At 72.4% G+C, this 111,400-nt stretch carries 103 protein-coding genes; 54 read left to right on the top strand and 49 right to left on the bottom strand.

The window, feature by feature from the left end; all coding sequences use genetic code 11:
* Positions 1–26: 26 nt before the first annotated feature.
* From ABZ272_RS09420 to ABZ272_RS09410, 3 genes are all read right to left on the bottom strand, one after another.
* On the bottom strand, positions 27–1,433 hold the full coding sequence (locus ABZ272_RS09420; protein ID WP_355049430.1) for a class II 3-deoxy-7-phosphoheptulonate synthase: 1,407 nt from the start codon (positions 1,431–1,433) through the stop codon (positions 27–29).
* Positions 1,434–1,520: 87 nt separating this feature from the next.
* The gene (locus tag ABZ272_RS09415; RefSeq protein WP_355049429.1) at positions 1,521–2,027 is read right to left on the bottom strand and encodes a hypothetical protein; all 507 of its coding nucleotides are present in this window, start codon (positions 2,025–2,027) and stop codon (positions 1,521–1,523) included.
* Positions 2,028–2,208: 181 nt separating this feature from the next.
* A complete protein-coding gene (locus ABZ272_RS09410; protein ID WP_355049428.1) occupies positions 2,209–3,849 on the bottom strand; it encodes a glycosyl hydrolase family 18 protein in 1,641 nt (546 codons plus the stop codon).
* A 167-nt stretch (positions 3,850–4,016) separates the two neighbouring features.
* Between ABZ272_RS09410 and ABZ272_RS09405 the strand changes: the two genes are divergently transcribed.
* Entirely contained in the window at positions 4,017–4,499 is a 483-nt protein-coding gene (locus ABZ272_RS09405) for a glutathione peroxidase (protein ID WP_355049427.1), read from the top strand.
* A gap of 265 nt (positions 4,500–4,764) precedes the next feature.
* Positions 4,765–5,439, top strand: a complete 675-nt coding sequence (locus ABZ272_RS09400; RefSeq protein ID WP_355049426.1) for an NADPH-dependent F420 reductase — start codon at positions 4,765–4,767, stop codon at positions 5,437–5,439.
* A 25-nt stretch (positions 5,440–5,464) separates the two neighbouring features.
* Here the strand turns inward: ABZ272_RS09400 and ABZ272_RS09395 are convergent, their stop codons facing one another.
* Positions 5,465–7,066, bottom strand: coding sequence for a glycosyltransferase 87 family protein (locus ABZ272_RS09395; RefSeq protein WP_355049425.1), 1,602 nt, complete (start codon positions 7,064–7,066; stop codon positions 5,465–5,467).
* 344 nt (positions 7,067–7,410) lie between these two features.
* Between ABZ272_RS09395 and ABZ272_RS09390 the strand changes: the two genes are divergently transcribed.
* Both ABZ272_RS09390 and ABZ272_RS09385 read left to right on the top strand, forming a co-directional pair.
* Positions 7,411–8,265 (top strand): DUF4397 domain-containing protein, encoded by an 855-nt coding sequence (locus tag ABZ272_RS09390; RefSeq protein ID WP_355049424.1) that lies wholly within the window; start codon positions 7,411–7,413, stop codon positions 8,263–8,265.
* Positions 8,262–8,930 carry a class F sortase gene (locus ABZ272_RS09385; RefSeq protein ID WP_355049423.1) on the top strand — a complete coding sequence of 223 codons (669 nt, stop codon included), beginning with the start codon at positions 8,262–8,264 and terminating at the stop codon, positions 8,928–8,930. Before ABZ272_RS09390 ends, ABZ272_RS09385 begins: the two co-directional genes overlap by 4 nt.
* Positions 8,931–9,034: 104 nt before the next feature.
* Here the strand turns inward: ABZ272_RS09385 and ABZ272_RS09380 are convergent, their stop codons facing one another.
* The 8 genes from ABZ272_RS09380 to ABZ272_RS09345 form a co-directional block, all read right to left on the bottom strand.
* Positions 9,035–9,385 (bottom strand): DUF2203 domain-containing protein, encoded by a 351-nt coding sequence (locus tag ABZ272_RS09380; protein WP_355049422.1) that lies wholly within the window; start codon positions 9,383–9,385, stop codon positions 9,035–9,037.
* Between the two features lie 252 nt (positions 9,386–9,637).
* Entirely contained in the window at positions 9,638–10,057 is a 420-nt protein-coding gene (locus ABZ272_RS09375) for a hypothetical protein (protein WP_355049421.1), read from the bottom strand.
* A gap of 48 nt (positions 10,058–10,105) precedes the next feature.
* The gene (locus ABZ272_RS09370; protein WP_355049420.1) at positions 10,106–11,365 is read right to left on the bottom strand and encodes a hypothetical protein; all 1,260 of its coding nucleotides are present in this window, start codon (positions 11,363–11,365) and stop codon (positions 10,106–10,108) included.
* 763 nt (positions 11,366–12,128) lie between these two features.
* On the bottom strand, positions 12,129–12,947 hold the full coding sequence (gene proC, locus ABZ272_RS09365) for a pyrroline-5-carboxylate reductase (protein WP_355049419.1): 819 nt from the start codon (positions 12,945–12,947) through the stop codon (positions 12,129–12,131).
* Positions 12,948–13,041: 94 nt separating this feature from the next.
* Entirely contained in the window at positions 13,042–14,070 is a 1,029-nt protein-coding gene (locus ABZ272_RS09360; RefSeq protein ID WP_355049614.1) for a 6-phosphofructokinase, read from the bottom strand.
* Positions 14,071–14,228: 158 nt separating this feature from the next.
* Positions 14,229–14,732: a pyridoxamine 5'-phosphate oxidase family protein gene (locus tag ABZ272_RS09355; protein WP_355049418.1), complete on the bottom strand. Its 504-nt coding sequence runs from the start codon at positions 14,730–14,732 to the stop codon at positions 14,229–14,231.
* A gap of 77 nt (positions 14,733–14,809) precedes the next feature.
* Positions 14,810–15,307: a polyadenylate-specific 3'-exoribonuclease AS gene (locus tag ABZ272_RS09350; protein ID WP_355049613.1), complete on the bottom strand. Its 498-nt coding sequence runs from the start codon at positions 15,305–15,307 to the stop codon at positions 14,810–14,812.
* 11 nt (positions 15,308–15,318) lie between these two features.
* The gene (locus ABZ272_RS09345) at positions 15,319–15,498 is read right to left on the bottom strand and encodes a hypothetical protein (protein ID WP_355049417.1); all 180 of its coding nucleotides are present in this window, start codon (positions 15,496–15,498) and stop codon (positions 15,319–15,321) included.
* Positions 15,499–15,611: 113 nt separating this feature from the next.
* Here ABZ272_RS09345 and ABZ272_RS09340 point away from each other — a divergent pair, with 113 nt between their 5' ends.
* Positions 15,612–16,304, top strand: a complete 693-nt coding sequence (locus tag ABZ272_RS09340) for a Crp/Fnr family transcriptional regulator (RefSeq protein ID WP_007463121.1) — start codon at positions 15,612–15,614, stop codon at positions 16,302–16,304.
* Between the two features lie 95 nt (positions 16,305–16,399).
* Here ABZ272_RS09340 and ABZ272_RS09335 read toward each other — a convergent pair whose 3' ends face one another.
* On the bottom strand, positions 16,400–16,597 hold the full coding sequence (locus ABZ272_RS09335) for a hypothetical protein (protein ID WP_355049416.1): 198 nt from the start codon (positions 16,595–16,597) through the stop codon (positions 16,400–16,402).
* 148 nt (positions 16,598–16,745) lie between these two features.
* On the opposite strand from ABZ272_RS09335, the gene ABZ272_RS09330 reads away from it, so the two are divergent.
* Positions 16,746–20,288: an adenylate/guanylate cyclase domain-containing protein gene (locus ABZ272_RS09330; RefSeq protein ID WP_355049415.1), complete on the top strand. Its 3,543-nt coding sequence runs from the start codon at positions 16,746–16,748 to the stop codon at positions 20,286–20,288.
* Positions 20,289–20,296: 8 nt separating this feature from the next.
* On the opposite strand, the gene ABZ272_RS09325 is transcribed toward ABZ272_RS09330, so the two are convergent.
* Complete coding sequence (locus ABZ272_RS09325) at positions 20,297–20,716, bottom strand: helix-turn-helix domain-containing protein (RefSeq protein ID WP_355049414.1); 420 nt, start codon at positions 20,714–20,716, stop codon at positions 20,297–20,299.
* Positions 20,717–20,791: 75 nt separating this feature from the next.
* On the opposite strand from ABZ272_RS09325, the gene ABZ272_RS09320 reads away from it, so the two are divergent.
* Positions 20,792–21,844 carry an SDR family NAD(P)-dependent oxidoreductase gene (locus ABZ272_RS09320; RefSeq protein ID WP_355049413.1) on the top strand — a complete coding sequence of 351 codons (1,053 nt, stop codon included), beginning with the start codon at positions 20,792–20,794 and terminating at the stop codon, positions 21,842–21,844.
* Here ABZ272_RS09320 and ABZ272_RS09315 read toward each other — a convergent pair.
* Positions 21,822–22,502: a lysophospholipid acyltransferase family protein gene (locus ABZ272_RS09315; RefSeq protein WP_355049412.1), complete on the bottom strand. Its 681-nt coding sequence runs from the start codon at positions 22,500–22,502 to the stop codon at positions 21,822–21,824. The two genes, ABZ272_RS09320 and ABZ272_RS09315, sit on opposite strands and share 23 nt — an antisense overlap.
* A gap of 484 nt (positions 22,503–22,986) precedes the next feature.
* Between ABZ272_RS09315 and ABZ272_RS09310 the strand changes: the two genes are divergently transcribed.
* Together ABZ272_RS09310 and ABZ272_RS09305 are read left to right on the top strand one after the other, a co-directional pair.
* Positions 22,987–23,847, top strand: coding sequence for a DUF308 domain-containing protein (locus ABZ272_RS09310; RefSeq protein ID WP_355049411.1), 861 nt, complete (start codon positions 22,987–22,989; stop codon positions 23,845–23,847).
* Positions 23,848–24,005: 158 nt separating this feature from the next.
* Positions 24,006–25,478 (top strand): trehalose-6-phosphate synthase, encoded by a 1,473-nt coding sequence (locus ABZ272_RS09305; RefSeq protein WP_355049410.1) that lies wholly within the window; start codon positions 24,006–24,008, stop codon positions 25,476–25,478.
* A 13-nt stretch (positions 25,479–25,491) separates the two neighbouring features.
* On the opposite strand, the gene ABZ272_RS09300 is transcribed toward ABZ272_RS09305, so the two are convergent.
* The 6 genes from ABZ272_RS09300 to ABZ272_RS09275 all read right to left on the bottom strand — a co-directional run bounded on the left by ABZ272_RS09300 (position 25,492) and on the right by ABZ272_RS09275 (position 30,790).
* Entirely contained in the window at positions 25,492–26,286 is a 795-nt protein-coding gene (locus ABZ272_RS09300) for an alpha/beta fold hydrolase (RefSeq protein ID WP_355049612.1), read from the bottom strand.
* Positions 26,287–26,356: 70 nt separating this feature from the next.
* Positions 26,357–27,763 carry an NAD(P)-binding domain-containing protein gene (locus ABZ272_RS09295; protein WP_355049409.1) on the bottom strand — a complete coding sequence of 469 codons (1,407 nt, stop codon included), beginning with the start codon at positions 27,761–27,763 and terminating at the stop codon, positions 26,357–26,359.
* 114 nt (positions 27,764–27,877) lie between these two features.
* Positions 27,878–28,570: an endonuclease/exonuclease/phosphatase family protein gene (locus ABZ272_RS09290; protein WP_355049408.1), complete on the bottom strand. Its 693-nt coding sequence runs from the start codon at positions 28,568–28,570 to the stop codon at positions 27,878–27,880.
* Between the two features lie 13 nt (positions 28,571–28,583).
* On the bottom strand, positions 28,584–29,531 hold the full coding sequence (locus ABZ272_RS09285) for an ROK family glucokinase (RefSeq protein WP_355049407.1): 948 nt from the start codon (positions 29,529–29,531) through the stop codon (positions 28,584–28,586).
* A gap of 79 nt (positions 29,532–29,610) precedes the next feature.
* Positions 29,611–30,303, bottom strand: coding sequence for a hypothetical protein (locus ABZ272_RS09280; protein WP_355049406.1), 693 nt, complete (start codon positions 30,301–30,303; stop codon positions 29,611–29,613).
* A 31-nt stretch (positions 30,304–30,334) separates the two neighbouring features.
* Entirely contained in the window at positions 30,335–30,790 is a 456-nt protein-coding gene (locus ABZ272_RS09275) for an SRPBCC family protein (RefSeq protein ID WP_355049405.1), read from the bottom strand.
* A gap of 155 nt (positions 30,791–30,945) precedes the next feature.
* On the opposite strand from ABZ272_RS09275, the gene ABZ272_RS09270 reads away from it, so the two are divergent.
* The 7 genes from ABZ272_RS09270 (at position 30,946) to ABZ272_RS09240 (ending at position 39,208) form a co-directional block, all read left to right on the top strand.
* Positions 30,946–32,763, top strand: a complete 1,818-nt coding sequence (locus ABZ272_RS09270) for a long-chain fatty acid--CoA ligase (protein WP_355049404.1) — start codon at positions 30,946–30,948, stop codon at positions 32,761–32,763.
* Between the two features lie 14 nt (positions 32,764–32,777).
* Positions 32,778–34,469: a GAF domain-containing sensor histidine kinase gene (locus ABZ272_RS09265; protein ID WP_355049403.1), complete on the top strand. Its 1,692-nt coding sequence runs from the start codon at positions 32,778–32,780 to the stop codon at positions 34,467–34,469.
* 7 nt (positions 34,470–34,476) lie between these two features.
* Positions 34,477–35,145, top strand: a complete 669-nt coding sequence (locus ABZ272_RS09260) for a response regulator transcription factor (protein ID WP_007072219.1) — start codon at positions 34,477–34,479, stop codon at positions 35,143–35,145.
* 190 nt (positions 35,146–35,335) lie between these two features.
* On the top strand, positions 35,336–36,145 hold the full coding sequence (locus ABZ272_RS09255) for an SAM-dependent methyltransferase (RefSeq protein WP_355049402.1): 810 nt from the start codon (positions 35,336–35,338) through the stop codon (positions 36,143–36,145).
* A 79-nt stretch (positions 36,146–36,224) separates the two neighbouring features.
* Positions 36,225–37,883 (top strand): EAL domain-containing protein, encoded by a 1,659-nt coding sequence (locus ABZ272_RS09250; RefSeq protein WP_355049611.1) that lies wholly within the window; start codon positions 36,225–36,227, stop codon positions 37,881–37,883.
* A 71-nt stretch (positions 37,884–37,954) separates the two neighbouring features.
* On the top strand, positions 37,955–38,539 hold the full coding sequence (locus ABZ272_RS09245) for a TetR/AcrR family transcriptional regulator (protein ID WP_355049401.1): 585 nt from the start codon (positions 37,955–37,957) through the stop codon (positions 38,537–38,539).
* A gap of 12 nt (positions 38,540–38,551) precedes the next feature.
* Entirely contained in the window at positions 38,552–39,208 is a 657-nt protein-coding gene (locus ABZ272_RS09240; RefSeq protein WP_355049400.1) for a lysophospholipid acyltransferase family protein, read from the top strand.
* A 17-nt stretch (positions 39,209–39,225) separates the two neighbouring features.
* Here the strand turns inward: ABZ272_RS09240 and ABZ272_RS09235 are convergent, their stop codons facing one another.
* The 4 genes from ABZ272_RS09235 to ABZ272_RS09220 form a co-directional block, all read right to left on the bottom strand.
* Positions 39,226–40,350, bottom strand: coding sequence for a glycosyltransferase family 4 protein (locus ABZ272_RS09235; protein WP_355049399.1), 1,125 nt, complete (start codon positions 40,348–40,350; stop codon positions 39,226–39,228).
* Complete coding sequence (locus tag ABZ272_RS09230; protein WP_355049398.1) at positions 40,347–41,606, bottom strand: M48 family metallopeptidase; 1,260 nt, start codon at positions 41,604–41,606, stop codon at positions 40,347–40,349. The genes ABZ272_RS09235 and ABZ272_RS09230 overlap by 4 nt, the downstream gene beginning before the upstream one ends.
* Complete coding sequence (locus tag ABZ272_RS09225) at positions 41,603–41,761, bottom strand: hypothetical protein (protein ID WP_355049397.1); 159 nt, start codon at positions 41,759–41,761, stop codon at positions 41,603–41,605. Before ABZ272_RS09225 ends, ABZ272_RS09230 begins: the two co-directional genes overlap by 4 nt.
* A gap of 111 nt (positions 41,762–41,872) precedes the next feature.
* A complete protein-coding gene (locus ABZ272_RS09220) occupies positions 41,873–42,142 on the bottom strand; it encodes a hypothetical protein (protein ID WP_355049396.1) in 270 nt (89 codons plus the stop codon).
* A 359-nt stretch (positions 42,143–42,501) separates the two neighbouring features.
* Here ABZ272_RS09220 and ABZ272_RS09215 point away from each other — a divergent pair, with 359 nt between their 5' ends.
* Entirely contained in the window at positions 42,502–42,894 is a 393-nt protein-coding gene (locus ABZ272_RS09215) for a hypothetical protein (RefSeq protein ID WP_355049395.1), read from the top strand.
* Between the two features lie 23 nt (positions 42,895–42,917).
* On the top strand, positions 42,918–43,250 hold the full coding sequence (locus ABZ272_RS09210; RefSeq protein WP_355049394.1) for a hypothetical protein: 333 nt from the start codon (positions 42,918–42,920) through the stop codon (positions 43,248–43,250).
* 49 nt (positions 43,251–43,299) lie between these two features.
* Here the strand turns inward: ABZ272_RS09210 and ABZ272_RS09205 are convergent, their stop codons facing one another.
* A complete protein-coding gene (locus ABZ272_RS09205; RefSeq protein ID WP_355049393.1) occupies positions 43,300–43,713 on the bottom strand; it encodes a hypothetical protein in 414 nt (137 codons plus the stop codon).
* A 304-nt stretch (positions 43,714–44,017) separates the two neighbouring features.
* Here ABZ272_RS09205 and ABZ272_RS09200 point away from each other — a divergent pair, with 304 nt between their 5' ends.
* On the top strand, positions 44,018–44,290 hold the full coding sequence (locus ABZ272_RS09200) for a hypothetical protein (protein WP_355049392.1): 273 nt from the start codon (positions 44,018–44,020) through the stop codon (positions 44,288–44,290).
* 28 nt (positions 44,291–44,318) lie between these two features.
* Here the strand turns inward: ABZ272_RS09200 and ABZ272_RS09195 are convergent, their stop codons facing one another.
* Positions 44,319–45,749, bottom strand: coding sequence for an NYN domain-containing protein (locus ABZ272_RS09195; RefSeq protein WP_355049391.1), 1,431 nt, complete (start codon positions 45,747–45,749; stop codon positions 44,319–44,321).
* 127 nt (positions 45,750–45,876) lie between these two features.
* Here ABZ272_RS09195 and ABZ272_RS09190 point away from each other — a divergent pair, with 127 nt between their 5' ends.
* The 5 genes from ABZ272_RS09190 (at position 45,877) to ABZ272_RS09170 (ending at position 51,320) form a co-directional block, all read left to right on the top strand.
* Positions 45,877–47,631: a DEDD exonuclease domain-containing protein gene (locus ABZ272_RS09190; RefSeq protein WP_355049390.1), complete on the top strand. Its 1,755-nt coding sequence runs from the start codon at positions 45,877–45,879 to the stop codon at positions 47,629–47,631.
* A 127-nt stretch (positions 47,632–47,758) separates the two neighbouring features.
* Positions 47,759–49,549 (top strand): HD domain-containing protein, encoded by a 1,791-nt coding sequence (locus tag ABZ272_RS09185; protein WP_355049610.1) that lies wholly within the window; start codon positions 47,759–47,761, stop codon positions 49,547–49,549.
* A gap of 53 nt (positions 49,550–49,602) precedes the next feature.
* Entirely contained in the window at positions 49,603–50,145 is a 543-nt protein-coding gene (locus ABZ272_RS09180) for an NUDIX domain-containing protein (RefSeq protein WP_355049389.1), read from the top strand.
* A complete protein-coding gene (locus tag ABZ272_RS09175) occupies positions 50,142–50,996 on the top strand; it encodes a sugar phosphate nucleotidyltransferase (RefSeq protein ID WP_355049388.1) in 855 nt (284 codons plus the stop codon). Before ABZ272_RS09180 ends, ABZ272_RS09175 begins: the two co-directional genes overlap by 4 nt.
* 36 nt (positions 50,997–51,032) lie before the next feature.
* Complete coding sequence (locus tag ABZ272_RS09170; RefSeq protein WP_355049387.1) at positions 51,033–51,320, top strand: Lrp/AsnC ligand binding domain-containing protein; 288 nt, start codon at positions 51,033–51,035, stop codon at positions 51,318–51,320.
* Between the two features lie 70 nt (positions 51,321–51,390).
* On the opposite strand, the gene ABZ272_RS09165 is transcribed toward ABZ272_RS09170, so the two are convergent.
* The 5 genes from ABZ272_RS09165 to ABZ272_RS09145 form a co-directional block, all read right to left on the bottom strand.
* Entirely contained in the window at positions 51,391–52,071 is a 681-nt protein-coding gene (locus tag ABZ272_RS09165) for a DUF4142 domain-containing protein (protein WP_355049386.1), read from the bottom strand.
* Positions 52,072–52,266: 195 nt separating this feature from the next.
* On the bottom strand, positions 52,267–53,898 hold the full coding sequence (locus ABZ272_RS09160; protein WP_355049385.1) for a cytochrome b N-terminal domain-containing protein: 1,632 nt from the start codon (positions 53,896–53,898) through the stop codon (positions 52,267–52,269).
* Entirely contained in the window at positions 53,895–54,998 is a 1,104-nt protein-coding gene (locus ABZ272_RS09155; protein WP_355049384.1) for a Rieske 2Fe-2S domain-containing protein, read from the bottom strand. Before ABZ272_RS09155 ends, ABZ272_RS09160 begins: the two co-directional genes overlap by 4 nt.
* A gap of 64 nt (positions 54,999–55,062) precedes the next feature.
* A complete protein-coding gene (locus ABZ272_RS09150; RefSeq protein ID WP_355049383.1) occupies positions 55,063–55,902 on the bottom strand; it encodes a cytochrome c in 840 nt (279 codons plus the stop codon).
* A 72-nt stretch (positions 55,903–55,974) separates the two neighbouring features.
* Positions 55,975–56,574, bottom strand: a complete 600-nt coding sequence (locus tag ABZ272_RS09145) for a heme-copper oxidase subunit III (protein ID WP_355049382.1) — start codon at positions 56,572–56,574, stop codon at positions 55,975–55,977.
* A 108-nt stretch (positions 56,575–56,682) separates the two neighbouring features.
* Here ABZ272_RS09145 and ABZ272_RS09140 point away from each other — a divergent pair, with 108 nt between their 5' ends.
* From ABZ272_RS09140 to trpD, 3 genes are all read left to right on the top strand, one after another.
* Positions 56,683–57,672: a cytochrome c oxidase assembly protein gene (locus ABZ272_RS09140; protein WP_355049381.1), complete on the top strand. Its 990-nt coding sequence runs from the start codon at positions 56,683–56,685 to the stop codon at positions 57,670–57,672.
* A gap of 108 nt (positions 57,673–57,780) precedes the next feature.
* Positions 57,781–58,176, top strand: a complete 396-nt coding sequence (locus ABZ272_RS09135; protein ID WP_355049380.1) for a hypothetical protein — start codon at positions 57,781–57,783, stop codon at positions 58,174–58,176.
* Between the two features lie 90 nt (positions 58,177–58,266).
* Positions 58,267–59,331, top strand: a complete 1,065-nt coding sequence (gene trpD, locus ABZ272_RS09130; protein ID WP_355049379.1) for an anthranilate phosphoribosyltransferase — start codon at positions 58,267–58,269, stop codon at positions 59,329–59,331.
* Positions 59,332–59,489: 158 nt separating this feature from the next.
* Here the strand turns inward: trpD and ABZ272_RS09125 are convergent, their stop codons facing one another.
* The 3 genes from ABZ272_RS09125 to coxB form a co-directional block, all read right to left on the bottom strand.
* Positions 59,490–59,696, bottom strand: a complete 207-nt coding sequence (locus tag ABZ272_RS09125; protein WP_355049378.1) for a hypothetical protein — start codon at positions 59,694–59,696, stop codon at positions 59,490–59,492.
* Positions 59,697–60,020: 324 nt separating this feature from the next.
* On the bottom strand, positions 60,021–60,446 hold the full coding sequence (locus ABZ272_RS09120) for a cytochrome c oxidase subunit 4 (RefSeq protein ID WP_355049377.1): 426 nt from the start codon (positions 60,444–60,446) through the stop codon (positions 60,021–60,023).
* Between the two features lie 9 nt (positions 60,447–60,455).
* Entirely contained in the window at positions 60,456–61,427 is a 972-nt protein-coding gene (gene coxB, locus ABZ272_RS09115) for a cytochrome c oxidase subunit II (RefSeq protein WP_355049376.1), read from the bottom strand.
* Between the two features lie 170 nt (positions 61,428–61,597).
* Here coxB and ABZ272_RS09110 point away from each other — a divergent pair, with 170 nt between their 5' ends.
* Both ABZ272_RS09110 and ABZ272_RS09105 read left to right on the top strand, forming a co-directional pair.
* The gene (locus ABZ272_RS09110; protein ID WP_355049375.1) at positions 61,598–62,740 is read left to right on the top strand and encodes an aminotransferase class V-fold PLP-dependent enzyme; all 1,143 of its coding nucleotides are present in this window, start codon (positions 61,598–61,600) and stop codon (positions 62,738–62,740) included.
* Entirely contained in the window at positions 62,737–62,970 is a 234-nt protein-coding gene (locus ABZ272_RS09105; protein ID WP_355049374.1) for a sulfurtransferase TusA family protein, read from the top strand. Before ABZ272_RS09110 ends, ABZ272_RS09105 begins: the two co-directional genes overlap by 4 nt.
* A gap of 124 nt (positions 62,971–63,094) precedes the next feature.
* Here ABZ272_RS09105 and ABZ272_RS09100 read toward each other — a convergent pair whose 3' ends face one another.
* The 3 genes from ABZ272_RS09100 to ABZ272_RS09090 form a co-directional block, all read right to left on the bottom strand.
* The gene (locus ABZ272_RS09100) at positions 63,095–64,072 is read right to left on the bottom strand and encodes a carbohydrate kinase family protein (RefSeq protein ID WP_355049373.1); all 978 of its coding nucleotides are present in this window, start codon (positions 64,070–64,072) and stop codon (positions 63,095–63,097) included.
* 163 nt (positions 64,073–64,235) lie between these two features.
* Positions 64,236–64,604: an iron-sulfur cluster insertion protein ErpA gene (erpA, locus tag ABZ272_RS09095; RefSeq protein WP_282257478.1), complete on the bottom strand. Its 369-nt coding sequence runs from the start codon at positions 64,602–64,604 to the stop codon at positions 64,236–64,238.
* Between the two features lie 159 nt (positions 64,605–64,763).
* Entirely contained in the window at positions 64,764–65,903 is a 1,140-nt protein-coding gene (locus tag ABZ272_RS09090) for a glycerate kinase (protein ID WP_355049372.1), read from the bottom strand.
* 68 nt (positions 65,904–65,971) lie between these two features.
* Between ABZ272_RS09090 and nadA the strand changes: the two genes are divergently transcribed.
* From nadA to ABZ272_RS09060, 6 genes are all read left to right on the top strand, one after another.
* A complete protein-coding gene (gene nadA / locus ABZ272_RS09085; protein ID WP_355049371.1) occupies positions 65,972–67,147 on the top strand; it encodes a quinolinate synthase NadA in 1,176 nt (391 codons plus the stop codon).
* A gap of 212 nt (positions 67,148–67,359) precedes the next feature.
* Positions 67,360–68,715 (top strand): UDP-N-acetylglucosamine 1-carboxyvinyltransferase, encoded by a 1,356-nt coding sequence (murA, locus tag ABZ272_RS09080; RefSeq protein WP_355049370.1) that lies wholly within the window; start codon positions 67,360–67,362, stop codon positions 68,713–68,715.
* 113 nt (positions 68,716–68,828) lie between these two features.
* Positions 68,829–69,422, top strand: a complete 594-nt coding sequence (locus tag ABZ272_RS09075) for a DUF3043 domain-containing protein (protein WP_355049369.1) — start codon at positions 68,829–68,831, stop codon at positions 69,420–69,422.
* Positions 69,423–69,578: 156 nt separating this feature from the next.
* Positions 69,579–70,130, top strand: coding sequence for an XRE family transcriptional regulator (locus ABZ272_RS09070; RefSeq protein WP_355049368.1), 552 nt, complete (start codon positions 69,579–69,581; stop codon positions 70,128–70,130).
* Between the two features lie 371 nt (positions 70,131–70,501).
* On the top strand, positions 70,502–75,298 hold the full coding sequence (locus ABZ272_RS09065) for a WG repeat-containing protein (RefSeq protein ID WP_355049367.1): 4,797 nt from the start codon (positions 70,502–70,504) through the stop codon (positions 75,296–75,298).
* A 44-nt stretch (positions 75,299–75,342) separates the two neighbouring features.
* Positions 75,343–76,341: an aldo/keto reductase family protein gene (locus tag ABZ272_RS09060; RefSeq protein ID WP_355049366.1), complete on the top strand. Its 999-nt coding sequence runs from the start codon at positions 75,343–75,345 to the stop codon at positions 76,339–76,341.
* Positions 76,342–76,440: 99 nt separating this feature from the next.
* Here ABZ272_RS09060 and ABZ272_RS09055 read toward each other — a convergent pair whose 3' ends face one another.
* Positions 76,441–77,235 carry a site-2 protease family protein gene (locus ABZ272_RS09055; protein WP_355049365.1) on the bottom strand — a complete coding sequence of 265 codons (795 nt, stop codon included), beginning with the start codon at positions 77,233–77,235 and terminating at the stop codon, positions 76,441–76,443.
* Positions 77,235–77,435: a hypothetical protein gene (locus ABZ272_RS09050; protein ID WP_030337978.1), complete on the bottom strand. Its 201-nt coding sequence runs from the start codon at positions 77,433–77,435 to the stop codon at positions 77,235–77,237. The genes ABZ272_RS09055 and ABZ272_RS09050 overlap by 1 nt, the downstream gene beginning before the upstream one ends.
* Positions 77,436–77,577: 142 nt before the next feature.
* Here ABZ272_RS09050 and ABZ272_RS09045 point away from each other — a divergent pair, with 142 nt between their 5' ends.
* The 3 genes from ABZ272_RS09045 to ABZ272_RS09035 all read left to right on the top strand — a co-directional run bounded on the left by ABZ272_RS09045 (position 77,578) and on the right by ABZ272_RS09035 (position 81,643).
* Positions 77,578–79,518, top strand: coding sequence for a bifunctional adenosylcobinamide kinase/adenosylcobinamide-phosphate guanylyltransferase (locus tag ABZ272_RS09045; protein ID WP_355049364.1), 1,941 nt, complete (start codon positions 77,578–77,580; stop codon positions 79,516–79,518).
* Positions 79,508–80,281: an adenosylcobinamide-GDP ribazoletransferase gene (locus tag ABZ272_RS09040; protein ID WP_355049363.1), complete on the top strand. Its 774-nt coding sequence runs from the start codon at positions 79,508–79,510 to the stop codon at positions 80,279–80,281. Before ABZ272_RS09045 ends, ABZ272_RS09040 begins: the two co-directional genes overlap by 11 nt.
* A gap of 66 nt (positions 80,282–80,347) precedes the next feature.
* A complete protein-coding gene (locus tag ABZ272_RS09035; RefSeq protein WP_355049362.1) occupies positions 80,348–81,643 on the top strand; it encodes a DUF2314 domain-containing protein in 1,296 nt (431 codons plus the stop codon).
* Between the two features lie 188 nt (positions 81,644–81,831).
* Here the strand turns inward: ABZ272_RS09035 and gcvT are convergent, their stop codons facing one another.
* Positions 81,832–82,962, bottom strand: coding sequence for a glycine cleavage system aminomethyltransferase GcvT (gene gcvT / locus ABZ272_RS09030; protein WP_355049361.1), 1,131 nt, complete (start codon positions 82,960–82,962; stop codon positions 81,832–81,834).
* A gap of 161 nt (positions 82,963–83,123) precedes the next feature.
* Between gcvT and ABZ272_RS09025 the strand changes: the two genes are divergently transcribed.
* Positions 83,124–84,698: a leucyl aminopeptidase gene (locus ABZ272_RS09025; RefSeq protein ID WP_355049360.1), complete on the top strand. Its 1,575-nt coding sequence runs from the start codon at positions 83,124–83,126 to the stop codon at positions 84,696–84,698.
* Positions 84,699–84,751: 53 nt separating this feature from the next.
* Here the strand turns inward: ABZ272_RS09025 and ABZ272_RS09020 are convergent, their stop codons facing one another.
* The gene (locus tag ABZ272_RS09020; RefSeq protein WP_355049359.1) at positions 84,752–85,084 is read right to left on the bottom strand and encodes a hypothetical protein; all 333 of its coding nucleotides are present in this window, start codon (positions 85,082–85,084) and stop codon (positions 84,752–84,754) included.
* Positions 85,085–85,262: 178 nt separating this feature from the next.
* Here ABZ272_RS09020 and lpdA point away from each other — a divergent pair, with 178 nt between their 5' ends.
* Together lpdA and sucB are read left to right on the top strand one after the other, a co-directional pair.
* Complete coding sequence (gene lpdA, locus ABZ272_RS09015) at positions 85,263–86,654, top strand: dihydrolipoyl dehydrogenase (protein WP_355049358.1); 1,392 nt, start codon at positions 85,263–85,265, stop codon at positions 86,652–86,654.
* A 65-nt stretch (positions 86,655–86,719) separates the two neighbouring features.
* On the top strand, positions 86,720–88,558 hold the full coding sequence (gene sucB, locus ABZ272_RS09010) for a 2-oxoglutarate dehydrogenase, E2 component, dihydrolipoamide succinyltransferase (protein ID WP_355049357.1): 1,839 nt from the start codon (positions 86,720–86,722) through the stop codon (positions 88,556–88,558).
* A 66-nt stretch (positions 88,559–88,624) separates the two neighbouring features.
* Here sucB and ABZ272_RS09005 read toward each other — a convergent pair whose 3' ends face one another.
* Complete coding sequence (locus ABZ272_RS09005) at positions 88,625–89,560, bottom strand: SDR family NAD(P)-dependent oxidoreductase (protein ID WP_355049356.1); 936 nt, start codon at positions 89,558–89,560, stop codon at positions 88,625–88,627.
* A gap of 146 nt (positions 89,561–89,706) precedes the next feature.
* Here ABZ272_RS09005 and ABZ272_RS09000 point away from each other — a divergent pair, with 146 nt between their 5' ends.
* The 3 genes from ABZ272_RS09000 (at position 89,707) to ABZ272_RS08990 (ending at position 92,229) form a co-directional block, all read left to right on the top strand.
* The gene (locus tag ABZ272_RS09000) at positions 89,707–90,276 is read left to right on the top strand and encodes a helix-turn-helix domain-containing protein (protein WP_355049355.1); all 570 of its coding nucleotides are present in this window, start codon (positions 89,707–89,709) and stop codon (positions 90,274–90,276) included.
* A 45-nt stretch (positions 90,277–90,321) separates the two neighbouring features.
* Entirely contained in the window at positions 90,322–91,659 is a 1,338-nt protein-coding gene (locus tag ABZ272_RS08995; RefSeq protein ID WP_355049354.1) for a low temperature requirement protein A, read from the top strand.
* Positions 91,660–91,740: 81 nt separating this feature from the next.
* Entirely contained in the window at positions 91,741–92,229 is a 489-nt protein-coding gene (locus tag ABZ272_RS08990) for a hemerythrin domain-containing protein (RefSeq protein ID WP_355049353.1), read from the top strand.
* Between the two features lie 27 nt (positions 92,230–92,256).
* Here ABZ272_RS08990 and ABZ272_RS08985 read toward each other — a convergent pair whose 3' ends face one another.
* Positions 92,257–92,643, bottom strand: coding sequence for a MerR family transcriptional regulator (locus tag ABZ272_RS08985; protein ID WP_355049352.1), 387 nt, complete (start codon positions 92,641–92,643; stop codon positions 92,257–92,259).
* Positions 92,644–92,702: 59 nt separating this feature from the next.
* Between ABZ272_RS08985 and ABZ272_RS08980 the strand changes: the two genes are divergently transcribed.
* Both ABZ272_RS08980 and ABZ272_RS08975 read left to right on the top strand, forming a co-directional pair.
* Entirely contained in the window at positions 92,703–93,689 is a 987-nt protein-coding gene (locus ABZ272_RS08980) for an aldo/keto reductase (RefSeq protein WP_355049351.1), read from the top strand.
* 136 nt (positions 93,690–93,825) lie between these two features.
* The gene (locus ABZ272_RS08975) at positions 93,826–94,725 is read left to right on the top strand and encodes a TIGR01777 family oxidoreductase (protein WP_355049350.1); all 900 of its coding nucleotides are present in this window, start codon (positions 93,826–93,828) and stop codon (positions 94,723–94,725) included.
* Positions 94,726–94,831: 106 nt separating this feature from the next.
* Here ABZ272_RS08975 and ABZ272_RS08970 read toward each other — a convergent pair whose 3' ends face one another.
* Positions 94,832–96,070, bottom strand: a complete 1,239-nt coding sequence (locus ABZ272_RS08970) for a PHB depolymerase family esterase (protein WP_355049349.1) — start codon at positions 96,068–96,070, stop codon at positions 94,832–94,834.
* Between the two features lie 211 nt (positions 96,071–96,281).
* Here ABZ272_RS08970 and ABZ272_RS08965 point away from each other — a divergent pair, with 211 nt between their 5' ends.
* The 4 genes from ABZ272_RS08965 to ABZ272_RS08950 all read left to right on the top strand — a co-directional run bounded on the left by ABZ272_RS08965 (position 96,282) and on the right by ABZ272_RS08950 (position 100,543).
* Positions 96,282–98,108, top strand: coding sequence for a DUF2079 domain-containing protein (locus ABZ272_RS08965; RefSeq protein WP_355049348.1), 1,827 nt, complete (start codon positions 96,282–96,284; stop codon positions 98,106–98,108).
* A 63-nt stretch (positions 98,109–98,171) separates the two neighbouring features.
* On the top strand, positions 98,172–98,813 hold the full coding sequence (lipB, locus tag ABZ272_RS08960) for a lipoyl(octanoyl) transferase LipB (RefSeq protein WP_355049347.1): 642 nt from the start codon (positions 98,172–98,174) through the stop codon (positions 98,811–98,813).
* A gap of 139 nt (positions 98,814–98,952) precedes the next feature.
* Complete coding sequence (locus ABZ272_RS08955) at positions 98,953–99,297, top strand: YciI family protein (RefSeq protein WP_355049346.1); 345 nt, start codon at positions 98,953–98,955, stop codon at positions 99,295–99,297.
* A gap of 4 nt (positions 99,298–99,301) precedes the next feature.
* The gene (locus tag ABZ272_RS08950; RefSeq protein ID WP_355049345.1) at positions 99,302–100,543 is read left to right on the top strand and encodes a sigma-70 family RNA polymerase sigma factor; all 1,242 of its coding nucleotides are present in this window, start codon (positions 99,302–99,304) and stop codon (positions 100,541–100,543) included.
* Positions 100,544–100,620: 77 nt separating this feature from the next.
* On the opposite strand, the gene aspS is transcribed toward ABZ272_RS08950, so the two are convergent.
* Positions 100,621–101,907, bottom strand: coding sequence for an aspartate--tRNA(Asn) ligase (gene aspS / locus ABZ272_RS08945; RefSeq protein ID WP_355049344.1), 1,287 nt, complete (start codon positions 101,905–101,907; stop codon positions 100,621–100,623).
* A 444-nt stretch (positions 101,908–102,351) separates the two neighbouring features.
* On the opposite strand from aspS, the gene lipA reads away from it, so the two are divergent.
* Complete coding sequence (lipA, locus tag ABZ272_RS08940) at positions 102,352–103,347, top strand: lipoyl synthase (RefSeq protein ID WP_355049343.1); 996 nt, start codon at positions 102,352–102,354, stop codon at positions 103,345–103,347.
* Between the two features lie 53 nt (positions 103,348–103,400).
* Positions 103,401–105,002 carry a hypothetical protein gene (locus tag ABZ272_RS08935; RefSeq protein ID WP_355049342.1) on the top strand — a complete coding sequence of 534 codons (1,602 nt, stop codon included), beginning with the start codon at positions 103,401–103,403 and terminating at the stop codon, positions 105,000–105,002.
* Positions 105,003–105,010: 8 nt separating this feature from the next.
* On the opposite strand, the gene ABZ272_RS08930 is transcribed toward ABZ272_RS08935, so the two are convergent.
* The gene (locus ABZ272_RS08930; RefSeq protein ID WP_355049341.1) at positions 105,011–107,908 is read right to left on the bottom strand and encodes an AAA family ATPase; all 2,898 of its coding nucleotides are present in this window, start codon (positions 107,906–107,908) and stop codon (positions 105,011–105,013) included.
* A gap of 149 nt (positions 107,909–108,057) precedes the next feature.
* Entirely contained in the window at positions 108,058–108,228 is a 171-nt protein-coding gene (locus ABZ272_RS08925) for a hypothetical protein (protein WP_355049340.1), read from the bottom strand.
* A 206-nt stretch (positions 108,229–108,434) separates the two neighbouring features.
* On the opposite strand from ABZ272_RS08925, the gene ABZ272_RS08920 reads away from it, so the two are divergent.
* Positions 108,435–109,118 carry a DUF4191 domain-containing protein gene (locus ABZ272_RS08920; RefSeq protein WP_355049339.1) on the top strand — a complete coding sequence of 228 codons (684 nt, stop codon included), beginning with the start codon at positions 108,435–108,437 and terminating at the stop codon, positions 109,116–109,118.
* Positions 109,119–109,179: 61 nt separating this feature from the next.
* Here ABZ272_RS08920 and ABZ272_RS08915 read toward each other — a convergent pair whose 3' ends face one another.
* Complete coding sequence (locus ABZ272_RS08915; protein WP_355049338.1) at positions 109,180–109,578, bottom strand: RDD family protein; 399 nt, start codon at positions 109,576–109,578, stop codon at positions 109,180–109,182.
* 272 nt (positions 109,579–109,850) lie between these two features.
* On the opposite strand from ABZ272_RS08915, the gene glnA reads away from it, so the two are divergent.
* Positions 109,851–111,275: a type I glutamate--ammonia ligase gene (glnA, locus tag ABZ272_RS08910; RefSeq protein ID WP_355049337.1), complete on the top strand. Its 1,425-nt coding sequence runs from the start codon at positions 109,851–109,853 to the stop codon at positions 111,273–111,275.
* Positions 111,276–111,400 lie beyond the last annotated feature (125 nt).

Raw genomic sequence — 111,400 nt, 5'->3', positions numbered from 1 at the left:
CGGGGCTCGCAAGCTCACTCCTCGCGTCAGCCACGGAGCATCTCCGCCACGAGGAAGGCCAGCTCCAGCGACTGCTGGGTGTTCAGCCGCGGGTCGCAGGCAGTCTCGTACCGGTCGGGCAGGTCGAGGTCCTCGATGCCCTGGGCGCCGCCGAGGCACTCGGTGACGTCCTCACCGGTCAACTCGACGTGGATGCCACCGGGGTGGGTGTCCAGGCTCCGGTGCACCTCGAAGTAGCCGAGCACCTCGTCGACGATCCGGTCGAAGTGCCGCGTCTTGTAGCCGTTGGACGACTCGTGGGTGTTGCCGTGCATCGGGTCGCACTGCCAGACCACCTTGGCGCCGGAGGCGGTGACCTTGGAGACGATCGGCGGCAGGGCGTCGCGGACCCGGTGGTTGCCCATCCGGCTGATCAGCGTGAGCCGGCCGGGGACATTGTCCGGGTTGAGCTTCTCGCACAGCTCGATCGCCTCGTCCGGTGAGGTCGTCGGGCCGAGCTTGACGCCGATCGGGTTGGCGATCCGGGAGATGAAGTCGATGTGCGCGCCGGTGATCTGCCGGGTGCGTTCGCCGACCCAGAGGAAGTGCCCGGACAGCCCGTACGCCCGGCGGTCGGAGACCCGGGTGAGCGCCCGGTCGTACTCCAGGGCCAGGGCCTCGTGGGAGCAGTAGAGGGTGACGGTCCGCAGCGCCTCGTCGTCGGTCATCCCGCAGGCCCGGATGAAGGCCAACGCCCGGTCGATCTCCCGGGCGATCGCCTCGTAGCGCTCCCCCGCCGGGGAGGTCCGCACGAAGCCCTTGTTCCAGTCGTGTACGGCGTGCAGGTCGGCGAGCCCACCGGCGAGGTACGCCCGCAGCATGTTCATCGCGGCGGCCGAGTTGGCGTACGCCCGGATCATGCGCTGCGGGTCGGCGACGCGGGCGGCGGGATCGGCCTCCAGCGAGTTGATCATGTCGCCGCGGTACGCGGGCAGGCCCCGCGCGTCGGTCGGCAGCGAGCGGGGCTTGGTGTACTGGCCGGCGACCCGGGCGACCTTGACCACCGGCAGCGACGCGCCGTAGGTGAGCACGATCGCCATCTGCAACAGGGTGCGGGCGTTGGCCAGCAGGTGGCTCTCGGTGTTGTCGGCGAAGGTCTCGGCGCAGTCACCGCCCTGGAGCAGGAACGCCTTGCCCTCGCAGACCAGCGCCAGCTTCTGCCGGAGCTGGTCCACCTCGTAGGGCGCGACGACCGACGGTACGGTGTCGAGCACCTTGCAGACCTCGGCGACGGCGGCCGGGTCGGACCACGGTGGGACCTGCTCACGGGGCAGCTCCCGCCAGCGGTCCAGGCCGAGGGCGGCGTCCTCGGCGGAGTCGACGGTCGGACGGCTGGTCTGCAGGCCCGGGCTACCCACCGCGGGATGGCTCAGCTGATGCCACTCATGGCGCATGAGAGAAAGCGTACGGCGACCGTGCGTGTGACCGGGCGGCGAGGGTGACGGTTCCGGCAAGTGGGAGGTCGATCCCACCCATGGCGGTCAGGACGCGGGCGACGGGGACGCGGGTGAGGGGCTGGTGGCCCGGTTGCCGCCCGGCGCCTCACTCGCGATGCACCAGTCGCCGCCGTCGCGCGTGACGGTGAACAGCAGCGGGCGGGTGACCTTGCTCTTGCCCGCGGTGACCGAGACCGAGACGCTGACCTCCTGGCCGCGCTGACCGGACCGGACGTCGGTGATGGTCGCCTGGGGCACCTGGAAGTGGTCGGCGAAGTCGCCGTTGGGCCCCGTGGCCGCGGCGTCGAACCCGGCGTGCAACACCGCGCAGAGTTGACTGCGGCCGGCGGCGACGTCCTTGGCGGTCATCGCGTCGAGGTACGCCTGCACGCGCTCGCGGGACCGGGTGGCAGCCTCCTCGGCGGGCGCCCGCTGGGGCGTGGCGGTCTGCTTGTCGGCGTCGTCGCCGCCGCTCCCGCAGCCGGCAAGGGCGGCCGGGAGCAGCACGAACGCGGCGGCGGTCATCGCCAGCCCACGGTGGGTCGCGCGCATGACCACCTCCGTCGAACGGGAAATCGAGACCTGCCGAGCCGCGAGTCTGCCATATCGCACCCGACCCGCCCAAGGCCGGCGGCCCGGCCGACGCGTGGTGTCGACCGGGCCGCTACGGCACGGGCGGGAAGGGGCGGTGCGGGCCCCTCCCCGCCGTGTGGGTGGTGCGTCGGCCCTCGGCTCAGCCGAGACCGCCCTTGATGGCGCCGATGAGCTCACCGTTGCTGGTGTCGCCGGAGAGCTCCCAGAAGAACGCGCCACCGAGGCCCTGGTTCTTCGCGTACGTCATCTTGCCGTTGATAGTCGACGGGGTGTCGTAGCTCCACCAGTTGCTGCCGCACTTGGCGTACGCCGTGCCGGCGATCGTGCCGGTGGCCGGGCAGGTGTTCTTGAGGACCTTGTAGTCCTCGATGCCCGCCTCGTAGGTGCCCGGCGCCGCGCCGGTGGCGCTGCCGCCCGGCGCGGCCTGCGTGACGCCCGTCCAGCCCCGGCCGTAGAAGCCGATGCCGAGCAGCAGCTTGCTGGACGGGACGCCCTTGCTCTTGAGCTTCTGGATGGCCGCGTCGGAGTTGAAGCCCTGCTGCGGGATCCCGGTGTACGACGTCAGCGGCGAGTGCGGGGCGGTGGGGCCCTGGGCGTTGAACGCGCCGAAGTAGTCGTACGTCATCGGCATGAGCCAGTTGAGGTTGCCGATCGCGCCGGCGTAGTCGGTGGCGTCGATCTTGCCGCCGTTGCTGCCGTCCGCGGTGATCGCCGCGGTCACCAGAGCGCTGGAGCCGAACTTCGACCGCAGCGCGCCGATCACGTTCTTGAAGGCGTTCGGGCCGCTGGTGTCACAGCTCAGACCGCAGGCGTTGGGGTACTCCCAGTCGACGTCGATGCCGTCGAACACGTCCGCCCAGCGCGGGTCCTCGACCAGGTTGTAGCAGCTCTCGGCGAACGCGGCCGGGTTCTGCGCGGCCTGGGTGAAGCCGCCGGACCAGGTCCAGCCACCGAACGACCAGATCACCTTGAGGTGCGGGTTGAGCGCCTTGAGCTTGCGCAGCTGGTTGAAGCTGCCGCGCAGCGGCTGGTCCCAGGTGTCGGCGACGCCGTCCACGCTCTCCGCCGCCGTGTACGCCTTGTCGTAGTCGGCGTACGGGTCGCCGATGGTGCAGCGACCACCCGTGGTGTTGCCGAAGGCGTACAGGATGTGGGTCAGCTTGGCGGCCGAGCCGCTGGTCTGGATGTTCTTGACGTGGTAGTTACGCCCGTAGACGCCCCACTCGGCGAAGTAGCCGACGACCTTCTTACCGCCCGTGTTCGGCGGCGGGGTGGTGGTCGGGGGCGCGGTGGTCGGCGGCGCCGTCGTGGGCGGCGCGGTGGTCGGGGGTGCCGTGGTCGGCGGCGCGGTCGTGGTCGGTGGGGTCGTCGGGGTGCCGCCGCCGCCACAGGACGCGCCGTTGACGGTGCAGTTCAGCGGCGCCTTGTACGCGCCGGTGCCGTTGTACCCCCAGCTGAACGAGGCGCCGGGGGCCAGGCCGCCGGCCCAGCTCTTCTTGACCGCGACGTAGTGGTTGCCGCTGCTGGTGACGTCGGCGTCCCACGCGCTGCTGATGGTGGTGCCCGACGGCAGGTCGAACTCGATGCGCCAGGTGGCGACCGTGGCGCTGGTGCCGTTGGTCACGGTCACCTTCGTCTCGTGACCGGTCCCCCAGTCCTGCGCCTTGGCGAACGTGGTGGTGACCGTGCCGGCGCCGAACGCGGTCGTCATCGGCACCGCCGCGACGGTCACGGCGACCACGGCGCCGGCCCAGAGGGCCCGGCGGAGCGATCTTTTCATGAGGCGTCTCCCGTACTGTTAGGAAACTTTCCAAAAGAGATGGTGAGACCGTACTCACACCGTCATCACTCCGTCAAGATGTCCATGTTTCGATTTCCCCTGGTGTGCGGAACGAGCCCGCCACGCCCTGCCCGGGCGACCCCACACCTGGCGCGTAGCCTCGGGCCATGACCGTCTTCGACATCCCGATCGGCGCCCTCAACGGCGGCCCCGCGGACCTCGCCCGCTACCGCGGAAAGGCGCTGCTGGTCGTCAACGTCGCCTCCCGCTGCGGCCTCACCCCGCAGTACGCCGGCCTCCAGCGCCTCGCCGACACGTACGCCGAGCGCGGCCTCGTCGTGCTCGGCGTGCCGTGCAACCAGTTCGCCGGGCAGGAGCCGGGCAGCGCCGCCGAGATCAGCGACTTCTGCCAGGTCAACTACGGCGTGACGTTTCCGCTGACCGAGAAGGTCGACGTCAACGGGCCCGACCGGCACCCGCTCTACGCGGCGCTGGTGGACACCCCGGACGCCGACGGGCACACCGGGGACGTCCGCTGGAACTTCGAGAAGTTCCTGGTGGCGCCGGACGGCACGGTCGCCGGCCGCTTCGCCCCGACGGTCGAGCCCGACGACCTCCGCACCCCCATCGAAAAGATCCTCCCCGCCTAAGGACCTTCGGCCCGGCCCGGGTCCCTCCCGGTGATCAAGAGGTTCGCGTCAGAAATCGGCGATTCGGTGACGCGAACCTCTTGATCACCGGGGCAGGGCGGCCACCGGGGCAGGGCGGCCACCGGGGGGCAGGGTGGTCACCGGCGGGTGGTACGTGGGTGGGGGCCGGTCGGGCGACGGCCGTCCGCAGTACGTTGTGCGGTAACCGGGACAACTTCGCGCATCGGCCGGAATGCGTCGTGGGTGGACGGAGTTGGGAAGAAACATGACAACTGTGGGACTGATCGGCAGTGGCAACATCGGCGGCACCGTGGCCCGGCTGGCCGTGGCCGCCGGCTACGACGTGGTGCTGAGCAACTCGCGCGGGCCGGAGACGCTCACCGACCTGGTCGACGAGCTGGGCGAGCGGGCCAGCGCCGGCACGTCGCAGGAGGCGGCGCAGGTCGGCGACCTGGTGGTGGTCACGGTGCCGCTCAAGGCGTACCGGGCGGTGCCCGTCCAGCCGCTGGCCGGCAAGGTCGTCATCGACACCAACAACTACTACCCGCAGCGGGACGGCAACTTCCCCGAGCTGGACTCGGGCGAGACCACCAGCAGCGAACTCCTCCAGCGGCACCTGCCGCAGTCGCGGGTGGTCAAGGTCTTCAACAACATCTACTTCACGGGCCTGGCCGCGCTCGCCCGGCCGTCCGGCGCCGCCGACCGCAGCGCTCTCGCGATCGCCGGCGACGACGCTGCCGCGAAGGCCGAGGTCACGGCTTTCCTCGACCGGATCGGGTACGACGCGGTCGACGTCGGCCCGCTCGCGGAGGGCTGGCGCTACCAGCCGGACACCCCGGCGTACGGCACGCTCTACTCCGCCACCCCGACCGACTGGGAGCACCCGGCGCCGGGCGACGCCGAGAAGCTGCGCGCGGCCCTGGCCGCCGCCACCCGCTGAGCACCCGCCGCCCTCCGGTGACCGCCTACCGGGTGGCCCTCCGGAGGGCGGCCGCCAGTTCGTCGTCGTAGCTGGCGATCGGCTGACCGTCGACGTCGTACGCCACCAGCCGACCCTGCGCCATGCTGGCCGACCGGAACGAGAACGTCCGCGTGCCGGGATAGGCCGCCAGCAGGGGGATGCTGCGGGGTGCGCCGCCCGGGGCGGAGTAGTACTCCAGTCGGGCCACCCGATCGGAGACCACACCGTTGACCCGTACCTTGGTCTTCTCCGCCCGGGTGCCGAACGTGACCGGCGCGTCGGTGGCGTAGGCCGCGCACTCGGCCGGACCCCGGCAGACGAAGAAGTATCGCGGGTTGGCCACGTCGTCGAGGGCGTACGCCTTGAACGTCGGGTCCGCCCCGGCGGGCAGCGGTTGTACGGCGAAGAAGGCGAGAGCCACGGCGGACGTGACGCCCACCCGCAGCCAGGCCCGCCGAGCGGCGGGGCGACGGCTGCCCCGCGCGGCGGCGACCGCGACGCCACCGAAGCCGGCCAGGCACAGCAGGCACGTGCCGACGGTACGGGCGTTCTCGAACAGGAACTGCACGCCCGGACGCGCCGACACCGGCCCGAGGACCGCCCCCAGTGAGACGACCATGGCGGCGAGCAGCGCCGCGCCGGCCACCCGCTGGGTGATGCCGGACGCGCCGACCAGCAACATCGCGGCGAGCACCGGCCACACCTGGTGGTGGGTCCAGGACACCGGGGACGCGGCCACCGTGGCGCAGCCCACGAGCACGGCGGCGTGGCCGGGACGGCCCCGCGCGGCCAACTGGCGGGCGCGAAGGAGCGCCACCCCGCAGATCACCGCGACCAGAGCGGCCCAGAGCAGGGGCAGGGTCGCCTCGTCGACCCCGACGCGCAACAGCATCCCGTGCACCGACTGGTTGCCCAGCGAGGCCAGGTTGCCGATCCGCGAGGTCTGCCGGACGGCCTCGGTCCAGTAGATCCAGCTCTCGCCGGGCAGCACGAGCGCCGCCAGCCCGGCGCAGGCCACGAAGGTCGCCGCGGCACGCCCGGCGTCGCGGTAGCGCCCGGTGGCGAGGAAGTAGACGACGAACAGCAGCGGGGTCAGCTTGATCGCCGCCGCCACCCCGACGAGCACTCCCCGCAGCCGTGGCGGGACGACGCCCATGCCGTCCAGCAGTGCCAGCAGCACGACGAAGATGCTGACCTGCCCGAACCGCAGGTTGCTCTGCACCGGCGCCGAGAGCATCAGGACCGTGGCGGCCATCGCGACGACCAACGGGCGGCGGGACCGATCGTCGCTCAGCGCGACACCGACCATCCCGGCGACGGCGACGACCGCCGCGCACGTCGCGACCAGCCAGATCCCCTGGAGTACGCCCTCACCCACGAGAGTGATCGGCCCCAGCACGAGAGCGGCGAACGGCGGATAGGTGAACGGCCCGCCGTTCGCGGCGCGGTACTCGTACAGCGGCCGACCGGCGTGCAGATCGGACAGTGCGCCGTAGTAGATGTGCAGGTCGGAGAGCCGATCGTCACGGGTCGACACGAGCACACAGGACACCGTCGCGACGACGACGAAGACCGCCCAGACCAGCGCCACACGTCGATCCCGCATCGCCCGAGAATAGGCGAACGCGAGACGAGCGAAGGCCGCGTCTGCCGCTGGCCCTCGCGCTCCAGATTCAGGACCATCCCTCGCCGAGCGGCAAGATCGCGCTCGATCATGGATCCAGTGGCATCCTCCCGACACCGAGGCCACTACATCCTGGATCGAGCACGATCTTGCGGCCCGCAGCACGGCCCGCAGCCGGCACGGGCAGCACAGGCAGCATCCGGCACAGGCAGCTTCCGACGGCGCGGCGGGGAGAAACATCGCGTGTACAACTTGCGCGAGAGTCTCACGCACGGGACTCTGTCGGTGGGTTGCCGCCCGCTCACCGCACGTGCCTCGGAGGCGACATGCACACGCTCCGTACCGCGTCCCGCCGGCTGCTGGCCGGTGCCGGCGCGCTCCTGCTCGGCACCTCCCTCGCTGCCGCGATCCCGGCGTCGGCCGACGCGGCCAGCGTCGGGTACGTCCGACTGGCCCACCTCTCCCCCGACACACCGGCGGTGGACGTCTACCTCGCCGCCCCCGACGCCGCGAAGCCGAGGGTCTTTCCCGGCGTCGGCTACGGCGTGGTCTCCGACTATCTCCAGTTGCCCCCGGGCCGGTACGCGGTGGCGATGCGCGAGGCCGGCACGCCCGCCAGCGATCCGCCGGTGCTCACCACCGAGGTCGCGGTGCGAAGTGGCGGCGCGTACACGGTGGCCGGTGTCGGGCGGCACGCCGACCTGGGGCTGCGGGTGCTCACCGACGACCTGAGCGCTCCCACGCAGGGCCGGGCCAAGGTACGCGTGGTGCAGGCGTCGGTGCGTACGCCCGTCCTCGACGTGGCCGCCCCCGACGGCCCGAGGATCGCCGACGGCGTGCAGTTCGCCACCACCACCGACTACCAACAGGTCGAGCCGGGCACCTGGAAGCTGCGGCTGACCGGCGCGGGCGGTCCGAGCACCGACACCGAGGTACGCCTCACCGGCGGCGCCGTCTACTCGCTGCTGGTCCTCGACGACCGGCAGGGTGGGCTCAGCGCCGAGCTGCGCCAGGACGCCGAGGGCGGCACCGTCGTACCGGCGGGTGGGGTGGAGACCGGCGCGGGTGGCACGGCCGGGCGCGGGCTCGGGGCGTACCCCCTGGTGGCCGGCGCGGTGGCCGCGGCGGCCGTGGCGGTGAGCCTCCTGCTCTGGCGTCGGCGGCGGCGCACCACCTGGTGAGCATCGGGCCCGCCATCCGACGGCACCGCGACCGTCGGGCGCCGCTGGCCGCGCTGGTCGCGGCCGGCGCGGCGGTCTGCCTGGCCGCCGGCAGCGGCGTCGGGCTCGCGACGACCGGCCCGCCCCCGGTCGCGAGCTGGCACCCCGGCTGCGCCGACGGCTGTGCGTCGGTGGCCGCGTCGCCGCGACCACAGGGTCCACCCACCCGGGTACGGGTGCCCCGCATCGGCGTCGACTCGGCGCTCACGGTGCTGGGCCTGGACCGCGCCGGGGCGCTCGTTCCGCCGGCCGACTTCGACACGGCCGGCTGGTACGGGGGCGGCCCCGCCCCCGGCGACACCGGTCCGGCCTTGCTCGCCGGACACCTGGACTCGCGGCGCGGCCCGGCGGTCTTCGCCCGGCTCGACGAGCTGCGCTCCGGTGACCGCGTCCAGGTGTGGCGCGACGGGCGGTGGCTGTCGTTCCGGGTGACCGGGTCGCTGCGCACCCGCAAGGACGAGTTTCCGACGGCCACGGTCTACGGCCCGACACCCGGACCGGAGCTGCGCCTCGTCACCTGCGGGGGTGACTTCGACCGGGAGCGTGGGCACTACCGGGACAACGTGGTGGTGTTCGCGATCCTCGACGCCCCCGGGCCAGTCCTGCCGACGTTTGCGGCGGGCTGAGGGTTTGATCGACTCGGGTTCCAGGAAATCGCGGCATCCGACGCAAGCGGACCCCGCGGTTTCCATGAACCCGAGTGGATCAACGGCGCGGCGGCGCGGGACGGTCAGAGCGGACGACGGCCGGCGAAGCCGCACTCGGCGCGGTGGTACCACCGCACGTCGGAGTCGCCCTCCAGCCAGCACCAGAGAACGGCGCGGCCCTCGCGCTCGCCCGGGAAGTCGAGCAGCACCGGCGCGATGCCCTTGACCTGGATCTCGTGCTGGTGCAGCTCGTCGACGACGGCGTGCAGCCGGGCCTCCAGCCCCTTGACCTCGGCCAGCCCGCCGAGCGCGCTGACGCCGTGGTCGGCCAGGTCGACGCGCAGCTCGGCCAGGTCGGCGCGGACACGGATCAGCTCGTCGACACGCGGCTGCAGGGTGGCCACCAGGTGCCGGGCCTGGGCGAGAGTGAACACGCCGCCAGTATGCGCCACGGCGGCCCCGTCGAGCTGCCCGTGGTTCGACCATCAGTTGGAAGGCGTATCGCCGACCGATCGACCATGATCACGTCCCAGTGATCGCGCCGACCGATGTCTGTCTTGCGCGCTCCGCAGGAGCCACCGCCCGGTCAACCGTCCTCGTGCCGCGCCGCGCCGCGCCGCGCCGCAGAAACTTACACGGGCTCCGCCGTTCCCCCATGGTTCAGGAGCGCTCGGGGCAGCCAGCCCTCAGCGTTCGTTAACGCTCAAATCTCGTCCCGACATGTAGATGCGGGCGTTACCCTCTGCGCGGGCTCGCTGGCTTACCACGGCCACTCCGGCGTCGCGCACTGCCGGCGCGAGCTGCTCGTCTAGGAGCCGCTTGAGCTCGTCCGCTAAGCCAGGGTCAGCGGCGAGCAACCGTCGCAGACGACCCCTCCACTCTCCGGCCAGCTCTTCCTCGACAATCGGACCATCTGACCGTCGGCCCGCCAGGAGCGCGGCACGGGCATCGTCGAGCTCGCCGGCTATCACCTCCACGCGCTGTGGGTGAGCAACGCCCCAGAGCGACACCATGGCCGACTTTGCCGTCTGCCATGCGTCGGTCGCCAGTAGCGTGACTACGGCGTTACCCGCAGTTGTTGCCAATTCGAGCAACTGCTCGTCCATTCACTTTCCCCAATCGTGTACGTCCGTCAACGCCGGGATCATTGCGCTTCAACGCATGCAAGCTCGGACGCCCCGACGGCTCTCGGCTGTCATCCGGCGCATCACCTCGACCGACCTGCCGTAAGGTTGCATCACTTCAAGAGCCTCGGCGGCCTGGCGGGCCGGCATCGCCTCCGCCACGACCGCCGCAAGGTCAAGCGAGATCCGCGACAGGACCCGCGATGCTTTCCGGATCGGCATCCGGCCAAAAGCGGTGCCGAGAAGATCCACCGGCAGGCTGCCCAACACATCACAGACGAGGGTGATGGGCAGATGGGTCACCGTCTCGACCACCATTTCGTCGGACATGGCGTCGAGGGCCCGCGAGACTGTCGCGGCCGGAAGCTCTGCCAGCACAGCCGCAGCGGTCTCGCCCGGCAACACCGCGGTCGCCTGAATCAGCGAACGCTTTGGCAGCCGGGTCACCATCTCCACAGCGCGTGCCACCGGTGATAGCGGTGCCACCTCTACAACCTGCGCCTCGCTCAGGAGCGACATCACTCGCTGGATCGGCAACGGCGCCAGGAGTTCAGCGCAGCGCCGACCCGGCAGCGCGGCCAGCAACGAACGCACCGTAGAGTCCGGCAGCACGGAAAAGATCGCGGCTGCGCGATCAGGGCGAAGTCGGCCGAGGACAGCAACGAGCATGCTGTTCGGCACCCTTGCCGTCAGGCCAACGAGTGCACCGACGTCGCCCACAGACTCCAGGATCTGGGCTGTATGGTGCGCCGGAAGTGCGGTCAGCATCGCGGCTGCGGTCTCATCGGGCACGGCCAGCAACAGATCCGCAGCCCGCGATACGGGCAGAATCGCCAACACAGCCGAGGAGTTAGCCGCCGGCAGAGCGGTGATCTGAGCCGCCGCCAGCCGCAACGGCATCGCCGTGACCAGCATCGCCAGGTGGGACTGGGAGATCTCGGCGAGCATGCCGCCGGCGTGCGTGGCGGGGATGCAGGCGAGCACAGACGCTCCGTGGTCGACGGACAATTTGAGAAGCCGCCTAGCGGAGAGCCGCTCGTCCATCAACACCAGCAGACGGGCGGCCCGGGCGGCCGGCAGCAACTCAAGGCGACGCACTGCCGCCGACTCATCCATCTCGGCGATGATCGCTGCCGCCTCGGCGTCGTCCATGGCCAGGAGCGCCTCTGCTGCTGCCTGAGCCGGCATTCCCATCAGCGCTTGCGCCTCGGTCCGATCTTTGCCGAAGGTGACGTAGGCATCACGGAACGCTTGCACCACCTGGGCAGAGCCGCTGGCTTCGACGCTCATCCGGACAGGGCCGCCAGACCTAAGACCCACGTCGTCCGCTAGCGGCTGGCCGGGGACCGCCGGCGGCGCGCCGTCAAGCCCTGGGCGGGGCAGCAGTGGACCATCCCCAACTTGGTTTGCCTGCTCTTCGCTCGTCACTGAGGTCTCCATTAGCTGGAAGATTCAGATTCAACGCCGCCATCGAAGCCATTCTCGGAGACACAATGCTGCGCCTGTGGCCGGCTTCTCTTGAGGTCGACTGAGGTTCGGCCTCCACAGAAGGTCGATTCATCATTTTGCCTGCTTGCACACACATGGGAGTCGCTCATGTCTGTCGGTGACGCGACACTTGGCCCGCGGGGCAGTCGGTGATGGCGAGACTGCCCAGATGGAGCGATGGGAGTACGGCAAGCTGCTCACGGTGTATCCGCAGTTTTTCGGCGGTGAGAGGAAGGATCCTGTGTGCGTTTTCCAGACCCGTTTGGGAGACCGTGTCTTACAGGGTTCTGGACTTGCCACGTTCGACGAGCTCGGCTCAGAAGGGTGGATCCTCGACCCACCTGGACCTCTTATGGCAAATCCGCCAGGCTGGCTGACGGAAATGGCGTACACCGCAGCAGATCGAGTGCGCAGCGCCCAGTGGACCGTCCAACACTCGCGTCGGCGGGTCGGCTAGTCAGACACGGACGGGCACGCGTTAGGACTTGAGGGTCGACTTCGTCGCTCGAGAACATCCTGCCCAAGCGCATGGGCCATTTCGTCGGGCATCGGGGCGAGCGAAAGCTCAACTACGCTCCGACTGGGCGGCCAGCTCGCGGGCGCGGTCCCGGGCCGCCTCCAGCGCGGCGAGCAGCGCCGCGCGGACGCCGTGCTTCTCCAGCTCACGGATCGCCGAGATGGTGGTGCCGGCGGGCGAGGTGACCGCCTCACGCAGCTTGACCGGGTGCTCGCCGGAGTCGCGCAGCATCACGGCGGACCCGATGGCGGTCTGCACGATCAGCTCGTGCGCCACCTGGCGCGGCAGACCGAGCAGGATCCCGGCGTCGATCATGGCTTCCACCAGCAGGTAGAAGTAGGCCGGGCCGGAGCCGGAGAGCGCGGTGACCGCGTCCTGCTGCGACTCGGGCACCCGGATGGTCTGACCGAGGGGCTTGAACATCTCCTCGGCCAGGCTCAGGTGCGCACCGGTGGCGTACTCCCCGGCGGAGATGGCCGTCATCGCCTCGTCGACCAACGCCGGGGTGTTGGTCATGACCCGGACCACGGGGGTGCCGTCGGGCAGCCGGCGGTTGAAGAAGCTGGTGGGCAGCCCGGCACAGAGCGAGATGACCAGCTTGTCGGCGGGCACCTTCGGGCCGATCTCGTCCAGCAGCGCGGCGGCGTCCTGGGGCTTGACCGAGACGGCCAGCACGTCGGCCTCTTCCACCGCGCTGAGGTTGTCCACCACCCGGACGCCGTAGCGGTCGGACAGCTCCTGCGCGCGGTCCGGTCGGCGCGCCGTGGCGAGCAGCCTCTCCACCGGCCATCCCGAGCGCAGCAGGCCGGAGAGCATCAACTCGCCGATCTTGCCCGCGCCGATCACCGCAACCGTGTGCCCGCCCACCATGCCTCCTCGTCGGTCGACTTGCTAACGGTCGACTGTTAGCAAGGGCCCCCTGCTATACGCCACGCGTTAAGAGGGGGCCCTTCCTTACACCTCAGCTGCCGAAGAAGACCTCGGCCTCCTGGTACCGCTCCAGCGGCACGGTCTTCAGCTCGCGGGTGGCCTCGGCGAGGGGCACCCGGACGATGTCGGTGCTCTGCATCGCGACCATCTTGCCCCAGTCGCCGTCGTTGGCGGCGTCGATGGCCTGCAGGCCGAGGCGGGTGGCGAGGACCCGGTCGAAGGCGGTCGGGGTGCCACCGCGCTGGATGTGACCCAGCACCACGGTGCGGGCCTCCTTGCCGGTCTTGGCCTCCAGCTGCTCGGCGAGCCACTGGCCGATGCCGCCGAGGCGGACGTGGCCGAACGCGTCCAGCTCCTGGTTGTGCAGCACCATCTGGCCGTCGAGCGGCTGGGCGCCCTCGGCGACCACGACGATCGGGGCGTACTGGTGCTGGAAGCGCTTCTCGACGTAGCCGGCGACCTGCTCGACGTCGAACTGCCGCTCGGGCAGCAGGATCACGTTCGCACCACCGGCCAGGCCGGCGTGCAGGGCGATCCAGCCGGCGTGCCGGCCCATGACCTCGACGACCAGGGTGCGGTGGTGGCTCTCCGCGGTCGTGTGCAGGCGGTCGATGGCCTCCATCGCGATGTTGACCGCGGTGTCGAAGCCGAAGGTGTAGTCGGTGGCGCCGAGGTCGTTGTCGATCGTCTTCGGCACACCGATGACATTCACGCCCAGCTCGTGCAGCTTGGTGGCCACGCCGAGGGTGTCCTCGCCGCCGATCGCGATCAGCGCGTCCACGCCCTGCTCGGCGAGGTTGTCCTTGATCCGCTCGACGCCGTTCTCGATCTTGAACGGGTTGGTGCGGGACGAGCCGAGGATGGTGCCGCCCCGGGGCAGGATGCCGCGCACGTCGGCGATGCCCAGCGGGCGGGACAGACCCTCCAGCGGGCCCTTCCAGCCGTCCCGGAAGCCCACGAACTCGTGACCGTAAGTGGCGACGCCCTTGCGGACCACCGCCCGGATGACCGCATTGAGACCCGGGCAGTCGCCGCCGCCGGTGAGCACGCCGATACGCATGATCCGCTCATCCTCCTGGAGCATCAGGTAAAGCCCGATATGCCCCAGGGTATGTGTCAGGTCAGACCATCGGCGCCGTTGCCGGCCCGGGGCGGGCCGTCACTGCGCACTGTAGTCGGCCTGCGCGCGCGACGACAGCGCGCCCCGGGAGCGGCGGCTCAGTAGGTCACCTCACGGTTCTCGCCGGGTGACGGCGGACGGCCGGTGACGGCGGCCTTGGCGAAGCCGAGCAGGTTGACCACGGTGCTGCTCGGCGAGTCCCAGTACTCGGCGGAGCTGGCGTGCACCTTGATCAGGGTCAGGCCGGGAGTGTCCAGCCCGTCCGGGAACCAGGTCCTGAGCAGCGGGTTCCAGAGCCGCTTCGCGCGCTCGGTGTCGGAACTCTCACTGGCGGTCCCCGAGACCGAGACCCAGGAGTTGTGCCTCTGGTCGGAGAAGGCGACGTTGACCTCCGGATTCACCCGGATCTGGCGCAGTTTGGCCGAGTCGGTGTAGGCGAAAAACCAGAGGTCCCCGTCGAACTCGGCCTCCTGCAGCCCCATCGGCCGGCTCACCTGCCGCCCGTCCAGCGCGATGGTGGTGAGCATGCAGATCCGTGCGGCGCGGATCAGTTCGGTGACCCGCGCCCGGGCGTCGGCGACGCTGGTCGGATCGTTGCTCATGGCAATCTCCCTCGGCTCGACTGACGAACCGTTGCCCGGGACAGAACCGGTCAAACCTACAGACGTACGACCATCGCTCAGCGCGCCGTCATCGCCCGCCACCGGGCCAGGTTGTGCCGGGCGTCGACCAGGGCGTCGTGCCGGGCCGCGTCCGCGTCCGGCAGGGTCGGCCGACCCCGGTCGTCCCAGAGCTGCCGCAGATCCTTCGTGAACCGGGGAATCTCCCGGGGCAGCGCCGGCATCGCCCCCCAGAGCTGGGCGAGGACCACATGGTCGTACGCCGCGTACCAGGCCCACAGCTCCAACTGCTCGGCCGGCCGGTCCCGGACGGGCTCCAGGAGGAAGTCGTACAGGTCGTCACGGATGCGCTCCCGCGAGCGCCAGGCCCGGTCGGCCGGCGACGGCAGCCGGTCCAGGACGTTCCGTCGGACCCAGGGCACGGCTCGGGAGTCGTCGAACTCGGTGGAGACCGCGTAGAACTCGCGGCCGTACTCGTCGACGACACCGATCGAGACGAGGTCGACGATCCGGCCGTCCTCGATGAACTCGCAGTCGTAGAAGTAGCGGTAGACCATTCCGGACATCCTCACCCACCGCCGTCCGCCGCCGCGCGGCGGGGCCGGGTGCGAGCCCGGCCGGTCCGCCGTGGGCCGGCGGCGACCCGGGCCGCCGACGCCGCTTCGGCGACGCCCCAGGGGGTACGCCGCAGCTCGCGACGGTCACGGAAGTGCTTCGAGGGGTGTACAGCAAGCGACCGGACCGTCATGATCTGATGTGTACCGCTACCGGATGCCGAACCGGTGTCAGTTCACCTCGTCAGGGCCATCAGGTTCACCCGGTGAGCGATTGTGTGGTCCATGACCGGGGAGGGGTTGGGCCGTGGAGATGCGCCTGCCGGAGCCGGGTGACGCGCTCACGGGTGTCGAGATGTTCGCTGGCCTGGAGCCCGAGGTGCGGCAGCGGGTCATCGCGGCCGCCGTTCCGCGCACCTACCGCAAGGGTCAGCTGCTGTTCGTCGAGAACGACCCGGGCGAGTCGCTCATCGTGCTGCGCCGGGGCGCGGTCGCCGTGTTCCGCACCGCGCCGACCGGCGAGCGGGCGGTGCTGTCGGTGATCCGTCCGCCGGACGTGCTGGGCGAGGTCTCCCTACTGGACGCCTCCACGCGCTCCGCGTCGGCCGAGGCCATCGAGGACTGCGCGGCGCTCGCGCTCTCCCGGGGCGCGTTCATGGAGCTGGTGCACTCCAACCCACGCATCCTGGACGCGGTGATGCGGTCGCTGGGCGGGCTGATCCGCCGGCTCACCGAGCAGAACGCCGACCACGTCTTCCTCGATCTGCCGGGTCGGGTCGCCAAGACGCTGGTCCGGCTGGCCGGCGAGAGCCAGGCACCGATGATCACGATCGAGTTGAACCAGAGCCAGTTGGCCGAGATGGCCGGTGGTTCCCGGCAGAGCGTCAACCAGGCGATCGGTTCCTTCGCCAGCCGCGGCTGGCTGCGGACCGAGGGGCGCCGGATCGTCGTCACGGACGTCGCCGCGCTGCGCCGCCGGGCGGGCATGAACGACCGCTGAGCTGCCCCACCGTCCCCGAACGCGGGGCGTACATCCGCAACGGCCGGGCCGCCCACGGGCGGCCCGGCCGTTGCGCTGTGTCACCGACGTGCGGTTCAGACTCCGGGGCTGCCCGGGCCGGCCCACTTGTTCGGGCCCTTGCTGTCGCCGCCCGAGCCGGTGGACTGCTCGCTGACGATCCCCTCGGCCTGCAGCGTGGCGAGCGTGGCGGCGTCGACGTCCACGGACTCGCCCGCCGAGTGACTGACGCCGTTGCCGTCGGTCCAGTCACTCTCCAGCTTGACGTACACCATTGACCTGTCCCCCTCTGGTCGCTGATCGAAGATGTGGCGGACTGAATGTAGTCGCTCAAGCCGTTGGTGGACTGTCCACAAACCAACAGGCCGGTACCCGACAGCCCTTCCGGCGGCGATACTCCTTGCGGGCGGCGGCGCTGGGGGCGTGGCCGGTATCGCCAGTGGAGGGTGTGTCATCGCCGCGCAGTGTGGGCGCTGTGGACGCACGGCCGCCGACGGTGACCGCTTCTGCGGTGGCTGCGGCGCCGAGCTGGGTGCTGTCTGCCCGCACTGCCTTCGTCCGCTCGCCTCGGACGTCGCGTTCTGCACCTCGTGCGGGTCGCCCCGGCCGGGCACGGACCGGACCGCCACGGTCACCCCGCAGGAGGACCGCCGGCGGGTAAGCGTGCTCTTCGTCGACCTCATCGACTTCACCCCGTACGTCGAGCGCGCCGATCCGGAGCAGGTCCGCGGCATGCAGACGGGCTTCTTCTCGGCAGCCCGTCGGGTGGTCGGCCAGTACGGCGGGGTGGTGGAGAAGTACATCGGTGACGCCGTGATGGCGCTCTTCGGCGCGCCGATCGCCACCGAGACCGACGCGCTGCGCTGCGTACGGGCGGGGTTGGAGCTGCAACGGGTGCTCACCCGGTTCGCGCCGACGGGCAGCACCGAGATGCGCTTCCGGGTGGGGGTGGCCACCGGTGAGGCCCTCGTCGACGTGGCCGCCGCCCGCGACGGTGGGCAGGCCATCGTGGCCGGTGACGTGGTGAACACGGCCTCGCGGATGCAGTCGGTCGCGCCGCCCGGCGGGGTGCTGGTCTGTGGCACCACGCACGCCCTGACCAAGGACGCGATCCGCTACGAGGAGCAGCCCCCGGTCACCCTGCGCGGGCGCTCCTCACCCACCGAGGTGTGGCTCGCCCTGTCCCCTCTGCGCCGTCAGCCCACCGATCGGGAGCCGGACACCACGCCCCTGGTGGACCGCGAGCACGAGCTGGGGATGCTGGTCAACGCCCTGCACCGGTCCCTGCGTGACCGGCTGCCCCAGGTGGTGACGATCTTCGGCCGGGCCGGCATCGGCAAGAGCCGGCTGCTGCGCGAGCTGTACCGGCACACCGGCCGGCTGGTGGACGAGCCGCTGACGTGGCGGACGGGACGCTGCCCGCCGTTCGGCGAGAACGTCACGTTCGCCGCGCTCGCCGACATCGTCAAGTCCGAGGCCGGCATCCTGGACACCGACCCGGCCGCCAGCGCGGCCCAGCGGCTGGGCACCGCCGTCGGAGAGCTGATCGGGCCGGGTGAGCGCGACCGGGTGGTCGACGCGCTGCGTCCGCTGGTCGGGCTGCCCGGCACGCCGCTGCCGGCCGAGGAGGCGGAGTCGGCGTGGCGGCGGTTCCTGCTGGCGTTGGCGGCCCGGCGCCCCACGGTGCTGGTCTTCGAGGACCTGCACTGGGCCGACGACGCGATGCTGCGCTTCGTGGAACTGCTCGGGGCGGCGGCCCGTGAGGTGCCCCTCCTGCTGCTGTGCACCGCCCGTCCGGAGCTGGTCGACCGGGACCCGAGCTGGGCCGGGACGATCACGGGTTCGGTGACCATCACCCTGCCGCCGCTGCGTGACACCGGCATCGCCGCCCTGTACGCGCATCTGTTCGGCCAGGCGGCGTTCTCCGCCGAGATGCTGACGCCGCTCATCGAGGTGGCCGGCGGCAACCCTCTCTACGCGCACGAGTACGTCCGGATGCTGATCGAGCAGGGCGCGCTGCGCCAGTCCGGGCGGGGCTGGTCGCTGGACAAGCAGCTCGAACTGACCATGCCGGAGAGCGTGCACTCGGTCATCGCCAACCGGGTGGACCTGCTGGACGCCAAGGACCGGGCGGTGCTCCTCGCCGCCTCGGTGGTCGGGGTGCAGTTCTGGCCGGGCGCGGTGGCCGCCGCGCTGGGGCAGCCGGTCGAGTCGGTCGAGCGCGCGTTGCGCCGCCTCGAACAGCGCGACTTCGTGCACGAGCAGGCCGCGTCGACGATGGCCGGGCAGGCCGAGTTCCGGTTCCGACACGTGCTGGTACGCGACGTCTGCTACCAGCGGCTGCCCCGCACCGAGCGGGTGGCACGGCACGAGCGGGCCGCGGACTGGCTCGACGCGCTGTCCCAGAGCCGGGACACCGACCTGGCCGAGGTCCTCGCCCACCACCGCTGGGCCGCCCACGAGATCGCGCGGTCCCTCGGCATGCAGATGCAGCGGTACGCGGGTCCCGCGCGACAGGCGCTGCACCGGGCGGCCCGCCGGGCGTACGCCCTGCACGGGCTGGAGGCGGCGGCGAGCCACGCCGGCCGGGCGCTCGGCCTGGCCGACGACAGCGACCCGGTGGGCCGGCTGCAACTGGAGCTGCTGAGCACGGAGATCTCGTTCTACCGGGACGGCAACGCGTTCCTCTCCGGCGGCGGGCCGGAGCAGGTGCACGCGCTGGCCGACCGGCTGGCGGCGCACGGCGACGACGCGTGCGCCGCGCGGGCGTGGACGCTGCTCGGCCAGGCGGCGTGGCTGCGCGCCGAGCGGGGTGAGGCGCTGGCCTGCCTGGATCGCGCGGTCCAACTGTTCGACCAGCTACCGGACAGCCCGCAGAAGGCCGACGCGTACGCCGAGCTGGGCCGCCTGCACATGCTCAACTACGAACGCGACCCGGCGGTGTCGGCGGCGGACACCGCGGCGGAGATCGCGGAGCGGCTGGGCCTGACCGAGACGCGGACCAACGCGCGGATCACCGCGGCCACCGCGCGCTACCAGGCCGGCGACCGGATCGGCCTGGACGAGTTGCACGCCATCGTCGAGTTCAGCCGGGCCGGTCAGCTGCTCGCGCTGCCCCGGGCGACGCAGAACCTGGCCTGGGCCATCCGCGAGGAGGGCGACTGGCTGCGCTCGGACGCCCTGCTCTCGGCTGCTCCGGCGCGTACGGCCAGCGGGCAGACGCTGACCACCAGCTATTCGGCCGAGGCGATGCGGGCCTGGTTCGAGGGTGACTTCGGCCGGCTGCTCGCCGCGGCGGAGGCGTTCGTGGACACGCCGACCGGTAGTTGGGACATGCAGGTGCGGGGGCTGCGGTGCTGCCTGCTCGTGCTGCGCGACGACGAGGACCCGGCCGACCTGGCGTACGCGCTGGCCACCGCCCGGCGCAGCGGCTTCCACCGGCTGCGCTGGACGATGCTGGGCATGGCCGCGCTGTGTCGGGCGTTGCAGGAGCGCCACGCCGAGGCGGCGGAGCTGATCGACGAGCTGGAACGGTCCTGGTCGGCGGTGCCGGCGCTGGCCAGCGGGGAGTGGATCGCCGCGGCCGCGTACGCCGGCGCCCTGGCCGGCCGGGATGCCGCGGTGCGGGTCCGGGCGATGCTGGACCGGGTCGGACATCGGACGCCGTGGTCGGAGGCGGCGTTGCGGACGGTGACGGCGGCGGTGGCGGCGGCCGACGGCGACCACCGGCGCGCGGCCGAGCTGCACCTGGCCGCCGCCGAGACGTACGGGCGGATTCCGGACGCGAGCGACCGGGTGCTGGCGCTGGCGCTGGCGGCCGCAGAGCTGACCCGGGCGGGTGACCCGGCCGGCGCCCGGGCGCCCCGCGCCGAGGTGCGCACCTTCGCGCTGCGCAACGACGCGCCGGGTCTGCTGGCGCTGACCGGGCGGCCGATCAGCCCGACCGGACCGGCGGTCGCCTGTTGAGACAGGGCCTACGCGGTGCGGGGCCCGAGGGTGTTGACGCGTCTGCTCGCCGCAATGGCTGGTTGATGCTCGATAGCCCATCTGGCTAGCCCCGCCAGCGGCTCCAACAGAGATCTGCCGAGGGGTGTGAGGCTGTACTGGACGCTCGGGGGGATCGTCGCGAAGACCTCTCGGTGGACCAGCCCGTCTTCCTCCAACCCGCGCAGCGTGCGGGTGAGCATGCGCTGACTGATCGTCTCGATGCCGCGATGGAGTTCGTTGAACCGATGCGGTCGCTGCCCGAGCAGGACCACCACGAGCACTGTCCACTTGTCTCCGACTCGGCGCAGGACGTCGGTCACCGGGCACTGATCGTGCTCGTCTCCGGGCACCGGGTTCGGCAACGCGGTGTCGAGTGGGGCAGGCACAGCGGTGTTCGCTGCTGACATGAAACTGCCTTCTTCCGCGATCCCAACGGGTTTCTGATGATGGAGGTACTTACCAAGAGTAACTAGGGAGAAGCGATGGTCACCCACCATCACGACGGCACCGGCCAGGATGAGGCAGAACGGGGCCGGACCGTTGTCGTCACCGGAGGCAGCGACGGCATGGGACGAGGCGTCGTGCTCGGCCGAGCAGCACACGGCGACCGGGTCCTCGCTATCGGGAGCAACCCGACCAAGGGCGCGTCCCTGCTCTCGGCGGCCACGGCGTCCGGGACGGGTGATCGAGTCGAGTTCCTGGCCGCCGACCTCAGCACGATCGCCGGCAACCAGGCGGTGATCGATCATGTCGCCGCCAACTACCGGACCATCGACGGCCTGGTGATGGCGGCGAACCGCCAGTCACCTCGGCGCGCTGATACCAGCGATGGATTCGAATCGACCTTCGCGCTCTACTACCTGAGCCGCTACCTACTGGGCCACGGCCTGATGCCCGCGCTGTCGGCAGCTTCGAAGCCGGTGATCGTCAACATCGCCGGTGTCGGACTCACCTCCGGAAAGATCAACTGGGACGATCTGCAACTGCGGACCCGATATCGCACCATCGCGGCGCAACTCCAGGCAGGACGTGCAAACGATCTCCTCGGAGTGGCGATGGCGGAACAGTTCGGCGAGCGGGTTCCCTACGTCCTCTACCACCCCGGGTTCACCCGTAGCGGCGACTCCGCGATGGAGGAGGTCAACCCGCTGACTCGTGCCGTCATCAAGACCGTCGCCTCGATTGCCGCCCGGTCCGTGGACCGGGCGATCGCACCGGTGCACGAATTTCTCGACTCACCACCCACGGTCCCGTTGACGGCAGTCGACCGCGGCAAGCCCGTTCCGCTTGACCTGAAGACCCTCGACCCCGCCGCGGCGCGACGCCTCGCCGCCATGACTGCACAGCTCCTGGCCAGCGCCGACCCGACGCCGGTCACGCCCAGGCATGCTCCGCCGCGATCACGGTCCGGAACAACCCCTACGACGACCACCGGCCGGACAGCGGTGCGGACGGCGAGCCGTCAGCCGCACGGTATCGGGCCGGTGTCACCTACCTCCGACCCTCGTACACCTAGGCGGCCACCGGCGTCTTGAGCTTCTGCGCGTAGATGTCGACGTACTCGCGGCCGGAGAGCTCCATCACCTCGTACATGATCTCGTCGGTGACCGCGCGCTCGACGAACCGGTCGCCGGCCATCCCGGCGTAACGGGAGAAGTCCAGCGGGGCGCCGAAGCGGACCCGCACCTGGCCGATCCGGGGCAGCAACCGGCCGGGCGGCTGGAGCTCGTCGGCGTTGAGCATCGCCACCGGGACCACCACCGCGCCGCTCTCCAGGGCCAGCCGGGCCACCCCGGTCTTGCCCCGGTAGAGCCGCCCGTCCGGGGAGCGGGTGCCCTCGGGGTAGATGCCGGCCACCCCTTGGGCGCGCAGCACCCGCAACTGGGTATCCAGTGCGGCGCGGGCGGCCAGGCCGCCGGAGCGGTCCACCGGGATGGTGCCGGTGCCGACGAAGAACATCTTCGTCAGCCAGCCCTTGATCCCCTTGCCGGTGAAGTACTCGGCCTTGGCCACGAAGGTGACCCTCCGCGAGACGATCAACGGGATGAAGATCGAGTCAAAGAAGGAGAGGTGATTGCTGGCCAGGATCACCGGGCCGGTCGCCGGCACGTGGCGCAGCCCCTCCACCTGCGGGCGGAAGATCAGCTTGAGCAGCGGACCGAGGATCACGTGCTTCAACAGCCAGTAGAGCACCGGCGTCCTTTCGAGGGGGGCCGCAACAGCGCCGGCCGTCATTCCCGACGAGCCTACGAAGCGAGCGCTCCCACCACAACGGACGGACGCTCTGGCTGTCGCCATGGCACCCGGAGACCACCCGGCTGGCCGGCGTGCGCAATATCAGGGTTCTTGCTGCTTCCCACCCGCCGGTGGCAGCAACAACAGGGAAACTGCTCGGATCTTGGCAGGCGACGCGCGGTCACTGCCGCCTCGGCGCAATCGCCGCAGCTCACCACCCCGTCGCCCGCTCCGGACGATCACCGAGATCGCACGTCTCGCGCAAGAACGGACAAAGGACCCCCGCCGCGACCTGCGACGGCAGCCCCGACTTTCCAAGACGCGACACAACGCACTCCCGGAACCGGCCCCTGACGTGTCACGATTCAGAGCACGGCGTGCGCACGGGCGTCGAGGGGGCGCAGGTGGCCGCGCCGCAGGGCGCGTTGAGGAGGATGGCCGGGTGTCAGCGGGTGGGGCCCGCCGGGGACGGCGGGACAACGGGCTCGACGCAAGCGAGTACGCCGTCGTCGGCGATGTCGATCCGCGCGTCGGCGAGCACCTGCTCGACGTGCTGGCCGCCGGCGGGATCGCCGCCTACCTGCAACCGTCGGCCGACCTCAACCCGGTCACCCGTACCACCACCGTCCCGGCCCGCCCGGTCGACCGGCTCTACGTCGACCGTTCGCACCTGCGGACCGCCCGCGACTACCTGACGCAGCTCGCCGACGAGAGCGCCCCGGAGCAGCCCCCGGCCCGCGACGAGCCGGACATCGACGCGGAGTGGGCCCGGATCGTGGCCGGTTTCCACAGCACTCCCTCGACCACCGACGAGCGGCCCTGGCCGGCCTCGGAGGACGTGGACGACCGTGACGACCGGGACACCCGGGACGAGCCGACGGCCGGTCCGCTCGCCCGCTCCGGCGTCGACGAGGCCGGGCCCACCGCGACCGACGTCCGTCGGTTGCCGTCGGCGACCGACTTCTCCGGGATCTCGGTCGGCCGGAACAGCCGGGACGACGAGCCCTCACTGCTGGACGGTCTGGACACCTTCGGCGCCGACCTGCCGGACGACGACGAGGACACCTACCACCCGCCCCCGCCGCCGCCGCTGCCCCGCGTCTCCAAGTACGCGGTGGTCGGCGCGCTCGCCGTGGTCGTCGGGTTCGTGCTCTTCCTCTTCCCGTCGCTACTCCCGATCGACCGCTCGGCGGTCACCCTGTTCGGCTTCACGGGCATCCTGGCCGGTTTCGTAACGCTGATCTGGCGGCTGCGCCCCGGTGACGAGGAGGACGACGACCCGGACAACGGCGCCGTCGTCTGACCCAGCCCGCATCGCGGGACGCGACCGCCCTCACTCGGGGCGTAACAGTGGTGTAACTTACTGTCAGTAGGAATACCGCTGTACGTCACTTCCCCCGCTGACTGACCGGTTTTCCCTTTCTCGTGGCGGTCAGTCCTCTGCTGATCGGAATGCCCGAGATGCGACAGAGTTCCCTCGTGGTGGTGGCCAACCGCCTCCCCATCGACGACAGCCAGGCCCCGGACGGCGCCTGCGAGTGGCGACGCAGCCCCGGAGGGCTGGTCAGCGCGCTGCACCCGCTGCTGCGGCACAGCCCGGCGATCTGGGTCGGCTGGGCCGGCGGCACCGGCCCGGCGCCCGCCCTGCCGGACGTGGACGGCGTCCACATGCACACCGTCGCTCTCAGCCACGAGGACCTGCGCGATCACTACGAGGGCTTCGCCAACGCGACCCTCTGGCCGCTCTACCACGACGCCGTCGAGCAACCCGAGCACCACCGACGCTGGTGGGAGGCGTACCAGCGGGTCAACCAACGGTTCGCGGAGGCGACCGCCGAGGTGGCCGAGCCGGGTGGCGTGGTCTGGATACAGGACTACCACCTGCAACTCGTACCCGGGCTGCTGCGCGCGCTCCGCCCCGACCTGCGCATCGGCTTCTTCCTGCACGTGCCGTTCCCGCCGCCGGAGCTGTTCATGCAGTTGCCGCGCCGCGCCGAGCTGCTGCGCGGCATGCTCGGGGCCGACCTGGTGGGCTTCCAGCGCGCCCAGGCGGCACACAACTTCGCCCAGCTGGTGACCCGGGTGCTGGAGCTGCCGGCCACCGACCGTCGGATCGGGATCGACGACCGGGTGGTCCGCATCGGCGCGTTCCCCGTCTCGATCGACACCGCCGAGATGGCCGCCCTCGCCGCCCGCCCCGACGTGGCCGCCCGCGCCCGCCGCCTCCGCCAGGACCTCGGCGACCCTCGGCAGGTCATCCTCAGCGTGGACCGGATGGACTACACCAAGGGCATCGAGCAGCGACTCAAGGCGTACAGCGAGCTGCTGGCCAGCGGCGACGTCAAGGTCCGCGACACGGTGCTCGTCCAGGTCGCCATGCCGAGCCGGGAACGCGTCGGTCAGTACCAGATCCTGCGCGAACGCATCGAGCGCGAGGTGGGCCGGATCAACGGCGAGTTCGGGCGGGTCGGCGAACCGGCCATCCACTACCTCACCCAGCCCTTCGACCGGGCCGAGCTGGCGGCGCTCTACCGGGTCGCCGACGTGATGGCGGTGACCCCGCTGCGCGACGGGATGAATCTGGTCGCCAAGGAGTACGTCGCCGCGCGGGTGGACGACACCGGAGCGTTGCTGCTCAGCGAGTTCGCCGGCACCGCCGCCGAGCTGTCCCAGGCGTACCAGGTGAACCCGCACGACCTGGAGGGGCTCAAGCAGGCGCTGCGCACGGCGCTGCGGGCCGACCCCGCCGACGTCACCGACCGCATGCGGGCGATGCGCGCCCACCTGCACGAACACGACATCCGGGCCTGGGCCCGCTCCTACCTGAGCGCCCTCGACGAGACGGGCGCGTTGGTCAGCCGCCTCACCAGCACCGACGGCGCCGCCCGGGTGCCACAGCCGGCGACCCGGGCGACCCAGCACGCCAGCGGCTGACCGGGGCGCTTGATCACCGGCCGGCGGGCTCCTTCTCCAACCAGTCCAGGATCGCGTCGATCGGCTCGACCCAGCGCGCGTCGAGCATCAGGTCGTGCCCCATACCGGGGAACAGCAGCGGCGCCGACCCGTACCGGCGGGCGACCCGCGTCAACGTCGACGCCGGCACCACCCGGTCGTCCGGGCTGCCCAGCACCAGGACCGGGGGCTCGCCCACGGCCGCCTCGGCCTGCGGCTCGCCCAGCAGCGCCCACTGCGCGCGCCGACCGGCCCGGCCCAGTCGCGCCACGTACCGTCGGGCGTCCTCGTCGGGCAACTCCCGGCTGAACAGCTGCGCGCGGCTGAGCCGCAGCGGTCCGCCGAACACCGCCGGCAGCGTCCCCGCCGGGTTGCGGCGCACCGCCGTACCGAGGATGCCCCAGCCGCCGAAGACCGGCGCCACCAGCACCGCGCCGCGCGCCGGGTAGCGCGCCATCGCGTGGGCCACCACGAGCGCCCCGGCGCCGTGCCCCACCAGGACCGCCTGGCGCGGCAGGCTCGCGGCCACCTGGGTCACATCATGGGTGTACGCGCGCAGCGTCGCCTCCGGCGCCGCTGCGCTGCCGCCGTGCCCCCGCAGGCTCAGCGCGTACGCCGGGAAGCCCCGCGACGCGGCATGGCCCAGCCAGTGCTCGGCGAACGCCCACGCGCCGTGCCCGAACCCGGGTACGAACAGCAGCGGCGGACGCCCCTGTTCCAACTCGGGCACGGCGCTGAGCACCTCACGGCGCGCCGGCCGGACCGGACGAGCCCACTCCCGGCCCCGCATGATCCGCAGCTCGGTCACTGATCCAGCCTTTCGTTCGCGACTGCGGGGCTCGCAAGCTCACTCCTCGCGCTCACTTGCCCTCCAGGTCGTGCAGGGCGCGCTGGACGGCGCGCAGGTAGTCGGCGTGCCCGACCTCGAACCAGTGCCGGCTGCTGTCCTTGACCTGACCCGCGTAGCGCTCCCCGGCCCGGTCCCGGACCCGCTGCGCGAACGCGGCGGCCCGCTCGGGTCGGTCCCGGCGGGCCCGCAGCAGCCGCGCGAAGAGCACCGTCTGCCAGTGCGACAGGGTGAACAGACCGGAGTCCGGCTGCACCAGACCGGCGACGGCCAGCGTGGGGTGCCCCGGCGTGAAGGCGTTGAGCCAGAGCGTGGGACGGCCGGTGCCGGCGCTGTCGCCGAACACCGACGCGTCGAGGAACTCGAAGCGCGGCAGGTAGCCGGTGGCGAAGATGACCAGCTCGGGGTCGATCTCGCGGCCGTCGGCCAGCTCCACGGCGTACGGCTGGAACCGGGCGATGTCGGGCACCGGGCCGATCCCGCCGTGGCCCACGTAGTAGACGAGCTGGCTGTTGGCGATCGGGTGCGTCTCGTAGACCCGGTGGTCGGGCTTGGGCAGCCCGAAGCGGGTCAGGTTGCCGACGGTCAGCCGCATCGTCCAGTGGTAGAGCCACTGGCGGACCCGCAGCGGCACCCGCAGTGACAGCAGCGCGTCGTTGATCTGGTCGGCCGGACGGCCCAGCACGTACTTCGGGGCGTACCAGTAGCCGCGCCGGGTGGAGTGCCAGCAACGCGACGCCTGCTGGGCGGCCTCGACGGCGATGTCACAGCCGGTGTTGCCGGCACCGACCACGAGCACCCGCTTGCCGCGCAACTGCGCCGGGTCCTTGTAGGACGACGCGTGCATGATCTCGCCGCGGAACTCCTCCAGGCCCTCGTAGCGGGGCAGCTTCGGTGACCAGTTGTGCCCGTTGGCGATCACCACGGCGGCGTAGCGGGAGGTGCGCTCCGGGCCGTACCCGCCGGTGGAGCGGGTCGTCACGTCCCACCGCTCCCCCGGCGCGGGCTCGACCCGGACGACCTCGGTGCCGAACCAGATGTGCGAGCGCAGGTCGAAGTGGTCGGCGTACCGCTCGAAGTACGACAGGAGCTGGCCGTGGTGGGGGTAGTCCGGCCAGGAGTCCGGCATCGGGAAGTCGGGGAACTGGGTGAACGGCTTCGACGAGATCAGGTGGGTGCTGGCGTAGACCGGGCTGCGGTCGTGCCGCCAGTTCCAGGCCCCGCCGACGCCGGTCTCGCGTTCGTAGCAGTCCACCCCGAACCCGTGCTCGCGCAGGTTCTTGATGGCCGTCAGCCCGCTGGCCCCGGCGCCGATGACGCAGACCGTGTCGCCCCGGTCGGAGAGCGAGCGGCCGTCGCGGCTCTGCGCGGGTGGGATCGCATCCGGGTCGGGCCGGCCCTGGTCGGTGGAGGTGGACACCGGGACATCTCCTTTTGTGCGGCACGGGTGCCGGTTCGCCGCGAAATCCTCTCCACATCGGAGCCGGATGTCCAGCCCCGGCGCGGACCGATCGGCGGTCTCGACCGGTGGGGGTCAGGCCGTGGTGGGCAGCAGCAGGTCGACGAGCACCGGGAAGTGGTCACTGGCCCGGCGGGTCTGCGCAGTGTCCACCACGTCGTAGTCGACCACGGTGATCCTGGGGTCGACGAAGAGCGCGTCGATGCGCCGGCGAGGGTCGGCGCACGAGTAGGTGAGCCGTTCCGCCCGGTCGGCCGCGACCGCCGCGTCGGTCAGGCCCCGCGACACCGTCGCCCAGGCCGGCCCGTCCGGGCCCTCGTTCAGGTCGGCGCCCGCCACCACCGGAGCATTCGCGGCGTCGAGGCCGCGTCGGAACTCGGCGGCCTGCGCGGGCCGTTCCGCCGGGTCGGTGGACAGGTGCGAGCCGGCGAGGGTGAAGCGGGCGTCGCCGACCCGGCAGTCGGCGTACGCCGCGCCGCGCAGGTGCCGGCCCGGGGTCAGCGGGAACCGCTGGCACCGGGCGCCGCGCACCTGCACCCGCAGGCTGGTCAGCAGCAGGTTGCCCAGGGCGGGCAGCCCTCCGGCGGCCACCACCAGGCCGAACGACTCGGCCAGCGTGGCCGACTTCTGCCGCCACCGGAACCGGCGCGGACCCTCCTGCACGATCACGACGTCCGGCTTCGCGGCCCGGACGACCGCCGCCAGCGCGGCGGTGTCGTCGCGCTGGCTGTGGATGTTGTACGACACCACGCGCAGCGGTACGCCCATCTCCTGGCCGCCCTCAGATCCGGCGGGCCAGGTCGGCCGCGCCGATCACCCCGGCGCTGTTGCCCAACTCGGCGGGGAGGACCTCGGCCACCGGCAGGCGTCCCCGCTGGGCCAGCGCGTCGAGGTACGAGCGACGCGTCGGGCCGAGCAGCAGGTCACCGGCGTCGATCACGCCGCCGCCGACGACGAGGGCCTGCGGGTCGAGGATCTGCGCCATGTCGGCGAGGCTGGTGCCCAGCCACCGGCCGATCTGCGCGAAGGCCTCGGCGGAGACCGGGTCGCCGCCCTGCGCGGCGGCGGTCACCATGTGGCCGGTGATCGCCTCGGGCTCGCCGCCGGCCAGCTCCAGCAGGGCGGTGGCCCGCTGCGGCTCCTGTCGGGCGCCGGCGCGGGCGAAGCGGACCAGGGCGCTGCCGCTGGCGTACTGCTCGATGCAGCCGAGCCGCCCGCAGCCGCACTGGTGCCCGTCCGGTACGGCCAGCATGTGGCCCAGCTCCGCGGCGATGCCGTGCGCGCCGCGCATCAGCTCGCCGCCGAGGACGATGCCACCGCCGACGCCGGTGCCGATGGTGAACATGATCATCGAATCGTCGGCGGCGCGGGCCGCGCCGTAGCGGAACTCGGCCCACGCGGCCACGTTGGCGTCGTTCTCCACGATCACCGGCAGGCCGACGGCGGCGCTCACGTACTCGCGCAGCGGCTCGTCGCGCCAGGCCAGGTTGGGGGCGAAGAGCACGGTCGAGCGGGTGGCGTCGATCCAGCCGGCCGCGCCGATGCCGACCGCCTCGATCGTCCGCCCGGCGGCCAGCTCGTCGACCAGCTCGATAATGACGTCGCGGGTCTTCGCGACGTCGTCGGCGGGGGTGTCCCGTCGGCTCTGCACGAGGACCGTGCCGGTGTCGTCCACGACACCGCCGGCCACCTTCGTGCCACCCACGTCGACTCCGATGGTCAGCGTCACCGCCGCCGCTCCCCTCTGCTGTGCTGTCCGGATCGCGCGCGCCACGGGGCACGCCGGTCCGGATCGCGATGTCCCGCGCTCAGGCGCCGCCGCCCGGCGCGTCCGCGCCGGTGTCGTCGGACGCCCGCGAAGCGGGCACCACGGGTCGGCTGGTCGGCACCGGCGCGGCCACCGCCCCGGCGTCGTCGACGGGTGCCGCGGTGGCCGGGGCGGACGTGTCCGCCGACCGGGTGGCGACCGACCAGACATCCCGCTCCGGCGCCGGTTGGGAATCATGCCCGGTGCGGGTGGCATCGCGCCACACGTGCTCGTCGACGGCCTCGGCCGACCGCGCGGTGGAGGCGGGCCGCACCGGCTCGCCGTCGCCGCCCGCACCGGCCGCCGCCTGCGACGACGCGGCCGGCTCCGGCACGGTCGTCGGGGACGGCTCCGACGGCGCGAACGCGCGGAGCAGGCTGGCCACGCCGGCGGCGAGGTCGCCGGCGCCGGTGGCGAGGCGTTCGGCGAATTCCGGACTCGGATCGCGCAACGCGGCGATGCCACGACAGACCGGGCAGACGCAGCATTCGGCCGAACCGGTGGCGAAACCACCACGGGCGCGATCGCCGCCGCCCGGAGCGGCACTGTGACCGAGGACACCGGCCAACATCCCGCCCAACGGGCCGAACGCGCCGCCCGTCGACCCGCTGGACGCCAGACGCGCCCCCGCGAGCAGGGCCGCCACCAGACGCTCCGCCTCTTCCCGGGCCGAACCCGGGTCCGTTCCGCCCACCCTCGGCTCCTCTACCCCACCGCCGGACGCGTCACTGCGCCACGCCGGGTGCTTCTACCCGGCGCTTGAGCTGCTTCAACGCCGTATCCATGATCATTTTCTCGGCCTTGCGCCGAAACATGCCCAGCATCCCCACGGACAGCTCGACCTCCAGCGTGTACGTCACCGTGGTGGTCCCGTCCGGGTTCCCCACCAGGTCGTACGAGCCACGCTGGCTCTTCTGCATCTTCGAGGGGGCGACCAGGTGCCACTCGACGCGGGACAGGTCCTCGGCGTACTCGTAGGCGAGCACGTACTCGTCGGCCATCACCCCGGCGTCGATGGTGAACCGCACCTGGCTGGCGTAGCCGTCCTCGTACTCCTCGATCACCTCGGCACGGCGGACCGCCTCGGTCCACTCCGGGTAACTCGGGAAGTCGCAGATGACCGTCGCCACCCGGTCGGGTGACGCGCCGATGATGATCGACTGGGTGGAGGAGTCCGCCATGGGGGGAGGCTACCCGGCGGACGCCGCGCACACCCCGCGCCGCCCCCGCCGCGCCCTGCCTACCCCACCCGAACCGCCCGCCGGGTAGGTTTCGACAGAGCCGACGCTCTCGGGCAGAGTCCGGCCCAGGCCAGTGCGAGCACGAAGGAGTGCAAGTGCGCGAGTTCTCCGTTCCGCCGATCGTCACCGTTGGCGAGGCGGCCAACCTCACCGATCCGGTCTGGGACAACGCCGAGATCGCGCCGGACACCGTGCAGTTCGCCCGCGCCACCCGCTCCGCCGACGGTGGCGACACCACCACCTGGGCCGAGGTGACCTGCCTGCAGTTCCGCGACGAGGTGGCGGCCGTGGCCCGGGGCCTGATCGCCGTCGGCGTCCAGCCGGGCGCGCGGGTCGCCCTGATGAGCCGGACGCGCTACGAGTGGACCCTGCTCGACTACGCCATCTGGGCGGCCGGCGGCGTCACCGTACCGATCTACGAGACCTCCAGCGCCGAGCAGGCCGCCTGGATCATCGCCGACTCCGGCGCGGTCGCCGCGCTTGTCGAAACGGACGCCCACGCCGACCTGGTCGCCGGTGTCCGCGACCGCCTCCCCGAGCTGGCGAACGTCTGGCAGATCGACCGGGGCGCGGTCGACGAGCTGGTCGCCGCCGGCGCGACGGTCGAGCTGGCCCAGGTGGAGCAGCGTCGCAAGGCGGTCCGCGCCGACGACCTGGCCACCATCATCTACACCAGCGGCACCACCGGCCGCCCCAAGGGCTGCGTGCTGACCCACCGCAACATGTACGCCGACATCGCCAACGCGGTGCCCGTGCTGCCGAACCTGTTCAACGCCGGCGCGAGCACCCTGCTCTTCCTGCCGCTGGCGCACGCGTTCGCCCGGCTCATCCAGATCGGCGTGGTGCAGGCACGGGCCACCCTCGCCCACTGCGCGGACACCAAGAACCTGGTCGGCGAGTTGCAGGAGTTCCGCCCGACCTTCGTGCTGTCCGTACCCCGGGTGTTCGAGAAGGTCTACAACGCGGCCAAGCAGAAGGCCGAGGCCGACGGCAAGGGCGGCGTCTTCGCCCGCGCCGAGCAGGTCGCCATCTCGTACAGCGAGGCGCTGGAGACCTCGCGCGGGCCGGGCCTGGCGCTGCGGGCGCAGCACGCGGTCTTCGACCGGCTCGTCTACCGCAAGCTGCGCGCCGCGCTCGGCGGGCGGTGCCGCGACGCCATCTCCGGCGGCGCGCCCCTGGGCGCGCGGCTCGGCCACTTCTTCCGCGGCGTCGGCGTCACGGTCCTGGAGGGGTACGGGTTGACCGAGACGTCGCCCGCCGCCGCCGCGAACCTGCCCACCGGCACCCGGATCGGGAGCGTCGGCCGGCCGCTGCCCGGCGTGACCGTCCGGATCGAGGACGACGGCGAGATCCTGATCTCCGGCGAGCTGGTGTTCCAGGGTTACTGGCACAACGATGCGGCGACTGCGGAGGCGCTCAGCCCCGACGGCTGGTTCCGCACCGGTGACCTGGGCCAGCTCGACTCCGACGGCTACCTGAGCATCACCGGCCGCAAGAAGGAGCTGATCGTGACCGCCGGCGGCAAGAACGTCGCCCCGGCGGTGCTGGAGGACCAGGTCCGGGCGCACCCGTTGATCAGTCAGTGCGTCGTCGTCGGAGACGCGAAGCCGTTCATCGCGGCGCTGGTCACCATCGACGAGGAGGCGCTGCCGGCCTTCCTGGCGAACGCCGGACTCCCCCCGGAGACCTCGGTCGAGACGCTGCGCGACCACGAGGGCCTGCGCGCCGAGGTGCAGTCCGCCGTCGACGCCGCGAACCAGACCGTGTCGAAGGCCGAGGCGATCAAGGTCTTCCGGATCCTGCCCCGCGACTTCGCCGAGGCCACCGGCGAGCTGACCCCGTCGCTCAAGGTCAAACGGCAGGTCGTCCACAAGACGTACGCGGCGGAGATCGCCGACATCTACCGCGGCTGACTACGATCCGTCACGTGCCCGCATCCACAACCGCCGCCCCACACCCGCATCCTCTCGCCGCGGCCGCCCGCCTGGTGATGCTGGCGCTGGTCGCGATCCTGACCCTGTTCGCCACCCGCGACGTCACTCAGCTGTGGTGGATCGCGCTGCTGGCGGTCGCCGGGCTGCCCTCCCTGCTCGCACCGCAGCACCGGCTGGTCGGGCCGCTGAGCCGGGTGGCCGAGGTGGTGGTGCTGGGGCTGGCCGCGAGCCAGGTCGCCGCGGTCGCGTCGATCGGCGGCACGGTCGACGGGCTGGGCGCCTCCGCCGTGCTGCCCTACCTGGCGGTGCCGGTGACCGTCACCGCGCTGCGCCGCCGTTTCCGCGAGGGCGCGGCGCTGCTCGCGGTGACCGCCGGCACGCTGCTGGTCAGCGGCGCGCTGACCGAGGTCGACGGGGAACGTCAACTCGGCCAGGTGGGCTACCTCGCGGTCTGCGCGCAGTGGTTGATCCTGGCCGCGCTCGGGCTCTACGCCGCCGGCACGCTGCACCGGGTGATGGCCGTACGCGCCGACGGCAAGCCCCAGCCGTACGCCGAGGCCACCCGGCTGTTGACCCAACTGCGGACGGTGGCCCGGCAACTGCCCGGGGCGACCCTGGACCCGGGGGGCATCTCCGAGCACCTGATCGACGAGCTGCGCACGGTGGCCCGGGCGGACCGGGGCGCGGTGCTGTCCGCCAGCGGCGGCGGCCGGCTCGTGGTCCTCGCCCAGGCCGGGGCGGACCGGGTGGACTGGGAGACGACGCTGGACGCGGACTCGGCCATCGCCGACGCCTGGGCCAGTCAGCAGGCCACCACCGCCGCCCGCTCGCAGTCCCGCTCGCACCGGGGTCCGGACGTGTCCGCGCTGATCGTCCCGCTGGTCGCGGGGGTACGCACGGTGGGGCTGGTGGTGCTGGAGGCCGATGTCGCGCAGGCGTACCCGCCGCCGGTCGTGTCCCGGGTGACCGGGTTGACCCGGCCCGCCGCGCTGCGGCTGGAGGCGGCGCTGCTGTTCGACGAGGTCCGGTCGCTGGCCACCAACGAGGAGCGCCAGCGGCTGGCCCGGGAGATCCACGACGGGGTGGCGCAAGAGTTGGTGATGGTCGGCTACGGCATCGACAACGCCATGGCCACCGTCTTCGACGACGCGGACGAGACGGCCGAGGCCCTGCGGACGCTGCGCGCCGAGGTGACCCGGGTGATCCAGGAGCTGCGGCTGAGCCTCTTCGAGCTGCGCAGCGAGGTGGACCGGCAGGGCGGGCTGGCCGCGGCGATCGCCGAGTACGCCCGCACCGTCGGCGCATCGGGCGGGTTGCGGGTGCACCTGTCGCTGGACGAGTCCACGGCCCGCCTGCCGGCCGCCACCGAGGCCGAGTTGCTGCGCATCGCGCAGGAGGCCGTGACCAACGCCCGCAAGCACGCCGGAGCGTCCAATTTGTGGGTCACCTGTGAGGTCGACCCCCCGTACGCGCAAATAGAAGTGTCGGATGACGGTCAGGGGATGGCTGACCAGCGCCCCGACGGGCGGTACGGTCTTGCGATCATGGCCGAGAGGGCGGAACGTATCCGGGGCCGGTTGGAGATCAGGCCGCGGCAACCCAGCGGCACGACCGTGGCGGTGGTTCTCGGCACCTCGGCCCGGCGCGATAACGTGCGTGACAGCGCAGCACCAGAAGGGGAGTAACCCGAGGATGACCACAAGTCCGACACCGGCCACCCGCACCAAGGTTCTCCTTGTCGACGATCATGACCTGATTCGTAAGGGCCTGCGGCACGCCTTCGAGCGCGACCGTCAGTTCGAGGTCGTCGGCGAGGCCGCGACCGCGGCAGAGGGGGTACGCCAGGCCGGCGCCCTCCAGCCGGATGTGGTGATCATGGATCTGCGGCTGCCCGACGGCAGCGGCCTGGAGGCCACCCGCGCGCTGCGCAAGTCCAGCGCGTCGATGGGCATCGTGGTGCTGACCATGTACGCCGGCGACGACCAGCTCTTCGGCGCCCTGGAGGCCGGGGCGAGCGCCTTCGTGCCCAAGACCGCCCCGGCCGACGAGGTCGTGGCCGCCGCGCGGCACGCCGCCTCGTCGCCGAGCGCGTTCACCGCCGCCGACCTGGCCGAGGCGATGAAGCGTCGGCTCGCCCCCTCCGGCCCGCAGCTCTCCCCGCGTGAGGGTCAGGTGCTGCGGCTGCTCGCCGACGGGATGAGCGTGGCGGGCATCGCCAAGCAGCTGTTCGTCAGCGAGTCCACGGCGAAGACGCACATCTCCAAGCTCTACGAGAAGCTCGGCGCCGCCAACCGGGCCCAGGCCCTGATGACCGCGCTGCGACTCGGCCTGCTCGAAGCGCCGGACGCGCCGAAGTTCTGAACGCGCGCCCGTTCGTCGAGCGGAATCCCGTAACCGAAGGTCCGCGCCGGCTCGCCGCCGGCGCGGACCTTCGCGTATCGACCGACGTCCGCGACGAGTGGACGGGCACGCTATGGTCTGGCGGGTACCGCGGGGGCAGAATACGCGCGCGGGCGATGACGTCCGCGTCGTGGACTCAAGGGGTGAGCGCATGCAGCGGCCGGACTGGGCGCCCGACACCATCGACATCGAGCGCCCGAGCGTCGCCCGGATGTACGACTACTACCTCGGCGGATCGCACAACTTCGCCGCCGACCGGGCCGCCGCGCAGGCGATGGTGGCGGCCGTACCGGAGGCGCCGCTGGCCGCGCAGGCCAACCGGGCGTTCCTGCGCCGGGCGGTCCACCACCTCGCCGAGGCCGGCGTACGCCAGTTCCTGGACATCGGCTCGGGCATCCCCACGGTCGGCAACGTGCACGAGATCGCCCAGCGGATCGACCCGGCGTCGCGGGTGGTCTACGTGGACGTCGACCCGGTCGCGGTGGCGCACAGCCGGGAGATCCTGGCCGGCAACGACCGGGCGACGATCGTCCAGGAGGACCTGCGGCACCCGGAGCGGATCCTGGCGCACCCCGACACGCGCCGGCTGCTCGACCTCAGCCAGCCGGTGGCGGTGATGATCGTGGCCGTCCTGCACTTCGTCCCCGACGACGACCGGCCGGCGGAGTTGCTGGCGACGCTTCGGGACGCGTTGGCGCCCGGCAGCTACCTGGTGTTGTCGCAGGCCAGCGACGACGGCCGCGCCGGGGAGGAGCGCGCCGAGGCCGAACGCGTCTACCGGCGCACCGACAGCCCGCTCACCATTCGCAACCGGGCCGAGTTGACCGCCCTCTTCGACGGGTTCGAGCTGGTCGATCCGGGCGTCGTCTGGGTGCCACAGTGGCGACCGGACACCCCCGAGAGCGCGGAGGACGCCGAGCGGGCGGTCTTCATGGGCGGCGTCGGGCGACTCGGTGACTGAGCCGCCCTCGGCGGTCACCCGCCCCGGCACCTTCGCCCGCGCCTGGGCCAAGGCGGTCTCTGGCACGAGCTACCTACCGATGACACAGGCCCAGCTCGAGGCCCTGTTGCAGAGGCTCGCCGGTCAGTTGGCCCAGGCGCTGCTCGCCGAGCCGTTCGACCTGCGGGCCGGGCACCGGGTCGGTGCGGAGTTGGTCGCCGCGCACATCGCGTCCGCCGAGGGACTGGGCCGTACCGTCGAGGTGATCCAGCTTCGGCTCGTGCGGGACCTGGGACTGGTGTCCGAGGACGTCGAGGACCGGATGGCCCGACTCCTGGCCGCCGTGGCGACCGGTTACGCCCGCGCGCTGCGGGACCGCACGCTCGATGAGCAGGAGTCCATCCGCCGGGCCGCCATGATGGCGCGTACGCAGGCCGAACGGGCGCTGCGGGCCAGCGAGGCGCGGTTCCGCCACCAGGCCACCCACGACCCGCTCACGGGTCTGCCCAACCGGACGCTGTTCACCGAGCGGCTCACCGCCGCGCTCAACGAGCCGGGCCGGGGCGCCCAGCGCGTCGGGGTGTGCTTCCTCGACCTGGACCGCTTCAAGGTGGTCAACGACACGCTGGGACACCAGGTCGGCGACCGGTTGCTGACCACGGTGGCCGACCGGCTGCGCCAGTCCCTCGGTGAGCATCTGGTGGCCCGCCTCGGTGGGGACGAGTTCGTTATCCTGGTGGAGGGCGCGGGCGGCACCGACGCGGTCGTGGAGGTCGCCGAGAGCGCTCTGGCCGCGGTCCGGACCCCGGCGGTGGTCGACGGGCACGAGCTTCAGGTCACGGCGAGCGTCGGCATCGTCGAGCGGCAGGTGGCGGGTTCCAACCCGAGTGACCTGATGCGGGCCGCCGACAGCACCCTGCACTGGGCGAAGTCGGCCGGAGGGGCGCGCTGGGCGCTCTACGACGCCGAGCGCAACCGCCGCGAGCTGGCCCGGTACGCCCTGTCGGCGGCCATCCCGGCCGCGCTGGAGCGGGGCGAGTTCTATCTCGACTACCAGCCCCTGACCTCGCTGCGCGACGGCCGACTGCTCGGTGTGGAGGCGCTGGTCCGGTGGCGACACCCGGAGCTGGGCGTCCTACGGCCGGACAGCTTCATCGCGCTGGCCGAGGAGACCGGTCTGATCGTGCAACTGGGCGGGTGGGTGCTCGCCGAGGCGTGCCGGGAGGCGGAGGCGTGGTCGTCGGGCGGCGCGCAGGCGCCGTTCGTGAGCGTCAACCTGGCCGTCCGGCAGGTGCACCGGCCCGGCCTGGTGGCGGAGGTCCGTACGTTGCTGAGCCAGACCGGCCTGCCGCCCGAACGACTCCAGTTGGAGATCACCGAGAGCACGATGATGAGCAGCGCCAAGGAGCCCGTCCGGGCGCTACGGCTGCTGGCCGACCTGGGCGTACGCATCGCCATCGACGACTTCGGCACCGGCTACAGCAACCTGGCGTACCTGCGGGATCTGCCCGTCACCGAGCTGAAGGTGGCCGGCGAGTTCGTGGCTGGCCTGCGGTCGCCGGCGGTGGGGCGTACCGACGAGCGGATCCTCGCCTCGCTGGTGTCGCTGGCGCACGCGCTCGACCTCACGGTGACCGCCGAGGGGGTGGAGACCGCCGGGCAGGCCGAGCGGCTGCGGGCGATCGGCTGCGACGCCGCCCAGGGCTGGCACTTCGGGCGCCCGGCCCCTGCCGACCGCATCCTGGCCCGCATCCGCTGACCCGGCACGGGCGCCCGCACCATCGCCCACGGGCGTAGACAATGTCTACGGCGAACTGGTAGACAGTGTCTATGACCGTGGAGGAGGCCGGAGTCCGGGACCGGCTGGTGGCGGCCGGAGTCGACCTCGTGCTGCGTGAGGGCCAGTCCGCCGTGTCCCTGCGGGAGATCGCCCGTCGGGCGGGTGTGTCGCACGGCGCCCCGCGCCGCTACTTCCCCACCCACGTCGACCTGCTCTCGGCCATCGCCCGGGAGGGCTTCGCCGACCTCACCGCCCGGGTGGAGCGGACGATGCACGCGGCCGGCGCGGAGCCGCGTACCCGACTGGTCGCGCTGGCCCGGACGTACCTGGACTTCGCCGCCGGGCACCGCGGCATGTTCGAGCTGATGTTCCGCCACGACCTGCTGGCCAGCAGCCGTCTGCGGCTGCGCGAGACGAGCCTGCCGCTGTTCACCCTCCTGACCGACCTGGTTGCCCAGACACGCCGGCCGACCGCACCGCCCGCGCCGGTGGTGGCCGGCGCGCTCTGGGCCAACCTGCACGGCATCGCCCAGCTCTGGGCCTGGGGCAGCCTGCCGCTGGCCACCGGCGACCGCGACGACGACACCGTGCTGCGGGCCGCGCTCGACGCGCACCTCGGCCCCGCGCGGAACTGAACGGGAGAAGACGTGCCCCTGCTGTACGACCTCGGCAAACTGACCGTCGGCTCAGCCCTGCGACTGGGCTGGCGACCCCGCGTCCAAGGGCTGGAGCACCTGCCCCGCCGAGGCGGGGCGATCCTCGCCAGCAACCACCTGTCCGTCGCCGACCAGGTGGTCCTCGCCTGCCTGACACCCCGACACGTGACGTTCTGGGCCAAGGCCGAGTACTTCACCGGCAGCTGGCTCAGCCGGCACGTCGTGGCCGGCATGGGCGCCATCCGCGTCGAACGGGCCGGCGGCCGGGCCGCTCTCACGGCCTTCGACGCGGCCGTGCCGGTGTTGCGCGCCGGCGGTCTCGTCGCCATCTTCCCGGAGGGCACCCGCTCCCCCGACGGGCGGCTCTACCGCGGCCGCACCGGAATGACCCGGTTGGCCCGCGACGCCGAGGTGCCGATCATCCCGGTCGGCGTACTCGGCACCGCCGAGGTGTTGCCGGTCGACGCGCGAATCCCCCGCCGGCACCCGGTCGCCCTGCGCTTCGGCCCGGCGATCCCGGTCGCCGGCCGCATCACCGGGCCGCGCGACATCCGGGCCATCACCGACGAGGTGATGGCCGCGATCCAAGGGCTCACCGACCAGGAGTACGTCCCCAGCTACGCCCCGCCCCGGCAGGCCCGACCCTGAAGCAGCGGCGGCGACGGTCAGCCGGCCAACAGGGCCGCCATCCGCTGCGCCTGCGCCTCCCAGCGCCACTCCCGCTCCACCCACGCCCGGCCGGCCGCACCGAGTTGGCGGGCCAGATCCCGGTCGCCGAGCAGCCGGGCGACCCGGTCGGCGAGCTGCGCGACGTCCCGGCCACGGACCACGTACCCGGTCTCGCCCTCCCGGACCGCGTCGGGCGCGCCGCCGGAGTCGCCGGCCACCACCGGCAGGCCGGTCGCGGACGCCTCCAGGTAGACGATGCCCAGCCCCTCCACGTCCAGGCCGCGGTTGCGGGTACGGCAGGGCATGGCGTAGACGTCGCCGGCCGCGTAGTGCGCGGGCAGGTCGGCCGCCGGCACCGAGCCGGTGAAGACGACGTCCCGCTCGACGCCGGTCTGGCGGGCCAGCTTCTCCAGGGTGGCCCGGTACGGCCCGCCGCCGACGATCAGCAGCGCCGCGTCGGGCACCCGGCGGCGGATCTCCGGCAGTGCCCGGATCAGCATGTCCTGGCCCTTGCGCGGCACGAGACGCGACACGCAGACCACCACTGGCCGGTCGGTCAGCCCCAACCGGGCCCGGACCGGCTCGCCGTCCACCGACGGGTGGTAGGCGTCCACGTCCACGCCCGGCGCGAGCCGTCGCAGGTCGGTCACCCCGGCCAGCACCCGGGCGAGCCGGGCGCGCGTGTACTCGCCGAGGTAGGTGGTCACGTCGACACCACGCCCGATGCGCCGCAACGCCGGCCGCGCGGCCGGCAGCGCCGCCCAGCCCACCTCGTGGCCGTGGGTCTGCGCCACCACCCGGCGTACGCCCGCACGCCGGCGCAGACCGGCGGCGAGCAACCCCAGCGGGGCCGCCGCGCCGAACCACACCGTGTCGCAGTCGTACGCGCGGGCGAGCCGGGCGGCACGCCGGGCGATCAGCGGGGTGGGCAGGAGCACCCGGGTGCGTTCCCGGATCACCTCGAACGGCTGGTCGGCGTCGAACTTCTCCGCACCGCGCCAGCTCGACGCGTAGACGACCACCGACCCCGCCGGCTGACGCACGGCGAGGTTGTGCACGAAGGACTGGATGCCACCCGGGCGGGGCGGAAAGTCGTTCGTGATCAGCAAGGTGCGGCTCATCGGCGTGCCTCCCGGGCGTACGCGCGGGCGGCGGCCATCCGCTCCACGGTGGACGGATGCGAGGCCGAGTAGAGGTATTCCCACCGCGGCGGGTCGGGGTCTCCCAGGTTGACCGTGCCGAGACGGCGCTGCATCGACTCGAAGGCCGCCGGGTCGCCGGTGAGCGCGAGCGCGTGCGCGTCGGCCCGCGCCTCCACCCGCCGCGACACCAGCGCCTGCACCGGGGTGGCGACCAGACCAGCCACCGTGACCAGGGCGATCACCAGCGGAAACGCGCGTGGATGGGCGATCGAGTCGACGCCGGCCAACCGCAGGAGCAGCCCCCACGAGCCGAGCAGGTAGAGGGCCACCACCGCGGCGGCGACACCCAGCGCCCCGGTCAGCGTGCCCACCGCCACGTCGGAGTCCTTCGCATGGCCCAGCTCGTGCGCCACCACGGCCGTCACCTCGGCGGGGTCGGCCTCGCGCAGCAGCGTGTCGTAGACGACCACCCGGCGGGTCGGGCCGAGGCCGGAGACGTACGCGTTGACCGCCGTGGTCCGCCGGGAGGCGTCGGCGACGAGCACGTCGCGCACCGGCACCCCGTCGCGGGCGGCCATGCTCATCAGCTCGGTGCGCAGCGCACCCTGCTCCATCGGGGTGAACTTGTTGAACACCGGCTCCACGAGCACCGGCAGCACGAACGACAGCAGCACCACCAGCAGGGCCGCGCCCGCCGCGCCGAGCGCCCACCACCACCGCGGCGCGAGCCGGATGACCAGGTAGAAGCCGAAGAGCGCCACCGCACCGATCACGGCGCTCACGGCGTACGACTTGAGCAGGTCGACGGCCCAGCCACTCCATCCGTTGGTGCTGAGCCCGTAGCGGGTCAGGACGGTCTGCCGCCAGGCGGAGAACGGGAGGGTGAGCAGGTCGGCGACGAGCACCACGGCGAGGCCGCCGAGCACCGCCTGGGCGATCCAGTGCCCCCCGAAGGGCCGGCCCACCAGCTCGACCAGGCGACTGCCCAGCGGGGTGAGCCCCAGCGCGACGGCGATGAGCAGCCCCACGGCGAGCGCGGCGTAGCCGCCGGGACGCAGCGCCGCGCGGAACTCACGACCCCGGGCCACTTGCTCGGCCGGTAGGTCCCGCAGCGCGGCGAGTTGGTCGGCACGGGGAGCCGGAGGCCGGTGCCAGGGGACGAACACGGCGACGGTCACCAGCAGGGCCACCGTCAACCCGGCCAACGTCAACAACGCCCAGCCGCGCGGGCTCACCGGGGCACCGCCGTGGCCACCACGCCCAGCGCCCGGGCATGATCACGCCGGCACGCGGTGGCGTCGTGTCGGCGCGCGCGGCCGCGCCACCGCCACCCGGCGCCGGCGCGCGGGGCACCGACGGGCCCGCCGTGCTCGCGTCGTACCCCGCTCATCCCGCCGCTCCTCCCGCCGTGACCGCCCATCCTATGGCCCGCGAAAAGCCCGCTTCGGGGCCGGTGACGCACGTCGCCGACCCGGCCACCGGATGGCCCCGGCGCGAGGGCTCAGGCCACCCGGCGGACCCGGCGCGCGCCGGCGCCGGGCCGGGCGGGAGCACCGGGCCGAACGGGAGCGTCGGGCCGAACGGGAGCGCCGGGCTGGGCGGGAGCGGCCAGCACCTCGACGTCGAAGCCGGCCCGGGCGAACACCTCGATCGCCTCGACCTCGGCGGCGACCAGCCCGGCCGCCGGGGACGTGTCGTCGAACAGGGCGGTCAGCGGGCAGCCGGAGCAGCCGTCGGCCCGCTTCGCGCACCCGTCGCAGTCGATGAGCATCACGCCTCCTGATCGCTCGCGATGCGCGGCCGACACCCTGTCGTCGCCACCCGAGCACCGTCGGTCACATCGACGTTATCCACCGGGTACGACAGAACCGCCCGTTGAGGGCTAGATCGACTCCAGATCAGCGAAATCGGGGTATCCCGCACGGTCGGACAGCCCGACATCGCCGACCTCGCGCGGGCGCACCAAGCGAATCGCCGGTCAACTGCCGGTCAAGCGCCTGTTCCGTCGATCCAGGTCACTGCGATCGTGGTGCTACGTCCGGGCTACGCCGGGCGAGGCCCCAGCCCTGGCCGTCGGTCCGGGCCGAACGGAACGGGTCGCACCCACCCTGACTCAACGGAGGCTTCGACATGCGCGGACCATCTTCGACCACACGCTCCCGGCTTACCGCCGTCGCGCTCCTCGCGGGCGTCACGACGGCCGCGGGCGGGCTCGTCGCCACACCGGCGCAGGCCACCTCGGGTCTCGGCTGCAACTACCCCCGCGTCTGCTTCTGGGTGACCGGGAACCCGTACAACGGCAATCCGCCGACCGCGTCGTTCCAGGACACCTACTACCAGACCCTCGGGTCGCGCAGCAGGGGCGCGGACTGGGTCTACAACAGCCGCAACGACGACGGCGCGAAGATCTTCTACTCCAACGGCGACTGGGTCTGCGTCGCGCCGGACGAGCTGGCCTACCTCGAGCCGTACGGCTACGCGGTCGCCATCGACATCATGGACTCCCCGTACTGCTCCTACTGATCCGCCCACCGGAGGTTGACGACATGAATCCACGACGTCTCCTGGCCGCCTGCGCGGTCGCGGTGACCGCAACGGTCGGCCTGGTCGCCACCCCGGCGTTCGCCGGTGGTTACTTCACGACGAAGACGGACCTGAACCTGCGCTACTGCCAGTGGCTGAACAACTCGCAGTGCTCGGTCATCCTCACGATCCCCAAGGGCCAGTCGGTCTACCTGAACTGCTGGGCGACCGGATCGTCGGTCAACGGCGACACCGTGTGGTACAACGCCTTCTACGGCAACGCGAGCGGCATGCTCGCCGGTGACTACATGTACACCGGCCACGACCCGAACCCGTCGGTCTCCCGCTGCGTCTGACCCGCGATCCGGCCGCTGGCGCTGACGCGCCAGCGGCCGGATCCGTACGTCACGGGTAGTACACCCGAGGGCTGGTGTAGGTGCCGTGAAACGCTCCGCTGCACGTGTAGACCTCGACTACCGCCACGGCGGAGCCCTTGAAGTTGTTCATCACGTTGACGTTGCGGCTGATCGGCCCGAACCGGCCGGTCCGGTTGAGGTCGTAGTAGATCCAGGAGGTGTTGCCGTTGTTGCTGGTCCGCAGCTGGAGGTACGCCGTGCACCGGGACCCGTCCGGGGTGGCGTTCATGTAGAAGTCACCCACCACGGTCTGGTTGGAGCCCTGGTACGAGATGCACGAGCTGATCGGGTAGGCCCCGGTGCAGCCGCCCCCCGAGGCCGCCTGGGCCGCTGCCGGCGCGACCAGGAGCGCCGCCAGTGTGACGACCGTGCCGAGGATGGTGCCCAGCAGTCTTTTTCCCATGTCGTTCGCCTGCCTTCGTCCGGTGCCCGGCGGTGCCGGGCGGATGCGGACACCGTCACGCACCGGACCTGCCGGAACCTCGCCAAATTCTTGCCCACCCCGACGACCCGGCCATGGTCGGCACCTGGACGCCGCCCGAACGGCGCTCCCGGCCGGCGCCCCGCCTTGCCGAGCCCTCCTACCGTGGGGCCGTGACCAGCGGGGGTAGGCAGTACGGTCGGGGGTCATCGAGATCGCTGACGAGGATGACCGCCGTCCGCCTGAGTGTCCGGGCGAGACGCTGCCGCGCCGGAGGACCAGCGCGATGAAGCGTTCCGTCATCGTGGTGGCAGGGATCGCCTGCGCTCTCGCCGTGCTGATCGGGTTGATCACGACGTGGGTGGGCGGCGACACCGACGGAACGGTCTCCGGCAAGGACCTGGTCTCCACGACGGCCTGCAACCGCAACGGCCAGAACTGCCGCCTGCGAACCTGCTACCGGATCACCTACGTGACCGACAGCGGCCGAAGCAGGAAGTCGTGCGTGCCGAAGACCCGCTACGACCGCATCCGCATCGGTGACCGCTTCTCCGGATAGCGCGCCCGCGGCGACCTCCGACGTGCGGTCAGGAGCGGGCGAGGCGGCGCAGCAGCGAGTCGGCCCCCAGCGGGTACGCGCCGTGCCGGCGTACCCCGTCGGCGACCTCGCGGTCCGACGAGACCACGACGACCGGACGCCCCGCCGGCTCGGCGCGGACCAGGCGTCGGATCAGCTCGTCGGCGGTCTCGCCCTTGCGGGAGAAGAGCACCCGTACGCCGCGCGGGGCGGGCGGCAGCCCGTGCATCCGCTCGGCGCCGTCGAACACGACGGTGACCTCGTCGCCGGTCTGCGCGGCGATGCCGCCCAGTCCGCTGATGAGGCGCTTGCGCTGCTGCTCCAGCGACATCTCGCCGAAGCCGCGCTTGGTGACGTTGTAGCCGTCCACCACGAGGTGCGCCCGGGGCAGGGCGAGCAGCTGGTCGAGCCGGGCCGGGTCGTCGGTGTCGCGGGCGCGCGCGGCCGGGCCCGCCGGGGCGGTACCGGGCTGCTCGGCGAACGCGTCGGCGACGAAGTCGGCGGGGAGCTTGTCGACCGGGTCGAGCGCCAGCTCCCGGCGCAGCCCGACGGCGGCCTGACCGATGGTCTCCAGCAGCAGCCAGAGGCGGGCGTCGTCGACCGAGCGGGCCTCCTTGGCGCTGGCCCGGGCCACGCCGGCGGCGGCCTCCGCCTCGGCGAGCCGGGCGCGGGCGCGGCGTAGCTCGGCGTCGACGTCCGCGCTGGCGCGCGCGGCCCGGCCGCGTTCGGTGGCGAGAAGTTCGCTGGCCTTGCGCTCGCGGGCCTGCGTCTCGCGAAGGGTGCGGGCCAGCTGACGGGACTCCTCCCGGAGCTGGCCGAGCTCCTCGCGGACCCGGGCCAGCTCGTCGCGGAGCTTGTCGGCCTCGACCCGGGCCACCGCACGGTCGTGTTCGGCACGGGTGGCCCGCTGCTCGGCCTCGCGGACCAGCTCGGCGACGACGGCGCTGTCCGCCTCGGCGCGGACCGCGGCGCCGCTGGCGTCGATCAGCGCCCGCCAGCCGCGCGGCCGGACCAGGTACGCCAGTGCGGCCACCTCGACCGGGTCGGCAGCGGCCGGCGCGGTGCCCTCGACCACGGCCGCCCCGAGGTCACCGGCGTCGGCCAGCACCCGGGCGGTGACCCGCTGCCGGAACAGCGGGTCGGCGGTGAGCTGGGCGGCGATGGCCGGAGCGCCGAGACGGGCGCGCCGGTTGGGGGCGAACTTGGCCACCCGCCGCAGCGGCACCGGCACCTCGTCGGAGGGGAGGCTGGGCAGCACGGCGGCGGTCAGCGCCACGATCCGTTGCCGGACCGGCTCGGGCAGCGTCGGCTCCGGCTCGATCGTCGGATCACCGCCCGAATCGGGGGGATTGTCACCGGCGTCCGGATCGCTCACCGCGCCGTCGCGGGCGACCGGATCCTCCTGCGGGAGGTGGTCGTCGTGCGGCTCGGCGAGGGGCATGTGGCAAGTCTCCCACCGCTGGCGGGCCCACCGCCTGGTGAGTGAGCCGATCTCTCATCCTAGCCCCATGGTGGCTGCTGGGACCTCTGCGACGGGAGTGTCGGACCGGGGCGCTAGCGTGCCGCCGATGGCACAGGCGGAGTACGTCCAGGAGTCACTGGCCGGTCTCGACCCGGCGGTGGGCGGGGTGGACCCGGCCCTGCCGCTGTACGCGACCACCTTCGTGGTGGTCGACCTGGAGACCACCGGCGGCGCGCCGGACGGCGGCGGGATCACCGAGATCGGCGCGGTCAAGGTGCGCGGCGGCGAGGAGCTGGGGGTGCTGGCCACCCTGGTCAACCCGGGGCAGCCGATCCCGCCGTTCATCACCGTGCTGACCGGGATCACCCAGGCCATGCTGCTGCCGGCCCCGCCGATCGAGGAGGTGCTGCCCAGCTTCCTGGAGTTCATCGCCGACGCCGTGCTGGTGGCCCACAACGCTCCGTACGACGTGGGTTTCCTCAAGGCCGCCTGCGCCCGGCACGGCTACCGCTGGCCGAACCCCCGCGTGCTGGACACGGCGGCGCTGGCCCGGCGGGTGCTGACCCGCGACGAGGTGCCCAACCGCAAGCTCGGCACTCTGGCGGCGTACTTCCGCACCGCCACCCAGCCCACCCACCGGGCGTTGGACGATGCCAAGGCCACCGTCGACGTGCTGCACGGTCTGATCGGTCGCCTCGGCGGGCACCGCGTCGACACCGTCGGCGACGCCATCGAGTTCGCCCGGGCGGTCACGCCGACGCAGCGCCGCAAGCGGCACCTGGCCGAGGGGCTGCCCCGGGTCCCGGGGGTCTACATCTTCCGGGCCGCCGACGACCGGCCGCTCTACGTCGGCACCTCGGGCGACATCGCCACCCGGGTGCGCAGCTACTTCACCGCCGGCGAGAAGCGCGCCCGGATCTCCGAGATGCTGGCCGCGGCCGAGCGGGTCGAGGCCGTGGAGTGCGCGCACTCGTTGGAGGCGGAGGTTCGCGAGCTGCGGCTGATCGCCGCGCACGCCCCTCCGTACAACAGGCGGTCGAAGTACCCGGAGCGGATGGTCTGGCTCAAGCTGACCGACGGGCCGTACCCCCGGCTGTCGATCGTGCGCGACATCTCCCCCACCGACACCGCCTACCTCGGGCCGTTCACCTCCCGGCGGGCCGCGGAACTGGCCGCCGCCGCCTTCCACGACGCGGTCCCGCTGCGCCAGTGCACGCACCGGCTCTCGCTGCGCACCGTCACGCCGGCCTGCGCGCTGGCCGAGCTGGGTCGCTGCCCGGCGCCCTGCGAGCACCGGATCACCCCCGAGGAGTACGACGACAGAGCCGTCGAACCGTTCCGGACGGCCACCACGAGCGACCCTCGGCCGGTGGTGGACGCGCTGCTGGCCCGGATCGACGTGCTCGCGGCCGACCAGCGCTACGAGGAGGCCGCCGTGGTGCGGTACCGGCTGGCCGCGGTGCTGCGCGCCACGGTGCGGATGCAGCGGTTGGCGGCGCTGACCGGGATCGCCGAGCTGGCGGCGGCCCGACCGGCCGCCCAGGGCGGCTGGGAGCTGGCCCTGGTACGCCACGGTCGGCTGGCCGGCGCCGGGGTGTCCCCGCCGGGCGTCCACCCGAGACCCACGCTGAACGTCATCCGGGCCACGGCCGAGACGGTGTCGGGTGGGCACGGGCCGGTGCCGTCGGCCACCGCCGAGGAGTCCGAGCGCATCCTGTCCTGGTTGGAGCGGCCGGAGACCCGGTTGGTCGAGATGTCGTCCGGTTGGTCTTCCCCGGCGGGCGGCGCGGGGCGCTTCCGTGACCTGCTGGCGAAGGCCGAGAGCGGGGCGTCGCACCAACTCTCGACCGAACGCTCATGACCAACTGACCGATCGGACTACGTCGACTCGCTTAGGCTGTTAAGGAAGTGCAGTCCTGCCCGTTTCGTGGGCCTGCTCCGTTCACCGGGTCCGGTGACCGCGGAGCCGGGGTGAGGAGGTGTCCCTCGTGGACGTCGACGCCGGACACGGCGCCGCCCTGGGGGGTGCCCTGCCAACCCAGTCGGGCGAGCTGCCCCTGACCCGCCGACTGCGGTCGTTGCTCAGCTGGCCGACCACCGACTCCGACCCGGTCACCCACCTGGTCCGCACCCATCGGGGCATCCACGCCGGCACCGATCCGGCGGTGCTGCGCCGGGCGTACACGATCGCGGAGAACATGCACCGCGGGCAGTTCCGCAAGAGCGGCGAGCCGTACATCACCCATCCTCTCGCGGTGGCGCAGATCTGCGCCGAGCTGGGCATGGACACCACCACCCTGGTCGCGGCGCTGCTGCACGACACGGTCGAGGACACCCGCTACACGCTCCAGGCGCTCTCGGAGGACTTCGGCCACGAGGTGGCCCACCTGGTCGACGGGGTGACCAAGTTCGACAAGGCGTTCTACGGCAAGGCCGCCGAGGCGGAGACGGTCCGCAAGATGATCGTCGCGGCGGCCAAGGACGTCCGGGTGCTGATCATCAAGCTGGCCGACCGGCTGCACAACATGCGGACGCTCGGGGTGCGCTCGGCGGCGTCCCGGGAGCGGATCGCCCGTAAGACGCAGGAGGTCCTGGTCCCGCTCTGCGACCGGTTGGGCATCCAGACCCTCAAGCGCGAGCTGGACGACGTGGTGCTGCTGCACCTGGAGCCCGACGAGCACGCCCGGCTGGCCCGGCACGTGCACGACCGGCCCGGCTGGGAGGCCTACCTCGACGCGGTGGTCAACCGCGCCCGGGCGGCGCTCAAGCGCAGCCGGGTCGACGCCGAGGTGAGCCCTCGTCCCCGGCATCTCTACTCGATCTGGAAGGACACCGTCGCGGGCGGCCACACCGCGCCGTACGACCTGCCCCGCATCTCGGTGGTGGTCGACGGCCCGGCCACCGACTGTTACGCGGCGCTGGGCGCGATCCACGGCACGTGGCGGCCGGTACCGGGCCGCTTCAAGGACTTCATCGCCTCGCCGAAGAACAACCTCTACCGCTCGCTGCACACCAGCGTCTGCGGCCCGCAGGACCGTACGGTGGAGGTGCTGATCCGCACCCAGGAGATGCACCGCGCGGCCGAGTACGGCATCGCCGCCGACTTCCGCTTCCCGCGCTCGGGCAGCGGCAGCGCGGCGGCCCGGGCCGAGCAGCTGGACTGGCTGCGCCGCGTGCTCGACTGGGAGCCGGAGGCCGCCGACCCCGCGCAGTTCTACGAGTCGCTGCGCTGCGACCTCGCCGAGGGCCAGATCCAGGTCTTCGCCGACGGTCGTCAGGTGGTGCTGCCGGCCGGCGCCACACCCGTCGACCTGGCGTACGAGCTGGGCAATCATCGCGGCGACCACTGCCTCGCGGCCCGCATCAACGGCCGGCTCGCACCGCTGAGCTCGGAACTGGACGAGGGCGACGTGGTGGAGATCTTCACCGAGAACGACGCCGACAACGGCTTCGAGGCCGCCGCCCCGCGCGGCCCGCGCAAGGAGTGGCTGGAGTTCGTCAAGTCGCCGCACGCGCAGATGCAGATCAACAGGTGGTTCGCCGAGCACACCGAGCCGGGCATCACGATCAGCGACAAGGTACGCCTCGGTCGGGCCACCATCGGTCTCGCCCTGCGCCAGCACAACCGGGGCCTCGCCAGCGACCTGCCGCTGCTGCGGCTCTCCGAGGAGCTGGGCTATCCCGACCTGGAGACCCTGCTGGTCGCGGTCTTCGACCGGGTGATCGAACCGGACGCCGTGGTACGGCAGCTCATCGAACTGGTCGACCATCGACAGTGACTCCGGGTGCCCCAGCGCGTCCGAGGGACATTCGTGACCACTAGCCTCAAGGCATGATCCCCCGTTCCCGTGCCACCGGTCGGGCCGTCTTCTACCAGGCCTTCTACCGGCTGCCGCTGCCGGTGCGCCGGCGTCTGGTCCGGCTCGCCGTACCGAAGTACATCGTCGGCGCGGTCACGTTGGTCCGCGACACCGAGGCGACGGGCGCGGGTCGGTTGCTGATGCTGCGCCAGCCGCCCGGCAAGGGCTGGTCGCTCCCCGCCGGCCTGCTGAACCGGGGTGAGCCCCCGGTCGTGGGCGCGGCCCGCGAACTGTTCGAGGAGTCCGGCGTCCGGCTGCCGCCGTCCCGGCTGCGCCCCGCCGTGCCGAACGCGATCGTGCACGCCAAGGGCTGGGTGGACATGGTCTTCGAGGCGGAGGTGCCGGCGTCCAGCACCGAACTGGTGGTGGACGGCGGGGAGGTGTTCGAGGCCGCCTGGCATCGGTTGGACGACCTGCCCAAGCTCACCTGGCCGACCGCGCGGTTGCTCGCCTACTACGACATCGGGCCGCTGGCCGGGCAGTTCCCGCCGCCGGTGCCCGACGACGCGCCATGACCAGGGCGAGCTGGCCGGGGGACGTCTGCGCGGTCGTGCTCGCCGCGGGCGAGGGCACCCGACTGCGCCCGCTCACCGAACGGGTGCCCAAGGCGCTCTGCCCGGTCGGTAACGTGCCGCTCCTGGACCGGGCTCTGGATCGGTTGGCCGGTCTGGGCCTGAGGAGTCCCGCACGGGTCGCGGTGAACGCCTGCTACCTCGCCGACCAGGTGGTCGCGCACGTCGGCGACCGCGCCCACCTGTCGGTGGAGCCCGGCGACCCGCTCGGCACGGCGGGCGGGGTGGCGAATCTGCGGGACTGGATCGACGGCCGACCGGTCCTGGTCGGCAACGCCGACGCGTACCTGGCCGATCCGGCCACCGCGCCGGGCCCCGACGTGGCCGCGCTGCTCGACGGTTGGGACCGGGACTCCGTACGCCTGCTCGGGCAGCCCGCCGCCGATCCGTACGCGCCGGGTACCTTCGCCGGGCACTGCTTCACCGGCTTCTCGCTGCTGCCGTGGCGACTGGTCCGCGACCTGCCGGTGGTGATGTCCGACCTGGTACGCGCGGTGTGGCGGCCGGCGGAGGCCGCCGGGGCGCTCGACGTGGTGCCGTACGCGGGCACCTTCTATGACACCGGGACGCCGGCCGACTACCTGGCGGCCAACCTGCACGCGGCGGCCGGCGGCGTGCTCGTCGACGGGTCCGCCACGGTGACCGGAAGCTGTGTCGAGTCGGTCGTCGGCGCCGACGCCCGGGTGGGCGGCGACGTGCGACGCAGCGTGATCTGGCCGGGCGCGACGGTACGGGACGGCGAGCGGCTACGGGACGCGATCCGCTTCGGCGACGACGGGACGGTGCAGGTCTAGCATGGGCGACGACGCCGACGAACGGAGAAATGCCCCGTGATCACCGCGATCGTGCTGATCGACTGCGCCACCGACGCGATCCCCGAGGTGGCCGATGCCCTGGCCAACGTCCCCGGCGTCAGCGAGGTCTACTCGGTGGCGGGGCACGTCGACCTCATCGCCATCGTCCGGGTCCGCGAGTTCGACCAGATCGCGCAGGTCATCGCGGGCAGCATCTCCAAGGTGCCGGGTGTGCTGAACACAGAGTCGCACATCGCGTTCCGGGCGTACTCGAAGCTCGACCTTGAGGAGACGTTCGCGATCGGCCTCGCGGACGCCGACTGACCCGCGGCCCGCATGCGCCGCGGCCGGTCCACCCCGCGTGGGGTGGACCGGCCGTCGCGCTACCGCGAGATCAGCTCTCGCTGGGAGCGGGCCGCTCGGTGGTGCCGAGGCCCGGTTCCGGCGACTCGGTGATCCCACCACTCGGAGCCGGCGACTCGGTGACGCCACCCGGAGCCGGCGACGAGGTGCCCGGGCTGGGCGTGCCGCTGGCGCTGGTCTGCGGGACCGGGATGCCCAACTGGTTGGCCAGCTGGACCAGCTCGTCGTAGTGCGCCTGCAGCGTCGGCAGGGCGGTCTGGGCCAACTGGACCACCGACTGCTCGGAGCCCTGCGAGATCTCCGTCTGGGTGGCCTGGATGGCCTGGACGTGACCGGCCAGCTCACTGGTCACCCAGAGCCGGTCGAACTCCGCGCCACTGACGTTGTTCAGCTTGTCGATGACCGCCTGCTGATCGGTCGTGGGCTCGTTCGGCAGCTGGACGTTGAGCTGCGACGCGGTCTGCTGCACCGTCTGGTCCAGCTGGGTGTGGTCGGTCTTGAACATCGCGCCCAGGTCCTTGACCCCCTGGTTCTGGCCCTTCTGCTGAGCCAGGTCACCGGCGGTGATCTCGAAAAGGTTCACCTGGTGCACCGCCTGCAGGTACTGGGTGTCCTGCGTCGACGGCTGTGCCGCCGCCTGGGCGGCTGCTGCCGGCGCGACACCCACCAGCACCAGCGCGGCCAACAGGCCGAGGCGTTTGAGACCCAACATGCTTCCCCCCCTAGAGACGTTGGATCGCACGGATACCCGGCTCACGGGGGTTATTCCTGCGATCGCCCGGCGCGCGGGGTCGACCGGTCCCGCCGTGCCCGTCCGACTCCTGCTCGGTTGGGCGACCGGACACCGGAAAAGGCGTGACGCCCGCCGGAAGTCCGGCGGGCGTCACGTGACGGTGCTGTCGGGAGGTCAGCGGCGGCTCTCGCCGCTGCCGATCTCCGCACGATCTCCCCGGGGCTCGACCGGCGGGTGACCCGGCGAGACCGGCGCCTCGACCGGCTTCTCGATCGGGTAGAAGAAGCCCCGGACCGCCGGGCCGAGGGCCCCGAGCCGGTTCATCTTCTTGGGTACCACCCAGCCGACGTACTCCAGCTCACCGTGGCCGTCCGCGTGCCCGTTCGACGCGCTGAGCGGCTGGTGGACCTCGATGAACCGACCGTCCGGCAGACGCCGGATGATGCCGGTCTCGACGCCGTGCGCGAGCACCTCCCGGTCGTGCTGCTGCAGACCCAGGCAGAGCCGGTAGGTGACGTAGTACGCCAGCGGCGGAACCACGAGCAGACCGACCCGGCCCGCCCAGGTCATCGCGTTCAGGCTGATCTGGAACTTGTCGGCGATCACGTCGTTGGCGCCCGAGAGCGTCAGCACGATGTAGAAGGCGACGGCCATGGCGCCCACGGCCGTCCGGGCCGGAACGTCGCGGGGCCGCTGGAGCAGGTTGTGGCTCTTGCGGTCCTTGAGGTGCCGGGCCTCCAGGAACGGGTACATCGTCGACAGGCCGACCAGGATGCCGGGGAGCACGACAGTGGGCCAGAACAGCGGCGGGATGACGTACCCGTCGCCGATCGGGATGTTGATCTGCCACGCCGGCATGAGTCGCGTCGAGCCGTCGAGGAACATGACGTACCAGTCGGGCTGGCTGGCGGCCGAGACCACCCACGCCTCGTACGGCCCGAACAGCCAGATCGGGTTGATCTGGAACAGACCGCCCAGCAGCGCGATGACGCCGAAGACGACCATGAAGAAGCCGCCCTGCTTCAACGCGTAGCGGGGGAACATCCGCTCGCCGACCACGTTGTTGTTGGTCCGGCCGGGGCCGGGCCACTGGGTGTGCTTCTGCTTGAAGACCAGACCCAGGTGGGCGCTGATCAGCGCGAGCAGCAGGCCCGGGATCAACAGGACGTGGGCGATGAAGAACCGGCTGATGATGATCGTGCCGGGGAACTCGCCACCGAAGACCGACGACGTCACCCACGAGCCCACCACCGGGATGGACAGCATGATCGCGGAGGCGATCCGCAGACCGGTGCCGGACAGGCCGTCGTCCGGCAGCGAGTAGCCGGTGAAGCCGGCCAGGAAGCCGACCCAGAACAGCAGCGAACCGATGATCCAGTTGGTCTCGCGCGGCTTGCGGAAGGCGCCGGTGAAGAACACCCGCAGCATGTGCACGACGATCGCGGCCATGAACAGCAGCGCCGCCCAGTGGTGCATCTGCCGCATCACCAGACCACCCCGGACGTCGAACGACAGATCCAGGCTGGAGGCGTACGCGGCGGACATCGGGGTGCCCTGCAACGGCGCGTAGCTGCCGTCGTAGACCACCTCGGTCATCGCCGGCTCGTAGAAGAAGGTCAGGAACACACCGGTCAGCAGCAGCACGATGAACGAGAACAGCGCGATCTCGCCCAGCAGGAACGACCAGTGGTCCGGGAAGACCTTGTTCAGCAGCTTGCGCAGCGGCGTGGCCACCGCGAAGCGGTCGTCCACCCCCGCCGCGGCCTTGCCCGGCGTGGCCGCCAGGTCGAACTTTCGACGCTTCATGGCCGCTCCCAGAAGTCAGGCCCGACGGTCTCGGTGTAGTCGGACTTCGCCACGAAGAAACCCTCGGAGTCCAACTCGATCGGCAGCTGCGGCAGCGACCGGCTGGCCGGGCCGAATACGGGCCGGGCGTTGTCGGTGATCAGGAACTGGGACTGGTGACACGGGCAGAGCAGCCGGTTGGTCTGCTGCTCGTAGAGGCTGGCGGGGCAGCCGGCGTGCGTGCAGATCTTGGAGAACGCCGCGTAGTTGCCCCACATGTAGTCCTTGTGGTGCTTCTGCGTCTCGCCGGGGCGCGAGTTGGCCTCACGGGACTTCTGGGCGTCCGCGTCGCGCAGGTGGATCAGCAACGTCGGCGAGTCGGCGTGCCGGTTGCTCACGCCGTGCTCGATGCCCGGGAAGACGGTCAGCTGACCACCGGCGCTGATGTCCGCCGGGCGCACCGGGCGGCCGTCCTCGCGGACCAGACGGATCTTCTGCCCGTTCTCCGTCGGGGCGAACCCGGTGGTGAACATCTGGTTGTTCTTGTGCGGCTGGGAGATCAGGCCACCGACCAGCGGCGCCGCCGCGACCGCGGCGACCGGCGCGAGACCGGCCAGCAGCGAGATGCCGAGCAGCGGACGACGCTTGATGCCCATCTCGTCGGCCAGGTAGAGCATGGTCTGGCCGGTGATGGTGCGACCCTCGGAGTCGACCTGACCCTCGTGCCGGTCCTGGATCGAGACCTCCTTGGGCAGCAACTTCTTGCCCCAGGTCAGGATGCCGAAACCGACGGCGAGCAGGGCCACGCCGAGGGTGGCGCCCAGCAGCGGCGTGTAGAACTTGTCGCCGCCGCGGCCCGGCTCGTACTGCCACGGCCACCAGATGTAGATGGCCAGGAAGGCGGTCGCCGCCAGACCGGTGATCAGGAAGAACCCGGCCACCACGCGGGTGAGCCGACGCTCCGCCTTGGTGCCCGGCAGCACCTGCGGCTCGTAGTGGACGATCTCGATGTCGTCCCGGCGCGCGCCCTCGCGGACGATGTCGAACCGGCTCAGCCTGGGGTCGTTCACGTCGAGCGGCTCCGGGCCCTGCGAGGCCTGGTGCTCGGTGTGCGTGCTCATGCCGTCACCTCGCTACGGGTGGCGCCGAGCGGCACCACGGCGGTGGAACTGAAGATCCGCTCGGTCACGACTTACCCGCAATCCACAGGCTAGCGAACACGAGCGCCACGATGCCAACCAGGAAGATCGCCAGGCCCTCGGTGGACGGCCCGTACCGACCGAGGTTGAACCCGCCCGGGTCCTGGTCGGTCTTCAGCGTCTCCTGGATGTAGGCGATGATGTCGGCCTTCTGCTCCGGAGTGATCTGGTTGTCGCCGAACACCGGCATGTTCTGCGGGCCGCTCAGCATCGCCGCGTAGATCTGCCGGTCCGTCGCGGGGTGCAGGCTCGGGGCGAACTTGCCCGAGGAGAGCGCACCGCCGCCACCGCCGAAGGCGTGGCACTGCGAGCAGTTGATCCGGAACAGCTCGCCGCCGGCCGCGACGTTGCCGTCCTTGTGCAGGTCCTCTTCGGTGCCCGGAACGACCGGACCGCCGCCGAGTTCCTGGATGTACTGGGCGAGCTGCCGGGTCTGCTCGTCGGTGAAGACCGGGGGCTTGCGGTGCGCCTGGGCCTCCTGGCGGGCCAGCGGCATCCGGCCCGAGCTGACCTGGAACTCGACCGAGGCCGCGCCGACGCCGATCAGGCTCGGCCCGCGGCCCTCGACGCCCTGGGCGTTGCGTCCGTGGCAGGTCACACAGCTCACGTCGAACAGCGCCTTGCCCTCGGCTGCGGCGCCGGTGAGCGGCGGATTGTCCTGCGCCTGCGCACCGGGGGCGAAGACGGTGTAGGCGCCGCCGGCGAGCATCAGCGCCGCGATCAGCCGGACCGCGGCGCCCAGCCGGCGGCGGCCCCTGCTGCGCGCGGCGGGCCGCCCGCGCAACCGCGCGAGCAGGCCGCGTCGGCGGTCGTTGTCAGAAGTCATGAGCTGTGTCCTTAACCGGTTGGACCTTGTCTCAGGGGACGGAGCAGCGGCGCGGTTCGTGACGCGCCAAGATCACTGGAGCCAGTAGATCATGGCGTACAGGCCGATCCACACGACGTCGACGAAGTGCCAGTAGTACGACACGACGATCGCCGAGGTCGCCTGCGCCGGGGTGAACCGGCCCATGGTCGTGCGGACCATGAAGATGATGAAGGCGATGAGACCGCCGGTCACGTGCAGGCCGTGGAAACCGGTCGTCAGGTAGAACATCGAGCCGTAGCCGTCGGCGTTGATCCGGACGCCGTCCTCCACCAGGTGGCGGTACTCGTTCACCTGGCCGAGCACGAAGATCAGGCCCATCACGAAGGTGACGGTGAACCAGCGGCGCAGCGCGTGCACGTCACCCTTCTCCGCCGCGAAGACGCCGAGCTGGCAGGTCACCGAGGACAGCACCAGGATCACCGTGAAGGTGGTCGCGTACGGGATTTTCAACGACTCGGTGTGCTTCTCCCACTGCTCCGGCGCAGCCGCGCGGATCGAGAAGTACATCGCGAAGAGCGCCGCGAAGAACATGAGTTCGCTGGAGAGCCACACGATCGTCCCCACGCTGACCATGTTGGGTCGCGTCAGAGAGTGGATCCGGCTCTTGTCAATGGCTGGGGCCGCAGTCACGCCGTCATTATTGCCCCTGACCGGGGCCGGCGATCAGCGGGGTGGCAAACCTGCGCCTTCCGTGGCCCGGGCGTCAGGGTCCGGTTCGCCTGGCCTAGCCTGAAAAGCGTGCTGCACGTCGATCCCATCCTCGCCGCCACCTCGGCCGTCCCGGCCGATGTGCTCGCGGCCACCTCGGCGGGCCCGTCGACGCTGGCCGCCGGGGCCGAGGCGACCCCGCCACCGTTCACCATCGGCGCGGTCCTGACCGAGACCCGGTTGGACAGCTGGCTGGCCCTCGGCCTGGTGCTCGCCGCCGGCCTCTACCTGTACGGGGTGCACCGGCTGCGCATCCGGGGCGACCGCTGGCCGGTCACCCGTACCGTCTTCTTCCTCGGCCCCGGCCTCGGCGGCATCGCGCTCGTCACGGTCAGTGGGCTGCACGCCTACGACACCGCGCTGCTGTCGGTGCACATGGTCCAGCACATGGTGCTCTCCATGGTGTCGCCGATCTTCCTGGCGCTGGGCGCGCCGATGACGCTGGCCCTGCGGACCCTGCCGGTCGGGCCACGCAAACGCCTCCTGGCGATCGTGCACAGCCGGATCGCCCGGGTCTACACCTTCCCGCTGGTGGCGTTCGCCATCTTCGTGGTCAACCCGTTCGCGCTGTACTTCAGCGACCTGTACCGCTTCACGCTGGAGCACGCCTGGGCGCACGAGCTGGTGCACGCGCACTTCATCCTGACCGGCTGCGTGTTCTTCTGGCCACTGCTCGGCCTCGACCCGCTGCCGGGCCGCTGGCCGTATCCGGCGCGGGCGCTGCTGATGCTGCTCTCCGTGCCGTTCCACACCGTGCTCGGGCTCACCATCATGCAGAGCACCACGCTCTTCGGCGGCGACTGGTACCCCTCGCTCAACCTGAGCTGGTCCGACCCGAAGGCCGACCAGGTGGTCGCCGGCGGCATCCTCTGGGCCGGCGGCGAGTTCGTCAGCGTCACCATGCTCGCGGTGCTGGTGGTGCAGTGGGTCAAGCAGTCCGAGCGGGAGGCCCGCCGTGTCGACCGCGAGCTGGACCGCCAGGAGGCGCGCGAGCGCGCGGCCGAGGCCACGACGGCCTGAGCTGCGCAGACGGCACGCCCGACGCGCGGAAGCGGGCGGCGTGTCAGGTACGTCACGTCGGCCGGTACGATCGGCGGGCAGCTACGAGGTTGGAAGCGGAGTGTCGGCATGAGTGAGCGTCTGTGCACCGTCCTGCTCTACAGCGACGACCCGCAGGTCCGTGACCGGATGCGGCTCGCCGTGGGCACCCGGCCCGCGCCCGGCCTGCGGATCGAGTTCGTCGACGCGTCGACCTACGCCGAGACCATCCGGCTGGTCGACGACTACGAGATCGACCTGCTGCTGCTCGACGGCGAGGCCAGCCCCGGCGGCGGCATCGGCATCGCCCGGCAGATCAAGGACGACCGGGACGACGCGCCGCCCACCTGCCTCGTGATCGCCCGCGCCGCGGACCGATGGCTCGCCGCGTACGCCGAGGTCGACGCGACGCTGGTGCACCCGCTCGACCCGGTGACCACCGGCAGCACGGTGGCCGAGTTGCTGCGGACGCACGCACCCGCCTGACGTTCCCGCGCCAACCGGCACCGACACGGCGCCGGCCGAGCCTGCGCCGGTTCCAGCCCACCCGCACTTCGTACGCTCGGGAGGCCCGCAATGGGCGATCGGACCTGGCCGCACCTGCTCAACTCGCTGCTGCGCGGCGAGGAGCTGTCCACCGGCGACACCGCCTGGGCCATGGGCGAGATCATGGCCGGCTCGGCGGGCGCGGCGCAGGTGGCCGGCTTCGCGGTGGCGCTGCGGGCCAAGGGTGAGACCTCGGCCGAGCTGGCCGGCCTGGTGGAGACGATGTTGAGCCGGGCCGTCCCGGTCGACCTGCCCGACGAGCTGCGCTCCACCGCGCTGGACGTTGTCGGCACCGGCGGTGACCTCGCCCACACGGTCAACATCTCCACCATGGCCGCGCTCGTCGTCGCGGGCGCGGGTGTCCGGGTGGTCAAGCACGGCAACCGCGCCGCGTCCTCCTCCTGCGGCACCGCCGACCTGTTGGAGTTCCTCGGCGTCCCGCTCGACCTCGACCCCGACGCCATCGTGCGGTGCGTCACCGAGGCGGGCATCGGGTTCTGCTTTGCCGCCCGCTTCCACCCGGGCATGCGGCACACCGGGCCGGTCCGCCGGGAGCTGGGCGTCCCCACCGTGTTCAACTTCCTCGGCCCGCTGACCAACCCGGCCCGGCCCCGCGCCGGCGCGGTCGGCTGCTTCGACGCGCGGATGGCCCCGGTGATGGCCGGCGTGTTCGCCGCCCGGGGCGACTCGGTGCTGGTGATGCGCGGCGAGGACGGCCTGGACGAGTTCACCACCGCCGCGCCGACCCGCGTCTGGGCGGCGCAGAACGGCGCCGTACGCGAGGCCGTGCTGGACGCGAGCGAACTGGGCGTACCCCGGGCCACCCTGAGTGACCTGCGCGGCGGTGACGCCGCGTACAACGCCGGTGTGGCCCGTCGCCTGCTGGCCGGTGAGACCGGCCCGGTGCGCGACGCGGTGCTGGTCAACGCGGCGGCGGCGCTCGCGACGCAGGGGCCGCTCGACGGCGACCTGACCGAGGCGTTGCGCGCCGGCCTGGACCGCGCCGCCGAGTCGATCGACGCGGGCGCGGCAGCGGGCGTCCTGGAGCGCTGGATCGAGACCGCCACCACCGCCGCGGCCCCGGCGACCGCCTGATCGGCACGGCCGCCCGCAGGGACGACCGACACGCGCTGCCCGGACAACCAGGTCGGCGACGTGGCGTTATGGGCGCGGCGAGAGGCCGCCACATCGGCGAGACGGCGCTATCACCGCGCCGGGCTTGCGACGTGGCGGCCGGTCGACAACTGCGCGGGTCAGGCGGCGTGGCGGCGGGTGGGCTGGCGACGGCGGCGCTCGGCCAGCCGGGTGACGGGCGCGACGAACGTGGTGATCACCAGGGCCGCGCCGCAACCGGTGCAGACCAGCTCGGGACAGTCGCTGCCGTGGCCGTCGACGCAGGGCGGCGCCTCGAACGGCGTCACGCCCGCGCAGACGTCGCAGTAGAGATCGCGGTGCGACATCGGGCGTCTCCTTCTCAGTCCGGACGACCGCCTCTGGAATGCGACAACGACGCACAACGGAAGCGGAGAACTACTCGCCTGTAGTTTCCCACGCGGGTCCGACAAATCTCCCGCGCCCACTACCCGCCTCTCGCTCGATCGACTCGACGTCGCCGAAGTCGGGGTGTCCATGCCGGCCGGACAGCGCCGATTCCAGGAAGTCGAGTCGATCATTGCGCTGACACCCCGCATCGACGATCGCGGCACGACGAAGGCCCGCTCCCCCGGGCGGGGTGCGGGCCTTCGTGGCGGTACGCGATCGGTCGCCAGGGGCGACCGGGTCGATCAGTGCTCGGCGGTGCGCCGGGTGCCGCTGTAGTACTCGAACAGCAGGCCGCAGGCGGCGAAGACGACCGCCACCAGGCCGAGACCGATCAGCCAGAACTGCCAGAACACCATGCCCAGCGCGGCGATCGCGGCGGCCAGCGCCAGACCGAACGGCCAGTAGCTGCCCGGGCTGAAGAAGCCGACCTCACCGGCGCCGTCCGCGATCTCGGCGTCGGCCCGGTCCTCGGGGCGCAGGTCGATACGGCGGGAGACGAACCAGAAGAAGCCACCGCACATCGAGCAGAGCAGGAACGACAGCGCCAGGGCGACGGTGCCCACCCACTCGATGTTGCCGGACTCACCGTGCGTCCAGGCGCCGTAGAGGATGGTCGCGCCGAAGAGGAACCCGGCGATGATCAGGAAGATACGCCACTCGGTCTTCATGCGGCTGCCTCAGCTTCCCGTGCCGGCCGGAGCTTTGTCCGGGTTGAAGTTGCTCTGCGTCCGTCGGGTGTCGAACGGCTTCGTGGTCTGCGCGTACGGCTCCTCGCCGATCTGGGCCAGCGCCTCCTGGGTGGACTTGCCGCCCTGCTTGGCCGCGAGGAACTGGTCGTACTTCTCCGGCGAGACGACCCGCAGCTCGAAGTTCATGAACGCGTGGTAGCTGCCGCACAGCTCGGCGCAGCGGCCGACGTACGCGCCCTCGGCGTCGAGGCTGGAGACCTCGAAGACGTTGCGGATCTTGCCCGGCATGACGTCCCGCTTGAACAGCAGCTCCGGCACCCAGAAGGAGTGGATGACGTCGCGGCTCGTCTCCTCGAACCGGATGGACCGGTTGGTCGGCAGCACGAGCACCGGGATGACCTCACTGGTGCCCAGCGTCGACGCGGTGGTCTTGGCTTCCGTGCCCTGACCGTCGCGGTAGTTGAACTGCCAGTTCCACTTGAACGCGACGACCTCGACAGTGACGTCCGGGTTCTTCGACAGCTTGTCGACGTCGGTCTGCACGATCGCCGTGTAGTAGAAGAGCACGGAGACGATCAGGATCGGCGCGATGGTGTAGAGGAACTCCATCGGCAGGTTGTAGCGGGTCTGCACCGGCAGCGCGTTGCCACGCTTGCGGTACCGCACGACACACCAGAAGATCAGGCCCCACACGAAGACGCCGACCGCGAGCGCGGCGACGCAGGAGGCGATCCACAGGTCGTACATCCGGTGCGACTCGGGCGTGATGCCGCCCTGCGGCCAACCGAAGCCGTCGAACGTCTTGCCGACGTCACAGCCCGTGAGCAGAACCAGCAGCGCCACGCCCCCGAGACCGAGCCCGGCCAGCCGACCGGCACCACGTCCCCGGCGTCCACCGACCCGTGGGGCAGCACCGTGCCGTACGGCCGACGGCCGTACCTCCGAACTCCTTGCGACCACCTGGTCCTGCCTCCCTAGCGCGCCGCGGTGCGTCGTTCGTCAGCACCGGCGGCAAAGGCGTCACCGACGGTCGCAGATTACTCGACCATGACGGACTCGGCCGTGGTGGGGTCACTGTCCGCCCCCATCGGGGGGATCCTGGGCATAACGTCGCGATAGCGTGGGGACCCGTGAGCGTCTACCTGGACGCGGCGACGGCCGCGCCGCTGCATCCGGTCGCCCGGCAGGCTCTGCTGGCGGCCCTGGAGGACGGCTGGGCCGACCCGGGGAAGCTCTACGGCCAGGCACGCCGCGCGCGACAACTGCTCGACGCCGCCCGCGAGGCCGCCGCGCAGACGCTCGGCGTCCGCGCCGACGAGCTGTCCTTCACCCCCAGCGGTACGACGGCAGCCCACGGCGCGGTGCTCGGCGCGCTGGCGGGACGGCATCGCGTCGGGGCGACCCTGGTGCACTCGGCGATCGAGCACTCCGCCGTCCTGCACGCCGCCGAGCGGCACGTCGCGGCCGGCGGCGCCGCCACCGCCGTACCGGTCGACCGGGTGGGCCGGCTAGACCTGACCGGCTGGTCGGACGCCGTCCGTGCTCCCGGGGTCGCGCTGGCGGCGCTGATCAGCGCCAGCCACGAGGTGGGCACCGTGCAGCCGGTCGCCGAGGCGGCGGCCGTGTGCGCGGAGGTCGGGGTACCGCTGTACGTCGACGCGGCGCAGTCGGTCGGACGGGTGCCGCTGCCGGCCGGCTGGTCGGTGCTCAGCGCCAGCGCCCACAAGTGGGGCGGGCCACCCGGGGTGGGGTTGCTGGCGGTGCGCAAGGGCACCCGCTGGGAGTCGCCGTGGCCGGCCGACGAGCGGGAGGGTGGTCGTACCCCCGGGGTGGTGAACCTGCCCGCGGTGGTGGCGGCGGCGGCGAGCCTGCGCGCGGCGGCGGCCGACGCGGCCGCCGAGGCTGCCCGGCTGTCCCCGCTGGTGGACCGGATCCGGGCGCGGGTCGCGGCGGAGGTGCCCGACGTGGAGGTCGTCGGCGACCCGGTGCTGCGCCTGCCGCACCTGGTGACGTTCTCCTGCCTGTACGTCGACGGCGAGACGCTGCTGCACGCGCTGGACCGGCGGGGGTTCGCGGTGTCATCCGGTTCGTCCTGCACGTCGTCCACGCTGCGGCCGTCGCACGTGCTGGAGGCGATGGGGGTGCTCTCGCACGGCAACGTGCGGGTCAGTCTGCACCGGGACACCACCGAGGAGGACATCGAGCGCTTCCTCGCCGAGCTGCCCGGGATCGTCGCCGGCCTGCGCGCCGACGCCGGGGTGGTCGGGCTGTGACGATGCCGGACGAGGTGATCGACTGCCGGGGTCAGCGCTGCCCGCTGCCGGTGATCGCGGCGGCCCGGCGGATGCCGCAGGTGCCGGTCGGCACGGTCGTCCGGGTGCTGGCCGACGACCCGGCGGCGGCGGTCGACCTCCCGGCCTGGTGCCGCATGCGCGGCCAGGAGTACCTAGGCGCCCTAACGGGCCCCGAAGGCCCCGCCTACGACATCCGCCGCACCCACTAACCCCCGCCCACTTCCTCCCACCCTCCCCCGCGATCTTGCACTTTCGGTGGCGACAAGAGCGGATACAAGCCGCGAAACGGCGACACAAAGTGCAAGATCGGCGCGGGGGCCGGGGTGGGGTGGGTTACGGGAGGAGGTGGGGGCGGATTTCTTCGGCTGCCACGTCGCCGTAGGACTCGGCGAGGCGCTTGACGAACAGGTCGCGGCGTACGTCGTACTCCTGGGTGCCGACCGTCTCCAGCACGAGCGTGGCCAACAGCGAGCCGACCTGGGCGGCCCGCTCCAGCCCGAGACCCCAGGAGAGCGCGGTGAAGAAACCGGCCCGGAAGCCGTCGCCGACACCCGTGGGGTCGACGGCCCGGATCTCCCGGGCGATGGGTACGTGGATGGGGTCGATGCCCCGACCGGCGATCTCGACGCCGTCCTTGCCCAGCGTGGTGACCCGCACCTTCACCAGGTCCAGCAACTGGTCGTCGCTCAGCTGTGCCTTGCTCTGCAGCAGCGACTTCTCGTAGTCGTTGGTCATGAGGTACTCGGCGCCCTCGATCAGCGCCACCACGTCCTCGCCGGGCATCCGGGCGAGCTGCTGGGAGGGGTCGGCGGCGAACGCGTACCCGCGGGTGCGGCACTCGGCCGAGTGCCGCAGCATCGCCGCCGGGTCGTTGGCGCTGACCAGCACCAGGTCCAGTCCGCCGACCCGGTCGGCGACGGGCGCCAGTTCGATGTTGCGCGCCTCGCTCATGGCGCCCGCGTAGAACGAGGCGATCTGGCACATGTCGGTGTCGGTGGTGCAGACGAACCTGGAGGTGTGCGCCACCTCACTGACGTGCACGGAGTCGCAGTCCACGCCGTGCCGCTCCAGCCAGGAGCGGTAGTCGGCGAAGTCCGCGCCGACCGCCCCGAGCAGCACCGGGCGCAGCCCGAGCTGCCCCATGCCGAAGGAGATGTTCGCCGCCACCCCACCGCGGCGGAGCACCAGGTCGTCCACCAGGAAGGAGAGCGAAACCTTGTGCAGTTGATCGGCGATGAGCTGGTCGGCGAAGCGACCCGGGAAGCTCATCAGGTGATCGGTGGCGATCGAGCCGGTCACGGCGATCTTCATGTCAACCTCAGGGTCGGGAGCGGGGCGCGGTCAGCCTACCGGCCCGGCAACCGGGGCGTGTCCGGTCCGTCGGGCGACGGCAACCAGCTCGTCACCAGCGCGCCCATGACGAAGGGGCCGCCCCGAAAGGGACGGCCCCGTCATCGCTGGTGTGGTGCGTGACTCAGTTGAACGAGTCGCCGCAGGCGCAGGAGTTGCCCGCGTTGGGGTTGTCGATGGTGAAGCCCTGGGCGTCGATCCGGTCGGCGAAGTCGATCGTCGCGCCGGCCAGGTAGGGGGCGCTCATGCGGTCGACGACGACCTCGACGCCACCGAAGTCGGTGACGACGTCACCGTCGAGCGAGCGCTCGTCGAAGAAGAGCTGGTACCGCAGGCCGGAGCAGCCACCCGGCTGCACCGCGACACGGAGCCGCAGGTCGTCGCGGCCCTCCTGCTCGATCAGGGCCTTGACCTTCTGCGCCGCGACGTCGGTGAGGACGACGGAAGTAGGGGCCTGGGCCTCGGTCGACTCGGTCTGCGCTGGCGTGGTCACGTGGAAGTCTCCCTGCGCGGTTTTGGGTCCGGACGCACTGGCCAACGTCGCGCGCCGTCCAGTGATTCCCGGTTGTGGTCCAGTTCCGATGGTACGCCGCCCGGACCGGACGTACCCGCGTGGCGGGCTCCCGGGCCCAGGTGGGACGGTGCCACGCGCTCAGCGGCTCCACTGCCGGGCCAGCCGGGCGCCCAGTTCGCGCAGCCCGTCGGCGGGGCGGCTCAGCGCGGCGGCCAGCCCGCCGGTCTCCTCGCCGCCGAAGTGCTCCACCAGGCTGTAGGCGTCGGTCACGCCGGCCGAGGCGGCCTCCCGCCGGCCGGTGCTGACCTGGCCGGCGACCACCACGCAGGGCACCCCACGGTCCCGGGCGGCCCCGGCCACCCCGGCGACGACCTTGCCGCGCAGCGACTGGTGGTCGAAGGACCCCTCCCCCGTGATCACCAGGTCGGCGGTGTCCAGGGCGGCGTCCAGCCGGTTGGCGCGGGTGACCAGACCGATACCGGACTCAACGGTTCCGCCGAGCGCGAGGACGGCCGCGCCCAGGCCGCCGGCCGACCCACCGCCGGGCAGCGCGCCCAGGCCCGTCGGGCAGCCGGGCAGGTCCCGTTCCAGCACCGCCGCGAAGCGTTCCAGGGCGGCGTCGAGCAGCAGCACGTCGGCCCGGTCGGCGCCCTTCTGCGGACCGAAGACGTTGCTCGCGCCGTGCAGGCCGAGCAGCGGGTTGTCCACGTCGGTGGCGGCGACCAGCAGGGCGTCCCGCAACCGGGGTACGCCGTCCAGCGCGTCGACCGCGGCCAGCGCGGCTCCGCCGTACGGCAACGCCGCGCCGGTCCCGTCCAGCGGAGTCGCGCCCAGCGCCGCGAGCATGCCCGCGCCGGCGTCGTTGGTGGCGGAGCCACCCAGCCCGATCACCACCGTCCGGGCCCCGCTCTCCACGGCGGCGGCCACCAGCAGACCCAGCCCGTACGACGTGGCGGCCTTCGGGTCACGCTCGTCGACGGCGAGCAGGTGCAGTCCGCACGCCTGGGAGCTCTCCAGGTAGGCGGTCGCGCCATCGGCGGTGAGCAGGATCTCACCCGCCACCGGACGGCCCAGCGGATCGACCGTCGACACCGGCAGCCGCCGGCCACCGAGCGCGTCGGCGAGCACCTGGACGAAGCCCGGCCCACCGTCGGCGAGGGGCCGGATCAGCAGGTCATCGCCGTCGGTGACGGTGCGCCAACCGGCGGCGACCGCGGCGGCCACCTCCGGTGCGGACAGGGTGCCGGCGAACTTGTCCGGGCAGAGCAGCACGCGCATGGCGAGCAGTGTGGCAGCACACACCGAGCGGAGCTGCGGCGCGCTCGCGCTGTGGGACCATGGGCTACGTGACTTCGACCTGGGTGGAACCCTCCAACACGGCGACGGCTCTGCTGCTGCTCGGCCGGGGCAGCGACCCCGACACCGAGCGCGGCGTCGAGTGTCCGGGCGACCTGCCGGCGCCCAGCGATCCCGACCTGGTGGCCCGCGCCACGGCGGCGAAGGCGAAGCTGGGCAGCAAGGTCTTCGTACTGGGGCACCACTACCAGCGCGACGAGGTGATCCAGTTCGCCGACGTGACGGGTGACTCGTTCAAGCTGGCCCGGGAGGCGGCGGCCCGTCCGGAGGCGGAGTACATCGTCTTCTGCGGCGTGCACTTCATGGCCGAGAGCGCCGACATCCTCACCACCGGCACCCAGCGGGTGATCCTGCCCGACCTGGCCGCCGGCTGCTCGATGGCGGACATGGCCGTGCTGGGTCAGGTCGAGGCCGCCTGGGACACGCTGACCGAGCTGGGCATCGCGGGCGACACCGTGCCGGTGACGTACATGAACTCCTCGGCGGACATCAAGGGCTTCGTCGGGCGTAACGGCGGCGTCGTCTGCACCTCGTCCAACGCCAAGCGCGCCCTTGACTGGGCGTTCGAGCAGGGGCAGAAGGTTCTCTTCCTTCCGGACCAGCACCTGGGCCGCAACACAGCGGTCCTGGAGATGGGCCTGTCGCTGGACGACTGCGTGCTCTACGACCCGCACAAGCCCGGCGGCGGGCTCACGCCGGAGCAGCTGCGCGACGCCAAGATGATCCTCTGGCGGGGGCACTGCTCGGTGCACGGCCGGTTCACGCTGGACAGCGTCAACGACGTACGGGAGCGGGTGCCGGGCGTCAACGTGCTGGTCCACCCGGAGTGCCGGCACGAGGTGGTCACCGCCGCCGATCACGTCGGCTCGACCGAGTACATCATCAAGACCATCGAGGCGGCGCCGGCCGGGTCGGCGTGGGCGCTGGGCACCGAGCTGAACCTGGTCCGCCGGCTGGCCCTGGCCCACCCGGACAAGCAGATCATGTTCCTCGACAAGGCGGTCTGCTACTGCTCGACGATGAACCGGATCGACCTGCCGCACCTGGTGTGGGCGCTGGAGGAGCTGGTCGCGGGCCGGGTGGCCAACCAGATCACGGTGGACGCCGACACCGCCCACCACGCGCGGGTGGCGCTGGACCAGATGCTCGCCCTGCCCGGCGCGTGATCACGATCCGTGACGTCCCTGGTACACAAAAGTGCCGGATCACCGATTAATGCCACACACGCCGGTCTGACCGAGTCCTTTTTCGTCACCGAGGGCTATGCTGCCGGAGCGACGACGCGAGCGGGCCGTTTCGATATGGCCGCATCCGGGGTAGCGACAAGGTTCACGCTCCCCACCATCAACACAGCAGCACCGAAGCGCTGGAGGTTGCGTTGACCGACGACGTCCTGGTCGTGCATGGAGGCACTCCGCTCGAAGGGCGGATCCGCGTGCGCGGCGCGAAGAACCTGGTTTCGAAGGCGATGGTCGCCGCACTGCTGGGCGACAGCCCGAGCCGGCTGTTCGACGTGCCGAAGATCCGCGACGTCGAGGTGGTCCGGGGTCTGCTCGGTCTGCACGGCGTCAAGGTGACCGACGGCGCCGAGGACGGTGAACTCGTCTTCGACCCCGCGAACGTGGAGAGCGCCAGCACCGACCAGATCAACGTGCACGCCGGTTCGAGCCGTATCCCGATCCTGTTCTGCGGGCCGCTGCTGCACCGTCTCGGGCACGCGTTCATCCCGGACCTGGGCGGCTGCCACATCGGCCCGCGTCCGATCGACTTCCACCTGGAGGCGCTGCGCCAGTTCGGCGCCGTCGTCGACAAGCAGCCGCAGGGCATGCACCTATCCGCGCCGAACGGGCTGCACGGCACCAAGTTCGCCCTGCCGTACCCGAGCGTCGGCGCCACCGAGCAGGTGCTGCTGACCGCGGTCATGGCCGAGGGCGTCACCGAGCTGCGCAACGCCGCCGTCGAGCCGGAGATCATCGACCTGATCTGCATCCTGCAGAAGATGGGCGCGATCATCAAGGTCCACACCGACCGGGTGATCGAGATCCAGGGCGTGCCGAAGCTGCACGGGTACACGCACCGGCCGATCCCGGACCGGATCGAGGCCGCGAGCTGGGCCGCCGCCGCGTTGGCCACCCGTGGCCACGTCGAGGTGCTCGGCGCGCAGCAGGCCGACATGATGACCTTCCTGAACATCTTCCGGTCCGTCGGTGGCGAGTACGAGGTCACCGACGCCCGCGCGCCGAAGCTGGGCGACCCGGGCCAGGAGGGCGGCATCCGCTTCTGGCACCCGGGCGGCGAGCTGAACGCCGTGGCGCTGGAGACCGACGTGCACCCGGGCTTCATGACCGACTGGCAGCAGCCGCTGGTCGTGGCGCTGACCCAGGCCCGTGGCCTGTCGATCGTCCACGAGACGGTCTACGAGCAGCGGCTCGGCTACACCGAGGCGCTGAACTCGATGGGCGCCAACATCCAGGTCTACCGGGACTGCCTCGGCGGCACCCCGTGCCGCTTCGGCCGGCGCAACTTCAAGCACTCGGCGGTGATCGCCGGGCCGAGCAAGCTGCACGCCGCCGACCTGGTCATCCCGGACCTGCGGGCCGGGTTCAGCCACCTGATCGCGGCGCTCGCGGCCGAGGGCACCTCCCGCGTGTACGGCGTCGACCTGATCAACCGGGGCTACGAGGACTTCGAGGCGAAGCTCGCCGACCTGGGCGCGCACGCCGAGCGCCCGTAACCTCCCTCGCCAACCGTTCGGACCCGACGGCTCCAGGTCGCGCTGCGACCTGGAGCCGTCGGCCGTCGCACCGCGATGTGCACCGGGCGCGAACCGTTGGCTACCCTTGCCGCGTGCCGTCGCTCTTTCGCCGCAAGTCCACCGACCTCGTCGACGAGGCCGTCACCTCGGTGACCTCCGAGGAGACCGCCGACCGTCCCCGGGGCTACACCCCGGCCAAGGGCCGGGAGACGCCGAAGCGGCCGACGGTCGGCCGGCGTCCGGCCGGACCGAGCCGCCCCCTCACCAAGGAGGAGGAGCGGGAACGGCGTCGTCAACTGCGCACCGAGGCCGCCGCCGACTTCCGCCGCGAGGGTGGCCCGCGCGACCGGGGCCCGGAGCGGCTGCTGGCGCGCAACGTGGTCGACTCCCGTCGTACCGTCGGCACCTGGTTCTTCGGCGGCGCGCTGATCGTGCTGATCGGCTCGAACGCCGCGATGCCACCGGTGGTCCGGTTGATCTCCAACGTGCTGTGGGGCGCCCTAGCCCTCGGCGTGGTGGTCGACTCGGTGCTGATCTGCCGCAAGATCAGCAAGTTGGTGCGGGAGCGCTTCCCGAAGACCGACCAGCGGATGGGCTCGCTCTACCTCTACGCCGTGATGCGCTCGATCACCTTCCGGCGGATGCGCGCTCCGGCGCCCGCGGTGAAGCTCGGCGACAAGGTCTGATCCCGGCGACGCGTCGCCGGGACACCCGCTCTGGCCGCGTTGGTGGCAAAGAACGTCGGGCGGTTCCTCGTTCGTTGTACCGTGCGCGTAGTCCCGCACGGTGAACAGGTCCCGTTGTTCGTGACCGCGAACGATGATCCAGTGGAGCGAACACGCATGCCCGGAGAACCATCGGCCAGCGTCGCCGCCGCCGTGCGCCGCGAACGCGAGCGGGCCGGTGTCTCGCTGACCGAGCTGGCCGCCCGGGCGGGGACGCCCGAGTCCACGCTCTCGGCGCTGGAGTCGGGGACCGGTGACCCGAGCGTGGAGACGCTGTGGGCGATCGGCGTGGCGCTGGGCGTGCCGTTCAGCCGGCTCGTGGAGCCGGCGGCCGACAATCTTCGGGTGATTCGCGCCGGCGAGGGCCCCCGGGTCCGCTCGGAGCGGGCCGACTTCACCGGGACGCTGCTCAGCGCCGGAACGTCGCGGGTACGCCGGGACATCTACCTGATCGAGCTGGAGCCGGGCGCGGTCCGGGAGGCGGACGGGCACACGCCGCACAGCGTGGAGCACGTGGTGGTGGCCGCCGGACGGCTGCGGGTGGGCCCCGAGAGCGACGTGGTCGACCTCGGCCCGGGGGACTACGCGACGTTCCCCGGCGACCTGCCACACCGGTACGAGGCGCTGGTCCCCGGGACGTTCGCCGTCCTCGTCATGGAGCATCCCTGACCGGGTGCTCCGGTCCGTCCGGGCGGCGGGTGGGGTATCGTCGAAGGTCAGATTCGGTTATCGACCTAAATGTCCGGAACCATCGGATAACGTTTGCGCTCGTGGGCGGTGCCACAGTGGCGGTGAACGAGCCCGCGCCGTTACCCTCCATCCGCAGCCACGCCCTGCCGGAACGGGCGACCCGACCGGCACGCGAGGCCCCAGCGCGACAATGTGCAACGAGGTGACAACGCCGTGAGCGAGCGGACGCGAGCCGGCCACCGGAGCGTGGCAGGCGGCGACCGGACGCCCAACGGCCAGCGGGACAGGCGTGCCACCTCACCGTCGACGGGGATCGGCCGAGCGGTCGGGTGTGGCGACGGGCTCGACGGATGAACGGCCGCTACACCGACCGGTGGCGGGATCCGAACGAACCGTCCTGGGTGGTCGAACCGACCACCGAATGGCAACCCCAGTTCCCCGGCCAGCGCTACCCCGGTGACATCGGCGCCACCCACCAGTCCCCGCCCCCGCGCGGACGGGCGAGCGCGGTGGGTCGTGCCGAGGTCCCCCCGCTCGCGCCCACCCGCCCGGACGGCACCTACCTCGGCCGATCCTGGGCCGACGAACCTCCGGCCGAACCCGAGGGGCGGTGGCGGGCGGACGACGAGCCGGGCCAGTCCCACGGCTGGCCACGCGGCGACGAGCGGACGCCCGACGCGTCGCGGCACGGCCGCTCCGAACCCGCCTACTACGACCACGAGCCGTACCGCCGGCCGCTCCCCGAGCCGCCCCGGCGCGAGGAGCGCCGCTCGCCCGAGTCGGACCGCCGTACCGCCTGGTCCGACCGACGCCCCGGCGACGACCGGACGCCCGGCCGGGAGGCCGCGTGGCACCGCGAGCAGCCCGCTTCCGATGGGTACGACAGCCGCCGACGTCGACCCGAGCCGACCGACCGGGACCGGGCGTACCCGACGTCACCGCCGGTCTCCCCCGGGCCCTACTCCCCGGCGCCCCGGGGAGACTCGGGCTGGGTGTCCGAGCCCGACGAGCCACCGCGCCGACGTGGCACGTCGGAGCGACCGGCCGCCGCCCACGACCGGCAGCCCGGCGACGGGCACGGCATCCGCCCGACCCGGAACCCCGAGAGCCGCCCGACTGACGGCTGGGCCGCCGAGGGCGCCGGCCAGTGGGCGCCCATCGACAGTCGCAACCGCTACCGGGCCGACGGCCAGCCCGACCGTCGCCCCGACGAAGCCCGCCGTTCGGACCGCTGGCCGGACGACGAGCCCCGCCGCGCCGAGCGCGGCCCTACCGACGACGCCCGCCGTGCCGAGCGCCGACCCGACGACGCCCGCCGGCCGGAGCGGGGCGTTGCCGACGAGCGGTCCCGGATGGAGGCTGACCCCGGCGGGTCCGGCGAGTGGCAGCGCCGCCCGCACGAGATGTACGGGCCGCCCCGGACATCCGAGAGCGGACGGCGACGCCGCCCCGAAGCCGACGCGCCGCAGCAGCCCCGCCGGGACGACGACCGCCGCCGTCCCGACGTCGAACCGCACCGCCAGCAACCCCGCGAGGCGGCAGCGCGCGCCGAGGCGTACCCGGACCGTCGTCCACGCGAGACGGCCCGACCGGAGCCGTACCGGGACGAGACCCGCCGCGACGAGGCGTACCGCGAGCCCCGCTCGGGCGGCGGCCTGCCCTGGCCGGCGCCCGGGCCGGTGCATCCGGACCGCACCCGGGAGCCGGGCTACCGGCCCGAGCCGTACCGCGACACCGAGCCGCGCGTGGGATCGCGTCCGCCGACCGCCCCCGCACGGCCACCGGCGGAGCCGGGCCGGTACGACGAGCGTCCGGTCCGCCCCGCCGCGAGCGCGTCGCCCACGTACGGTCGGACCACGCCGGTCCCGCCCACACCCGTCTCCCCGGCCGCGCCGGGCACCGACCGGTTGCCTCCGGACCGGCCCGTGTCCCCCGCCGCCCCCGGACGGGACGCACCCGTGTCTCCCGCCGCTCCCAGGCGGGACCGGCCCGTCTCGCCCGCCGCTGGGTGGGAGGAACCGCTGTCGGCGACGCCCGTCTCCCCCGCGCCCGGCGGCCACGAGCGGCGATCGCCCACCTCGTCCGATCGGCCGGAGTACGACCGGCCGGTGTCGGGCCTGCCGGTGTCGGGCCTGCCGGTGTCGCCGGCTGTGGACGCTCCGATCTCCGGTCCCCCGGCCGCGCGGCTCCGGGTGGAGTTCCTTCCCGCCCCGGTGGATCCCCCGTCGTCGGACGAACAGCTGGTGTCGCCGCCCCGGCCGACCGAAGCCGCGCCGACTGCGGACACCCGGCCCACCACTGCGCCGCGTTACCCCGGCCCGGACAGCCGCCCGCCGGTCGCGCCGCCACCGACGTGGCAGCGACCGGAACCGCCCGCCACACCAGCGACGCCGAGCTCCTCCACACCGGACGCCAAGCCGTCGCTCCCGGTCGCCCCGGGGGTGCCGCGCCGCTACGTGCCTCCGACGCCGACCGAGACGTCCGCGCCAACCAGCCCGGAGCCGGCGACGACACCGGTGCGGGGCCCCGACGCCTGGTTCAACCCCGCCACCCAGTCGGTCGAGTCCGATCAGGACGCGCCGCCGGCGGCCGCCGCCACGGCTGTCGGGACGACCGACGACCGGGCCCCCGTCGACGTACCGGCAGGGTCGCCGCCCGGGACCGGGGACACGCACGACACGACCGCGTCGACCGAACCGCTGGTCGACCGCCCGGTCCCCGACCAGCGACCCGACGCTGGCGAGGCCGTCGCGGCACCGGTCTCCGCACCCCCGGTCACCGCGCCCCCGGTCTTCGCGTCGCCCGCCGCCACGCGGCCCGTCTCCGCGCCGCCGATCGGGCCGGTCGACGCTGGGCGTCCGTCCTGGTCCGGTGAGCTGGACGAGGCGACGCCCGCTGCCGAGCCGACCCCGACCGGATTGGACCCCGTGTCCGGTCCTCCGACGGAATCCACTCCGCTCGCGTCGCACGCCTGGTCGGACGACCTGGGCGACACCACCAGCCGCGAGCCGCTGACGACCGACGGCGCAGCCACCAGGGATCGCCGCCCGATCTCCGGCGAGCCGTCGGAGCGGCAGAGCGGGTCCACTGCGGACGACTTCGACGAGGCGGCCGCCTCGGGAAGCACGCCGTCCGTCGGCGGTGCCGCCGGCTCGGAACCGTCGACCGCCACGCCGGGCACCGACGCGGAGCCCGCGCCGTCGACCGAGGCGGAACGCACGTCACCCGAGCCCGCAACGAAGTGGCCCGTCGACGCGGACTCCGTCGCGGCCGGCACACCGACCGCGCCCGTGTCGGCACCGCCGGCCACACCCGTGTCGGCACCGCCGGCCACGCTCACGACCGCCTTCGCGGCGCCCACCTCCGCACCACCCGCCGCCGCGCCGGAACCCGATGCCGCGCGGGACGGCGGGGCAGAGAGCGCCACCACGGCACCCGCAACACCGGAACCCACCTACGCGTCGCCCGCGCCCGAACCAGCCTTCGCGCCGCCCGCCGCCGTCAAGCCCGTCTCCGGACCACCCGCCGCCCCCGAACCCACCACGGCACAGGCCGCCCCCGAGCCCGTCTCCGCGCCACCCGCCGCCACCGAGCCCTCTTCCCCGCCACCCGCCGCCACCGAGCCGGTTACCACGCCTGCCGCCACCGAGCCCGTCTCCGGGCCCCCGGCGGCGTCCCCGCCCCCTCCCGCGCCACCCCTCACCGCCGAGGCCGTCACCGCAGAGACCGCCTCCGCGGAGACCGCCACCGCCGTACCGGCCGTCGTCATTCCCGGGCCGCGTGACCCCTCGTCCGAGGCGGACGCGCCCGTGTCGGCGCCGCCGGACACGGCGACCGGGCCGGCGCGTCCGTCGCTGTCCGACGAGGGCGACCCGGAGCAGGTCCTGGCCGCGTACCGCTGGCGGCTGGACCCGGTGACCCTGCGCGAGGAGCTGACCGAGCCGGACGGCATGCGGGCCATCCGGCGGCGGCTGACCGAGAAGTTGGGTACGGCCATCGACAACCGGGCCCGAGCGCGGCTGCTCAGCCTCCGGGCGGTGGCCTCGCGCATCCTCGGCGACCTCGACGACGCGTTGGCCGACGGACGCCTCGCCCTCACGTACGCGGAGGCCACCGGGGAGCTGCGCCGGACCGCGCTCGCGCAGGCGCGGCTGGCGCACGTGCTGCGCTGGCGGGGTGACTTCGCCGAGGCCGACCAGCTCTTCGCCGAGGCCAATTCGGTCGAGCTGCCCGACCGGTTGCGCGCCGCCCTGCACGAGCACGCCGGACGCTGTTGTTACGACCAGGGCCGGCTGATGGAGGCCTGCCACCACTTCGAGCGGGCGCTCGACCTGCGCGGCGCGGCCGACGCCGAACTGCTGGACCGGGTACGGGTGGCCCTCGACGCGGTCACCGTGCGAGCGGCGGACGGCTTCGGGCCGTACCCCCGGGGTCGGGACGAGGTGCTCGACCGGGACCGGCCCCCGCAGCCGGACCGCGACGGGCCGCTGTGGGGTTACCTCGACCAGGCCGGGGACGTGGCGATTCCCGCGCGGTACGCGGAGGCGCAGCCGTTCCACGACGGGCTGGCCTGGGTCCGGCGGCCGGACACCGACCGATGGTCGCTGATCAACATGTTGGGTACGACGGTGATCCCTCCGTCGTACCGGGCGGTGCGCCCGTTCAGCGACGGTCTGGCCTGGGTGGTCACCGACGGCGGGTGGACGGCGATCGACCCGACGGGCACGGTGCAGGTCCCGCCGAACTTCGCCGACGTACGACCGTTCCGCCGCGGACTGGCCCCGGTGAAGCGCGAGGGCTGGGGGGCGGTCGACCGGACCGGACGGATCGTGGTGCCGACCCGCTACCACGCCTTCGTCACCGAGTTGACCGACGCGGGGCCGGTCGACGGCTTCACCGAGGAGGGTCTCGCGGTCGTCGACGTGGCCGGCCGGCGCGGTGTGGTGGATCGCACGGGCACGGTGCTGGTGCCACCGTCGTACCCGGTGGTGGTCATCCACCCGGTGGCGTTCCTCGTCAGCGGCGGCGGTCGGTGGGGCGCGCTGGACCGTCGTGGCGCGTCACTGATCGACCTGGTGCATCCCGATCGCGGGGCGGTGCTGGAGGAGATCGACCGACTGTTGACCGACGCCAATCCCGTGCTCTGAGCCGCCACTCGGCGATCGTGATCCACCGGAGTTAGGGTCGGGACATGGAATTCCGACACCTGGGCCGTTCCGGCCTGATGGTCAGCGAGATCTCGTACGGCAACTGGATCACCCACGGTTCTCAGGTCGAGGAGGACGCGGCGTTCGCGTGTGTGCGGGCCGCCCTCGACGCGGGGATCACCACCTTCGACACCGCCGACGTGTACGCCGGCACCCGGGCCGAGGACGTGCTCGGCCGGGCCCTGGAGAGCGAGCGTCGCGAGGGCCTGGAGATCTTCACCAAGGTCTACTGGCCGACCGGGCCGGGTCGCAACGACCGTGGCCTGTCCCGCAAGCACATCATGGAGTCGATCAACGGCTCGCTGCGCCGGCTGCGTACCGACTACGTGGACCTCTACCAGGCCCACCGGTACGACTACAGCACGCCGCTGGAGGAGACGATGGAGGCGTTCGCCGACGTCGTGCACTCCGGCAAGGCCCACTACATCGGCGTCTCCGAGTGGACCGCCGAGCAGCTGCGCGCCGCCCATCCGCTCGCCCGGGAGCTGCACGTTCCGCTGGTCTCCAACCAACCTCAGTATTCGATGCTGTGGCGGGTCATCGAGGCCGAGGTCGTACCGGCCAGCGAGGAGCTGGGCATCGGTCAGATCGTCTGGTCGCCGATGGCGCAGGGTGTGCTCTCCGGCAAGTACCTGCCGGGGCAGCCGCCGCCCGCCGGCTCCCGCGCCACGGACGAGAAGTCGGGCGCGAACTTCATCGCCCGGTTCATGAACGACGACGTGCTCACCCGGGTGCAGCAGCTCAAGCCGCTCGCCGAGCAGGCCGGGCTGAGCATGGCCCAGCTCGCCGTGGCGTGGGTGCTGCAGAACTCGAACGTCTCGTCGGCGATCATCGGGGCGTCCCGGCCCGAGCAGGTGCACGACAACGTGAAGGCGGCCGGCGTGAAGCTCGACGCCGAGCTGCTCAAGGCCATCGACGACATCGTCGAGCCGGTCGTGGAGCGAGACGCGGCGAAGACCGAGTCTCCCGCGCAGCGTCCCTGACGCGGGTCCGGTCCGGTCGGCGCGACAGGTTCGCGCCGACCGGACCGGTCAGCCGCACGGGCCGGGTCGGCTCAGCCGCATCGGGCCGCGCCGGACAGCTCAGCTCTGCCAGAAGCGGATCAGGTCGAGCCCGGTGGCGTACAGCCAGGACGGCAGGCCGAGCAGGTCACCGACCGCGAAGACCGCGTCGAAGAACCAGCCGCCGATGCGCGGGTTCCACAGCAGCGCGAAGAGCAGGATGAAGCCGTACGGGGCGAACAGGTCGTACATCCTGCGCCACTGTGGATTCAGCCACGGCTGGATCATGTTGCCGCCGTCGAGGCCGGGCACCGGCAGCAGGTTGAGCACGCTGGCGGTGAGTTGCAGGAACGCCAGCAGCGCCACCCCGGCCCAGAACTCGACCGGGCCGCCCGAGGTCGCGCCGAGTCGTACCGCGAGCACCAGCAGCAACGTGAACAACACATTGGTCGCCGGGCCGGCGAGGCTCACCAGGGTGTGCCGCAGCCGACCCGGGATGGCGTGCCGGTCCACCCACACCGCGCCGCCGGGCAGGCCGATGCCGCCGAGCAGCACCACCACCACCGGCAGCACGATCGACAGCAGCGGGTGGGTGTACTTGAACGGGTTGAGCGTGAGGTAGCCACGGTGGGCGATGTCCCGGTCGCCGGCCCGGTAGGCGACGACCGCGTGGGCGTACTCGTGCAGGCAGAGCGACACGAGCCAGCCCGAGACCACGAACAGGAACACGTCGAAGCGGACGCTGCCGTAGCCGTTCCAGGCCAGCACCCCGCTGGCCACGAAGAGCGCGACCAGGCCGAGGAAGACCGGGCTGGGCCGGAACGCCGCGCTGGGCACGCCGAGCACCAGCTTGTCGCCCGGCCGGTCGTACGCCATCACTCGGCCGTGGGCAGCAGGCTCATCCGGTACTCCACCCGGTCGTCCTCCACGAGCGCGACCGAGGTGACGCCGGACGCCGCGAGTTCACGCCAGGTCTGACCGATCCAGGATTCGGCGTCGGCCTGGCTGCCGAACGACTCCGCCGGTCCCTCGACCGTCTGACCATCCGTGCCCTCGTACCGCCAGCTCCACGCCATGCCGCGTCTCCCCTCGCCGCTGAAGTCCCGGTGGGACGAACCCCCGCCAGCGTAGTCGGCCCGACGCGCGACGGCCGCTCACCCGTCGTGCGAGCGCCGGGCCGGCAGGCAGAGCGACCCCGGGCGGCCTTAAGGTACGGGCATGTCCGTTGACGGGTGGAACACGGTCCTGGTGCTCGGCGGCATCCGGTCCGGCAAGTCCGAGTTCGCCGAGACCCTGGTCGCCGACGCGCCGGTGGTCCGCTACGTCGCCACCGCGCCCGAGGGCGACCCGGAGGACACCGAGTGGGCCACCCGACTGGCGACCCACCGCGCCCGGCGGCCGGGTAGCTGGACCACCGAGGAGACCGCCGGGGAGCCGCGTCGGCTGGCCGACGTGCTCGAGTCCGCCGAGCCGAACGAGACGCTGCTCGTCGACGACCTGGGCGGCTGGGTGACCGTGCTGCTCGACCCGGAGCACCAGCCCGCCGACGACCTGGCCACGATCGCCGAGCTGGCCGAGGCGATCCGGGCCTGCGCGGCGCGGGTGGTGCTGGTCAGCCCCGAGGTGGGGCTGTCGCTGGTGCCGACGACCCCGCTGGGGCGGGCGTTCGCCGACGCGCTCGGCGCGGCCAACCGCGCGGTCGCGGACGCCTGCGACGCCGTGGTGCTGGTGGTCGCCGGTCAGCCGGCCTGGTTGAAGCCCGCAGCGGCCGCCACCTCGGCTCCGTCCACGCCGGTGGGCGCGACCGGGCGGCACGCCGTCGCCACCGAGCTGGGCACCCCGGGCCCGGTCGCCCCGAGTCTGGGTGACACCGAGCCCACGCCCGAGGTGCAGCTCCCCGAGGTCCTGACCCACACCCCGCCGGTCGCGCCGAACCAGGAGCCGGGCAACCCCTGGGCCGCGCCGACCATGGCGCTGCCGATGGTGGCCACCGGGCTGGTCATCCAGCCGGGCATGGAGCTGCCGATGCCCGACGAGTACGCGGGCCCGCAGGCGGTGGACCGGCTGGCCACGCTGGACGTGCCGGGCGCCGGGCTGGGCGTCCTGGACCGGGTGGTCGGCTTCGCCGCCGCCACGCAGGGCACGTCGACCCCGTCCGCCTGGGGTTCGGTACGGGTGCTGCTGCTCAACGGCGACCACGCGGGCGGCGCGTCCGCCGGCACCGTCGCCGGCGAGTCGGCACGCCGCGCCGCGCAGGCCCGCGCCGGCCGGGGCGTGCTGGCTCGGCTGGCCGCCGAGGCCGGCGCGAGCCTCCAGGTCGTGGACACGCCGGCCGCCGCCCCGATGGAGACCGAGCCGGCGCTGGCCGGCGAGCAGGTCGAGTCGGCGCTGCGCTACGGCTGGCGGCTGGCCGAGCAGGCGGCCGACGCGGGCGTACAACTGCTGGTCCTGGGCGCTTGCGGCGCCGGCACCGAAGCGGCGGCGGCGGCCGTGCTGGCGGCCACCGCGGGCGCGGAACCGCCATCGGTGCTGGGTCGGGTGATCACCGATTCCGGTGAGATCGATGACGCCGCCTGGATGGTCCGCTGCGCCGCCGTGCGGGACGCCCTGCACCGCACGCGCCGCTCGCCGCGCTCCGCCAAGGACGTGCTGGCCGAGTTGGGTGGCGGCGACGTGGCGGTGGCCACCGGCGTGCTGCTGGGCGCGACCGCCCGCCGGGTGCCGGTGCTGCTGGACGGGCCGGTCGGACTGGCGGCCGGGATGATCAGCCGCGACCTGGCCGGGCAGGCCCGGCACTGGTGCCTGCTGGCCGACCACGGCCAGCACCCCGCGGTGCGGCTGGCGGCCGACGTGCTCGGCCTAACCCCCCTGCTCGATCTCCGCCTGGACCTCGGCGAGGGCGCGAATGCCCTGGTCGCACTGCCGATGCTGCGCTCGGTGCTGGCGCTGGCCGCGGCCCTGCCGGTCCATCCGTCGCTCGGCGGCGACGCCGACCAAAACGGCACCGACGAGCCGGAGCCCGACTACGCCGACGACGAGCCGGCCGACACCGGGCCGGACTACACCGACCCGGAGTTCTTCGAGCCGGAGCCGGCCGGGCCGGGCCCCACCCGCACCGGTGCCGACGAGCAGCCGGCGTCGGGCTGGCGTGCCGGCTGAGTCGCGGTTCGTCGCGGGCGTCCGGCTCGCCGTCACCACCTTCAGCACGCTGCCGGTACGGGCCGGACGGATCGACCGCCCGGTGGCGGGCACGGCGATGGCGCTCGCCCCGGCCGTCGGCGCGCTGCTCGGCGTACTCCTGGGTGGTGTCCTGCTCCTGGCCGGGCTGCTCGCTCCCCCGCTGGTGGCCGCCGGCGTGACGGTGGCCGCCGCCGCCCTGCTGACCCGGGGGCTGCACCTGGACGGGCTGGCCGACACGGTGGACGCGCTCGGCTCGTACCGTCGGGGCGCTGCCGCGCTGGAGATCATGAAGAAGCCGGACGTCGGACCGTTCGGTGTCGTGGCGCTGGTGGTCGTACTCCTGGTGCAGGCCGCGGCCCTCGCCGACCTGGCCGGGCGGTCGTGGCCGGCGTGCCTCGCGGCGGTGGTCGCGGCGACGGCGGCCGGCCGCCTGGGCGTCACGGTGGCGTGCCGGCGGGGTGTGCCCGCCGCCCGGGCGGACGGCCTGGGCGCGCTGGTGGCCGGCACGGTCGGCCCGGCGGCCCTGACCGTGGGCGCGGTCGCCGTCGTGCTGCTGGCGACGCCCGCGGTGCCGGGCCGCCCGTGGCAGGGGCCCCTCGCCGTCGTCGCCGCGCTGGCCGTCGCGGTGGCGCTGCTGACCCACGTGGTACGCCGGCTCGGCGGGATCACCGGCGACGTGCTCGGCGCGACCGTCGAAGTGGTCACCACGCTGGTCTACCTGGGTGTGGTGCTGTCCGGCTGAAGCCGGCGCGCGCGGCCGGGTAGCGTTCGGCTCGACAGCACCGGCACGGCCACCGGGGGAACCCACATGCTCATCACGGACGACTTCCTGCCCGTACCGGTGCCGGAGTCGCTCAGCGCGACCTACCTGGTGCCGATGGCGGGGCTGCCGAAGGTCAGCGCGAAGACGGCGGTGGCGTCGCTGGCCGGGCGGCTGGCCGAACCGGTGCACGGGCTCGCCACCCAGATGCTGGACAGCCCGCTGATGAGCGTGGACACCCGGCCGATCGCCGAGTTCCCCGCGCTTCCGCCGGATCTGCTCACCGCGTTCGGCGCCACCCCGGAGCAGTTGGCCCGGCTGGCGGCGGCGACGCACCTGGTGGTGGTGCAGGCCGAGTACCGGCCCGGTTGGCCGCCGGCACACGAGTGGGCGGCACGGGCGGTGGCGGCGGCGGTCGCCGAGTCCGTCGACAGCGACGTGGTGGACGTCTTCGGCCTCCAGTTCCTCGACCCGGCGACCGCGCTGCGCTCCCTCCCCGACGAGCAGGGCCGGATTCGGCTCGTCGACTGGGTGCTGGTGCCGTACTCGTCGGACGCCGAGGGGCTGTGGTTCACCACGAAGGGGCTGCGTCGTTTCGGGCTGCTGGAGTTGCAGACCCAGGGGGTGCCGGACCACCTCACCCGCGCCTGGGGTGCGGTGATGACCGGCGCGGCCCGCCGGCTGCTGCGGGACTGGACCGACGGCCTCAACGGCACGGAGGTGCCCGCGTTCGTGCAGCTACCGGTGCTCGCCACGGTCACCGGGCACGACATCGCCGTCGCGTACGGCAACCCGGAGCAGCACGGCGCGACCGCCCCGGTGCTGCTGCGCCTCGAGCTGGACCCGGCGACCGACCCGGAGGCCGACTCGTTCCTGAGCCTGCGCCCACCGGCCGGGCACCCCGGCCCGGACGGGCGCTACTACGCCGCCGCCTGCGCGACCCTGTTCTCCGGCATCCAGCCGGACGTGCGCTACGCCCGCTCCGGTGACGCCATGAGCCGCGCGGTGGCCACCGCCCGCGCCGCGCTGGGTGACGCACGGGCCCGATTCGTCGCCGGCCGGCTCCCGACCGAGTCGCAGCTCGTCGTCAAGTACGGCCTGCCGGGCGACGACGGCCCGGAGTACGTCTGGGCGGGCGTCACCTCGTGGGAGACCCCGGAGCGGATCGTCGGCGTCAGCGCCAGCGACGCGAACACCGACGAGAGCGTCCGGATCGGCGCCCCGGTGGTCGTGGAGTCCGCCGACGTCGTCGACTGGGCGGTCCTGGACGCGACGGGAGTCATCGAAGGAGGCTGGACCCAGGCAGTCCTGGACTCCGGCGAACCCCCCACCCCAACCCCCTAACCCCCGCCCCCTGCCCCACCGGGACCACCCACCCACCCACCCCCACCCACCCCACCCCCACCCCGGCCCCACCCCGGCCCCACCCTCCCCGGTGATCAAGAGGTTCGCGTCATTTTTCGGCGCAATTTTGACGTGAACCTCTTGATCAACGAGTGCGGGTGGGGTGGGGGTCCGGGGGTGGGGCGGGGTTAGTGGGTTGAGGGGGTGACGAAGGGGGGTTTGGTTACGGTCAGGGGGGCGCGGCGGCCTCGGATGTCGATCTCGACCTCGGCGCCTTCGGGGAGGTTGGCGTCCGTGTCGACCAGGGCCAGGGCGATGCCCTGCTTCCTCGTGGGGCTGAAGGTGCCGCTCGTCACGACGCCGACCTGCCGATCGCCCAGGTGCAGGGTCATGCCGGGGCGCGGGATGGCGCGGTCGACGGCCACCAGGCCACGCAGCGTACGACGGGGGCCGGCGGCCTTCTCGGCGCGCAGCACGTCACGGCCCCAGAACGCCGGCTTGTCCCAGCCGACCGCCCAACCGGAGCGGGCCTGCACCGGGGTGATGTCCAACGAGAGGTCCTGCCCGTGCAGCGGGTATCCCATCTCGGTGCGCAGCGTGTCCCGGGCGGCGAGGCCGCAGGCGCGCAGCTCGAACGCCTCGCCGGCGGCGAAGAGCGCGTCCCACACGGTCACCGCCTGCTCCGCCGGCACCACCAGCTCGTAGCCCAGCTCGCCGGTGTAGCCGGTACGGCAGACGGTCAACTCCACGGCCGCGAGGCTGGCGGCGTCGAAGCTCATGTAGCCGTGCTCGGTGGGCAGGTCGAGGGCGGCGAGCAGGTCGGCGGAGCGGGGGCCCTGCACGGCCAGCACCGCGTACGCCTCGTGCTCGTCGGTGACGGTGATCCGCTCCGGCGCGGCGGCGCGCAACCGGCGTACGACCTCGGTGGTGTTCGCGGCGTTCGGGATGAGGAAGACGTGGTCGTCGGCGTACAGGTAGGCGATGATGTCGTCGACCACACCGCCGGTGGCGTCGTCGCAGCACAGCGTGTACTGCGCGCGGCCCGGCCCGATGCGGCCCAGGTCGTTGCTGAGGCAGGAGTTGACGAACTCGGCCGCTCCGGGACCGGTCACCCGGACCTTGCCCAGGTGCGAGACGTCGAAGACCCCCACCGCCGTCCGCACCGCCGTGTGCTCCTTGAGCACCCCGCCGCCGGCGTACTCCAGCGGCATCTCCCAGCCCCCGAAGGGGGCGAACTTGGCGCCGGCGGCGGTGTGCCGCTCGTGCAGCGGGGAACGTCGCAGCCGGGTCGCGGCGGCGGCGGAGGTCACGTCGGTCATGGGTGGCAACTTACCGGGGGTTACGCCGCTGGTTAGCATCGGCGGGACCCCGTTGCGTGATCGACGGGACAGCCCTGACGTCCGGCGGGTAGGTTCCGCCGGAGACCTTCACCGCTGGTACGCGACGACGCGACCGGCCCGGCCCGCCCGGAGTAGCTTCAGTGACAACCCCCCGCACGACCACCCTGAGCCTGGTCGACACCGACCCGGCGGAGCTCGCCGTCGACGCGATCGTGATCGGCGTGCACAGCCAGACCGGAGAGCAGGACGCCACCAGCGGCCTCGCCGGCACCCTGCTGCTCGGCAGCGGCGCGGAGAGCATCGCCGTCGCGTTCGACGGCAAGCTGACCGAGACGCTGGCGCTGCTCGGCGCGACCGGTGGCCCGGGCGAGGTGATCAAGCTGGCCACGCTGGGTACCGTCACGGCTCCACTGGTCGTCGCGGTCGGGCTCGGCCCGGAGCCGACGGGCGCCGCTCCGGCGCCGGAGACGCTGCGCCGCGCGGCTGGCGCCGCGGTGAGGGCCCTGGCGGGCGCGCCGAAGGTGGCGCTCAGCCTGCCGTTGCCCGACGACGCGGACGCGCTGGCGGCGCTGCGCGCGGTCGCCGAGGGCGCGCTGCTCGGCGGCTATCGCTTCGCCGGCTACAAGACCCGGCCGCAGCCGGCCCGGCGGGAGCCGGTGGCCGAGGTGCTCATCGCCGTTCCGGACGCCGCCGACCCGGGCGCCCAGGCGGAGATCACCCGCGCGCAGGCGGTTGCCGGCGCGGTCCGGACCAGCCGGGACTGGGTGAACACCGCCCCGAACGAGCTGCGTCCCCCGTCGTTCGCCGACGCCGTGGCCGCCGCCGCCCGGGACGCCGGCCTCGGCGTCGAGGTGCTGGACGAGGCGGCGCTGGCCGCCGGCGGGTACGGCGGCATCATCGCGGTCGGGCAGGGTTCGGAGGCCCCGCCGCGGCTGGTGAAGCTCACCTACACGCCGCAGGACGCCGGCAACGGCAAGCGGGTCGCACTGGTCGGCAAGGGCATCACCTTCGACACCGGCGGCATCTCGATCAAGCCGGCGCAGGGCATGTGGGAGATGAAGTCCGACATGGCCGGCGCCGCCGCGGTGGGTGCGGCGATGCTGGCGATCGCCGCGTTGAAGCCGAACGTGGCGGTCAGCGGGTACCTGCCGATGGCCGAGAACATGCCGTCGGGCACCAGCTACCGGCCGGGCGACGTGATCAGCATGTTCAGCGGCAAGAAGGTGGAGGTGCTCAACACCGACGCCGAGGGCCGGATGGTGCTGGCCGACGCCATCGCCCGCGCCTGCGCCGACGGCACGGACTACCTGTTCGAGACGTCGACCCTGACCGGCGGTCAGGTGATCGCGTTGGGTAAGCGGGTCGCCGGCGTCATGGGTACTCCCGAGCTGTGCGAGCGGGTCCGCACGGTCGGCGACTCGGTCGGCGAGCCGGCCTGGCCGATGCCGCTGCCGGACGACGTGCGCAAGGGCATGGACTCCGACGTGGCGGACATCTCGCAGGTCAACGCCGGGATGGACCGGGCCGGGCACATGCTCCAGGGCGGCGTGTTCCTGCGCGAGTTCGTGACCGATGACGTGGCCTGGGCGCACATCGACATCGCCGGCCCGGGCTACCACTCGGGCGAGCCGACCGGCTACTGGACCAAGGGCGGCACCGGCGTGCCGGTCCGCACCCTGGTGCAGCTCGTCGAGGACGTCGCCGCCAACGGCTGACATGTGAGGAAGGGCCCCCTGTTAGACGCTAGGCGTTAACAGGGGGCCCTTCCTCACATCTGCTGGCCGGGGCGGCGCTTGCGGCGCTCGTTGAAGTCGCGCATCCGCTGCGGGTAGCCCATCAGCCGGACGTCGTAAACCGGAATGCCCATCCGGTACGCGAAGCGACGCGCGCCGTCCGGACCGTCGATGCGCCGGCGGGTCCACTCCCCGTCGTCGGCGATCAGGATGACGGTGGTCTCGGTGACCGTCGTCCGGGGCTCGATGAACGCCTCGACACCTCGCCGGCTCCGGATGAAATTCTCCAGATGGGCCAGATCGCCACGATCGGCCGCACGGTCGTGGCTCGCCACACGCGCCTGTTTGCGACGCCGGAACAACCCCACCGGACTTCTCCCCCACCTGACGTCATCGACAACGGTGCCAAGGGTACGTGTCGATGACGTGTCGTTGGGCACCTCACTACGCACCCTGTGCCCAGTGGTGACAAGATGACCGAGGTGGGGTGTGTCCGTGTTACACCTCCGTGACCCCCGATGCAGTGACGCGACCTGGGAGTTGGACGTGAGCGAGCCGAACGAAGCGACCTTCGACATTGTCATCCTCGGAGGTGGCAGCGGCGGCTACGCGACCGCGCTGCGCGCCGTCCAGCTGGGCCTGAAGGTCGCGCTGGTCGAGAAGGGCAAGCTCGGCGGCACCTGCCTGCACAACGGCTGCATCCCGACCAAGGCGCTGCTGCACGCGGCCGAGATCGCCGACCAGACCCGTGAGTCGGAGCAGTTCGGTGTGAAGGCCGAGCTGGTCGGTATCGACATGGCGGGGGTCAACTCGTACAAGGACGGCGTGATCGCCCGCCTGTACAAGGGCCTCCAGGGCATGTTGAAGGGCAACAAGTCGATCACCATCGTCGAGGGCCACGGCAAGCTCGTCGGCAAGAACGTGGTCGAGGTCGACGGCAAGCGCTACACCGGCCGCAACATCGTGCTGGCCTCCGGCTCGTACGCGAAGAGCCTGCCCGGCCTCGAGGTCGACGGCGAGCGGATCATCACGAGCGACCACGCGCTGACCCTGGACCGGATCCCCTCGTCGGTGATCGTGCTCGGCGGTGGCGTGATCGGCGTCGAGTTCGCCAGCGTGTGGAAGTCCTTCGGTGTGGACGTGACGATCGTCGAGGCGCTGCCCCGGCTGGTCGCCGCCGAGGACGAGGAGTCGTCGAAGGCGTTGGAGCGGGCGTTCCGCAAGCGCAAGATCAACTTCAAGGTCGGCAAGCCGTTCGAGAAGGTCGAGAAGACCGAGAACGGCGTCAAGCTGACCATCCAGGGCGGCGACACCGTCGAGGCCGAGCTGCTGCTGGTCGCGGTGGGTCGCGGTCCGAACACCGCGAACCTCGGGTACGAGGAGCAGGGCGTCAAGATGGACCGCGGCTACGTGCTGACCGACGAGCGGCTGCGCACCAGCGTGCCGAACGTCTACGCGGTCGGCGACATCGTGCCCGGCCTCCAGCTCGCGCACCGGGGCTTCCAGCAGGGCATCTTCGTCGCCGAGGAGATCGCCGGCCAGACCCCGGCCGTCATCGACGAGGTGGGCATCCCGCGCGTCACCTACTGCGACCCCGAGCTGGCGTCGGTGGGCCTGACCGAGGCGAAGGCCAAGGAGCAGTACGGCGCCGACAAGGTCAAGACGTACAACTACAACCTGGGTGGCAACGGCAAGAGCCAGATCCTCAAGACGACCGGCTTCGTGAAGCTGGTCCGCGTCGAGGACGGCCCGGTGGTCGGCGTCCACATGGTCGGCGCCCGGGTGGGTGAGCTGATCGGTGAGGCGCAGCTCATCTACAACTGGGAGGCCTACCCGGCGGAGGTCGCCCAGCTCGTGCACGCCCACCCGACCCAGAACGAGGCCCTGGGCGAGGCGCACCTGGCCCTCGCCGGCAAGCCGCTGCACGCGCACGCCTGACAATCAACCGCGGCGTCCGGCGACGGGCGAAGATCCCCCAAGGGGAATGAAGGAGTCTGGAGAAAATGCCGGTATCGGTCACCATGCCCCGGCTCGGCGAGAGCGTCACCGAGGGCACCGTCACTCGCTGGCTCAAGCAGGAGGGCGACACGGTCGAGGTCGACGAGCCCCTGCTCGAGGTCTCGACCGACAAGGTCGACACCGAGATCCCGTCGCCCGCGGCGGGTGTGCTGAGCCGCATCGTGGTCGGCGAGGACGAGACCGCCGAGGTCGGCAGCGAGCTGGCCGTCATCGCCGGTGAGGGCGAGTCGACCGGCGGTGGCGAGGCCGCCCCGCAGGAGCAGCAGCAGGCGCCGGCCGAGTCGGTCGAGCCCGCCGCCGAGCCGACCGCCGCCGCCGAGGGCACCGCCGACCAGGTGGCGCAGGACGAGGCCCCGGCCGAGGCGCCGGCTCCGGCCGCCGCGCCGTCGGGCGAGGGCACCGCGGTCAAGATGCCGGCTCTGGGCGAGAGCGTCACCGAGGGTACGGTCACCCGCTGGCTCAAGCAGGTCGGCGACACCGTCGAGGTGGACGAGCCGCTGCTGGAGGTCTCCACCGACAAGGTCGACACGGAGATCCCGTCGCCGGTGGCCGGCACCGTGCTGGAGATCAAGGTCGCCGAGGACGAGACCGCCGCGGTCGGCGCCGACCTGGTGGTCATCGGCGTCGCCGGTGGGGCCCCGGCGAAGACCGAGTCGAAGCCCGAGCCGAAGGCGGAGGCCGCGCCGGCCCCCAAGGCCGAGCCGAAGCCGGAGCCGAAGGTCGAGGAGCCCACCCCGGGCATGTCGTACAACGAGCCGGCCGCCGAGGCGGAGACGTCGGCGCAGCCGGCGAAGGCCGAGCAGGCCGCCCAGCCGTCCGCGCCGACCGCCGCGCCGCAGCGCCCGTCCACGCCGGCCCAGGGTGGCGAGGAGGCGGCCGGGTACGTCACGCCGCTGGTACGCAAGCTGGCCAACGAGCACGGCGTGGACCTGGCCGCGCTCAACGGCACCGGTGTGGGTGGCCGGATCCGCAAGCAGGACGTCCTCGACGCGGCCGAGAAGGCCAAGGCCGCGGCGGCCACGCCGGCTCCGGCGGCACAGCCGGCCGCCAGCGCGGCGACCCCGGCCAAGCCGGCCGCGAAGCCGCAGCCGAGCGGCAAGCGGGGCACCACCGAGAAGCTCCCCCGGATCCGCAAGGCGATCGCCAACCGGATGCAGGAGTCGCTGCACGAGATGGCGCAGCTCACCACGGTGGTCGAGGTGGACGTCACCCGGGTCGCGAAGTTGCGGGCGCAGGCGAAGGACTCGTTCGTGCAGCGGCACGGCGTCAAGCTGTCCTTCCTGCCGTTCTTCGCTCTCGCCGCCGTCGAGGCGCTGCAGACCTACCCGATCGTCAACGCCCAGTTGGACCTGGACGGCGGCACGATCACCTACCCGGCCGCGGAGCACCTCGGCATCGCCGTGGACACCGAGCGGGGTCTCGTGGTGCCGGTCATCCACAACGCCGGTGACCTCAACCTCGGTGGCATCGCGAAGCGGGTCGCCGACCTGGCCGAGCGGACCCGGACCAACAAGATCAGCCCGGACGAGATCGCCGGGGCGACCTTCACGCTCACCAACACGGGCAGCCGGGGCGCGCTCTTCGATACCCCCATCGTGCCGAAGCCGCAGTCGGCGATGCTCGGCACGGGTGCCGTGGTCAAGCGGCCGGTCGTGGTCAACGACCCGGACCTGGGCGAGGTCGTCGCGGTCCGGTCGATGGTCTACCTGGCCATGTCGTACGACCACCGACTGATCGACGGCGCCGACGCGGCCCGCTTCCTGAGCGCGGTCAAGGAGCGGCTGGAGGCCGGCAACTTCGAGTCGGAGCTGGGCCTGGCCTGATCCACCTCGCAACGCGAAAGGGCGCCCCGGTCACCTCGGCCGGGGCGCCCTTTCCGTATTGACGGGTCAGCCCTTGAGCAGGTCGGTCGAGACCTTCCAGAGCCGCTCGGCCGCCTCCGGGTCCAGCGCGTAGTCCGCGACGCCCGTCCGCGTGTCGGGTCGGGCGGGCGCGGCCTGCTGGCAGTCCTCGAAGTAGCGTCCGCCGACCTCGTCGAGCAACGGGGACGCGGCCACCAGCACCGACGTGGCGGCGCCCTGCTCGACGGTCTTCCACGCCGCCGCGTTGCCGGCGCGCAGGCGGTTCAGCTCCTCCTCGCTGACGTAGCGCTGGAGGTTGGTGCGGATCGCGCCGGGCATCAGCGAGTTGGTGTAGATGCCGTCGTCGGCCCAGCGGCGGGTCGCCTCCACGGCGAAGAGCACGTTGGCCGTCTTCGACTGCCCGTACGCCTGCCAGGGCTCGTACTCGCGGCGGTCGTACTGGATGTCCTCGAAGAGCACGGGCGAGCGCAGGTGGGCGGCGGAGCTGACCGAGACGATGCGGGCCCCGTCGGCGGCGGCGAGCGCCGGGCGCAGCCCGGTGGCGAGAGCGAAGTGCCCGAGGTGGTTGGTGGCGAACTGCATCTCCCAGCCCTGCGGGGTGCGGCTCAGCGGCGCGGCCATGATGCCGGCGTTGTTGACCAGAATGTGCAGCGGGCCGTCCCAGTTGGCGACGAAGTCGGCGACCGAATTCTGGTCGGCGAGGTCGAGCGGGGCGACCAGGACGCGGTCGTTGCCGGTGGTGCCGGTGATGTCGTCGGCGGCCTTCTGGCCGGCGTCGGGGTTGCGGACGGCCAGGGTGACCTCCGCGCCGGCGCTGGCCAGGGCGCGTGCGGTCTCCACGCCGATGCCGGACGACCCGCCGGTGACGATCGCCCGTCGGCCGACCAGGTCCACGCCCCGGATCACGTCCATGGCGGTGGAGTCGTGGGCGAACGACGTGGTGATCGGGTTGCTCGTCGTCATGATCCATCCTTGTTCAGGCTGAGGGCGGGCCGTTTGGCCCGCCGGTACGATGGAAGCGGAGGATCCTCCGCTGCAGTCGAGACTAACCGGAGTTCCCTCCGCTTGCCATGTCCGGTGCGTTACACCCACTCAGCGAGGAGGAGACGGTGCCGGAGTCCAGCCCCCGCCCACTGCGGGCGGACGCGCTGCGCAACCGTGAACGCCTGCTTCGGGTCGCGGTCCAGGCTCTTTCCCGCCCCGGGCCGGAGGTAACGCTCGACGCCATCGCCCGCGAGGCAGGGGTGGGCATCGGCACCCTGTACCGCCACTTCCCCACCCGCGAGGCGCTGGTCGAGGCGGCGTACCGCAACGAGCTGGCCCGGCTCTGCGACGCCGCGCCGCAGCTACTCGACCAGATGCCGCCCGATCGGGCGCTGCGGGACTGGATGTCCCGTTTCACCGACTACCTCGCCACCAAGCGGGGCATGGCCGACGCGCTGCGCCTCGTCATCGCGTCCGGCGCCAACCCGTACGCCCAGAGCCGCGACCTGCTGCTCGCGGCGCTCGGCCAGTTGCTCGCCGCAGGCGTCGCGGCGGGCGCCGTCCGGGCCGACGTCGCCGCCGGCGACGTGCTGGCGGGCCTCAGTGGCATCTCGCTGGCCGCCGGCGAACGCGCCCAGGCCGACCGGCTGCTCGACCTCCTGATGGACGGGCTGCGCTCCCGCGCCGCGGGCTGACCCGTTCTGTCCTCCGACCAGGCCGGACGCTGCCAGAGTGGGACCGTGGGCGGTAACCGGCGGCGCGGACAACTGGGACCCGCCGTCCCCATCGCCCCCGGGGCCCGGGTGGACAAGTTCGAGGTCTTCTTCGACCTGGTCTTCGTCTTCTCGTTCTTCATCATCACCCGCGCGACGGCCGCGAACATCTCCGGTCGCCAACTGCTGCACGCCGCCCTGGTGCTCGCCGTGCTCTGGTGGATCTGGGTGGTGCACAGCCTGGTCGCCACCCGGGTCCGGCTCGGCGAGGGCTACGTACCGGCGCTCATGGTGATCTCGATGGTCGCGCTGTTCGCGTTCGCGCTGGGGCTGCCGCAGGCGTTCAGCGACTCGAAGGGCAGCGCCGCCGGGCCGATGCTGGTGGCCATCAGCTACGTCGTGGTGCGAGGCATCCACTGGATCCTGTACCAGCACGTGGTGCGGGACAGCCCGCAGGAGCGACGTCAGCTCCGACGCTTCGCACCGGAGCTGACGGTGAGCATCCTGCTGCTGCTCGCCGCCGCGTTGATCCCACCGCAGATCACCGACCCCGACCGGGCCGCCCTGGTCCGCGACGGGCTGTGGATCGCCGTGGTGGTGGTGCAGTACGCCACCGGCTTCATCGTCGGCACCTGGGGTTGGGGGGTGACCAGCGCGGAGCACTGGACCGAGCGCTACGACCTCATCCTGATCATCGCGCTCGGTGAGTCGATCATCTCCACCGGAGTGGGCGGCAACCTGCTCGGCAAGTCGGTCACCTGGCCGGCGGTGGCCGCCGCCGCGCTCGGCATCGTGATCACCGCCGCGCTCTGGTGGGCGCACTTCGACTTCGTCGGGCCGGCCGCCCGGATCGCCCTGCACGCGGCGGAGGGCGCTCCCCGGGTGGCGATGGCCCGCGACGCGTACGCGTACCTCTACCTGCCAATGATCGCCGGGGTGATCCTCTTCTCGATCGGCAACGAGGAGATCCTGCACAAGATCACCGACCCGGCCGGCGGTATCGCGGAGAAGATCGAAGGGCCGGCGGTGCCGATGCTCTTCGGCGGGTTGATCACCTACTTCGCCGTCAACATGCTGTTCCAACTGCGCACCCTGCACACCGCCACCTGGACCCGCGTGGGCGTGATCGTGGCGCTCACGGTGGCCCTGCCCATCGGCCTGCACCTGCCGGCACTGGGCGCGCTCACCCTGGCGACCGTGATCTGCGTCGGGCTGGTGGCCGTCGAGGTGCTGGTGATGGCGGACTCCCGGCAAGCGCTGCGGGCCGCCGTGTTCGAGGAGCGGACGACGCACGAGGCGCACGAGGCGGGGTGGCGTGCCCGCTGGCACGACGTCCGGGAGCCCGACGAGCCGACCACGCCCTGACGGTTCCGGTCTAGAGTGTCGGACAGCGTCGCGGTGTACCCGGCACGATGGCCGCCGAGGGCATGGAGGCGCGGGGACAGCATGAGGACGAACGTGCACCCACCCGGTTCACCGACCGATCGGCTCGCCGCCGTCGGCAACCAGATGATCGAGATCCACCTCTGGCTCCGCACGGAGCTGGCCCGCCTCCGGGCCGACCTGGACGCCCCCGCACGGGACCTACGGGCCCACTGCCTGACCTTCTGCGCCGCGCTCGGTCGCCACCACACCGGCGAGGACGCGGGCGCGTTCCGGGTCCTGGCCGACGAGGTGCCCGAGCTGCGCCCGGTCCTGGCCAACCTGATCGTCGACCACGAGGTGGTGGCGGGGATCCTCGCCCGGGTCGAGGAACTGCTCGGCGACGACCGGCCGCTGCCGACGGCTCAGGTACGCGCCGAGCTGGACGGGTTGGCCGCCCTGCTGGAGACACACTTCCGCTACGAGGAGAAGCGGCTGGTCAGCGCGTTGAACGCGCTCGCCGGCCGGCCCGGGACTGCCGAGCAGTTGCTCGGCCTGACCGCGCCGAGCTGAGCCGCGCGCCGACCTGGTCCCCCGCGATCACCGACCCTCGTCGGGAGCGGGCGGACCGGGCAGCCGCTCGTAGAAGCGGATCTTTTCCCGCAGATGGTCGTACTGACGCCGCAGCAGGCGCATCTGCTCCTCCACCTGCGCCGCGTGCTGTCGCAGCAGCTCACGCCGCTCGTCGACAGTGTGCTCACCGGCACGGGCCAGCGACGCGTACCGGCACATCTGGGCGATCGGCATCCCGGTGTCCCGCAGGCAGCGGAAGAGCAGCAGCCAGCTCAGGTCATCGTCGGTGAAGACGCGCTGGCCACCCGGCGTACGACCCACATCGGCCAGCAGGCCGATCTTCTCGTAGTACCGCAGGGTGTCCAGGCTGAAGCCGCTGCGCCGGGCGGCCTCGGCGGGGGCGTAACCGGTCATGCCCCGGATGCTAGCCAGCCCTTGACCTGGAGCGCACTCCAGATTGGAGGCTGGTCCGCATGACGACGACACGCACGCTGGGACGCAGCGGCATCGAGGTGGGCGCGATCGGGATGGGATGCTGGGCGATCGGCGGTCCGCTCTGGGGTGACGGGGGGCAGCCGTTCGGTTGGGGCGAGGTCGACGACGACGAGTCGATCCGTACCATCCACCGGGCTCTCGACCTCGGGGTGACTCTGTTCGACACGGCCAGCAACTACGGCGCCGGGCACAGCGAGCGCGTCCTCGGCCGGGCCCTCGCGGGCCGCCGGTCCGAGGCGGTGATCGCCACCAAGTTCGGCAACGTCAGCGACGAAGAGACCCGACGGTGGCTCGGCACCGACGCCAGCGGAACGTTCGCCGTCCGCAGCCTGGAGGACTCGCTGCGCCGCCTCGGCACCGATCACGTCGACCTCTATCAACTGCACATCAACGAACTGCCGACGTCCGCCGCGCTCGACCTGGTCGACACCCTCGAGGGCCTCGTCGACCAGGGCAAGATCCGGGCGTACGGCTGGAGCACCGACAACGCGGCCTCGGCGGAGGCGTTCGCGGCCGGCGGACCGCACTGTGCCGCCATCCAGCACGACGAGTCGGTGCTGAGCGACAACGCGGCGGTCCTCGCCGTCTGCGACCGCCACGACCTGGCGAGCCTCAACCGGGGGCCACTGGCGATGGGGCTGCTCACCGGCTCGACGCGGGCGCCCGGCGCGGACGACGTACGCGGCCGTTCGCCCGAGTGGTTGCGGTGGTACACCGACGGCCGTCCGACGCCGGAGTGGGCGGCGCGGGTCGAGCAGGTCCGTGCGGCGCTCACCGCCGACGGACGGACCCTCGCCCAGGGCGCGCTCGGCTGGCTGCTGGCCCGCAGCCCACGGACGGTGCCGATCCCCGGCCTACGCACCGTAACCCAGGCCAATGAGAACCTGGAAACCCTGAAGCTGGGCCCACTCCCCCCAGAGGCGTACGCCGAGGTGGAGAACCTCCTGTCCGACCTACGCCCGTGACCCACCTCGCCGATCTTGCACTTTCGGTGGCGACGAAACGGGCCTGGCCCGACATAACGGCGACACAAAGTGCAAGATCGGCGAGGAGTGGAGGCGGGGCGCGTCCGGGGAGCGGGTTTTCGACGAAGATAACGGCATGCGGATCCTCATGGCCGGCGCGTCCGGCTTCCTCGGCACCCGGCTGGGCGACCGGCTCGTCGCCGACGGGCACCAGGTCACCCGACTCGTGCGACGAGCGCCGCGCGACCCTCACGAGCGGCAGTGGGACCCGGCGGCCGGTCAGCTCGACCCGGCCGTGGTCGCCGAGGCGGACGCGGTCATCAACCTGGCCGGCGCGGGCGTCGGCGACAAGCGTTGGAACGACGACTACCGGCGGTTGATCCGCACCAGCCGGGTGGACAGCACCACCACGCTCGCGACGACGATCGCCGGCCTGCCCGGGAGCGACCGACCCCGGGCGCTGCTCAACTCGTCCGCCGTCGGCTGGTACGGCAACACCGGCGACCGGGTGGTCGAGGAGGACGCCCCCGCCGGCGACGGTTTCCTGGCCGACGTCTGCCGGGTGTGGGAGGCCGCGACCCGACCGGCCGAGGACGCCGGGGTACGCGTGGTCCGGCTCCGTACCGGCCTGCCGCTGCACCGCGACGGCGGTCTGCTCAAGCCGCAGTTGCTCCCGTTCAAGCTGGGCATCGCCGGGCGGCTGGGCAGTGGGCGGCAGTGGCTGCCGTGGATCTCCATGCCGGACTGGCTGGACTCGACCCTCTTCCTGCTGACGCACGACGAGATCGCCGGTCCGGTCAACGTGGTGGGCCCGAACCCGGTGACGAACGCCGAGTTCACCCGCGAGCTGGCCCGACAGCTGCACCGCCCGGCGATCATCCCGATCCCCGCCCTGGCGCTCAAGGTGGCCCTGGGCGGCTTCGCCCACGAGGCCCTGACCAGCACGAGAGTCCACCCCAAAGTCCTGACGGAAGCCGCCTACCCCTACGCCCACCCCACCCTCCCCGAAGCCCTGAAGACGGCCCTCCAGGACTGACCAGCCCCACCCTCACCCAGTTGATCAAGAGGTTTGCGTCATCCGGGGGCCGGAATCTGACGCAAACCTCTTGATCAACGCGGTCCAGCCGGGGCGGCGGCGGGGGTCAGCAGCCGATCACCCAGTAGTTGGGGGCGGTCTGCTTGAGGGTGCTCGTGTAGAAGGTGTTGTAGAGGCCCATGCGCTGGTTCGAGCCGTTGGCGTAGGCGTAGCCACCGGACTGGTACGCCCGACCGGCCGTCACGTGGGCGTAGTTGGTCGCCGTCACGCAGGTCGGCGGCGTGGTCGGGGTCGGGCTCGCCGTGGGCGTCGCGGTGGGGGCGGGCGACGGAGTCGAGGTGGCGGGCGGGGTCGTGGGGGTGGTGCCGCCGCTGTTCAGGCCGAAGAAGAGCGCGTCGCGGTACGTCGAGCAGATGGTGTCCAGGAAGTACGCGGCGGCGGCGCCGCACTGGTCCGTCCCGGAGCCCGGGTCGACCGGCGTTCCGTGGCCCATGCCGGAGACGCGGTAGAGGCGTACCTCGTCGTTGCCGTACACCTCGAGGCTGGTGTTGCCCGGCAGCGACGACGTGCTGGTCGGCGTCTGCGAGATCCCCCGCACGTTGGTCCACTGGTCGCGGGACTCGGTGCCGTTCAGCGGGGTGACCGTGGTGTCCGACGTGCCGTGCCAGATGGCCACCCGGGGGCGCGGGCCGGTGTAGCCGGAGTAGGCGCCCCGGACCAGGTCGCCCCAGGCCGCCGGCGTCTTGTCCGTGCCCGGGTTCATGCAGCTGAACGCGTTGACCATGCTGGTGGCGCAGCGGTACGGGATGCCCGCGATGATCGATCCGGCGGCGAAGACGTCCGGGTAGGTGGCCAGCATGACGGCGCTCATCGCCCCGCCGGCGGAGAGGCCGCTGACGAAGACCCGCGAGCCGTCGACGGCGTAGTTCGCCTTGGCGTGGTCGACCATCTGCTTGATCGACAGCGCCTCGCCCTGACCTCGGGCCGTGTCGCCGGTCTCGAAGAAGTTGAAGCAGGAGTTGGCGTTGTTGCCGGAGGGCTGCTGGGCGACGATCAGCGTGAACTTCCAGAGGTCGGCGTACTTCTGCCAGCCCGAGTTGGCGAAGTAGCCGGAGGCGTTCTGGACGCACCCGTGCAGCAGCACCACGGCCGGGGAGTTGGCCGGCAGGTTGTCCGGCCGGTAGGCGTACATGGCGAGGTTGCCCGGGTTGGATCCGAACCCGGTGACCTGGGTGAGGCTGGCGGCCTGGGCGGGCGTGGCGAGGGTGATCGCGCCCGCCACGGCGAGGACGAGCCCGGCGGCCGCACCGGTCAGCCGGGTGAGGAGGGACGAGGAGCGGCGCACGGAGGCCTCCTGACAGGGCAGACTGTGAACTGGGTCACGGTCAAGTTGCCGAGACGTTACGACGGTGTGTCGCCGACCCGATATGGGGCGCGTTCACACATTCACGACAGCCGTTGTGTACGCCGAACTCCTCCCGCCACGGCAGCACCAGAGCTGACAACAACCGCCGGTCTGACCGGCTCGTCCAGGTCCGATTGGTAACGTCCGCTGCGTGCCGTCCTCCCCGTCGCTGGCCACCGGGCCCGCACCAGCGTCGTCACCGCGTACCCACCGGGACCTCCGGGCCGACCTGATCGTCGTGCTGGTGGCGCTCGCGCTCGCCGTCTGGGTGACCAGTGGGCTGTGGCGGGATCCGAACGTCCGCACGATCACCGTCAACTCCAGCGACCAGGCGCTCTTCGAGTGGCTGTTGGCCTTCGGCGGGCACGCGGTCACCCACGGGGAGAACCCCTTCTTCACCTATCTGATCAACGTCCCGGACGGCGTGAACCTCGCGGTCAACACCTCGATCACGGTGTACGCGGTGGTCTTCGCCCCGCTCACGTACCTCGTCGGGCCACCGGTGACGTTCCTCGTGATCCTCACCCTGAACCTGTTCGCCACCGCGCTGGCCTGGTACTGGCTGCTCTCGCGGCACCTCGTCCGCAGCCGGCTCGCCGCCGCCGTGGGCGGCCTCTTCATCGCCTACTCCCCCGGCATGGTCTCGCACGCCAACGCGCACCTGAACTGGACCGCGGGCTGGCTGGTCCCGCTGTTGATCTGGCGGCTGTTCGCGCTGCGACGGCCCGGGCACTGGCTGCGCGACGGGGTGATCCTCGGCGTGCTGGTCGCGGTGGCCTTCTCGATCGCCGCCGAGGGCCTGTTCTTCGCCGCTCTCGCGCTCGGCGTGTTCGTCGCCGTCTGGGCGTTGCACCCGGCCCACCGGGCCGAGGCCCGCGCCGCGCTACCCACGTTCCTGCGCGGGCTCGGTGTGACCGCCGTGGTGGCCGGCGTGCTGCTGGCGTACCCGCTGTGGTTGCACTTCGCGGGGCCGCAGCGGTTCCACGGCACCGGCTTCGACCCGGTGATCCACTCCGAGGACATCGCCGCGTTCGCCGCGTTCCCACGCCGGTCGCTGGCCGGGGAGGTCGGGCTGGGGACCGCGCTGGCGCCGAACCCCACCGAGGAGAACTCGTTCTTCGGGGTCCCTCTGCTCGTCCTCGCCGTGGTCTGCTTCGTCGCGCTGTGGCGACGCGCCGACCCCGGCCGCCGGGCGGTCCTCTGGGCGCTGGGCGTCGTCGCGGTGATCTTCTCGGTGCTGTCCTTCGGGCCGGTCGCGAAGTTCGACGGGCGGCGTACCGACCTGCCGATGCCGTTCGACATCCTCGGCCAGTTCCCGGTGGTGAACGCCGCGCTGCCCGCCCGGCTGGCGCTGGTGGTGGCCCCGGTGATCGGGGTGCTGCTGGCGTACACCGTCGAGCAGTTGCGCACCTCCCCACCCCGGCACCGCTCGACGGAGCTGGCCTGGGCGATCGGCTTCGCGGTGGCCCTGCTGCCGCTGCTGCCCACCCCGCTGCTGACCGACGAGCGGGAGCCGATCCCCCGGTTCATCACCTCGGGCACCTGGCGCGAGTACGTCTCCGACGGCAACACGTTGACGCCGGTGCCGCTGACCGTGGACATCTATCCGGACGGCCAGCGCTGGCAGGCGTACGCCCTGTCGCACCGCCACGGCGAGTTCGCCATTCCGGGCGGCTTCTTCCTGGGCCCGGGCGGGCCGGACGGTCGGGGCCGGATCGGCCCGGTGCCACGCACCCTGAGCGCCCTGATGGACCAGGCCGGCCGCACCGGGCTGGTGCCGATCATCACCGATGGCACCCGGACGGAAGTCCAGTCCGACCTGCGGCACTGGCGGATCGAGACGCTGGTCCTCGCCGACGCGGTGCACGGCGCGAAGTTCGAGGTGGACGAGGCGGCGGTCCGGCGTACCGCCACGGCACTGTTCGGCGAACCAGAGCGGGTCGACGACGTCTGGCTCTGGCGCGTCCCACCGGCCTGATCTCTGCGCTGGTGAGGCGGCTCACCAGGGATCGAAGCCGGATACGGGACTAGGCTTGACGTCGTGACGACCACGACCCCCGGCCTGACGGCCGTCCGCGCCGGCCTGCTCGACTACCAGGCCGCCTGGGACGAGCAGCGACGCCTGCACGAGTCGGTGGTGGCCGGCGAGCGCGGCGACACCGTGCTGCTGCTGGAGCACCCGAGCGTCTACACCGCCGGCAAGCGCACCGAGCCGTGGGACCGTCCCATGGACGGCACCCCGGTCGTGGACGTGGACCGCGGCGGCAAGATCACCTGGCACGGGCCGGGTCAGCTCGTCGGCTACCCGATCGTGCGACTGCCCGACCCGGTGGACGTCGTGGCCTACGTCCGTCGCACGGAAGACCTGCTCATCGGCGTGTGCGCCGAGTTCGGCCTGGCGGCAGGGCGGGTCGACGGGCGCAGTGGAGTCTGGGTGCCCGAGGACGACCGGGGGCCGGCCCGCAAGGTGGCCGCCATCGGCATCCGGGTGGCCCGGGGGGTCACCCTGCACGGCTTCTCGATCAACTGCGACTGCGACCTGACGTACTTCGACCGGATCGTGCCCTGCGGCATCCGCGACGCGGGCGTCACATCGCTCACCGCCGAGCTGGGCCGGCCGATCACCGTCGCCGACGTGCTGCCGGTGGTCGAGCGCCGCCTCGCCACCCTCATCGAGGTCTGAGCCCGCCCGTCGACCAGGAATTCCGCACCGGGTGTCCCGTGGGGCGTCCGGCCGATCGTCCCTATGGTGGAGTCGGCGAGAGCGTCGGCTCGACACCTGAGGCCGGCGCCCGCCGCCGGCCCGGACGCGAGGAGCGGACATGCCCACCTACATCGCGCTCACCTACACCGCGGACGTCGACTGGAGCAGTCCCGAGCAGGCTGACGAGATGGCGGAGTACCGGGAGTTCGGCGCGGCCGCCCGTGCGGTGATCCGCGGCGGCAGCGCGCTCTACCCGACCGCCACGGCGACCACCGTGCGCGTCGTCGGCGGCAAGGGCGGCGACGTGCTCACCACCGACGGCCCGTACGCCGAGACCAAGGAAGCCCTGACCGGCTTCTACCTGCTCGAATGCGCGGACCTGGACGAGGCCGTGGCGACGGTCGCGAAGATGCCGGCGGCCTGGAACGGCGCGGTCGAGGTGCGCCCCGTCATCCCGCTCTGACCCGATGCTGACCGGTGACGCGGCGACCGCCGCTGATGTGGCGGCGCGGGTCGTCCGGGCCGAACGGCCCCGGATCCTCGCCACGCTGATCCGCGTCACCGGCAGCGTCGACCTCGCCGAGGACGCCACGCAGGACGCGGTCGTCCGCGCGCTGGAGAGCTGGCCACGGGACGGCGTACCCGACAACCCGCGCGGCTGGCTGCTGGTCGTGGCCCGACGGCGGGCGGTCGACGTGATCCGCCGCGAGGCCCGCCGCGCCGGGAAGGAGGCCGAGGCCGTGGCGCTGCTCGATCCCGCGCCGGACTCCCCCGAGGCGGTCCGGGACGACCTGCTGCGGCTGATCTTCACGTGCTGCCATCCGGCGCTGTCCCTGGACGCGCAGGTGGCTCTGGCGCTGCGTACCCTCGGCGGGCTGACCACCGCCGAGGTGGCCCGCGCCCTGGTGGTGCCCGAGGCGACGATGACCAAGCGGCTCACCCGAGCCAAGCAGAAGATCGCCCGGGCCCGCATCCCTTATCGGGTACCGGCGGCCGAGGACCTGCCCGACCGGCTCTCCGGAGTCGCCGCCACCGTCTACCTGATCTTCAACGAGGGTTACGCGGCCGGCGCTGGCGACGACCTGATCCGGGTCGGGCTGGCGGACGAAGGCATCCGACTGGCACGGCTGCTGGTGGAGCTGATGCCGGACGAGCCGACCGGCCTCGGCCTGCTGGCCCTGCTGCTGTTGCAGGACTCCCGCCGGGCCGCGCGGATCGGCGACGACGGTCGACCGCTGCTGCTGAGCGAGCAGGACCGGACCCGCTGGGACCGGGCCGCGATCGCCGCCGGAGTCGACCTGGTCGGGCGAGGGCTGCGTCGCACCCCCGGCCACCCCGACCGGTACGTCGTCCAGGCCGCCATCGCGGCCTGCCACGCCCTCGCCCCGTCGTACGACCAGACGCCCTGGGATGCGGTGATCTCCTGGTACGACGTGCTGCTCACCGTGCACGACACACCCGTGGTGCGGCTGAACCGGGCGGCGGCCGTCGCCGAACGGGACGGCCCCGCCGCCGGGCTGGCTCTGGTGGACGCGATCGTCGGGCTGGACGGCTACCCGTGGTTCCACGCCACCCGTGCCGAACTGCTGTACCGCCTCGGCCGGACCGACGAGGCCGCGACGGCGTACCGGGCGGCGCTCGCGCTCGACCTCAACGGCCCGCAGGCGGCCCGGCTCCGCGACCGGCTCGCCACCCTGATCGGCTTCTGAGTTGGGCGGGTTCCGGCCGCCGAGCCAGTTAGCAAGGGCCCCCTGCTCTACCTCTGGCGTTAGCGGGGGGCCCTTCCTTACGGCGTCAGGCGGTGCAGGTCGCGCGGGAACGCGGTGACCTCCCGGACGTTGGCCGCCCCGACCAGGCGGGCCACGAACCGTTCCAGCCCGATGGCGAAACCGCCGTGCGGCGGCATGCCGTGCCGGAACGCGTCCAGATATTCGGCGTACGGCTCGACCGACTCACCCCGGGCCGCCAACGCCGCCAGGTAGTCGGCGTGCCGGTGTTGCCGTTGCCCGCCGGTGACCAGCTCCAGACCCCGAAAGAGCAGGTCAAACCCGTTGGAGTACGCGGGCCGCGCCGGGTCTGGGTGGGTGTAGAAGGGTCGCTTCGCCATCGGGTAGCCGGTGACGAAGAGGAAGTCGGAGCCGTGTTCGCGGCGGGCCCACTCGCCGAGCGCCCGTTCGTGGGCGGGCGCGAGGTCCGGCTCGTCGGCGGGAGCGCCGGCGATCACCAACGCCTCGGTGAAGTGCACCGCTGGGATCTCCGCCGGTACGGCCGGCACCTCGACGCCCAGCGTCGCCAGGGCGTCCCCGGCCCGCTCGGTCACCGCGCCCAGCATGCCGGCGACGACGTCGCGCAGCACCCGCATCACGTCGCGGTGGTCGGCGACGAAGCCCAGTTCCGCGTCGAGCGACGTGTACTGCGCGAGGTGCCGGACGGTGTCGTGCGGCTCGGCCCGGAAGACCGGTCCCACCTCGTAGACCCGTTCGAAGACGCCGACCATGAGCTGCTTGTAGAACTGCGGCGACTGGGCCAGGTACGCGGGCCGGCCGAACCAGTCCAGCGCGAACACGTTCGCCCCGCTCTCGGTGCTGGAGCTGACCACCTTCGGCGTGTGGACCTCCACGAAGTCGCGGGCGTCGAGCGCGGCACGGAAGCCGGCCACCGCCGCCGCCGAGATCCGCAGCGCCGCCGAGCGGGTCGGGTGACGCAGCGCCGTCGGGGCGTTGTCGAGCTGGGTGGGCAGGCTCGCGGTGAGCGCCGGCCGGTACAGGTCGAACGGCGGCGGCTCGGCGGGTGGGCCGAGTGGACGTACCGTCGGGTCGGTCAGCTCGACCCCGGCGGGCGCGGTGCCGTTCGACGTGACCGTGGCGGTGACCTCGACGACCGTCTCCTCGGTGAGTTTCGCCAGTTCGGCGCGGACGGCCGGGTCGGTGACGACCACCTGGGCCAGGCCGGACGCGTCACGCACGATCAGGAAGGCCACCGACTTGAGCAGTCGGCGTCGGTGCACCCAGCCGGCGATACGCACGGTCGAGCCGATCTGGGCGCCCAGGTGGTGGGACAGTGTTCGTCGCATGGCGGACTCCTCGGTCGATCGCCACGCCGTCGCCGCCCGGGGGCAGCGATGCGTCGCGTCAGCCCCAGGGAGGTGTGGGCGAGCGGGAACCTCGCGGTGCCACCACACCTTCGCCCCCGCCGAAGCGGGGGCCTCGTTCGTCGCCTGATGACCGGGGCCAGCCGGGCGAGCTCTACTAGGCGTCGCCGCCGTTCTGCCCGCAGCTCGGGAGGGTCTTCACGCACCCGTCGCCAGACCGCCTCTCAGCACCGGCGGCTCTCTGCACTGGCGGGGTCGGGAGGCTACTCGGCTCCGTCGTCGCTGTTGGCGCCGACGCTAACACCCCGAGGCCGTGCGTGTGACGCCATTTTTCGGCTTACCGGTGTCCGGCGTCACAACGTCAGCGGCGTGACGCCGGTCGCCTGACGCACATAGACGGCCACCATCCGGCGTAGGCTCGTTTTCGTGACGATCGAGCACTCCGCGCCGACGACCGGCCAGGCAGCGCGCTCCGCAACGGCCGCCCCCGAGGGGCGTCGCCTGCTGCGGATCGAGGCGCGCAACGCCGAGACGCCGATCGAGCGCAAACCGCCGTGGATCAAAGTCAAGGCCAAGATGGGCCCGGAGTACACCCAGTTGCGCGGGCTCGTCTCGCGCGAGGGGCTGCACACGGTCTGTCAGGAGGCCGGCTGCCCCAACATCTACGAGTGTTGGGAGGACCGGGAGGCCACCTTCCTCATCGGTGGTGACCAATGCACCCGGCGCTGTGACTTCTGCCAGATCGACACCGGCAAGCCGGCCGAGTTCGACGCCGACGAGCCCCGTCGCGTCGCCGAGTCGGTCGTCTCGATGGGCCTGCGCTACGCCACCATCACCGGCGTCGCCCGGGACGACCTGCCCGACGGCGGCGCGTGGCTCTACGCCGAGACGGTCCGGCAGATCCACGCCCTCCAGCCCGGCTGCGGCGTCGAGCTGCTGATCCCGGACTTCAACGCCGTACCCGAGCAGTTGGCCGAGGTGTTCGGCTCCCGGCCCGAGGTGCTGGCGCACAACGTGGAGACCGTGCCGCGCATCTTCAAGCGCATCCGCCCCGCGTTCCGATACGACCGCTCGCTCGACGTGATCCGGCAGGCCCGCGCCGACGGCCTGGTCACCAAGAGCAACCTCATCCTGGGCATGGGCGAGGAGCGGGCCGAGGTCTCGCAGGCGCTGCGCGACCTGCACGAGGCGGGCTGCGAGCTGATCACCATCACGCAGTACCTGCGCCCCTCCCCCCGGCACCACCCGGTGACCCGCTGGGTCAAGCCGGAGGAGTTCGTGGAGCTGCGCGAGGAGGCCGAGGAGATCGGCTTCGCCGGGGTGATGAGCGGACCGCTGGTGCGCTCGTCGTACCGCGCCGGCCGGCTCTACCAGCAGGCGCTCGACGCCCGCGCCGCCAGCACCGTCGCCACCGCCGGCTGACCCGCCGACAGCGCCGCACGGACCGTGCGGCGCCCGGGTGTCATGATCGTGCGATGACCGCCGGGGTACGCGACCAGCCGCGCGGCGCGGATCGACCGCGTCCGCGGCCCGGCGCGCAACTCGGACTCCTCGGCTGGCTCACCGGGTTGGCCCTGCTCGCCGGGGTCGGCTACCGGCTCTGGCTGCTGGGCCACGCCACTCCGCCGACGAACAGCGACGAGGCCACCATGGGGTTGGCCGCGCTGCACATCGCCCGGGGCGAGGACTTCCCGGTCTGGTTCTACGGCCAGCAGTACATGGGCACGCTGGAGGCGTACCTGGCCGCGCCGGTGTTCGCCCTCGCCGGTCCGTCGCTGTTCGCTCTGCGACTGCCCACGCTGGCGCTGTACGCGCTGTTCCTGCTGCTGGCCTGGCGACTGACGCTGCGGTTGACCGGGGACCGCTGGTTCGGTCTGCTGGTGGTCGTCCTGCTCGCCCTCGGGGCCGACCGGATCGTCAAGAACCAGTTGATCGCCGGCGGCGGCTACCCCGAGATGAACGCCGTCGGGGTGGCGCTCGCCCTGCTCGCCGTGGACCTGGCCGCCGGCCGACCCGGATGGCGGCTGACGCGCTGGGCGACCTGGGGATTCCTGGCCGGCCTGATGCTCTGGGTCGATCCGCTGGTGCTGCCGTACGTCGTGGCGACCGGCGCGGTGCTCGTCGGGTTCCGCCACCGGGAGCTGCGCGGTCGGGCCGGCGCGCTGGTCGGGGCGGCCGTCCTGCTGGGAGCCGCCCCGCTGCTCGCGGACAGCCTGTCGACCGGGCGGAACCCGGTGCACGCGGTGCTCGCCGCGGGTGGCGCCGACGCCACCGCCGGGTGGGCTGCCCGGCTGCACGGCGGGTTGCTGGTCGGACCGCCGCTCGGGATGGGCTTCTGCGACCCCGGCGCCTGTGCCACCTGGCAACTGTGGTGGGCGTACGCGCTGCCGGTGTTAGTCGTCGTCGCGGCCGGCACGGCCTGGCGCACCCTGCGTCGACCCCCCACCTCGGCCGGCACAGATGATTCGCCCCGCGTCGCGGGAGCGGTACGGCTGGCTCTCGTGCTGGCCGCGGTGGCGACGCTCGTCGCGTACACCGTGAGTAGTTCCTCCGGCCTGACCCCGGCGGACAGCGCCCGGTACCTGTCCACCCTGCTCATCGCCGTGCCGGCGCTGCTCTGGCCGGTCTGGACGCGGGCCCGGTCGGGGTCGACGGCGGCCCGGCCGGTCGCGGTCGCCGTCCTGGCCGCCACGCTGCTCACCACCGCCTGGGCCACCGCGCAGGCGGCGCGGACGGCCCCGGCGACCGGGGCCGCCGAGGCCCGACACGCCGAGCTGGTGACCACGCTGCGTGACCTCGGTGTACGACACGTGCGCGCCGGCTACTGGACCTGCAACCGTCTCACCTTCGCCAGCGCGGAGCGGGTGGTCTGCGCGGTCGTCGACGACGACCTGCGCCCCGGCTTCGACCGCTACCCCGCGTACCGCCGCGAGGTGGAGCGCGCGGCGGCGCCCGCCTGGGTGGCGCCGACCGGGTCGCCGCTGGCGGCCCGGCTCGACGCGCGACTCGGCGCGGGCCCGGACGCCCTCGACGTGGTCATCCTCGACGGCTGGCGCATCTACCTCCCGCGCGGCTAACGGCGACGTCAACCCCGGGCGGCGGGCTCGGCCAGCAGGCCGAGGCGGTGGGCCAGCGCGGCGGCCTCCCCCCGGTTGGTGACGTCCAGCTTGGCGATGATGCGGGAGACGTGCACGCTTGCCGTCTTCGGTGAGATGAACAAGCGCTCGGCGATGCGGCTGTTGCTGTGCCCCTCGGCGACCAGCCGCAGCACCTCCCGTTCCCGGGACGTCAGCAGATCCGGGCCGGTCCCACCGGCGCCCGCCGCGCGCAGACCGACCCGCCGCGCCAGGGTGGCGGCGGCACCGGCCAGTGGCGTCGCGCCGAGCCGCCGGGCGATCTCGGCCGCCTCGGTGATCGCCGCCGACACCTCGTCCCGCTCGCCGGCCAGGGCGGCGGCCTCCGCCAGCGCCAGCAACGCCCGGCCCAGCGGGTACGGCTGCCCGTCGGCCCGCCACGCCCGCACCGCCGTCCGCCACGTCGGCAACGCCTCGTCGTCGGCCGCCAGCAGGGCGTCGACCTGGGTGGAGTGCGCCCGCGCGGCCGGGTGTCGCGCCGGCAGGTCGGCCGCGAGCGCGGCCACGGCGGCGGCCAACTCGACGTCACCCGTGCGGGCGGCGGTACGCGCGGCAGCGCTCAGCACCGGCCAGCCCTCGCGGGGTAGCTGCGGCAGGCTCTCGTCGGCCACCGCCACGCGAGCCGCGCGTACCGCCTCGGACACGTCGTCGGCGGCCAGCGCCGCCTCGATCCCCAGCTCGTGCAGGGGCAGTCGGTGGTTCGGCCACAGGTAGGGCCGGCCGAGGAAGGCCAACGCCCGCTCGACCAGCTCGTCGGCGCCCGGGTGCGCCCGGGCCAGCCGCAGACCGGCGCACACCTGGAGCCAGTGCAGGCCGGTCACGCCGGACAGGTCGATCCGGGCCGCCTCGGCGCACACCGTCTCCGCGTCGTCCCAGCGGCCCAACGCGATCAGCGCCTCCGCCCGGTTGGACAGCAGGTACGCCCCCGTCGAGCGGCTGATCCCCACCCGCCGCGCCTCGGCCATGCCGGCCTCGGCCGCCTCGGCGGACTCGGCGTAGCGGCCCGCCTCGCAGAGCAGGTCCGACTGGAACACCTTGGCGAGCACCAGGGCCGGCACGTCACCGGACGCCCGGGCCGCCGCCTCGGCGCGGTCCAGCTCCGCGAGCCCCCGTTCGCCGTCCCGTTCGCCCTGGCAGAGCAGCGCGATCCGGGTCGCGAGCAGGGCCGGTTCCGCGCCCAGCGCCTTGGCGTCCGTGGCAGCTTCGGCCGCCACCCGGGCGGCCTGCGCGGCATCGATCTTGACCAGGTGGGTGGCGATGTCGGCGAGCAGCCGGACCCGCTCGACACCGGGCTGACCGCCGGCCGCCAGGCGGTACGCCTCGTCCAGCTCCCGCCGGCCGTCGCTCTTGCCCAGCAGGGCCATCAGTCGGCCCCGCTGGTCCAGCAGGCGGGCGGCGCGCAGCGGCGCGGCGTCGGCGTCCACCTCGGCCAGTCCGGCGCGGGTCAACGTGATGGCCCGGCTGAAGTCGCCGGCCGTCACCGCCGCGTCCAGCGTCTGCTCCAGCAACGCCAGATGGTCCATGCCCAGCAGGTCGGCCGCGTCCGGCACCAACTCCCACAGCTCCAACGCCCGCTCCAGCAGGCGACGCTGCTCGGCGTAGGCGTACCGGTCGGCGGCGGCGCAGGCCGCGACCCGAGCGGCGACGAGGGCGCGGGGATGGTCGTGCGCCGCGTACCAGTGGTGGGCGATCTCGGCCGGGGCGCGGCCGGCGACGACCAGGTGCGGCTGCGCCTCGATCGCGGCGGCGAACCGCGCGTGCAGCCGGGCGTGCTCGCCGGGCAGCAACTCGTCGTGCACGGCCTCACGGACCAGAGCGTGCCGGAACTCGTAGTCGCCGTCCCGGTCGGCTACCACCAGTTGGGCCGCGACGGCCGCGCGCAGCGCGTCCTCCAACTCGGCCTCGGGCAGGCCGGCGACCTCGGCGAGCAGGTCGTGGGCGAAGCGCGTGCCGCCGGCCGCGGCGATCCGCAGGACCCGCTGGGTCGGCTCGGGCAGCCGGTCCACCCGGGCCAGCAGCAGGTCCCGCAGCGTCTCGGGGATCGCCGCGCAGCCGATCGGGTCGCCGGCCACCGCCAGCTCCTCGATGAAGAACGGATTGCCCTGCGTACGCTTGTGGACGTCGTCGACGGCACGCGGCGCCGGCTCGCCGCCGAGCAGGTCGGCGAGGATCGCGCCGGTGCCGTCGCGGTCCAGCCGGCCCAGCTCGACCCGTTCCACACCGCGGGCCCGGTCCAGCTCGGCGAGGAACGGGCGCAGCGGATGTCCGCGCTGCAACTCGTCGGTGCGGTACGTGCAGACCAGCAGGAGCCGACCCGGCCGCGCGGCCCGGACCAGGAAACCGATCAGATCCCGGGTGGACCGATCCGCCCAGTGCAGGTCCTCGATCACCAGCAGCAGCGGCCGAACGTCGGCGAGCCGCTGGAACAGCTCGGCGACCAGGTCGAACAGGTATCCGCGCGGGGCGTCGGTCAGCGGTCCCGCTCGCGACACGGTCGACGCCGTCGGCGTCCGGCCCAGCTCCGGCAGCAGACGGGCGAACTCCGCCTCGAAACCGGCGAAGACCTCCGGGCCGTCGGCCCGCAGCACCGCGCGCAGCGCGGCGGCGAACGGGGCGAACGGCAGTCCCGCCTCCCCCAGCTCCAGGCACTGGCCGACCAGCACCCGGCTGCCGGCGGCGGTGGCCCCGACCGCGAAGTCCTCCAACAGCCGGGTCTTGCCCACCCCCGCCTCACCACCCACCAGCACGGTGGCCGGCTCGCCCTTCCCGGCCCGACCCAGCGCGTCGTGCAGCGCCGCGATCTCGCGCTGGCGGCCGACAAGGACGGAACTCGCGGCACGGAGGGTCACGCGACCGAGCATGCCATGACCGGACGACACCGCGACCCCGCCGGCCGGCCCGCGCCATGGCGGCCCGGCCGGCGGTCGCGGCCTCGTCCCGCCGCCCCCGTTTGGCGACGGGACGGGCCGGTCGGCCGTGTCGGGTGGCGCGGTCGCGGTCACCGGCGGTCGTCGCCCGTGCGGCGGACCGGCTGACGGCGTCCCGTCCAGGTACGGCCGGCCCGGCGCGTCACCGAGCGGGCCAGTCGCTCGGCGGCGGCCTCGGCCCGCAGCTCGGCGGCCTGGGTACGGTGCAGGGAGAGCAGGAAGTCCACGTCGTTGCCGAACATGTCGGGCTCCTTCGTCGCGTCGTCGTTCGCTGCCGACAACTCTTCGCGTGAAGGCCCCGACCCGGCATGGGCACACCGCCTCATCTCTCCCGGCGGCACCCTCCTTACCCGCCCGATCCGGGCCGCTGAGGGGACGTAAGGTACTCAGCCGGGCGGCACCCGGACGCGGATCAACCCGGGCGACGGGGACCACTAGACTCTGCGGCATGGCAAAGCCCCAGGAGAAGGTCTCGTTCGGCCAGCGGCTGAAGCAGATCGGGATGGTGTTCCAGTTCACCGCCAAGCAGGACCGGTGGTTCGCGCCGCTGGTCGCCGCAGCGGTGCTCATCCCGCTCGCGCTCACCGTGGTCGCGGTGATCCTCTGGGGCTGGATCTGGCTGCCGCTGGGCATCCTGTTCGCCCTGCTCGCGGTGCTGATCGTGCTGAACCTGCGGTCCAACGCGGCGATGATGAACGCCGCCGAGGGGCAGCCCGGCGCGGCGGCGCAGATCATGGATAACATGCGCGGCGACTGGCGGGTCACGCCGGCCGTCAGCTCCACCACCCAGATGGACATGGTCCACCTGGTGATCGGCCGGCCGGGCGTGATCCTGCTGGCCGAGGGCAACCCCCAGCGCGTACGCGGCCTGCTCGGGCAGGAGAAGCGTCGACTGGCCAAGGTCATCGGCTCCGCCCCGCTGCACGACTACGTGATCGGCCAGCAGGAGGGCGAGCTGCCGATCCGCAAGCTGCGCAACACCCTGCTGCGGCTGCCCCGCGCGCTCAGCGGCAAGGACGTCAACGCGCTGGACAGGCGCCTCAAGGCGCTCACCGCCCGTCCGCAGATGCCCAAGGGCGCGATCCCGAAGAACATGCGCCCGCCGGGCGGCGCCCGCCAGCCGCGACGCTGACCTCGTACCCGAAGAGAGCCGGACCCCCACGGGTCCGGCTCTTTCTCGTGGAAGTCGACCGTCAGGCGCGGGGGGCGTCGACGACGACGGAGTCGACGAGCCGGTCGTGTACGCCCCGGCGGTGCTGGTCCATGATCAGCGCGGGGACGACGAGCGCCAGCAGCACGCCCCGGGCCAGCGCGCGGAGCACGCCGATCCGGCCCCCGTCGTGCCAGTTCACGCAGCGGACCTTGGTGATGTACATGCCCGGCGTCTGGGCGAACAGGCCGAGGAAGAGGCCGTACTCCAGGATCAGCACGAGCACCGGTGCCCAACCGTCGCGTACCGGATCGGCGAAGATGTTGGCCACCAGCAGGCAGAGCACCCAGTCCACGATCAGCGCGCCGAAGCGCCGGCCCAGGCTCGGCGGGGTGAAGGTCGGGTCGCTGGCCGGCGCTGCCGGGACGTGCGGATTGGTCACAGCGATCAAGGGTATCCGCGTCCGAATCGGGGCCGCCGAGGAGCCGTCGAGGAGCCGTCACCACAGCGTGCCGATTCGGGCCAATGGCCTCAAGTGTCATTACACTGGCACAGCCGGTACGACGTTCGCGCAGGCTGAGTGCGTGGACAGGAGCATCCCTGACGCTCCGCGAGGGACGTAACACGGCAGAAACACTGAAGACATGGCCGGGCAACTCCCCGGCCATAGCGTCCCCAGGACGCTAGCCACCCGTGGACGTGCCAGGAGGATGTGTGTTCGCCAATCCCGAGGAACTGCTGCGATACCTCAAGAACGAGGACGTGAAGTTCGTCGACGTGCGTTTCTGTGACCTGCCCGGTGTGATGCAGCACTTCAACCTGCCGGTCGAGTCCGTCAACGACGACCTCTTCACCGACGGCCTCGCGTTCGACGGCTCGTCGATCCGCGGTTTCCAGGCGATCCACGAGTCGGACATGCTCCTGCTCCCGGATGTCGCCACCGCGTTCATCGACCCGTTCCGCGCGCAGAAGACGCTCGCGCTGAACTTCTTCATCCACGACCCGTTCACCCGCGAGGCCTACAGCCGCGACCCGCGCAACGTCGCGAAGAAGGCCGAGGCGTACCTGGCGGCCAGCGGCATCGCCGACACCGCCTACTTCGGCGCCGAGGCGGAGTTCTACATCTTCGACTCGATCCGCCACGAGACCTCGGCGCACCAGTCGTTCTACTACATCGACTCGATCGAGGGCGCCTGGAACACCGGCCGCGACGAGGCGGGCGGCAACCTCGGTTACAAGACCGCCTACAAGGGCGGCTACTTCCCGGTGCCGCCGGTCGACCACTACGCCGACCTGCGCGACTCGATCGTGCGTCGCCTGGTCGACACCGGCTTCACCGTGGAGCGCTCGCACCACGAGGTGGGCACCGCCGGCCAGTCCGAGATCAACTACAAGTTCTCGACGCTGCTGCACGCCGGCGACCAGCTCCAGCTCTTCAAGTACATCGTGAAGAACGAGGCCTGGGCCAACGGCAAGACCGCCACGTTCATGCCCAAGCCGCTCTTCGGTGACAACGGCTCCGGCATGCACACCCACCAGAGCCTCTGGCTCAACGGTGAGCCGCTGTTCTACGACGAGACCGGCTACGCCGGCCTGTCCGACACCGCCCGCTGGTACATCGGCGGTCTGCTGCACCACGCCCCGTCGCTGCTGGCGTTCACCAACCCGACGGTCAACTCGTACCGTCGCCTGGTGCCGGGCTACGAGGCCCCGGTCAACCTGGTCTACTCGCAGCGCAACCGCTCCGCCTGCACCCGCATCCCGGTGACCGGTAGCAACCCGAAGGCCAAGCGCGTCGAGTTCCGCGTGCCGGACCCGTCGGCAAACGTCTACCTGGCCTTCTCGGCCATGATGATGGCCGGCCTGGACGGCATCAAGAGCAAGATCGAGCCGCCGACGCCGATCGACAAGGACCTCTACGACCTCCCGCCGGAGGAGTGGGGCGACGTCAAGCAGGTTCCGGGCTCGCTGCCGGCCGTGCTCGACTCGCTCGAGGCCGACCACGACTACCTGCTCGAGGGTGGCGTCTTCACCCCCGACCTGATCTCCACCTGGGTCGACTGGAAGCGCGCCAACGAGGTCGACCCGGTGCGTCTGCGCCCGACCCCGCACGAGTTCGCCATGTACTACGACTGCTGACCAGTCACACCGCTCTACCGGCCGGGGGGGGGGGGGGGGGGCGGGGGGGGGGGGGGCCCGGGCGGCCCCCCCCCCCCCCAAAAAAAACACGACACGAAAAATTTACGGGGGGGGAAGAGCGAGGG

Origin of the sequence: Micromonospora sp. NPDC005979, assembly GCF_040614415.1 — a bacterium.
GTDB lineage: Bacteria > Actinomycetota > Actinomycetes > Mycobacteriales > Micromonosporaceae > Micromonospora.
The sequence above is the reverse complement of the archived record's forward strand: the minus strand, read 5'-3'. Positions and strand labels throughout refer to the sequence as shown.

Bases quoted from the DNA above. Each gene is read 5' to 3' on its own strand.
- ABZ272_RS09420 (WP_355049430.1), bottom strand. From the start codon at position 1,433: ATGCGCCATGAGTGGCATCAGCTGAGCCATCCCGCGGTGGGTAGCCCG.
- ABZ272_RS09415 (WP_355049429.1), bottom strand. From the start codon at position 2,027: ATGCGCGCGACCCACCGTGGGCTGGCGATGACCGCCGCCGCGTTCGTG.
- ABZ272_RS09410 (WP_355049428.1), bottom strand. From the start codon at position 3,849: ATGAAAAGATCGCTCCGCCGGGCCCTCTGGGCCGGCGCCGTGGTCGCC.
- ABZ272_RS09405 (WP_355049427.1), top strand. From the start codon at position 4,017: ATGACCGTCTTCGACATCCCGATCGGCGCCCTCAACGGCGGCCCCGCG.
- ABZ272_RS09400 (WP_355049426.1), top strand. From the start codon at position 4,765: ATGACAACTGTGGGACTGATCGGCAGTGGCAACATCGGCGGCACCGTG.
- ABZ272_RS09395 (WP_355049425.1), bottom strand. From the start codon at position 7,066: ATGCGGGATCGACGTGTGGCGCTGGTCTGGGCGGTCTTCGTCGTCGTC.
- ABZ272_RS09390 (WP_355049424.1), top strand. From the start codon at position 7,411: ATGCACACGCTCCGTACCGCGTCCCGCCGGCTGCTGGCCGGTGCCGGC.
- ABZ272_RS09375 (WP_355049421.1), bottom strand. From the start codon at position 10,057: ATGGACGAGCAGTTGCTCGAATTGGCAACAACTGCGGGTAACGCCGTA.
- ABZ272_RS09370 (WP_355049420.1), bottom strand. From the start codon at position 11,365: ATGAGCGTCGAAGCCAGCGGCTCTGCCCAGGTGGTGCAAGCGTTCCGT.
- ABZ272_RS09360 (WP_355049614.1), bottom strand. From the start codon at position 14,070: ATGCGTATCGGCGTGCTCACCGGCGGCGGCGACTGCCCGGGTCTCAAT.
- ABZ272_RS09355 (WP_355049418.1), bottom strand. From the start codon at position 14,732: ATGAGCAACGATCCGACCAGCGTCGCCGACGCCCGGGCGCGGGTCACC.
- ABZ272_RS09350 (WP_355049613.1), bottom strand. From the start codon at position 15,307: ATGGTCTACCGCTACTTCTACGACTGCGAGTTCATCGAGGACGGCCGG.
- ABZ272_RS09345 (WP_355049417.1), bottom strand. From the start codon at position 15,498: ATGACGGTCCGGTCGCTTGCTGTACACCCCTCGAAGCACTTCCGTGAC.
- ABZ272_RS09335 (WP_355049416.1), bottom strand. From the start codon at position 16,597: ATGGTGTACGTCAAGCTGGAGAGTGACTGGACCGACGGCAACGGCGTC.
- ABZ272_RS09325 (WP_355049414.1), bottom strand. From the start codon at position 20,716: ATGTCAGCAGCGAACACCGCTGTGCCTGCCCCACTCGACACCGCGTTG.
- ABZ272_RS09320 (WP_355049413.1), top strand. From the start codon at position 20,792: ATGGTCACCCACCATCACGACGGCACCGGCCAGGATGAGGCAGAACGG.
- ABZ272_RS09305 (WP_355049410.1), top strand. From the start codon at position 24,006: ATGCGACAGAGTTCCCTCGTGGTGGTGGCCAACCGCCTCCCCATCGAC.
- ABZ272_RS09300 (WP_355049612.1), bottom strand. From the start codon at position 26,286: ATGCGGGGCCGGGAGTGGGCTCGTCCGGTCCGGCCGGCGCGCCGTGAG.
- ABZ272_RS09290 (WP_355049408.1), bottom strand. From the start codon at position 28,570: ATGGGCGTACCGCTGCGCGTGGTGTCGTACAACATCCACAGCCAGCGC.
- ABZ272_RS09275 (WP_355049405.1), bottom strand. From the start codon at position 30,790: ATGGCGGACTCCTCCACCCAGTCGATCATCATCGGCGCGTCACCCGAC.
- ABZ272_RS09260 (WP_007072219.1), top strand. From the start codon at position 34,477: ATGACCACAAGTCCGACACCGGCCACCCGCACCAAGGTTCTCCTTGTC.
- ABZ272_RS09255 (WP_355049402.1), top strand. From the start codon at position 35,336: ATGCAGCGGCCGGACTGGGCGCCCGACACCATCGACATCGAGCGCCCG.
- ABZ272_RS09250 (WP_355049611.1), top strand. From the start codon at position 36,225: ATGACACAGGCCCAGCTCGAGGCCCTGTTGCAGAGGCTCGCCGGTCAG.
- ABZ272_RS09245 (WP_355049401.1), top strand. From the start codon at position 37,955: ATGACCGTGGAGGAGGCCGGAGTCCGGGACCGGCTGGTGGCGGCCGGA.
- ABZ272_RS09235 (WP_355049399.1), bottom strand. From the start codon at position 40,350: ATGAGCCGCACCTTGCTGATCACGAACGACTTTCCGCCCCGCCCGGGT.
- ABZ272_RS09225 (WP_355049397.1), bottom strand. From the start codon at position 41,761: ATGAGCGGGGTACGACGCGAGCACGGCGGGCCCGTCGGTGCCCCGCGC.
- ABZ272_RS09220 (WP_355049396.1), bottom strand. From the start codon at position 42,142: ATGCTCATCGACTGCGACGGGTGCGCGAAGCGGGCCGACGGCTGCTCC.
- ABZ272_RS09215 (WP_355049395.1), top strand. From the start codon at position 42,502: ATGCGCGGACCATCTTCGACCACACGCTCCCGGCTTACCGCCGTCGCG.
- ABZ272_RS09210 (WP_355049394.1), top strand. From the start codon at position 42,918: ATGAATCCACGACGTCTCCTGGCCGCCTGCGCGGTCGCGGTGACCGCA.
- ABZ272_RS09205 (WP_355049393.1), bottom strand. From the start codon at position 43,713: ATGGGAAAAAGACTGCTGGGCACCATCCTCGGCACGGTCGTCACACTG.
- ABZ272_RS09200 (WP_355049392.1), top strand. From the start codon at position 44,018: ATGAAGCGTTCCGTCATCGTGGTGGCAGGGATCGCCTGCGCTCTCGCC.
- ABZ272_RS09195 (WP_355049391.1), bottom strand. From the start codon at position 45,749: ATGCCCCTCGCCGAGCCGCACGACGACCACCTCCCGCAGGAGGATCCG.
- ABZ272_RS09190 (WP_355049390.1), top strand. From the start codon at position 45,877: ATGGCACAGGCGGAGTACGTCCAGGAGTCACTGGCCGGTCTCGACCCG.
- ABZ272_RS09180 (WP_355049389.1), top strand. From the start codon at position 49,603: ATGATCCCCCGTTCCCGTGCCACCGGTCGGGCCGTCTTCTACCAGGCC.
- ABZ272_RS09175 (WP_355049388.1), top strand. From the start codon at position 50,142: ATGACCAGGGCGAGCTGGCCGGGGGACGTCTGCGCGGTCGTGCTCGCC.
- ABZ272_RS09165 (WP_355049386.1), bottom strand. From the start codon at position 52,071: ATGTTGGGTCTCAAACGCCTCGGCCTGTTGGCCGCGCTGGTGCTGGTG.
- ABZ272_RS09160 (WP_355049385.1), bottom strand. From the start codon at position 53,898: ATGAAGCGTCGAAAGTTCGACCTGGCGGCCACGCCGGGCAAGGCCGCG.
- ABZ272_RS09155 (WP_355049384.1), bottom strand. From the start codon at position 54,998: ATGAGCACGCACACCGAGCACCAGGCCTCGCAGGGCCCGGAGCCGCTC.
- ABZ272_RS09150 (WP_355049383.1), bottom strand. From the start codon at position 55,902: ATGACTTCTGACAACGACCGCCGACGCGGCCTGCTCGCGCGGTTGCGC.
- ABZ272_RS09135 (WP_355049380.1), top strand. From the start codon at position 57,781: ATGAGTGAGCGTCTGTGCACCGTCCTGCTCTACAGCGACGACCCGCAG.
- trpD (WP_355049379.1), top strand. From the start codon at position 58,267: ATGGGCGATCGGACCTGGCCGCACCTGCTCAACTCGCTGCTGCGCGGC.
- ABZ272_RS09125 (WP_355049378.1), bottom strand. From the start codon at position 59,696: ATGTCGCACCGCGATCTCTACTGCGACGTCTGCGCGGGCGTGACGCCG.
- ABZ272_RS09120 (WP_355049377.1), bottom strand. From the start codon at position 60,446: ATGAAGACCGAGTGGCGTATCTTCCTGATCATCGCCGGGTTCCTCTTC.
- ABZ272_RS09100 (WP_355049373.1), bottom strand. From the start codon at position 64,072: ATGAAGATCGCCGTGACCGGCTCGATCGCCACCGATCACCTGATGAGC.
- ABZ272_RS09090 (WP_355049372.1), bottom strand. From the start codon at position 65,903: ATGCGCGTGCTGCTCTGCCCGGACAAGTTCGCCGGCACCCTGTCCGCA.
- ABZ272_RS09070 (WP_355049368.1), top strand. From the start codon at position 69,579: ATGCCCGGAGAACCATCGGCCAGCGTCGCCGCCGCCGTGCGCCGCGAA.
- ABZ272_RS09065 (WP_355049367.1), top strand. From the start codon at position 70,502: ATGAACGGCCGCTACACCGACCGGTGGCGGGATCCGAACGAACCGTCC.
- ABZ272_RS09060 (WP_355049366.1), top strand. From the start codon at position 75,343: ATGGAATTCCGACACCTGGGCCGTTCCGGCCTGATGGTCAGCGAGATC.
- ABZ272_RS09055 (WP_355049365.1), bottom strand. From the start codon at position 77,235: ATGGCGTACGACCGGCCGGGCGACAAGCTGGTGCTCGGCGTGCCCAGC.
- ABZ272_RS09050 (WP_030337978.1), bottom strand. From the start codon at position 77,435: ATGGCGTGGAGCTGGCGGTACGAGGGCACGGATGGTCAGACGGTCGAG.
- ABZ272_RS09045 (WP_355049364.1), top strand. From the start codon at position 77,578: ATGTCCGTTGACGGGTGGAACACGGTCCTGGTGCTCGGCGGCATCCGG.
- ABZ272_RS09035 (WP_355049362.1), top strand. From the start codon at position 80,348: ATGCTCATCACGGACGACTTCCTGCCCGTACCGGTGCCGGAGTCGCTC.
- gcvT (WP_355049361.1), bottom strand. From the start codon at position 82,962: ATGACCGACGTGACCTCCGCCGCCGCCGCGACCCGGCTGCGACGTTCC.
- sucB (WP_355049357.1), top strand. From the start codon at position 86,720: ATGCCGGTATCGGTCACCATGCCCCGGCTCGGCGAGAGCGTCACCGAG.
- ABZ272_RS09005 (WP_355049356.1), bottom strand. From the start codon at position 89,560: ATGACGACGAGCAACCCGATCACCACGTCGTTCGCCCACGACTCCACC.
- ABZ272_RS08990 (WP_355049353.1), top strand. From the start codon at position 91,741: ATGAGGACGAACGTGCACCCACCCGGTTCACCGACCGATCGGCTCGCC.
- ABZ272_RS08985 (WP_355049352.1), bottom strand. From the start codon at position 92,643: ATGACCGGTTACGCCCCCGCCGAGGCCGCCCGGCGCAGCGGCTTCAGC.
- ABZ272_RS08980 (WP_355049351.1), top strand. From the start codon at position 92,703: ATGACGACGACACGCACGCTGGGACGCAGCGGCATCGAGGTGGGCGCG.
- ABZ272_RS08975 (WP_355049350.1), top strand. From the start codon at position 93,826: ATGCGGATCCTCATGGCCGGCGCGTCCGGCTTCCTCGGCACCCGGCTG.
- ABZ272_RS08955 (WP_355049346.1), top strand. From the start codon at position 98,953: ATGCCCACCTACATCGCGCTCACCTACACCGCGGACGTCGACTGGAGC.
- ABZ272_RS08950 (WP_355049345.1), top strand. From the start codon at position 99,302: ATGCTGACCGGTGACGCGGCGACCGCCGCTGATGTGGCGGCGCGGGTC.
- aspS (WP_355049344.1), bottom strand. From the start codon at position 101,907: ATGCGACGAACACTGTCCCACCACCTGGGCGCCCAGATCGGCTCGACC.
- ABZ272_RS08935 (WP_355049342.1), top strand. From the start codon at position 103,401: ATGACCGCCGGGGTACGCGACCAGCCGCGCGGCGCGGATCGACCGCGT.
- ABZ272_RS08925 (WP_355049340.1), bottom strand. From the start codon at position 108,228: ATGTTCGGCAACGACGTGGACTTCCTGCTCTCCCTGCACCGTACCCAG.
- ABZ272_RS08920 (WP_355049339.1), top strand. From the start codon at position 108,435: ATGGCAAAGCCCCAGGAGAAGGTCTCGTTCGGCCAGCGGCTGAAGCAG.